This is a genomic window from Microbacterium oryzae (assembly GCF_030406385.1).
Lineage (GTDB): Bacteria > Actinomycetota > Actinomycetes > Actinomycetales > Microbacteriaceae > Microbacterium > Microbacterium oryzae_A.
In genome coordinates, this window is sequence record NZ_JAUEPM010000001.1 from 726,341 (window position 1) to 813,916 (window position 87,576).

Consider the following 87,576-nt stretch of genomic DNA (forward strand, 5'->3'; position numbering starts at 1 on the left):
ACCGGTCGAGCTCGGGCGAGTGGATCTACCACGTGCCCGGCGGGGAGTTCTACGACCGGACGAACCCCGAGGAGTGCTTCGCGACGCAGCAGGACGCTCGCGACGCCGGCTATCGCGCCTCGAAACGCTGACCGCTCGCCCGCCCGCCGGCGCCCCGCCCCGGGGCGCCGGCTAGACGGCGAAGCCCGCGTCGAGCTCCGAGTAGGGCTCGAACGGCTTGGTGAGATCGCCGTCGTCCCGCGGTTCGTCCGGCACCTCCTCCACCTCGAAGGCGAGCGGGACCCCGGGCGAGACGAGGATGGCCAGCTCGCGGTTGCCGTAGAGAGTGACGGTGACGACCTCCCCGCCCTTGTGGAGAGCGTCGACTGCGGCGGCCTGGATGGTCTCGATGTCCTGCCCCTGTGCGAGGGGGTAGGACGTGTCATTGACGGTGAGCGTGATGCGCTGCATGGGTTCCTCCAGACCCCAGGTAAACATCGCACCGATCTCGGGGGAACCCCTTGCCATCTGGACGAACCTGAGCCATGGCGGGGTCGGCGGACACGGGAAAAGGCCCGGTCGGATGTGCATCGGACCGGGCCTTCTTCGGAGCCACCTGTCGGAATCGAACCGACGACCTATTCATTACGAGTGAATCGCTCTGCCGACTGAGCTAAGGTGGCGATTTCGCACCGCGCGAGCGGCACGAGAACCAAGCATACCGGTTCGGAAGGCGCGCCGCGAACCGGCACGGCCATCCGGGCGTTTCGCCGCCGACCGCCTCCTGCTCAGGAGCAGACGAGGCCGTCCTCCGGCACCGTCCCCGCCACGAGGAAGCTCTCGACGGCCTCGTTCACGCAGTCGCTGGAGCCGTTGTAGGCGGTGTGCCCCTCCCCCTCGTGCGTGAGCAGTACGCCCGACTCGAGCTGGTCGGCCAGTGCCTCGGCCCACTCGTAGGGAGTCGCGGGGTCTCCGGTGGTGCCGATGACGAGGATGGGCGCGGCCCCCGACGCCGCGATCTCCTCCCGCGTGCCGGTCGGCGGGTACGGCCAGTGCTCGCACACGGAGGCCCCGGACCAGTAGGGGGCGACCGTGGGCGCCTCCTCCGCGATGCGGCGCTCGGTCTCCTCGACCGCCTCCTCGGGATCCTCCGGATAGTCCATGCAGTTGTAGGCGTTGAACGCCTCGGTGGAGTTGTCGGCGTATCCCCCGCTCTCGCGTCCGTTGTAGAAGTCTGCGAGGAAGAACGCCGCGGTCGGGTCCCCCTCCAGCGCTCCGGTGAGGGCCTCGGTGAGGTACGGCCAGTTCCCCTCGTTGTAGAGGGCCGCGATGATGGCGGTCATCAGGCTGTCGGCGCCGAGCTCGCGGCCGTCCTGCGCGGGCAGCGGAGCGGCGTCGACCGCGGAGAGCAGCGCCCCGAGATCCTGCATCGCGTCGTCGGCGATCCCCGCGAAGGGGCACGCCGATCCCGTGTCGCCCGCGACGCAGGCGCCCATGTACGTCTTCAGCGCCGCCTCGAAGCCGATGGCCTGGGCGACGCCCACCTCCTCGCCGGACGCCGCCGGGTCGATCGCGCCATCCAGCACGAGGCGGCCGACGCGGTCGGGGAAGTCCTTCGCGTAGGTCGCGCCGAGGAAGGTGCCGTAGGAGAAGCCCAGGTAGTCCAGCTCGCTCTCCCCGAGGACCGCGCGGAGGAGATCGAGGTCGTGCGCGGACTGCTCGGTGGTCACGAAGGGCAGGATGCCGCCGCTGTTCTCCTCGCACGCGTCGGCGAACGCCTTGGCGCGCTTCTCGAGGTCGGCCTCCCACTCCGCGGAGTCGCGCGCTCCCGCCGGGATGTCGTACAGGTACGAGTCCATCTCAGGGGCGTCGAAGCAGCGGACCGCCGTCGACTCCCCCACCCCGCGCGGGTCCCAGCCCACGACGTCGTAGCTCTCCTGCAGCGCGTCTCCGACGGAGAAGTCGATGCTGTCGCGGATGAACGACACCCCGCTGGCGCCCGGCCCGCCGGGGTTGGTCAGCAGCGACCCCTCGGCGTCGCCCGAGAGGGCGCGCTGGCGGATGACGGCGAGGTCGATCTCGCCGGCGTCCGGGTCGTCCCAGTCGAGCGGTGCGGTGACGGTCGTGCACTGGAAACCCTCGGCGCAGGCCTCCCACTCCAGGCGCTGGTCGTAGAACGGCAGCAGCTCGTCGGGCACCCCCTCGACCACCGGATCGGCGCCGGCGGTGGGCGCGGCTTGCGTGGTCGTGTCGGGATTCGCGGACAGGCAGCCCGACAGCGCGAGCGCGGCCGTGACGAGCCCGACGACGACGGCCGTGAGCCGCGTGCTCCGGGGATGGCGAGCGGTCATGGCTTCCTTCCGCTGACGATCGTGACGAGGAGGCTCTCGAGCGCGAGCGTGGGCTGCACGTTCTGCTCGAGCGCGTCGCGCGTCTCGGCGATGTGGTCGAGAACGACGAGCGTGCGCTGCGGCTTCCACGCGCTCGCGAGCGCGCGCAGGTCGTCGAGCAGCTCGAGGTTGATGAGCCCCTCCTCGCGGCCGAGCTGCAGGAGCACGATGTCGCGATACAGCGACTGCAGGTCGGTGAGCACCCTGTCGATGCCGTCGCGGAGGCTGCGGGTGGCGCGCTTGCGCTGCTCGTCCTCCAGGGCGGTGATCTGCGAGCGCACCGCCGGGGGGATGCGCGCGCCTTCGACCACGCCGACCGTCCGAAGGAGGGAGGCGCGCTCGGCCTCGTCGCGCTCGGCCGTCAGCGCCTTCGCGTCGTCACCCGCAGCCTGCACGATCTCCCCGGCGACCTCCACGACGTCGCCGATGCCCCGCACGCGCAGGACCGCGCGCAGCGTCTCGTCGCGCCGACGGCGCGACGCGGGGTCGGTGGCGAGCCGCTGCGCCATCCCGATGTGGCGCTGCGCATGACGCGCCGCCTGCTCCGCCGTCGCCGCATCCACGCCCGTGCGCGCCTGGATGAGAGCGGCCACGTCCGCCACTTCGGGCTCGCGCAGCCGCAGCAGCCGCACGCGCGAGCGGATGGTCGGAAGCAGGTCGGCGTCGCTGGGCGCGCAGAGCACCCAGATCGTCTCCGGTGGCGGCTCCTCGAGGGCCTTGAGGAGCACATTCGAGGTGCGCTCGGTCATCCGGTCGGCGTCCTCGACGACGATGACGCGGTAGCGGCCGGTGGACGGCGAGAAGTAGGAGCGCTCGACGAGCGAGCGCGCCTGCGCGATGGTGATGATGACGCCCTCGGTGCGCAGCGCCGTGAGGTCGGGATGCGTGCCGGCGAGCACCTGCCGCATCGTCGCGGCGTCATCGGGGCCCGACGCGATGAGCGCCGCGGCGAAGGCGCGCGCAAGGGTCGAGCGGCCGGAGCCGGGAGGGCCCGTGATGAGCCAGGCGTGCGAGAGCGCGGCCGTGCCGGACGCGGCCGTCTGCAGGATCTCGACGGCCTGGTCCTGCCCCCACACATCGCTCCAAGGGGGGGCGGGCGCGACGAGCGAGGTCATACCGCCAGCCTAATCACGGCCTCCGACAGCACTCGTCACCTCAGATCCGCTCGGCCACACGCGCGCGGATAGCCTGAGCGAGGTCCTCGGGAGACCGACTCGCGTCGACGACGAGGAAGCGTGCCGGCTCCGTCGCCGCGAGCGCGAGGAACGACTCCCGCACCCGGCGGTGGAAGTCCTCCTTCTCGGCTTCGAGGCGGTCGAAGGGCTTGCCGGCCGCATCCAGCCGAGCGCGCGCGGCCCGCGGTTCGAGATCGAGCAGCACCGTGACGTCGGGCAGCGCGCCCTCCGCCGCCCAGAGCGACAGCCCTCGGACCTCGTCTGCGTCGAGCACCCGGCCGGCGCCCTGGTACGCGACCGAGGAGTCCAGATAGCGGTCCTGGATCACGACGTCGCCGCGCGCGAGCGCGGGTCGGACGACCGTCTGCACGTGGTGGGCGCGGTCGGCGGCGTACAGGAGGGCCTCAGCCCGAGGGGCGATGTCGCCGCGGTGATGCAGGACGATGTCGCGGATGAGCTGCCCGACCTCGCTCCCGCCCGGCTCGCGGGTTCGGACGACCGCACGGCCGCTCTGCTCCAGCCACTGCTGAAGCAGAGCCGCCTGCGTCGTCTTGCCGACGCCGTCGCCGCCCTCGAAGGTGACCCAGAGGCCCGGCGCCACCGTCACTTCTTCTTCGCGGCCGGTTTGCGCGCGGTCGTGGTCTTGCGCGTGGTCGTCCGCTTCTTGACCGGGCCCTTGGCGCGCTTGTCCGCCAGCAGCTGCTTGGCGCGCTCGAAGTCGACCTCGTCGACCGTCTCGCCCCGCGGGATGGTCGCGTTCGTCTCACCGTCGGTGACGTACGGTCCGAAGCGGCCGTCCTTCACGCGGATCGGCTTGCCGCTGACGGGGTCGTTGTCGAACTCCTTGAGCGCGCTCGACGCGCGCTTGGCGCCGTACTTCGGCTGCTTGTACAGCTCCAGCGCCTGCTCGAGCGTGATGTCGAAGATCTGGCTCTCGCTCTCGAGCGAGCGCGAGTCGGAGCCCTTCTTCAGGTACGGCCCGAAGCGGCCGTTCTGCGCGGTGATCTCGTCGCCGGTCTCCGGGTCGGCGCCGACCACGCGCGGCAGCGACAGCAGGCGCAGCGCGGTGTCGAGGTCGACCGACTCCGGCGTCATGCTCTTGAACAGCGACGCCGTGCGGGGCTTCGGAGCCGCGGCCTTCTTCGTACCGCGCTTCTTGGGCGCCTCCTCGACCACCTCGCCGGTGGCGGGATCGGCGTCCTCGGCGGAGGGCGGGTCCTGCTCCTGCACGTAGGGGCCGTACCGGCCGTCCTTCACGACGACGATCTTGCCGTTCTCGGGGTTCTCGCCGAGCACGCGGTCGCTCACGACCGGGGCGTCGATGAGCTCCTGCGCTTTCGCGGGGGTGAGCTCGTCGGGGGCGAGGTCCTCGGGGACGTTGACGATCCGCGGCTTCTCGTCGGGGTGCGCCGGGTCGACGACCTCGAGGTACGGGCCGTACTTGCCCACGCGCAGCGTGGCGGTCTCCGTGATCGGCATCGAGTTGATGGCCCGCGCGTCGATCTCGCCGAGGTTGTCCACGATGTTGCGGAGGCCGGGGTGCCCCTCGCCGCCGAAGTAGAAGGACTTCAGCCAGTCCACTCGGCGCTGTTCGCCGCGTGCGATCGCATCGAGGTCGTCCTCGAGCTCAGCGGTGAAGTCGTAGTCCACGAGCTCGGCGAAGTGGTCCTCGAGCAGGCGGATGACGCTGAACGCGATCCAGGTGGGCACGAGCGCCTGACCGCGCTTGACGACGTAGCCGCGGTCGAGGATGACGCCGATGATGCTCGCGAACGTGGAGGGGCGGCCGATGCCGCGCTCCTCCAGCGCCTTCACGAGGCTGGCCTCGGTGTACCGGGGCTTCGGCGTGGTCTCGTGGCCCTTCGCGTTCGCCTCGCGCAGTGCGAGCAGGTCGCCCTCGGCGACCTTCGGGAGCGACTGCTCCTTGGCCTCGTCGGCGTCGCCGCGCTTCTCGTCGCGGCCCTCCTCATAGGCCTCGAGGAAGCCCTTGAACGTGTACACCGTGCCCGAGGCCGTGAACTCGACCTTGGCGCCGTCGGCGTCCGTCTCCAGCGTGACCGTGGTCGTCTCGAACTTCGCGTCGGACATCTGGCTCGCGATGGTGCGCTTCCAGATGAGGTCGTACATGCGCTGCTCGTCGCGGCCCAGCTGGCCCGAGACCTCGCTGGGCGTCCGGAAGCGGTCGCCGGAGGGGCGGATGGCCTCGTGCGCCTCCTGCGCGTTCTTGCTCTTCGAGGCGTACGAGCGGGGCTTCAGCGGCACGGCCTGCTCGCCATAGAGGCCCACGGCCTGCTCGCGCGCGGCGCTGATCGCCTGCGCGCTGAGGTTCGTCGAGTCGGTGCGCATATAGGTTATGTAGCCGCGCTCGTAGAGGCTCTGCGCGACCGACATGGTGATCTTCGCCGACATGCCGAGCTTGCGCCCCGCCTCCTGCTGCAGCGTGGAGGTCGTGAACGGGGCCGAGGGGCGCCGGGTGCCGGGCTTCGCCTCGACCTTGGTCACGCGCGCGGAACCGGCCGCGTCGATGGCGGCGGAGAGCTTCCGCGCGGCGTCCTCGTCGAGCACGACGACCGCGCGCTTGAGCTCGCCCTTGTCGTCGAAGTCGCGGCCGGTCGCCAGCGGCGAGCCGTCCATCCGCACGAGGCGCACGGCGAACGCCTCGGCGTCGCGGGCGGCCGTCGCCTCGATGCCCCAGTACGAGGCCGAGACGAAGGCCATGCGCTCGCGCTCGCGGTCGACCACCATGCGCGTGGCGGCGGACTGCACGCGGCCGGCACTCAGCGCACTGCCGGAGCTGCCCGAGCCGATCTTGCGCCACAGCACGGGCGAGACGTCCCACCCGTAGAGCCGGTCGAGGATGCGGCGGGTTTCCTGCGCGTCGACGAGCGCGAGGTCGAGCTCGCGGGTCCTGTCGACCGCCGCACGGATGGCGTCGGGCGTGATCTCGTGGAAGACCATGCGCTTGACGGGGATCTTCGGCTTCAGCGTCTCCAGGAGGTGCCAGGCGATGGCCTCGCCCTCGCGGTCCTCATCGGTGGCGAGCAGGAGCTCGGAGGCCTCCTTCACCGCGCGCTTGAGCTCGGAGACGGTCTTCGTCTTGCGGTCGCTCACGACGTAGTACGGCTCGAAGCCGTGCTCGATGTCGATCGAGTACTTGCCGTACGCCTCGCGATCCTTCTCGGGGATGTCGCGCTTGTCGGCGAGGTCGCGGATGTGCCCGACCGAGCTCAGCACCTCGTATCCGTCGCCGAGATAGCCCTGAATAGAGCGCATCTTCGTCGGAGACTCGACGATGACGAGAGTCTTGCCGGCCGGGGCCTTGCCCGCTGCCGTCTTGCCTGATGCCAAGGGGCGTCCTTTCCTCGAAGCACACCATACACAGCGCGCACCGACGGAACTCTCAGAGGAGAGGGTCGCTGCTCACGACGGCGGCGGCCCGGCTCGGGCGGCGGCCACCACGGCGAATCCGCCGAATTCGGAGCGGACGGAGACCGTTGCGATGAGACCGTCCACGCTACAGGACGCCACCTCCGCCCCCGCAGCCGCCGCGACAACGCCGGCGAGCGCGCAGGGGTCTCCGGGCACGGCGCCGCTCAGTCCGTCGGCCGCGGCGAGCGCGGCGGCGTCGGCCGTGCCCGCCAGGCGCTGGCTCTCGGCGGCGGCGGCGCCCGCGGCCGAGAGCCCCAGCACGAGCAGTCCGGCGGCGGCGATGACGCCCGCTCCGATCGCGGATCCGGCCATCAGAGCCCGCCCGCGAGCGCGCAGCTGGACGCGGAGAGCGGGAGCGCGGCGCCGCCCAGCCGCACCGTCACGGCGACCGTGGCGCAGACGAGATCACCCTCGTGCGCCACGGACAGCCTGCCGTCCACGGCGGCGGCGACTCCAGCCGCCCTGTTCTGACCCTCTCCTCGGGCGAGGAGGCGCGCGGCGTCGGCGGCCGCATCCTGCAGCTGCACCTGCCGCGCGCTCGCGCCGAGACCGGCGACTCCGAGCGCGACGACGAGGAGGACGGCGGGCAGTGCGACGGCGAGCTCCGCTGCGACCGCGCCACGGTCGTCGAGCCGCGGAAGACGCCGCCGCACCGCCTTGCGCATCAGGGCACCGTGAGGGCGCGGCGCACGAGGTCGGTGAGGATCTGCTGCACCTCCCCCGAGCGCATGATCATCACCAGCATGCCGGCGAACGCGACGGCGGCCATCGTGACGATCGCGTACTCGGCGGTCGAGGCACCGGTGTCGTCGTCGAGCAGCGCGACGAGCCGCGACGGGGTTCCAGGTCTCTCGGTCATGTGCTCCTTCTTTCTCTGTGGGGTTCTCCGGCGGGATGGGTGTTCAGCCGCCGAGGGCGGGCAGCGGCGTCGAGCGGAGGACGCTGAGCATCATCGGCGCCACGCCGAGACACAGGAACGCGGGAAGCGTGCAGACGCCGAGGGGCAGCAGCAGCCGCGACCCGAGCCGCGCGGCGCGCATCCGCCCCCGCACCCGGGCGTCATGTCGGTCATGCGCGGCCGACGCGCGCAGCAACTCGACGGCGGGCACGCCGGCGGAGCGAGACAGCGCCAGGACGGGAGCGATCCCGTCATCGCCGCGCGGGCCGCCCGGCGCCTCGTCGACGAGACGCCGCGCGCGCTCCGCGGAGACGCCGCCCGCGAGGCCGATGGCGACGAGCTCGGCGGTCATGCCCGGTGTGCCGGGCGGCGGCTGAGCCGCTCGCACCAGCCGCGCCGTCCAGACGCGGGCGAGGATGAGAAGCGATGCCCCCGCGCCCAGGCAGGCGAGCCCGATCGGGTCGCGGAAGAGCACGCCGAGCGTGTCGAAGCCGAGCGCAGCGCCGATGAGCAGGCCGAAGAGCGGCAGCCATCCCATCAGGCGCGCCGTGCCGGCCGGCTCGGCGAGGGCGACACGCACGTCGTCTCCGCTCTCATGTGCGTCGCGCAGCGCGCCCGCCATGGCGCGCAGGCTCTCGGCCAGCGGCGCGCCGACCGCGATCGACACCTCCCAGGCGGCCGCGACGTCGCGCCATGCGCTTGCCAGCCGCGCCTCGGCAGGGCTCCTCCCTCCGGTCGCCTGGGCCTCGATGGCCTCGACGAGGGGCACGCCGCTCGCGGCGCGCGCGACGATCGCCTCTGCGTCTCGATCTCCGGCCTCCCCGAGGTGCCGCCAGGCCGAGGCGGGCGCGGCTCCCGCCTGCAGCAGCACGGCCAGCCGCAGCACGGTCTCCGCCACCGCGGCCGTGCGGTCCTCGCCCCGCTTCAGCGCCACGGCTCGACCTCCTCGATGCCCAGGCGCTGGCCCGACTCGCGGAAGCGCCCGACCCGGGCGAGACGGCGATGCCCCGCGCGGTCGCGCTCCAGATGCAGGACGAAGGCGATCGCGCTCTCCACCTGCCGCGCGACCGCGTGGTCGTCCATCCCGGCCAGCGCGCCGAGCGCCTCCAGCCGGGCGGGCACGTCGTCGAGGCCGGAGGCGTGCAGCGTTCCCGCGCCGCCGTCGTGTCCGGTGTTCAGCGCGGTGAGGAGCTCGCGCACCTCCTCCCCTCGGCATTCGCCCACCACGATGCGGTCGGGTCGCATCCGCAGGGATTCGCGGACGAGCCGCGCGAGGCCGATCTCCCCGACGCCCTCGAGGTTCGGCTGCCGGACCTCGAGGGCGATCTGATGGGGATGGGCGATGCGGAGCTCGGCGACGTCCTCGATCGTGACGATGCGCTCGTTGGCCGGCGCGTGCGACAGCATGGCCGCGAGCAGCGTGGTCTTGCCCGTGCCTGCGGCCCCGGTCACCAGCACGTTCCGACGCGCATGGACGACCTCGATGAGCCAGTCCCGCACCTCCGCGGCGAACGTGCCGCCGCGGCAGAGGTCGGCGAGGTCTGCGTGGGCGAGTCGAGGGATGCGGATGGACAGCGCTGTGCCTCCGGAGCTCACGGGCGGCAGCACCGCGTGGATGCGCAGACCGCCCGTGAGGCGCACGTCCACGCACGGCGTCGCCTCGTCGATGTGCCGCCCGCCCCGCGCGATGAGTGCGGTCGCGAGATCGCGCACCTCGCGCTCGGATGCACGCCAGCTCGTCTCCCGCTCCGGCCCGGAGCCCCGGTCCACGAACAGTCCCGCCGTCCCGTTGACGAAGAGATCGGTGACCCCGCCGTCGGCGAGGTACGGCGCGAGCGGACCCAGGTCCGCCCGCGCCGCCTGGTCGTCCCGGTGCGGGCTCTCCGCGCGTTCGTCCGCGGCGCGGCGGGGGCGTCCGCGCGGCTGGACGATGAAGGGGACGGCCATGCTCCGACGCTACGAAGACCACTGTCTCGAGAACGGCCGCTCTGACCATCCGTGGAGAACCGCGCGGCGACACGCCGCCTGGGCACACGACGAGCCCCCGACTTTCGGCGGTACCGACCCCCTGCCGGCCGACGTACATTCGTGGGGACGGCGTGATCGCCGTCGCCGCGTCGTCGCGGCCCGAGAGACCGTCCGCGAAGGAGCGATCGAATGTCCAGCCAGATCGACCACCTGTTCACCGAGAGCCGGCGCTTCGCGCCGTCCCCCGAGTTCGCCGCGCAGGCCGTGGCCGGCGCCGACCTGTACGAGCGCGCGAAGGCAGACCGCGAGGGTTTCTGGGGCGAGCAGGCGCGGGAGCTGCTGCACTGGGAGAAGCCGTTCACGCAGGTGCTCGACTGGTCGACGCCGCCGTTCGCGAAGTGGTTCGCCGACGGCGAGCTGAACGTCGCCTACAACTGCCTCGACCGGCACGTGGAGGCCGGGAACGGCGACCGCGTGGCGCTGCTGTGGGAGGGCGAGCCGGGCGACAGCCGCCGCATGACCTATGCGGAGCTCACGGACGAGGTCAAGCGCCTCGCGAACGTGCTCACCGACCTCGGCATCGAAGCCGGCGACCGGGTCGCGATCTATCTGCCGATGATCCCCGAGGCGATCGCCGCGATGCTCGCCGTCGCCCGCATCGGCGCCATCCACTCCGTGGTCTTCGGCGGATTCAGCGCCGACAGCCTGCGGTCGCGCATCGACGACGCCGGCGCGAAGCTCGTCATCACCGCCGACGGCGGCTACCGCAAGGGCAAGGTCTCGCCGCTGAAGCCGGCCGTCGACCAGGCGCTCGCCGACCGCGGCGACGGCGCGCAGCTCACGGTAGAGCACGTGCTCGTCGTGCGCCGCGGCGAGAACGACGTGGAGTGGACGGATGGGCGGGACCTCTGGTGGCACGAGGCCGTGTCCGCCGCCTCCGCCGAACACGTCGCGCGGGCGTTCCCCGCGGAGAACCCGCTCTACATCCTCTACACCTCGGGCACGACCGGGAAGCCGAAGGGCATCCTCCACACCTCGGGCGGCTACCTCACCCAGGCCGCGTACACCCACCGCAACGTGTTCGACCTCCACCCGGAGACCGACGTCTACTGGTGCACCGCCGACATCGGCTGGGTGACCGGGCACACCTACGTGACGTACGGCCCGCTCGCCAACGGCGCCACGCAGGTGCTCTACGAGGGGACGCCCGAGTTCCCCCACCCCGGCCGCTGGTGGGACATCGTCGAGAAGTACGGCGTGACCATCCTCTACACCGCGCCCACGGCCATCCGCGGATTCATGAAGCAGGGCCGGGTCATCCCGCAGCAGCACGATCTGTCGAGCCTGCGCGTGCTCGGGTCGGTCGGCGAGCCCATCAACCCCGAGGCGTGGGTCTGGTACCGCGACGTCATCGGCGGTGGGAAGACGCCCATCGTCGACACGTGGTGGCAGACGGAGACCGGCGCGATCATGGTGTCGGCCCTGCCGGGCGTGACCCAGACGAAGCCGGGCAGCGCGCAGGTGCCGCTCCCCGGCATCTCCATCGACGTGGTCGATGAGAAGGCCGAGCACGTCGGCAACGGCAACGGCGGCCTGCTCGTCGTCACCGAGCCCTGGCCCAGCATGCTGCGCGGCATCTGGGGCGACCCCGAGCGCTATCGCGAGACGTACTGGGAGAAGTTCCAGGACCAGGGCTACTACTTCGCCGGGGATGGCGCACGCCTGGACGAGGACGGCGACGTCTGGTTGCTGGGCCGGGTCGACGACGTCATGAACGTCTCCGGGCATCGGCTCTCCACGGCGGAGATCGAGTCGGCCCTCGTCGCACACGAGGCGACGGCGGAGGCGGCGGTCGTGGGCGCCTCGGACGAGACGACGGGCCAGGCTGTGGTCGCCTTCGTCATCCTCAAGGAGAGCTACCTCACGCAGCACGGTCCGGATGGGCTCGCGAACCAGCTGCGCGCGTGGGTCGGCGAGCAGATCGGCCCGATCGCCCGCCCGCGCGACGTCTACATCGTGGGCGAGCTCCCGAAGACCCGCTCCGGCAAGATCATGCGTCGACTCCTCCGCGACGTGGCCGAAGGCCGCGAGATCGGCGACACGCAGACCCTCGCCGACACCGCCGTGATGAGCGTGATCTCCGCGCAGGTGCGCTGAGAATCCGGGCGCTCTGCGCCTGGACGTCGAGCGAGCGCAGCGAGACGAAACGCCGCGAGCCGACCCTGGGGCTGTTTCCCGGATCGGCTCGCGGCGTTTCGTCTTCCTCGCTGGCGCTCGGTCGCTCGACGTCCGAGGAGGTGGCTCACTCGAAGAGGAAGGCCACCTCGACCTCGACGGGCGAGTCCAGCGGCAGCACGGGCACGCCCACCGCCGAGCGGGAGTGGCGCCCGGCCTCGCCGAAGATCTCGCCGAGCACCTCGCTCGTGCCGTTGATCACCCCGGGCTGCCCGGTGAAGGCCGGGTCGGAGGCGACGAAGCCGGTGACCTTGAGCACGCCGGTCAGCCGGTCGACGCCGCCCACCGCATCTGCCGCGGCGGCCAGCGCGTTCAGCGCGCACGTGCGCGCGAGGCCCTTCGCGTCCTCCGACGAGACGCCGGCGCCGACCTTGCCCGTCTGCGGCAGAGCGCCGGCGACCATGGGCAGCTGCCCCGAGGTCTGCACGACATCGCCGTGCACCTTGGCCGGGATGTAGGCCGCGACCGGCGCGACGACGGCCGGCAGCTCGATGCCGAGCTCGGCCAGGCGCGCGGAGACCGTCACTGCGCGCCGCCCTCGAACTGGCGGGCCGCCTCGGCTGCGGCGCCGAGGCCGGCGTTCGCCGGGCCTGCCTCGGTGAGGGGGCGCTTGAGATAGGCGACCAGACCGCCCTCGGGGCCCTGGACGACCTGCACGAGCTCCCACCCCTGCTTGCCCCAGTTGTTGAGGATGGCGGCGGTGTTGTGGATGAGAAGCGGTGTGGTGAGGTACTCCCACGTGGTCATGGAACTCCTGTCGTCGAGGCCGAGACGGCACTGAGAATGCGGCGCGAGAGCGCCGCGAACGGCGGGATGCTCAGGGAACTCCCCTACGATCAGCCTATGCCCGGAGTGAAAAAGACTGCGAGCGGTGTGCTCGGCGGGATGCTCGGCCTCGTCGGCCTGAGCGCCATCGCCGGTGTGCTCGTCACCGCCACCGTCACCCCCGCGATCGCCGTCGCCGGCTCTGCCGCGTCCAGCGCGATCACGATGTTCGACAAGCTTCCCGCGTATCTCGAGGTGGATACGCCCATGCTGCCGACCACGATCTATGCGAAGGGTCTGGACGGCGAGGACTTCGCCCTCACGTCCTTCTACGACCAGAACCGCATCCCCCTCGACTACGAGGACGTCACGCAGACGATGTACGACGCGATCCTCTCCAGCGAGGACCCGCGCTACTACGAGCACGGCGGCGTCGACCTCATCGGCACCACGCGCGCGCTGCTCAGCAACCTGCAGAGCGGGTCGAACGGGCAGGGCGGCTCGTCGATCAGCCAGCAGTACGTCAAGAACGTGCTCATCCAGAAGTGCGAGCAGGAGGCCCCGTTCGGCTCCGAGGAGCAGCAGGCCTGCTACTACGAGGCCACCGAGGCGGATGGCGCCGAGGGCTACGAGCGCAAGCTCCAGGAGATGCGGTACGCGATCTCCATCGAGCAGGAGTACTCGAAGGACGAGATCCTCATCGGGTACCTCAACATCGCCAACTTCGGCGGCTCCACCTACGGCATCGAGGCGGCAGCGGAGTACTACTTCAGCACGACCGCGGCGAAGCTGACGCTCAACCAGGCGGCCACGCTCGCCGGCATGGTGCAGAACCCGAACCGCTACCGCATCGACCTGCCTGACGGCTCGTACGTCGACGGGGACGGCGTCGCCCGCAATGGCGCCGAGGACGGCTACGCCTCGACGAAGCAGCGCCGCGACTACGTTCTGGGACGACTCCTCGAAGACGGCAAGATCACGCAGGAGCAGCACGACGCCGCCGTCGAGGAGCCGATCGAGCCCAAGATCAATCCGCGTGAGACCGGCTGCGAGGCTGCGGGCGGCTCGGCCTACTTCTGCAAGTACGTCCAGGAGACGATCCTCAACGACCCCGCCTTCGGCGAGGAGAAGGCGGACCGCTGGGAGACCCTGCGCCGCGGCGGCCTCGACGTCTACACCACCCTCGACTTCAACATCCAGATGCCCGCCGAGGAGGCGATGAAGGCCACGGCCGCCTCGCACATCGACGGCATGGAGTTCGGCGCCGCCGCCGTGACCATCGAGCCCAGCACCGGCAAGATCCTCGCGATGGCGCAGAACACCAACTTCTCCGAGGACGAGGCGGTCGTCACGAGCCAGCCCGGGTACTCCTCGCTCGTCTATGCGGCCGACAACGCGCACGGTTCGTCCAGCGGATTCCCGGTCGGCTCGACCTACAAGCTCTTCACCCTCATCGACTGGCTCGAGAACGGCCGTTCGATCAACGAGGTGCTGAACGCGAACAACCGAGTCTTCCAGTGGACGTGCGACGGTGCACCGCAGTCCAACAGCACCAAGATCGGCAACTTCGGCAACAGCGGCGGCTACACCGGCACGATCTCGAACTTCACGCGCGACTCGCTGAACTCCGGCTTCCTCGCGATGGCCGAGCAGCTGGACGTGTGCGAGATCAACGGGGTCGCGGAGCGCTTCGGCGTCACCCTCGGCAACGGCGGCTCCGTGACCGAGAATCCGGCTCTCTACGATGTGCTCGGCTCGAAGGCCATCGCTCCCCTCTCGATGGCGTCGGCCTACGCGACCATCGCCAACAACGGCGTGCGCTGCACCCCGCACGCCATCGACCACATCACCGACGTGAACGGCGAGGAGGTGCCGGTTCCCGAGACGGGCTGCGAGCCCGTCGTCGAGGCGAACATCGCGGCCACCGCCGCTGCGGCGCTGAAGACCGTCATGGCGAGCGGCGGCACCGGCTCGCGGGCCAACCCGGGAGACGGCACCGAGCTCATCGGCAAGACCGGCACGCACGAGAACATCTCGACCATGATGATCGAGTCCTCGACGGCGGCCACCACCGCCGTCTGGGTGGGCAACAGCCGCGGGACCACCGACCTCCGCACCGTGTGGAGCAATGGGATCAACGGCAACGATGTGCGCTACGAGCTCGCCCGGCCCATCCAGGCGGCGGCGAACCAGTACTACCCCGGCGCGGCGTTCCAGACGCCCGACTCGAACCTCACGCGTCGGATCCTCGTCGACCTGCCCGATGTGACGGGCATGTCCGTCGAGGAGGCGACCGACGTCCTCCGTGGCAAGGGCTTCGGCGTGACGGTGGGAGACACCGTCTCCGGCGACCAGCCGAAGGGCACCATCCAGCGTCAGGACCCGGGCGCGGGTCAGGCCGCCGGCGGCGCCAACGTCACGATCTTCCCGAGCGACGGCAAGGCCTCGGCCGTCCCCGACGTGTCGGGGATGTCGGTGAAGGCCGCGTTCGCGGCCATCACCGGCGCCGGCTTCTCGAACGTCGAGCGCGGCAGCTGCGAGACGAAGGCGAACGCGGGCGACGGCAAGGCCACCTCGACCGACCCCGAAGCCGGCGCGGTCGCGTCGCCCGACACGACCATCCGCGTGAACTACGCGGCGAAGTCCTGCGGTGACGACGAGGACGAGAAGGACGACGACTGATGCCGGCAGCACGGGCCGGTCTCACGGCCCTCGGCGCCCTTGCGGGCGCCGGGGCCGCGGCCGCCGTCTGGGGCATCGGCATCGAGCGCCACCTCTACACCGTCCGCCACCACACCGTGCGCGTGCTGGAGGCGGGGGCGAACCCGATCCGCATCCTGCACGTCTCCGACGCGCACATGGCCCCCTGGCAGCGCGGCAAGCAGGCGTGGATGGCGCGGCTCGCGTCGCTGCGGCCCGACCTCGTCGTGAACACGGGCGACAATCTCGGGCACCCCGAGGGCCTCGACGGCATCCGTCGCGCCTTCGCCGCCTTCCGCGGCGTCCCGGGCGTCTTCGTGCACGGGTCGAACGACCTGTACGAGCCGTCGCCGCGAAACCCGTTGCGGTACATCACCGGCCCCTCCCAGCGCCGCCAGTCCGCGCCCCCGCTCGACACCGACGCGCTGGACACCTTCTTCGCCGACGAGCTGGGCTGGACCGGACTGAACAACGCCGCCCGCACCCTCGAGGTCCACGGCACGCCGGTCAACGTGTTCGGCGTGAACGACGCGCACCACCGTCTCGACGACCTCGACGCGCTCCCCGGCCTCGTGTCGACCCTGCCGGAGGCGCCGCTCACGCTCGGCGTCACGCACGCGCCGTACCAGCGGGTGCTGAACCGCTTCGCCGACGTCGGAGCGGATGTCATCCTCGCCGGGCACACGCACGGCGGCCAGGTGCGGGTGCCGTTCTACGGGGCTCTCGTGTCGAACTGCGACCTCCCCACCCGGCAGGCTCGCGGGCTCTCCACGTGGACGCACGACGGCCGCACGGTGCCGCTGAACGTCAGCGCCGGACTCGGCCACTCCATCTACTCCCCCGTGCGCTTCGCGTGCCCGCCCGAGGTCTCGCTCCTCACGCTGGCGCCGCGCGGCCGGTGACCGCGCCGCTCCCGGGGACACGCCGATTCGGCGGACGGCTCCGCATCGGGTAGAGTAGACGGGTTGCCACGGGGTGTGGCGCAGCTTGGTAGCGCGCGTCGTTCGGGACGACGAGGCCGCAGGTTCAAATCCTGTCACCCCGACCAGCACGAGAAGAGGGACCCGCGAGAGCGGGTCCCTCTTCTGCTTCCCGCCCGCTCCTCCGGATGGCTCATGCGCGTCGCGTAGGCTGGTGCGGTTCGCGCCCTTCCGCCATCCGGAGAGTCATGCCTGCCATCCCCCGCCTCGTCGCCTTCGATCTCGACGACACCCTCGCCCCCTCGAAGTCGCCCATCGAGCCGCGCATCGGGGAGCTGCTCATCGCCCTCGCCGAGCGCGTCGAGGTGGCCGTGATCTCCGGCGGGCAGATCCAGCAGTTCCGCAGCCAGGTCGTCGACCGCCTTCCCGCCTCCGACGCCGTCGCGCACATCCATCTGCTGCCCACCTGCGGCACGCAGTACTTCCGGCACGAGGGCGGCGAGTTCACCGCCGTGTACGCGCGTGAGCTGACCGACGACGAGAAGCACCGCGCCCTCGCCGCCGTCGAGGAGGAGGCCAAGCGCCTGGGCTACTGGGAGACCGAGACCTGGGGACCCATCCTCGAGGACCGCGGCTCGCAGATCACCTTCTCCGCCCTCGGCCAGGCCGCTCCCGTCGACATCAAGAGGGCGTGGGACCCCACCAGCGAGAAGAAGTCCGCCCTCCGCGACGCCGTCGCCGCCCGCATCCCCGACCTCGAGGTCCGCTCCGGCGGCTCCACCTCCGTCGACATCACCCGCAAGGGCATCGACAAGGCCTACGGCATGCGGCAGCTGTCGGAGGAGACCGGCATCGACCTCGACGACATGCTCTTCTACGGCGACCGCCTCGACACCGACGGCAACGACTACCCCGTCCTCGCGATGGGCGTCTCCTGCGTCTCGGTGACCGGCTGGGAGGACACCGCGGCCAAGCTCGACGAGCTCATCCCCACCCTCCCCACGCGCGACTGACGCCGCGGAACACGAGAACGGCTCCCGGAGATCCTCCGGGAGCCGTTCTCGTGCCTGCGGGCCGTCAGCCGGCGTAGCCGCGCGGGTTCTTCTGCTGCCAGGCCCAGACGCTCGTCGTCATGTCGTCGATGCCGAACCGCGCCTTCCAGCCCAGCTCGCGCTCCGCCTGCGAGGGATCGCAGTAGGTCGCGGCGAGGTCGCCGGGGCGGCGCGGTGCGATGGCCTTCGGCAGCTCGCGCCCGACGGCCTTCTCGAACGACGCGATGAGCTCGAGCACGCTGACGGGGCGGCCGGTGCCGAGGTTGTAGCTCTTCAGGCCGGGCTCGGCCTTCTCGAGCGCCGCGACGTGACCCTCCGCGAGGTCGACGACGTGGATGTAGTCGCGCAGGCCCGTGCCGTCCGGGGTGTCGTAGTCGTCGCCGAAGACGTTGATCTCCGGGAGCGAGCCGACCGCGACGCGCGCGACGAAGGGCATGAGGTTGTTCGGGATGCCCTGCGGGTCCTCGCCGATGAGGCCGGACTCGTGCGCGCCCACCGGGTTGAAGTAGCGCAGCAGCGTGACGTTGAGTTCGGGGTTCACCCGCTGCACATCGGCGAGGATGACCTCGTTGATGAGCTTGCTCTTCGAGTACGGGTTCGACAGCTCGACGAGGTCGCGCGTGGCGCTCTCCGCGAAGGGCAGGTCGGCGGGGTTCGAGTAGACCGTCCCGGTCGAGGAGAACACGAACGAGCGGATGCCGTGGGCGAGCCCCACGCGCAGGAGCGCGAACGTGGAGTCGAGGTTGTTCGCGTAGTACTGCAGCGGCTTCTGCGTCGACTCGCCGACGGCCTTGTGCGCGGCGAAGTGGATGATGGCCTCGAAGGGGCCGTGCGCGGCGAACGCACCCTCCACCACCTCGTCGTCGGCCGCGTCGCCGACGACCAGCGTCACCGGCGTGCCCGTGATCTGCTGCAGCCGATCGGCCACCACGTCGCTGGTGTTGTCGAGGTTGTCGAGCAGCACGACCTCATGACCGGCCTCGAGAAGCGCCACCGCGGTGTGCGCACCGATGTATCCGGCTCCGCCGGCAAGGAGAACTCGCATGCTCTCAGCGTAGGCCGCGCTCATGTTGACGTCAACATGCTCACGCCGGCGTGAGCACTCCCGCAGACTCATGGAGATAGCAGACGCCGCAAAGCGACTCGTACGTCACGAAGTGCTCGTCGCGGACGGGTGCGCCCTCCGCGTCGATGGCCACCTGGTCGCCGTCGAACACGAAGCGCCCCGCGATCCTCCGCCCGTTGAAGAGCGCCTTCCTGCCGCACCGGCAGATCGTCTTCAGCTCCTCGAGGGCGTGCGCGATCTCGAGGAGACGGCGGGACCCGGGGAATGCCTGCGTGCGGAAGTCGGTGCGGATGCCGTAGGCCATCACCGGCACGTCCTCGAGCACGGCGATGCGGAACACCTGGTCGACCTGAGCCGGCGTGAGGAACTGCGCCTCGTCGATGAGGAGGCAGGCGACGTCGGTCGCGCGGCCGCCGGGGATGAGCGCATCCGCGGCGGATCGCCGCACGTTCTCCCGGTGCCGGGCGAAGAGCTCCCCCGCGTCGTCGCCCGCTCCGATGAGGAAGTCGACCTGCCGGGTCATGCCGAGGCGCGATGCGACCTGGTCGGCGCCCTTGGTGTCGATGGCGGGCTTCGCGAGCAGCACCGCCTGCCCCCGCTCCTCGTAGTTGTAGGCGGCCTGGAGGAGCGCCGTGGACTTCCCCGAGTTCATCGCGCCGTAGCGGAAGTAGAGTTTGGCCACCGGAAGAGTGTAATCCGCGTCGTCTCAGCGGCCGGCGAGAAGCGGGAACACGTGCTCGCGATTGAGGGGCGCCTCGGTCGCGTCGTCGATCGCCGCGGCAGGCAGCACCCAGCGCGCCTCGTCGATCTCCGCCTGCACCGCAGGGGTCACCTCGGCGCGCGAGGTGAAAACGGTCGCCAGCAGGGCGTGCCCCGCCTCGTTGGCGGCGCGCGAGGTGAACGTGCCGAGCAGGTTCAGCTGCGCGGGGGCGACGTCGACTCCGAGCTCCTCCCGCACCTCGCGGATGGCCGTGTCCACGCCGCTCTCCCCCGCCTCGGGCTTGCCGCCGGGAAGCATGAACGCGGACGTGCCGCGCTTGCGCACGGTCAGCACCCGGCCATCCGCACGCAGGAAGGCGATCGCGGCGACCGTGATCAGCGGGCCGGAGGCCGCCTCCGGCGCAGCCCTCACGCGGCGATGCGGAGCGCCTCGGCGGTGCGGTCCGTCACCGATCGCGCCTTCTCGGGGTCGACGTTGAGCGTCTCGCCGTAGGTGGGGATCAGCTGCTTCAGCTGCGGCTCCCACGCGGGCATCCGGTCGGCGAAGCACGCCTTCAGCACGTCGAGCATGATGGTCGCGCCCGTGGACGCTCCCGGCGAGGCTCCCAGCAGACCGGCGATCGAGCCATCCGCCGCCGAGACCACCTCGGTGCCGAACTGGAGCTTGCCGCCCTTCATGACCTGGGCGCGCTGCCCGGCCTGGATGAGCTCCCAGTCCTCGCCCTTCGCGGTGGGCACGAACTCGCGCAGGCTGTCGATCTTCTTCGCGCGGCTCTTCAGCAGCTCGCCGACGAGGTACTTCACGAGATCGAGGTTCGTCGCGCCGACCTTGAGCATCGACCCGATGTTGTGCGGGCGCACCTGCGAGACGATGTCGAGCCACGAGCCCTTCTTGAGGAACTTCGGGCTGAACGTCGCGAACGGGCCGAACATCAGCGAGCCCTCGCCGTCGACCATGCGGGTGTCGAGGTGCGGCACCGACATCGGCGGTGCCCCGACGGCCGCCTGCGAGTAGACCTTGGCCTGGTGCTTCTTCACGAGCGCGGGGTTGCTCGTCTTGAGGAACTGGCCGCCGATCGGGAAGACGCCGTAGCCGCGGATCTCGCGGATCCCGGCCTTCTGCAGGAGCTTGATCGCCCAGCCGCCGGCGCCGACGAAGACGAAACGGGCCGAGATCTTGCCCGGAGTCCTGCCCACGCGGTTGCGGTAGCTGACCTCCCAGGTGCCGTCCTTCTTCTTCTTGAGGTTCTTCACCTCGTGGTTGAGGAGCACCTCCGCCCCGCCGTCACGCAGGTGGTCGAAGAGCTGGCGGGTGAGCGAGCCGAAGTCGACGTCGGTGCCCGCCGGCACACGCGTGGCGGCGAAGGGCTCGTCGGCCTTGGGCCGCTTCTCCATGAGCAGCGGCGCCCACTGATGGATGACGCGGGAGTCGTCGGAGAACTCGATGCCCTCGAAGAGCGGCTGCGCACGGAGGGTCTCATAGCGGGCCTTGAGGTAGGCCACGTCCTTCTCGCCCCGCACGAACGTCATGTGCGGGGTGGTGCTGATGAACGTCGAGGGCTCGTCGAGGATGCCCTTCTCCACGAGCGCGGACCACAGCTGGCGACTCTGCTGGAACTGCTCGTTGATGGCGATCGCCTTGGAGGGATCCGACGCGTCGGGCATGTAGTTGAGCTCGCACAGGGCGGAGTGCCCGGTGCCCGCGTTGTTCCACGCGTTCGAGCTCTCCTGCGCGACCTCCCCGTCGCGCTCGAAGGCGACGATCTTCCAGTCGGGCTGCAGTTCCTTGAGGAGGGTGCCGAGCGTGGCGGACATGATCCCGCCGCCGATCAGCACGATATCGACGGTTTCACTCACTCGTCAATCCTATTCCCGTCTTTCGGGCACCCCTGACCATCCGGGGTCGAAAGAACCCCGGATATTCACTGTGCGGCGAACCGCTCGGCGGCGTCCCGGTCAGCGCGCGGCGACGGCACCGAGCTTCGCTGCGACGAGCTCGGCGATCTGCACCGCATTCAGCGCAGCGCCCTTGCGGAGGTTGTCGTTGGAGATGAACAGGACGAGGCCGCGGCCCTCCGGCGCGGACTGGTCCGCCCGGATGCGTCCGACGAAGCTCGGGTCCTTGCCCGCGGCCTGCAGCGGGGTCGGGACCTCCTCGAGGACGACGCCAGGGGCATCCGCCAGCACCTCGCGGGCGCGCTCGGGCGTGATCTCGCGCGCGAACTCGACGTTGATGCTCAGCGAGTGGCCCGTGAAGACCGGCACGCGGACGCAGGTGCCCGCGACCCGCAGGTCGGGCAGCTCGAGGATCTTGCGGCTCTCGTTGCGGAGCTTCTTCTCCTCGTCGGTCTCGTTGAGACCGTCCTCGACGAGGTTGCCGGCGAACGGCAGCACGTCGAAGGCGATGGGCGCGACGTACTTGTCCGGCTCCGGGAAGTCCACGGCGGAGCCGTCGCGCACGAGGCGCAGGGTGTCGCCCTGGGCGAGCACGCCCTCGACCTGGCCGAGCAGCTCCTCAGCGCCGGCGAGGCCGGAGCCGGAGACCGCCTGGTACGTCGAGACGATGAGGCGCTCGAGGCCGGCCTCCGCGTCGAGCGGCTTCAGCACGGGCATCGCGGCCATCGTGGTGCAGTTCGGGTTGGCGATGATGCCCTTGGGTGCGTCGTCGATCGCGTGCGGGTTGACCTCGCTGACGACCAGCGGCACCTCGGGGTCCATGCGCCAGGCGCTCGAGTTGTCGATGACGACCGCGCCGGCCGCGGCGAAGCGCGGTGCGTGCTGCTTCGAGGCGGAGCCACCCGCGGAGAAGAGGGCGATGTCGATGCCGGAGAGGTCGTCGGTCTCGACGTCCTCCACGACCACGTCGGCGCCGCCGAACGCGATGGTCTTCCCTGCCGAGCGCGCGGACGCGAACAGCCGCAGCTCGCGGATCGGGAACTGGCGCTCCGCGAGAATCTCGCGCATCACAGCGCCGACCTGGCCGGTGGCGCCGACGACGGCGACGGAGAGTCCTGAATCAGAGATGCGGGTCATGATGTTCCTCGGAGAAGCGCGACGGGTTGCTCGAGTCTAATCCGCGCCGCGGGGAGCTGCCGACTCCGCCCGTCACGTCATGTCTCACTCGGCGCGGGAAAGACCGCCTCATACCCGCAACAAGTGAGACACGACGTCGCCCATGTCTCACTCCGCGCGGGAAAGACCGCCTCATACCCGCAACAAGTGAGACACGAGGTCGCCCATGTCTCACTCCGCGCGGGAAAGACCGCCTCATACCCGCAACAAGTGAGACACGAGGTCGCCCATGTCTCACTCCGCGCGGGAAAGCCCGCCTCATACCCGCACGAACTGAGACACGGCACAGGGGCGGAGACGACGAAGGCCCCGACCGCGGATGGTCGGGGCCTGTCGAGGGATGTCAGCGGCCGGTGCCCGCGTAGACGGTCGCCTCGATCTCGCCGTCCAGGCCATAGGCGCTGTGCACCACGCGCGCGGCCTCGTCGAGCTCGGTGTCACGGAGGATGACGGAGATGCGGATCTCGCTCGTGGAGATCATCTCGATGTTGATGCCCGCCCCGCTCAGCGCCTCGAACAGGGTCAGCGAGACGCCGGCGTGCGTGCGCATGCCCGCGCCGACCACCGAGAGCTTGCCGACCTGGTCGTCGTACACGAGGTTCTCGAAGCCGACCTCGTCCTGGGCGGCCGTGAGCGCCTTCGCCACGTCGGCGGCGGACTGCTTCGGCAGCGTGAAGGAGATGTCGGTCCGGCCGGCCTTCGCCGACTGCACGTTCTGCACGATCATGTCGATGTTCGCGCCCGTCTTCGCGACGAGCGTGAAGATCGCCGCGGCGGAACCCGGGACGTCGGGAACCCCGAGCACCGTGATCTTGGCCTGGCTGCGGTCGATGGCGACACCGGCGACGACCGGCTCTTCCATCCCGATGGCGTCGTCCGACATGGTCTCTCCCTTGGCATCGCGGGGGGCCTTCATCCCCTCGCCCAGAACATAGGTGCCCTCGTTCGACGTGAAGGTCGACCGGGCGTGGATGAGCACGCCGTGGCGGCGGGCGTACTCGACGGCGCGGATGTAGAGCACCTTTGCGCCGTTCGCAGCGAGCTCGAGCATCTCCTCCGCGGTGATGTGCCCGAGCTTGCGGGCCAGCGGGACCACGCGCGGGTCGGCGGTGAAGATGCCGTCGACATCGCTGTAGATCTCGCACACGTCGGCGTCGAGAGCCGCCGCGAGCGCGACCGCGGTGGTGTCCGAGCCGCCGCGACCGAGCGTGGTGATGTCCTTGGTGTCGCGGTTGAACCCCTGGAAACCGGCCACGATCACGACGGCGCCGTCGTCGAGCGCCGCACGCAGGCGCACGGGCGTCACGTCGACGATGCGCGCAGAGCCATGGTCGGCCGTGGTGATCATGCCGGCCTGGCTGCCCGTGAACGAGCGCGCTTCGTACCCCATCGAGTGGATGGCCATGGCCAGGAGGGCCATGGAGATGCGCTCTCCGCTGGAGAGCAGCATGTCGAGCTCGCGCGGCGCGGGCATCGGCGCGACCTGGGAGGCGAGGTCCAGCAGCTCGTCCGTGGTGTCGCCCATCGCGCTCACCGCCACGACGACGTCATGCCCGGCGCGGCGGGTGTCGGCGATGCGCTTCGCGACGCGCTTGATGCTCTCGGCGTCGGCCACGGACGAGCCGCCGAACTTCTGGACGATCAGCGCCAAGTGATGCTCCTCGATGCGTTCGCGGGATGAGCGGACGCCGACCGCGTCCACGCATCAATCCTAGAGAAGCCCGCATGCTCCCGCGGACATACCCCTACAGGCGCCGGCGCCCCTCGAACGCGCGGCCCAGCGTCACCTCGTCGGCGTACTCGAGATCGCCGCCGACGGGGAGTCCCGAGGCCAGGCGCGACACCGCGATGTCGAGGGCCGTCAGCAGGCGGCTGAGGTAGGCGGCGGTGGCCTCGCCCTCGAGATTCGGGTTCGTCGCGAGGATGACCTCCTGCACTGTGCCGTCGGCTAGGCGCGTCATGAGCTGCTGGATGCGCAGATCGTCGGGGCCGATCCCCGCGATGGGGCTGATGGCGCCACCCAGCACGTGGTAGCGTCCGCGGAACTCGCGCGTGCGCTCGATGGCGGCCACGTCCTTTGCGTCCTCCACGACGCAGATGAGCGAGGTATCGCGGCGCGGGTCGCGGCAGATGCCGCAGGTGTCGCTCTCGGAGACGTTGCCGCAGATCTCGCAGAACTTCACCCGCTCGCGCACCTCGCGCAGGAGCACGGAGAGCCGCGACACGTCGAAGGTCGGCGTCTGCAGGATGTGGAACGCGATGCGCTGGGCGGACTTCGGGCCGATGCCGGGGAGGCGGCCGAGCTCGTCGATCAGCTCCTGGACGATGCCGTCGTACATACCGGGGTTGTGTCCTTACGAGGAAGAGGTGAGGGAGGATCAGGCGAACCGCGTCGGCGGCTCATAGGGCTCCTCGTGGAGGAAGGTCGCGCCCAGCACCTGCCGGACGACGGCCTCGCCGTAGCGCTGGATGCCGTCGGGTCCGACGCTGCGTGCCTGCACGCGCGGCTGCGGGGCGGGACGAGGGGCGATCGCCTCCGCGGGCTCCGGGGGGACGTCGCCCGGGTCGGCGTCGTCCTCGTCGGCGGTGAGCGGCGCGGGCGCCGTCACCTCGCCCTCGGGCACCGGGGCCGTCGCGCGTGCGACGACGGGTACCGCGGCCTCCTCCGGGTCGTCGTCGACGGCCAGGGTCCCGACGACGCCGCCGGGGATGGTGGCGACCGCCCACTCGGTGACGGGCGCCGCCCCGGCGACCGACGCGCCGCCGGCCGTGGGGCCGGCGGCGCGGGATGGCCGATCGACGGCGGGCGCGCTCCGCTCGGGAGCCTGCTCCCGCCGCGGGGCAGAGCCCTGCTGCGCGTCGGGGCCCTGCTGTGGGCCGGGGCCCTGCTGCGCGCCGGGACCCTGCTGTGGGCCGCTGCCATCGGGCCGGCCGGAGCCGGGACCACCAGAACCGCCACCACCGGGACCGCCACCGTGGCCGCCCGCGGCACCGCCGTCGTGGCGCGCGAGGTACTTCACGCGGACACCCAGCACCTCGAGGATGATGCCGCGCAGATCCTCGCTGACACCCCCGCCCTGCGGGGTGCGCTCCTTGAAGGTGGCGAGGTCCCGCTGATTCGTGAACGCGAGCGTGAGCACGTCGCCCGCCGCGGCGACGGGGCGAGCGCTCTGAAGGACGAGCCAGGACGAGCGGCTCACGTGCTCGAGGCGAGCGAGGACTCCCGACCAGACGGCCTGCACGGCCGGCAGGGTGAGCTCGGTCGACGCGGGTGCCGGCTTCTCCTGCTGCGCGGGCGCCGACGGCCGAGGAGCGGCGTCGCGGACGGGCGGCTCGTCGTAGGGGTCGTACGGCGGCTCGTCCTCGGGACCGGGCAGCGGCGCGTCGTCGTTCGCCCGCGACCCCGCCGGACTTTGAGCGGCGCGTTCCTCGGCGGGCCCGTCGCCGCCGGGTGGAATGGTCGCCCATCCGGCCGCGGGCACGGTCCCGTCGTCGGCGGATCCCGCCTGGGGCGGAGCCGCCGCCGGAGCTGCCGGGGACTCGGCGCTCGGAGCTGTCGGCGAGGCAGCAGCCGGAGCCGCCGTCCGCGGAGCCGCGGCAGGAGCAGCCGCCGCAGGAGCAGCCGCGGCAGGCGCAGCCGCCGGCTCGGCAGCAGGGGCCGCCGCCGGAGCCGCCGTCCGCGGAGCCGCGGCAGGAGCAGCAGCGGCAGCAGCCGACCCGGCCGCCGCAGCCCGAGCCGGCGCAGCCCCGGTCGGCGTCACGGCGCCGCTCCCCCGCCCCGCGGCGCCGGCCAGGCCGGCGACGGCGGTTCCCTGCGTGAGCACGCGCGCGATCATGAGCTCGAGCTGCAGGCGCGGAGAGGTCGCGCCGGTCATCCCGTCGAGGGCGGCGCTGACGATGTCGGCGACCCGCGACAGGCGATCCGCGCCGAAGCGGTCGGCCTGCTGACCCATCCGCTCGAGCTCGTCGGCGGGGATGCCGCGCAGCACGGCGGACGCGCCGGCCCCGGTCGCGGCGATGACGATGAGGTCGCGGAGGCGCTCGAGCAGGTCGTCGACGAAACGACGCGGGTCCTGCCCGGTCTGCACGACTCGGTCCACCGCGCCGAACGCCGATCCGGCGTCGGCGACCGCGAACGCGTCGACGACCTCGTCCAGCAGCTCGGCGTGCGTGTACCCGAGCAGCGCCACGGCGCGCTCGTAGGTCACGCTCGCGTTCTCCGACCCTGCGATGAGCTGGTCGAGGATCGAGAGGGTGTCGCGCGGCGACCCGCCGCCCGCGCGCACGACGAGCGGCAGCACGCCCTGCGCCACGGAGACGCCCTCCTCGGCGCACAGCTTCTCGACGTACGCGAGCATCGCCGCCGGTGGCACGAGCCGGAACGGATAGTGGTGCGTGCGCGAGCGGATGGTGCCGATCACCTTGTCGGGCTCGGTGGTCGCGAAGATGAACTTGACGTGGGCCGGAGGCTCCTCGACGAGCTTCAGCAGCGCGTTGAACCCCTGCGGCGTGACCATGTGGGCCTCGTCGAGGATGAAGATCTTGAAGCGGTCGCGCGCGGGCGCGAAGATGGCCCGCTCGCGCAGATCGCGGGCGTCGTCGACGCCGTTGTGGCTGGCGGCGTCGATCTCGACGACGTCGAGCGATCCGCCGCCCGCGCGGGAGAGCTCGACGCAGCTGTCGCAGCGCCCGCACGGCACGTCGGTGGGCCCCTCCGCGCAGTTCAGGCAGCGGGCGAGGATGCGGGCCGACGTGGTCTTGCCGCACCCGCGCGGACCCGAGAAGAGGTAGGCGTGGCCGATGCGATCTCCGCGCAGCGCCGTCATCAGCGGATCCGTGACCTGCGACTGGCCGATCATCTCCCCGAAGGTCTCCGGCCGATAGCGGCGATACAAGGCTGTGGTCACGGAAACCAGCCTACGGCTCCCCACCGACATCGCCCCGGTCGGTCTCCCAGCCGCCCATGCGGGCGGCCGGGAGGCGCTGCGATCGGCGTCAGTCCAGCGAGTGGGGATCCGTCGCGCGCTCCATCAGATCGTCGGCGACGATCGGGATGGCGGAGGTCACCGGAGGCAGGGTGGGCTCGAGGTGCGAGCCGTCCTCCCGGTGCATCGAGGAGTACTTGCGCATGGTCGGGCGCCCCTGGATGACCGGCCCCTGGTCGGCGAGCGGCACCACGGCCTCGGCGTCCACGCTCGCGGTGTGGACGCCGCCCCGCACGCGGAACGTGACGGGGTCGCCCGAGCGCACCCGCACCCGCATCTCGTCACGGCGCAGGGCGACCTCGAGCTGCGACCCCTGCCAGGAGAGCGCGTACTGCAGCTCCGGCCAGTCCCGGGGCAGGCGCGGGTCGAAGCTCAGCTCGCCGTCGTGATCGCGCATTCCCCCGAACCCAGCGACGAGCGCGGTCCAGACACCGCCCGCCGAGGCGACGTGCACGCCGTCCGACGCGTTGCCGTGCAGGTCGGCGAGGTCGACGAACAGCGCGTGCTCGAAGTAGTCCAGCGCCAGGTCCTGGTACCCCACCTCGGCGGCGAGGATCGACTGCACGACCGCCGACAGCGTCGAGTCGCCCGTTGTGAGCGGGTCGTAGTACTCGAAGTCCGCGAGCTTCTCCTCGGCGCTGAACTGGTCGCCCTGCAGATACAGCGCCAGCACGACGTCGGCCTGCTTCAGCACCTGGAAACGGTAGATGACGAGCGGGTGGAAGTGCAGCAGCAGCGGGCGCTGCTCGTGGGGCGTGTTCTCGACGTCCCACACCTCGCGCTCGAGGAACAGCGAGTCCTGCGGATTGATCCCGAGCTTCTCGTTGTAGGGGATGTAGACGGCGTCCGCCGCGCGCTCCCACGCCTCCGGCTCCCCCGGGTCGAGCTGCACCCGGTCGACGAGATCGCGGTACTCGCGCCCCGCGCGCTCGGCCATCAGGCGCACGACCTGCGCGGCCGCGCGCAGGTTGAACCGCGCCATGACGTTCGTGAAGAGGTTGTCGTTGACGACCGTCGTGTACTCGTCGGGGCCGGTGACACCGTGGATGTGGAAGCTCTCCTCGCCCTCGTTCTGGCGCCAGAACCCCAGCGTCGTCCACATCCGCGCGGTCTCGACGAGGACATCCGCCCCCTCCCGCGCCATGAAGTCGAGGTCTCCCGTGGCGCGGACGTAGCGCACCAGGGCGAAGGCGATGTCGGCGTTGATGTGGTACTGCGCGGTGCCGGCCGCGTAGTAGGCCGACGCCTCCTCGCCGTTGATGGTGCGCCAGGGGTAGAGCGCGCCGGCCTCGCTCATCTTGGCCGCGCGCCGGCGGGCGGCCGGCAGCATCTTCGTGCGCATGCGCATCGCGTTCCGCGCCCAGAGCGGGGTCGTGTACGCGAGGAACGGCAGGATGTAGATCTCCGTGTCCCAGAAGTAGTGCCCGCTGTACCCGGATCCGGTCACGCCCTTGGCGGGGATGCCCCAGCCGTCCGCCCGCGCCGAGGCCATGGCGAGCTGCAGGAGGCACCAGCGCGTCGCCTGCTGCAGGTCGTCGTGCCCCGTGATCCGGACGTCCGAGCGCTGCCAGAAGTCGTCCATCCAGCGCCGCTGGGCGGCGTAGAGACCCTCGACGCCCGCCGCGACCACGCGGTCGAGCGTGCGAAGGCTGCGGTCGATGAGCTCTCCCGTCGGCACGCTGCGCGAGGAGTGGTAGCTGATGACCTTCGTCAGCGTCACCGGGACGCCGGCCTTCGCCTCCACGCGGAAGACGTTGCGGGCGATGTCGGGCTCGAGGTGCGACTCGTGCGAGTGCTCGTTGTCGGTCTCGATGAGGTGGTCGGCGAGGACGGCGATCGACATGTCGGACGACGCCGTGCGGTACGACAGCGCCGTGCGCGTGCCGTTCTGCCAGTGCTCCTGCGGGAGGAGCACGCGCTCCGCGTCGATCCGCTCGGCGCGTCGCGGGTCGGCGACGCCGGGAGCGTGCGGATGGCCGCCGTAGACGTCCTGCCCGTCCTGCCGGTTGATGAGCTGGCAGTCCACGGCGACGGGCGCGTCGGCGTTCCGGACCGTCACCGTCATCCGCTCCACCGCGACGTGGCGGTCCTCGAACGGCACCAGGCGGTCGGACTCGAGGAGGACCTCCTTGCCCGAGGGCGTCACCCACAGCAGGCGGCGTCGCATGACGCCGTCGCGGAAGTCCAGCGTGCGCTCGTACTCGCGCACATCGGCGAGGTCGAGCGAGAGCGGCTCGTCGTCCACGTACACGCGCATGACCTTCGGATCGGGCACGTTGACGATGGTCTGCCCGACCTCGGCGAAGCCGTAGGCGCTCTCGGCGTGACGGATCGGCCAGGTCTCGTGGAACCCGTTGATGAAGGTGCCGTGCTCGTGCGCGTGGCGGCCTTCCGGGTAGTTGCCGCGCAGGCCGAGGAAGCCGTTGCCGACGGCGAACAGCGTCTCGGTGACGCCCGCGTCCTCCTCGGAGTAGCGGGTCTCCACGAGACGCCAGGGGTCGATGGGAAATCGGTCGCGATCGATCATGCGAGAAGCTCCGGGATGGCGGTGGCCGAGAAGGCGGCGGATGGCGGTGGCCGGGACAGCCGCGTGCGCTAGCGGGTGGCGGGGCCGACGAGCTCGTCGAGATCGCCGATGACGACGTGCGCGCCGGCGGCGGTCAGCGTGTCCGCCCCCGCGCCGCGGTCCACGCCGATGACGAGCCCGAAGCCGCCGGCGGCGGCCGCCGCGACCCCGCTCAGCGCGTCCTCGAGGACCGCGGACCGCGCGGGCGCTGCGCCCAGCTGCCGGGCGCCGGCGAGGAACATGTCGGGCGCGGGCTTCGAGGGCAGGCCGTCGCGCTCGGCGGTCGCCCCGTCCACGATCACGGGGAAGCGGTCGAGGATCCCCGCCGCCGTGAGCACATCGCGTGCGTTCTTGGAGCTGGAGACGACCGCGACCGGCGTGCCGACCGCGGCGAGAGCTTCGAGCAGGGCGAGGGATCCGGGGTAGGCCGCGATCCCCTCCTCGGCCAGCACGCGTGAGAACACGATGTTCTTGCGGTTGCCGATCCCGCACACGGTGTCGAGCGACGGGTCGTCGGAGGGGTCTCCCCACGGAACCTCCACGTCGCGGCTGCGCAGCAGCGTGGCGACGCCGTCGTAGCGCTTCTTGCCGTCGAGGTGGTCGAAGTAGTCCTGATCGGTATACGCGGGTTCGATCCCCCACTGCGCGAACAGCTCCTCGAACATGGCGCGCCACGAGTGCATGTGCACCTCGGCCGTGGGCGTGATCACCCCGTCCAGGTCGAACAGCACCGCGTCGCAGCGTCTGAGATCGGGCAGGTGCGCATCGGGCAGTGAGGTCACAGATCCTCCGTCGCGGGCTGTCGGTGTCCGACCAGCGTAGTGGCGCTCAACTGGCGGCGGCCAGGGATTGACGTGCGATCTCCAGCTCCTCGTCGGTGGGCACGACGAGCACCGTGACGCGGGAGGAGTCCGCCGAGATCACGGCGATCTCCCCGCGGGGAGCGCTCTCGTTGCGGGCCTCGTCGATCTCGACGCCGGCGAACCCCAGCGTCGAGAGCGCGGCCGCCCGCACCTGCGGCGCGTTCTCGCCCACCCCGGCCGTGAACGAGATGACGTCGACCCCGCCGAGCTGCGCGAGGTAGGCGCCAGCGTAGGCCCGCAGACGATGCACGTAGACGTCGAACGCGAGCTGCGCGTCCTCGTCTCCCGCCGCGCGGCGCTCCTGCACGTCGCGCATGTCGGACACCCCCGCGAGCCCCTTGAGGCCGCTGCGGGTGTTCAGCAGCCGGTCGAGCTCGCCGGTGGTCATGTCCGCGCGGCGGGCGAGCTGGAAGAGAACCGCCGGATCCAGGTCGCCGGAGCGGGTGCCCATCACCAGGCCCTCGAGCGGTGTCATGCCCATCGACGTCTCCACCGAGCGGCCGCCGTCGACGGCCGTGACCGACGCGCCGTTGCCGAGGTGGAACACGATCTGCCGGAGCTCTGTCAGCGGGCGCCCGACGTGGCGGGCGGCGGCCTCGGCGACGTACTTGTGGCTCGTGCCGTGGAAGCCGTACCGGCGGATGCGGTGCGCCGCGGCGACCTCGCGGTCGATGGCGTACGTGAAGGCGGCGGGCGGGAGCGTCTGATGGAAGGCGGTGTCGAAGACCGCCACGTGCGCGACGTCGGGGAACGCCCGGCGCGCGGCCCTGATGCCCTGGAGCGCACCGGGATTGTGCAGCGGCGCGAGCACCGAGAGCTCGTCGATGTTGATCTCCACGAGGTCGGTGACGAGCGTGGGCTCGAAGAAGCGCGCGCCGCCGTGCACGACGCGATGGCCCACCGCGGCGAGGTCGGCGGGCTCGAGCAGCGGCCCGTGCTCGGCGAACGCGTCGAGCATGACGCGGAAGCCGGCGGTGTGATCGGGGATGGCCGTCTCGCGGGTGTGCGTCGCCTCGGCGATCGCGGGGGCGGACTCCCCCGCATCTGCCGCGTACCGCACGGTGTGCCGCGCCGCGCCGTGGTCCTGCCCGATCCGCTCCACGAGGCCCGAGGCGAGCACGCGCTCGGTCTCCATGTCGATGAGCTGGTACTTGAACGACGACGAGCCGCTGTTGACGACGAGAACGCTCGTGCCGCCCATGGTCACTCTCCCTGCGCCTGGATCGCCGTGATGGCGACCGTGTTCACGATGTCTTCGACGAGCGCGCCGCGCGAGAGGTCGTTGATGGGCTTGTTGAGGCCCTGGAGGACCGGTCCGATGGCGACGGCGCCGGCCGAGCGCTGCACGGCCTTATAGGTGTTGTTGCCGGTGTTGAGGTCGGGGAAGACGAACACCGTCGCGCGCCCCGCGACCTCCGAGTCGGGCAGCTTCGCGCGGGCGACCGCGGCGTCGGCCGCGGCGTCGTACTGGATCGGCCCCTCGATCGGCAGCTGCGGCGCGCGAGTGCGCGCGAGCTGTGTCGCCTCCCTGACCTTGTCGACATCGGCGCCCGAACCCGACTCACCCGTCGAGTACGACAGCATCGCCACCCGCGGCTCCACGCCGAACTGCCGCGCGGTCTCCGCGGAGGAGATGGCGATGTCGGCGAGCTGCTCGCTGGTGGGGTCGGGGATGACCGCGCAGTCGCCGTAGACGAGCACGCGGTCGGCCAGCGCCATGAGGAAGACGCTGGAGACCACCGAGACGCCCGGCTTCGTCTTGATGATCTCGAAGGCGGGGCGGATGGTGTGGGCCGTCGTGTGCACGGCTCCCGACACCATCCCGTCGGCCAGGCCGAGGTGCACCATCATGGTGCCGAAGTAGCTGGGGTCGGTGACTGTGTCGGCCGCGCGCTCGTAGGTCATGCCCTTGTGCGCGCGCAGCGCGGCGTACTCCGTGGCGAACTTGTGCACGTGCACCGCGTCGAAGGGGCTCAGCACGTGCGCGTCGCGCAGGTCGACCCCGAGCTCGATGGCCCGGGCGCGCACCTCGAACGGCTCGCCCAGGATGGTCAGCTGCGCCACGCCCCGCTGCAGCAGGATGCCCGCCGCCCGCAGGACGCGGTCGTCGTCGCCCTCCGGCAGCACGATGTGGCGCCGGTCGGAGCGCGCGCGTTCCAGCAGCGTGTACTCGAACATCAGCGGCGTGACCACGCTCGCCTGCGCCACGCCCAGCACGCGCGTGAGTTCGGCGGTGTCGACGTGCGTCTCGAACAGCGACAGCGCGAGGTTGTATCGCTGCGGTGAGCCCGCAGCCAGCCGTCCGCGCGCGCTCATCACCTGCACCGCCGTGGTGTACGTGTCGCCCTCCGAGCGGATGACGGGCAGGCGCGAGCCGAGCCCCTCCAGCAGGCGCGTGACGGACTCCGGGATGTCGAAGGGCCCGTTGAGGATGATGCCGGCGATCGACGGGAAGGTGCCGGAGGCATTGGCGAGGAGCGCCGCGAGGAGCACCTCGCTGCGGTCGCCCGGCACGATGAGGCAGGCGCCCTCGGTGAGGCGAGGCAGCACGTTCTCCATCGACATCGCCGCGACCACCACGCCGAGCGCCTCGCGGGTGAGGAGCTCCTCGTCGCCGTGGATGAGCCGTCCTCCGACCGCGCGGAGCACGTCGCCCATCGACGGCGCGACGAGCATGCGGTCTTCGGGGACCGCCCACACGGGCGCGCTCGGCGTCGTCACGCGGACCGCCCGGATGATCTCGTCGCGGCGCGCGTCGTCGGCGCGGTTGACGACGGTCGCCAGCAGCTCTGCACGCTCTCTGGCGAGCTCCGGCACGGCGAGCGCGGCGATCTGGGCGACCTCCTCGGGCGTGCGCGCCGAGGTGGTGCCGAGCTGCTCGCTGCCGCCCTGGTGCGCACGCCCGCCGAGCACGAGGAGCACGGGCGTGCCGAGGTTCACCGCCACCCGGGCGTTGTAGGCGAGCTCGGCGGGGCTCCCGACGTCGGTGTAGTCGCTGCCGAGCACCACGACCGCGTCGCACTTGGCCTCCACGGCCTTGAAGCGCTCGACGATCCGGGCGAGGGCCGCCTCCGGATCGGCGCGGACGTCGTCGTAGGTGACCGCGACGCACTCGTCGTACGCGAGGTCGACGCCGTCGTGATCGAGGAGCATCTCGAGGACGTAGTCCCGCTCATCCGTCGAGCGCGCGATGGGGCGGAAGACGCCCACGCGGGGAGTCGCCCTGCTGAGCGCGTCGAGCACTCCCAGAGCGACCGTGGACTTCCCGGAGTGGCCCTCCGCCGACGTGATGTAGATGCTTCTCGCCACGTCCTCCAGCCTACGGGCGAGAACGCGGCCGGGACGGGGAGACGGCCGATTCGTCCGGGCATGAAAAGGCTCTCCGCGCACCCGACAGAGCCCGGTTACCCTTGCTACGTTTCCGTCCTGGGGGAGTTGGCCTGGATGCCGCCACGCGGAGAGCTGGAGATAGTCTAACCCCGAATGCGAGGTGGCCCGTGCCAGAGACGATGACGGCCGACAGATTCCTGCAGGCGTCGGGCGAGATCACCGCGTCGATCTCCCGCGTGATCGACGGGAAGCCCGAGGCTGTGCGCAGCGCGGTCACGGCCCTGCTCGCGGAGGGGCATCTCCTCATCGAGGACGTCCCGGGAGTCGGGAAGACGCAGCTCGCCCGCGCGCTCGCCACGAGCATCGCGGCGACCGTCCGGCGAATCCAGTTCACTCCGGATCTCCTGCCCAGCGACGTCACGGGCGTGTCGGTGTTCGATCCGGGAACGCGCGAGTTCGAGTTCAAGCCCGGTGCGGTGTTCGCGCACATCGTCATCGCCGACGAGATCAACCGCTCCTCCCCCAAGACCCAGTCGGCGCTCCTGGAGGCGATGGAGGAGACGCAGGTCACCGTCGACGGCCGCACTCACCCCCTGCCCCGGCCGTTCCTCGTCGTGGCGACGCAGAACCCCCTGGAGATGGAGGGCACATACGCGCTTCCCGAGGCGCAGCGGGATCGCTTCATGATGCGCATCTCGATCGGGTACCCCGACGCGGCGGCCGAGGCGCTGATGCTGCGGCAGCGCGACACCGCAGACCCGCTGGACGCGCTGCGCGCGGTCGTCGACGTCGAGACGGTCGCGCAGCTCATCGCCTGGGCCCGCTCGGTGCACGTCGCGCCCGTCATCGAGCAGTACGCGGTCGCCCTCGCCCAGGGCACTCGGCACCACCCCGACCTGCGCCTGGGCGCGAGCCCCCGCGCGACGATCCAGCTCGTGCGCGCGGCGAAGGTGCGCGCCGCGCTCGACGGGCGCGAGTACGTGATCCCCGACGACCTCATGGCCCTGCTCGCGCCCGTGTTCGCACACCGGCTCATCCCCACCCGAGCCGCCGTCGCACGGCACGGCGACGACGACGTGGTGCCGGCCGTCCTCGAGCGCATCGTGCGCTCGGTCCCCGTCCCGCTGACCGCGGCCCGCTGACGATCATGCGCCGGGGGCCACTCACCTCACGCGGAGCGGGAGCGCTGGCTCTCGGTCTCGCGCTGTGCGTGGGCGCCCACGCCGCGGGATCCCCGGAGGCGCTCGCGTTCGGCGTGCTCCTGGTGTCGCTCGCCGTCACGTGTGTGCTCTCGCTCTACCTGCGACGGAGCCCCGCCCGCGTCCTGCGGATCCTGCGACCGGAGACGGTGGCGGTCGGCGAGGAGTGCGCGGTGACGCTGCGGATCTCCGGCCGCTCGCCCCTGCCGACACCCGGCGGCACGTGGCACGACGTCGTGCCGGCGGGCCTCCTCGGCACCGCATCCGGGTCTCTGCCCGCCTCCCTCACCCCCGGCATGCGCGAGACGCTCGAGCTCGGTTACACGGTCACCGGACTGCGCCGCGGCCCCTGGACCCTCGGCCCCCTCACCGTCGTCGAGCACGACCCGTTCGGCCTCGCGCGCCGCACCCGGCGCCTGGGCGGCGCCACCCCCGTCATGGTCACGCCGCGGGTCGCCCCGCTCGCCTCGCTGAGCCGCGTGGGCGGAGACGCGGGGGTCGCGCTCGCGACCGCCGAGCGGCGCGGGCAGGGAGCGGACAACCTCATCCCCCGCCCGTACGCCCCCGGCGACTCGATGCGCCGCGTCCACTGGCGCGCCTCCGCGCGGCTCGGCGAGCTCATGGTGCGGGAGGAGGAGCAGGAGTCCTCCCCGCAGGCGCTCGTCGTGCTCGACCGCGGCATCTTCCGATGGGGGCCAGCGGCCGCAGTGCCCGGAGGCGACCCCGCCTTCGAGAACGCCGTGTCGCTGTGCGTGTCGATCGCGTGGCGGCTCGCCAACGACGGCTACGTCGTCGAGGTCGTCGACGGAGACGGCCTGGCGCTGGCCGCGCTCGCGGCCGCTCCGGGGGCGGACGAGCGCGACGAGCTCGCGCGCGCGTTCGCGACCCTCGGCACCCGCTCGGCCGACACCCTGCCGCAGCTGGACCGCGCGCTCGCGGGCCGGACCGTCGGCCCGCTCATCGTGATCGCCGGTCGTCTGGAGGGCGACGACGCCCCGGTCCTCGCCCGACTCGGACATCGCGGCGCGCTGCCGCTGGTGTTCGCCGCCGACCCTCGCCCCGACGCGCTCCCGCAGGTGCGGCGGGCCGGATGGCGCGTCGCAGCTCTCGGGGAGGACGTCGAGGAGACGTGGCTGCGCGGTGCGGAGACGGCGCATGCCGGCCGCTGAGGGCGCGGCCGCCCCGGGACGCGTGAGCGGCGATCCCGGGCTGGCCCTGTGGACCGCCGTCGCCGTGCTCGCCGCCGCCCTGCCCATCTCGCGCGTGATCCTGCCGTCGTGGCTGCCGCAGACCGTGCTGGTCGTCGCCGCCGTCGCGGCGGCAGGGTGGGCGGTGCGACGCAGTGCGCGTCTCTCCTGGCCGATCGTGGCGGAAGCTGCGGCCTGGCTCGTCGCCGTGACCGTGATGCTGCCCGCCGCCATCCCGCGGCTCGTCGTCGTCCCCTCCCTCGACACCGTCCCCGCCGTGCGCGCCATGCTGGGCGCGGTGGGTGACGAGCTGCTGCGCGGCGTCGCGCCGGTGCGGCCGACGCCTGCGCTGTCATGGTCCATCACCGCTGCGATCGGACTCCTGGCGATCGCGATGGCGCACGTCGCCCTCACCGCGCGCCTGCCGCTCCTGGCCGCCACCGGACTCATCGCCGTGGCGCTCATCCCGTCGCTCGTCGTCCCGCAGCGGGTGGACGCGGTCTACTTCGTGCCGCTGGCCGTCGCGGTCCTGCTCCTCCTGCGGGCAGACACCCGCGCGCGAGACCCGCAGGACGGGCTCGCGCACGCGGCATCGGCATCGGCGGTCGCCGCGGTCGTCGGCGTGGTCGCGGTCGTCGCGGCCCTGGCCATCCCGCCCTTCCTCCCCCAGCCGGTCGCCAAGGCGGGGACGGGCATCGGCCCGACCACCACCATCGACGCCGATCTCGACCTCGGCGCGAGCCTGCGCCAGCCCGCGGAGACCGAGGTGCTGCGGGTCACGACCGACGCGGGCTCCGCGCCGTACCTGCGCGTCGCGACCCTGTCGTCGTTCGACGGAGAGGTCTGGACCCCCGACACCGGCGCACTGACCTCGGTGGCCGCCGGCCTCCCCCCTCTCGAGCGCAGCTCGGCCGAGCGCGTGGCGGGCACCGCGCGGATCGACGTCACCAGGCTCGCCGGCTCCTACCTGCCCCTGCCGTACGCGGCGGTGGAGCTCCAGGGCGTCGACGAGGCGTGGTCGCTGCTCACCGCCAATCGCACCCTCGTCACCAACTCCGCCACCTCCCTCGACGCGCAGTACACGGTGTCGTGGGAGCGCCCGGCACCCACGCGCGAGCAGGCCCAGCAGGCCACGGTCGGCGGCGAGGGCGCGCCCGCCCAGGCCCTCGAGCTGCCCGCGCTGCCCGCCGTCATCCCCGAGCTCGCCGCCGAGGTGACCGAGAGCGCCGAGACCCCGTACGACCAGCTGCGCGCCCTGCAGGGCTGGTTCCGCGGCGGCGCGTTCCGCTACTCGCTGGAGGCGCCCGTCGAGGAGGGCTTCGACGGGTCGGGCGTGGAGGCGATCGCGCGCTTCCTCGACGAGCGGGCCGGCTACTGCGTGCACTTCGCGTCGGCCTTCGCCGTCATGGCGCGCACGCTGGGCATCCCCACCCGCGTGGTGGTGGGATACCTTCCCGGCACGTCCACGGGTCAGCCGGGCGCCGACGGCGCGATGACGTACTCGGTCACGAGCGGCCAGCTGCACTCCTGGCCCGAGGCGCACCTCGACGGCATCGGATGGGTCGCGTTCGACCCCACCGCCTCGCTCGGGGTGCCGACGAACTTCCTGCCGGAGGCCCCCACCGGCGCGCAGACGCCGACCGATGAGCTCGACGGGCGCTGGGCGACGCCGCGGCCGAGCCCGACGGCGACGGCGACCGCTGCTCCCGACGCCGACGCGGCCGACGCCGGCTCCGCGGGAAGCGCGCGCACGAGCGGAGGGGCGTCGACCGCCCTCGGCGTGGCCGCCGCCCTCGTCCTCGCGCTGCTCGTGCCGTTCCTCGTGCGGGTGGGGCGACGGCGCGGGCGGCTCGGCGCTCCGGATGGCCGTCGCGCCGAGGCCGTCTGGCGCGAGCTGGTGGACACCGCGATCGACGCCGGCTACGACGTCAGCGCGAGCGAGTCGCCCCGCGCCCTGGGCGCGCGTCTCGTCGCGGAGGCCGGGGCGCCGGAGCCGCAGGTCGCCCTGCTGGTCGGCGCGGTCGAGCGCGCGGCGTACGCCAGGGAGCACGACGACCTGCCCGCGTCCGCGGCGGCCGACGCGCTGCGGGCCACGCGCCGCGCCATCCTGCCGCGGCCGGCGGACCGCCTGCGGGCCGCGGCCGCTCCCCGCTCGCTCGTCGTCCGGCCATCCGTCGACGAGCTCGTCTGAGACGCGGCTCAGGGGGCCTTGACGACCGTGCCCTTCCCGACCAGCGTGATGCCGCTCGGCGTGATGATGTAGCCGCGCGCGGTGTCGGCCTCGCGCGAGAGACCGACGGAGGCCCCGGCCTCCACGACGACGTTCTTGTCGAGGATGGCCCGGCGCACGGTCGCGCCCGGCTTGATCCGCGCGTTGTCGAACAGGATCGAGTCGCTCACGTGGGCGCCGGACTCGACGATGCCGTTCGCGCCGAGCACGCTGCGCTCGATGTGCGCACCGGAGATGACGCTGCCGCCGGCCACGATCGAGTCGATCACGGTGCTCAGCGTGCCGCGCGCGTCGCGCGCGAACTTCGCCGGCGGCATGTTGACCTGCTGCGTGAAGATCGGCCACTCCTGGTTGTACAGGTTGAACACCGGCAGCACCGAGATGAGGTCCTGGTGCGCCTCGAAGTAGGAGTCGATCGTGCCCACGTCGCGCCAGTAGTACCGGTCGCGAGCCGACGCACCCGGCACCGTGTTCAGCTTCATGTCGTAGACGCCGGCGGTGCCGCGCTCGACGAACGCGGGGATGATGTCGCCGCCCATGTCGTGGTTCGACCCCGGGCGGTCCTCGTCACGCCGCACCTCGTCGATGAGGGCCTGGGTGGTGAAGACGTAGTTGCCCATCGAGGCGAGCACCTCGTTCGGGGAGTCGGGCAGCCCCTCGGGCGCCTTCGGCTTCTCCAGGAACTCCCGGATGCGCGTGGGCTGCTCGGGGTCGATGTCGATGACGCCGAACTGGTCGGCGAGCGAGATCGGCTGGCGGATGGCCGCGACCGTGGCCTCGGCTCCGGAGGCGGTGTGGGCGTCGATCATCTGGTCGAAGTCCATGCGGTACACGTGGTCGGCGCCGACCACGACGATGTAGTCGGGGCGCTCGTCGTATATGAGGTTCAGGCTCTGCAGGATGGCGTCCGCCGAGCCCTGATACCAGCGCTTGCCGAGGCGCTGCTGGGCGGGCACCGAGGTGATGTACGAGCCGAGGATGCCGTTCATGCGCCACACCTGCGAGATGTGCCGGTCGAGGCTGTGCGACTTGTACTGCGTGAGGACGACGATCTGCCGCAGGCCCGAGTTCACGAGGTTGGACAGCGCGAAGTCGATGAGCCGATACTGGCCGCCGAACGGCACCGCCGGCTTCGCACGGTCCTCGGTGAGGGGCATGAGGCGCTTGCCTTCTCCGCCTGCGAGGACGATGCCGAAGTACTTGGACATGGCCTCACCATAGTGATCTCCGAACGAGAAAATCAGACCTCGCGTCGCGTGGCGAAATGTGCAAGTGTCGGTCGCCACCACGTGCCCCCTCCGAACGCTAGGTTGACTGCATGCGAGTCGATCTCCTCTCCCGCGAATACCCGCCCGAGGTCTACGGCGGTGCCGGTGTCCATGTCGCCGAGCTCGTGAAGGCGCTGCGTCGGGACATCGACGTCGTGGTCCGCGCGTTCGGCGCTCCCCGCGACGAGGAGGGCGTCTTCTCCTACGGCTCCCTCGCCGAGCTCGCCGGCGCCAACGGCGCCCTGCAGACGATGGGCACCGACCTCGCGATCGCCCGTGACGTCGCGGGCGCCGACCTCGTGCACTCCCACACCTGGTACGCGAACTTCGGCGGGCATGTCGCGAAGCTGCTGCACGGCATCCCGCACGTGGCCACCGCGCACAGCCTCGAGCCGCTGCGCCCATGGAAGGCCGAGCAGCTCGGCGGCGGCTACCGCCTCTCGAGCTGGATCGAGCGCGAGGCGCTCACCTCGGCCGACGCCGTCGTGGCGGTCAGCGAGGGCATGCGCCGCGACCTGCTGCGCGTGTACCCGGAGCTCGAGCCCGATCGCGTGAAGGTCGTCTACAACGGCATCGACCTCGACGGCTGGCAGCGTGTGGACGACGGCGACGCCGTGCGCGCGCTCGGCGTCGACCCCGACCGGCCGTCGGTCGTGTTCGTGGGTCGCATCACGCGCCAGAAGGGCCTGCCGTACCTGCTGCGCGCCGCGCGCTCGCTGCCGCCGGAGGTGCAGCTCGTGCTGTGCGCGGGCGCTCCCGACACCCCGGAGATAATGGCCGAGGTCGAGGGGCTCGTCGCGGAGCTCCGCGACGAGCGCGACGGCGTCGTGTGGATCGACCGCCACCTCCCCCGCACCGAGCTCTGCGCCCTGCTGAGCGCGGCGACGACGTTCGTGTGCCCGTCGGTGTACGAGCCGCTCGGCATCGTGAACCTCGAGGCGATGGCCTGCGGCGCGCCCGTCGTCGGCACGCGCACCGGCGGCATCCCCGAGGTCGTCGCCGACGGCGTCACCGGCACGATCGTCCCGATCGAGCAGATGGACGACGGCACCGGCACCCCGCTCGACCCCGACCGCTTCGTGGCCGACCTCGCCGCGGCGCTCACCGAGATGGTCTCGGACCCCGACCGCGCCCGCGCGCTGGGAGCCGCCGGCCGCGAGCGCGCCGAGCGCGAGTTCTCATGGGGCGCGATCGCTGACCGCACCCGCGCGCTGTACGCCGAGGTGCTGGGGGCCTGAATGAGAGAGGCCCCGTCCGGCAGAACCGGACGGGACCTCATCGGCGGAAGCGACAGGATTTGAACCTGCGATGCGAGTTACCCCGCATACTTGGATTCCAGCCAAGCTCCTTAGGCCGCTCGGACACGCTTCCAGGGGAAGACTTTATCACGGGGTGAACGCCGAGCCGTCACGCGCGCGCTACTCGCAGGCCACGCCGTCGCCGTCGCGGTCGAGGTGCGCGCCGTAGCCGGCGTCGCCGCGCCGCACGGGAGCCGCGCCGTCCGCTCGCGCGGCCGCGCAGCTCTCGTACGGGGCGGATGGCCCGGTCACAGCGGGGGCGGATGGCCCGGGCGCCGTCGACGGCGGAGCGGCGGACGCGGCGAGGGCGGGCTCGTCGGGGCAGGCGTCGAGCACGCGCGCCATGGCGTCCTTCTCGGCGGGAACCACCCATAGCCCGTACGCCGCCTTCACCGAGATCTGCCGCGCCACGTAGGCGCAGCGGAACGCCTTGTCCGGCGGCAGCCACGTGGCGGCGTTCCCCGCGCCCTTCTGCGCGTTGGTCGAGCCGTCGACGGCCAGCAGGTTCAGCGGGTCGTTCGCGAGCGCGACGCGCCGCTGCGCGCTCAGCCGCTGCGCGCCGGTGCGCCACGCGTCCTTCAGCGCCACGACGTGGTCGATCTGCACGAGGTGCGACGTGTCGACACCGCGCTCGAACGCGATCGTCCGGCCGGTGTACGGGTCGTCCAGCTCCCCCGCCCGCACCACGCAGCCGTCGTCCGTCACCGCGTCGGCGAGATCCCGCCGCAGGATGTCGTCGCGCGTGCCGCACCCGTTGCCGTCGACGTCGAGCCAGGACTCGCCGAAGTCCCCCACCCGGTCGTAGCCGGTGCCGGGGGCGCTGCCCTTCACGGGAAGCGTCGCCAGCACCTCCGCGGCCGTCGCGTCGGCGACCGCCACGTCGCCGCCATCCGCACCACCGCCATCCGCGACCCCGTCGCCGCCATCCGCACCGCCTCCATCCGCACCACCGCCGGCGAGCGCGGCGAGCACCGCCGACGCCGCGAGGACGAGGCCGACGACGAGCGCCAGGAGCGGCAGCCGCCGCGCGCTCACCCGCAGTTGGGGCAGACGCCCGTCAGGGGCATCTCCATGAAGCAGGTCGGGCAGACCGCCGCGACGCGCTCGGGTGCGGCGGGCCTCCGCGTGCTCTCGCGCTTGGGCGCCGCGGTCGTCAGCTTCCGCGCGACCGGGTGCGTGACGCCCCAGGCGCCGTGGAAGCGGCGGCTGGGCCACCGCTCGAGCTCCCCCGCCAGGCGCTGCGCGTCGACCTCGGAACGGAACCCGTTCGTGTATCCCGCGTGCACCTCGAGCGCCGCGCTCCCGCGCCGCTCGAGCTTGAAGTACGTGCGATAGCCGACGTACCCCGTGACGTCGGCGTTCTCCGCGATGCGCCGGACGACGGCCTGGTTCTCCGGCGGCACGCCGTGCCGCTGCAGGGCCTCGTCGAGCGAGGCGTATCGCTTCGGCCGACCCTCGCGTCCCTGGTCGATGCTGGTCTCCGGCGACTCCGTCACGATGCGCTCCCTGCCACCCCTCGACGGTACCCCGGTCGTCCGCCCGCCACGAACCCCTCAGCGGAGCGCTGCCCGCGCCCGCGGCTGGGGCGAGCGCGGGATGACGATCCCCTCCTCGCGCAGGACGCGCGCGGTCCGCTCCGCGTCGACGAATGCCCCGACCGTCTCGCCGCCCGCGGCCGGGACGACCGTGTGCAGGATCGTCCGCTCGTAGACGTGCACGAGGTTGAGGCTCTGCGCGGCGTCGCGACCGCGGGTGCCGCGGCCCGGAGTGAAGAGGTCCTGCGTGTAGCAGGTGGAGGACGCGACCGACACCGGGATCCCCTCGAACACTGCCGTCGTGCTGTAGTGCAGATGACCGGCGAGGATGGCCCGCACGTCGGTCCCGCGGACGACGTCGCCGAACGCGCGCTGGTCGCGCAGCTCCACCGTCACGGCGAGGTCCTGCACGCAGGGCACCGGCGGGTGGTGCATGGCGATGATGGTGCCCTCCGGCGCCGGCGTCTCCAGCACGCCGGCCAGCCATTCCAGCTGCGCGAGGTCGAGCTCGCCGTGCGCGGCGCCCGGCACGGTCGAATCGAGCACCACGAGCCGCAGACCGTCCACCCACGCCACGCGGTCGTACGTCTCCGTCGTCGCGGCCTCGTCGAGGAGCTCGCGCCGCATCGTGGCGCGGTCGTCGTGATTGCCCATCACCCACACGATGCGCGATCCCAGGCGCGCTGCGGCCTCCTCGGCGATCTCGCGCAGCTGGCGGTACGCCTCCGCCTCGCCGCGGTCGGCGAGGTCGCCCGTGAAGACGAGGGCGTCGGGACGGATGGCCATGGTCGCAAGCGAGCGGAGGAGGTCGTGCAGGCGCTCCCCGGCTTCCACCGCGCCGTAGAGGCGCTCCCCCGGCGACACCAGGTGCGTGTCGGAGATGTGCACGAGGACGTGGTCGGGCAGCGGGTGTTCGGCCATCCGGGTGCTCATTCCTCGACCGTCACGCACCGCGGTGACGGCAGCGTGCACGGCTGCCGACGCCCGGGTGAACGGGCGGCGTCAGTCGCGTCGGAACGCGGCGAGCGCCGTGCGCATCTCCTCGTACGCGTCAGCGCCGAACGCGATGATGCGCGCCTCCTCGACCCCCGTCTCGGTGGCGGCGATCGTCTCGATCGCGGCGGCGATGGCATCGGCCCTCGGCCATCCGTAGATGCCCGCGCTGATGAGCGGGAACGCGACCGTCCGCGCGCCCAGCTCGTCGGCGACCTCCAGGCTGCGCCGATAGCAGGACTCCAGGAGCCCCCGATCCCGCTCGCCGGCGGCGTGGTTCGGCCCGACCGTGTGCACCACCCAGCGCGCGGGCAGCCGCCCCGCCGTCGTCCAGCCCGCGTCTCCCGTGGGGAGCCCGTGCGGGAAGCGCGCGATGCAGTCCCGCAGGATCTCCGGACCGCCCGCGCGGTGGATGGCGCCGTCGACACCGCCCCCGCCTCGCATGGCGCGGTTCGCGGCGTTGACGATCGCATCCACCTCCTGGACCGTGATGTCGCCGTGGACGGCGGTGATGACCGGGGCCGTCATGCGCTCCTCCTCCCGTCGCGGGCGCATTCCGCACCAGCATGGCCTCGCGCGCACCCTCATGTCGACCCCTGCCGCCTGGGTATCGCCGGTCCGTAGGCTGGCAGCCCCATCCGTATACCGCCCTTCGCATACGCACGCCGCTACGGTGAGAGCAGCGATCGGCGTCCGCCTTTGGCTTCCACGGCCCCAGGCTCCGATCGACAGGAGAAGTCGATTCCCCACACCCAGACCGCACCCGTCACCTCCCGTCTCGGCGCCGTGCGCCAGACGTATGCGGGAACAGAGACGTTCCCTCCCATGGCCCGCGCATACACCCAGGTCTCCCAGGTCGTGCGCGAGACGGGCCTCCTCCGCCGTGCGTACGTCTTCTACGCTCTCGTGGGCGCCGGCATCCTCGTCGCCCTGGGCGGCGCGGTCACGGGCTTCCTCCTCCTCGGCGACAGCTGGTTCCAGCTCCTCATCGCCGCCGCGCTCGGCGTGATCTTCACGCAGGTCGCCTTCCTCGCCCACGAGGCGGCGCACCGCCAGATCCTCACGAGCGGCCCGGCGAACGACCGCCTCGCGCGCATCCTCGCCGGCAGCATCGGCATGAGCTACTCCTGGTGGGATTCCAAGCACAGCCGCCACCACGCGAACCCCAACCGGGTCGGCAAGGACCCCGACATCGAGGTCGACACCGTGTCGTTCCTCGAGGAGGACGCGGCGAAGGCGCGGGGTCCGCTCCGGTTCATCACCCGCCACCAGGGCTGGCTGTTCTTCCCGCTGCTGACGCTCGAGGGACTGAACCTGCACCGCCTCAGCCTCACGCACCTGCTGTCGCGCGGCCCGGTCAAGGGCCGCTGGACCGAGCTGTCGATCATCGCCGCGCGCTTCGCCCTGCTGCTCGTGCCGCTGTTCCTGCTGCTGCCGGTCGGGATGGCCTTCGCCTTCCTGGGCGTGCAGATGGCCGTCTTCGGCGTCTACATGGGGGCGTCGTTCGCCCCCAACCACAAGGGCATGCCGGTGATCGCACCCGACGCGCGGCTGGACTTCTTCTCCAAGCAGGTCCGCACCTCGCGCAACATCGCCGGCGGCTGGTGGGCGACGTGGCTCATGGGCGGGCTCAACTACCAGGTCGAGCACCACCTGTTCCCGAGCATGCCGCGCCCGCACCTCGCGCAGGCGCGTGAGATCGTGCGCGACTTCTGCACGACCAACGACGTGCCCTACACCGAGACGAGCCTGCTGCGCTCGTACGGCATCGTCATCGGCTACCTGAACCGCGTCGGACTCGCCGCCCGCGACCCGTTCGACTGCCCGATGGCCTCCCAGTACCGCCCCGCCTGAGTCCGGGAATGCAGAAGACCCCTCGCCGCGATCGCGGCGAGGGGTCTTCTGCATTCGTCAGGACTGCGCGCCGGCCGGCTCCGCGGTCTCCTGCGCCTCGGCAGGCGCGGCGGTCGCCGCCTCCTCGGCGCGCGCGCCCGCTGCCATCCCCCGGCCCACCGCGTGACCCTGGATGACCGCCGACAGGTCGACGCCCGTCGCCGCGCGCACGCTGTCGAACATCGAGCGCATGCCGGCCGCGGTCTCCCCCGCGAGATGGCTGCTGGCGCCCTCCGCGCCGCCGCCGGCGAGCACGGTGACGCTGCCGACGTTCGCGTAGCCCTTCGCGAACTCCGTCATCATCGGCACGAGCGCATCGAGCGCCCGCTGGGCGAGGAACGCGTCCTGGTTCTTCGCGAGCGCCGCGGCCTCCGCCTCGATGGCCGCCGCCTTCGCGTCGCCCTCGAGCCGCACGGCCTCCGCATCGGCCTCCGCCTTGATGCGGATGGCCCTCGCGTCCTGCTCGGCGATGAGGGCGGCCGCCTCGGCCTCCTTCACCCGCGCGTACGCGTCGGCGTCTGCGCGCTTCTGGCGCTCATACAGCGCGGCGTCGGCCACGCGCTTCACGTCGGCGTCCAGCTCCGCCTGCTTGTTCTCCGCCTCCTGCATGAGCACGCCCTGCTGGGCGCGGGCGCGCGCGAGCGCCTCGGCCTGCTCCGCCTCCGCGCGGGCCTGACCCACGTCGGCTGCGGCCGCGGCGGAGTTGCGGTCGAACGCGGTCTGCTCGATGAGCGTCTCCTCGCTCGTGGCGATCTCACGCGCCTTGATCTGGCGCTCGGCGTCGATGCGAGCGATCTCCGCCTGGCGCTTGACCTTGGAGACCTCCTCGGCGCCGAGGGCGTCGATGTAGCCGTTCTGGTCGGTGATGCCCTGGATCTGGAAGCTGTCGAGCACGAGGCCCTGATCCTCGAGGTCGCTCTTGATGAGCGCGGCGATCTGATCCGACAGCTCCTGCCGGTCGCGCATGAGCTGCTCGACGGTGAGGGTGGCCACGACGCCGCGCAGCGCGCCCTCGAGCTGCTCGGTGGTGAAGATCTCGATGGCGTCGTCCTGCGACACGAACCGCTCAGCCGCACTGGCGATCGCCTCGGGCGAGGAGCCGACCTTGACCAGCGCGACGCCGGTGACGTCGACCGTCACCCCCTGGATCGACTGCGCGGTGGGCTTCACCATGATCTGCCGGGCCCGCAGCGACAGCGTCTCCGCGCGCTGCGTGATCGGATTCACGACGGCGCCGCCGCCGCGGATGACCGACACGTTCGAGGGCGTGCCGTCCCTGCTCTTCTGCTTCTTGCCGACGATGATGAGCGCCTCGTCGGCCCGTGCGACCTTGTACCAGCCCCGCAGCACCAGCGTGCCGATGAGCGCGGCGACGATGAGCACGACGATGACGACCGCGATCGCGATCACCGCTCCTGCGCCTCCCGCCGCGGCGACGAATCCCTCCATGGACGATCCCCCTTCGCGACCGCCAGCGGCGCACCGATCGGGGCGCGTCGAACGCCGGCGGTCTCGCCGCCACCCTATCGAGGCCGATGCGAGGCGCGCGTCGACCGCCCGGAGCGCACTGTCAAGCCCTGGCGACGGCCGCCGTGGCGCGGCACCCTGGAATCCCGACTCGAGGAGGACGACATGGCACACGTGGAGGGAACCGATCCCGACTTCCCGGCCCGCCTCATCCAGCCGCACGACGTGCCGGCGGACGCGGATCTCGATGCGCTCGAGGACGACCGGGAGCCCGCGGACCTCGCGGACGACCGCGGGCCGCTTCCGGAGGCCGCCAGCGACCATCCGGTGCTGCCCGACGACGAGCGCGAGATCGACGAGGGGTACGCGGGCGAAGAAGAGGTCTTCGTCACCGAGAGCGAGGAGAACGTCTGATGCATGAGAACCGCACCACTCCCGATGACAGCATGGACGAGCGGCAGGCGCACTCCGGCGAGGTCCCCGCGGGCCGCGGCGGCGCCGACAGCGGAGCCGCCGACCTCGTCGGCGTGGAGGGCACGGCACCGGCATCACCCGAGGAGGGCGAGCAGAACGACTTCGCGGGCGTCGAGCCGGTGACCTCCGAGGCGCGCGACGGGCTGCAGACCGAGCCGCGGCAGGACGTCCACGACACGACGGAGGACGCGCGCCTGCAGGGGATCCTCGTCCAGGTGCAGGCCGACCTCGCGACCCAGCGCATCCCGGAGGGCGAGGTGCGGCGCATGCTCGAACGGCGGCTGAGCGACGTGGGCATCCCCGTGAAGGACCAGGACATGGACTCCCTCGTCCGCGAGGCGATGGCCGATCCCGACACGAGCGTGCCGGGATCCGAGCCGGGCGCCGACACCTGACGGCCGGCCGCGGGCGCGCGGAGGGGGCGACCTAGACTGGTGGCATGCCCGATTCCGCTGCGCCCGCGACCCCCGGTGTGACCCCTCGACGCGTCTCGGTCCTCGACGTGCTGCGTCTGCTCACCGAGCTCGCAGCACTCGCGGCCCTGGCCGTGTGGGGTTTCCTCGCGTGGGCCACGCCGTGGAACATCGTCGTCGGCGTCGGCGCGCCCGTGCTCGCCATCCTCGCGTGGGCGCTGTTCGTGTCGCCGAAGGCCGTCATCGCCGTGCACCCGTTCGTGCGGGCGGTCGTCGAGCTCGCCGTCTTCCTCGCCGCCACCATCGCGCTGTGGGACCTCGGGCTGCCGTGGGTGGGCGTCGGCTTCGGCGTCGTCGCCGTCGTCGTCGGGCTGCTGCACAACCGGCGCGCCCTGGGATGAGCGAGGCGCTCGCGCGGCTCCGGGCCGCCCTCGGCGGGCGCGTCGACACCGGCGCGGAGGCCGTCGAGGCCGCGCGCGCCGACCGGTCCGGGTTCCGCTCCGCGGGCGCCCCGCTGGCGGTCGTGCACGCCGAGTCCGTCGGCGACGTGCAGTCCGTGCTGCGCATCGCGCACGACACCGGCACCCCGGTCGTCACCCGCGGGGCGGGCACCGGGCTCGCGGGCGGCGCGAACGCGGGCCCCGGCGAGATCGCCCTGTCGCTGCGGCGCATGACGCGCGTCCTCGAGATCTCCCCCGACGACCTCCTCGCGGTCGTCGAGCCGGGCATCCTCAACGCCGACCTCGACGCGGCGCTCGCACCGCACGGGCTGTGGTGGGCACCGGATCCCGCGAGCCGCGCGATCTCCACCGTCGGCGGCAACATCGCCACGGGCGCCGGCGGACTCCTCTGCGCGAAGTACGGCGTCGTGCGCGACGCGGTGCTCGCGCTGGATGTCGTCCTCGCCGACGGACGGCTCATCCACACCGGCCATCGCAGCGTGAAGGGCGTCACGGGACTCGACCTCACGGCGCTCCTCATCGGCTCCGAGGGGACGCTCGGCGTCGTCGTCGGCGCGACGCTCAAGCTGCGCCGCCGGGTCGCGAGCGCGGTGTGCACCCTCACCGCGCTCTTCCCCGACGTGCGCTCGGCCGCCGCGGCGTCCGCCGCGGTCACGGCCGCGGGCGTTCAGCCGGCCATCATGGAGCTCCTCGACGCAGCGTCGGTCGCGGCGATCAGCGCGCTCCTCCGGGTTCCCGACGTCGCGGCCGGCGCCGCGCAGCTCACGATCCAGACGGATGGCCCGGCTGCGGCCGCCGAGGCGGAGACCATCGCGCGCGTGCTGCGCGATGCCGGCGGCCGGGTGGCGCTCACGGCTGACCCGGAGGAGGGCGAGCGGCTCCTCGCGTTCCGGCGCGCGATGCACCCCGCGATGGAGACCCTCGGCACCGCGCTCATCGAAGACGTGTCGGTCCCCCGCAGCCGGATGGCGGAGATGTTCTCCGAGATCGAGCGGGTCGCCCGCGAGCACGACGTGGTCATCCCCACCGTCGCCCATGCGGGCGACGGCAACCTGCACCCGAACTTCGTGTTCGACGGCGCCGAGGCGCCGGAGCGCGTCTGGGCCGCGGCCGACGACCTCTTCCGCGCGGCCCTGCGGCTGGGTGGAACACTCACCGGCGAGCACGGCGTCGGAGTGCTCAAGCGCCGCTGGCTGGCCGACGAGCTCGGCGACGACCAGTGGCGGCTTCAGCGCGACATCGTGCGCGTGTTCGACCCGCGCGGCATCCTCAACCCGGGCAAGGTCTTCGCGCCCTGAGCGTCAGATCCCCTGCCATCCGGGCTTGTTGTCCCACGCGAAGCGGTAGTAGTCGGCGCGGTCGAGACGCGAGGCGGCGGCCTCGTCGACGACGACGGTCACGTGCGGGTGCAGCTGGATGGCCGACCCCGGGAGCGACGCGGTCACCGGCCCCTCCACGGCGCCGGCGACGGCGGCCGCCTTCCCCGCCCCGAACGCGAGCAGCACGAGGTGACGCGCGCGCAGGATGGTGCCGATCCCCTGCGTGATGCAGTGCCGGGGCACGTCGTCGATGGTGTCGAAGAAGCGCGCGTTGTCCTCCCGGGTGCGGCGGGTGAGCGTCTTCACGCGGGTGCGCGAGGCGAACGACGAGCCGGGCTCGTTGAAGCCGATGTGGCCATCCGTGCCCACCCCGAGGATCTGCAGGTCGACGCCGCCGGCGGCCTCGATGGCCGCTTCGTAGTCCTCACCGGCGTGCTCGATGCCCGCGAGGGATCCGTCGGGGGTGCGGACGCGGTCGGGGTCGAGACCCAGCGGCTCGACGACCTCCCGGGTGATGACCGAGCGGTACGACTCCGGGTGAGCGGGATCCAGACCCACGTACTCGTCCAGCGCGAAGCCGCGCACCTGCGAGACGTCCACGCCGTCGATGCGCTCGCGCAGCGCCTCGTACACGGGCAGCGGCGTCGATCCGGTGGCGAGCCCGAGCACGGCGTCGGGACGACGGCGGATGAGGGCGACGATCTCGTCCGCGACGATCGCTCCCGCGCTCGCGGCGTCGGGGACGATGACGACTTCTGCCATGCGAATGCCTCCTTCGGCCGCGACGCGCAGGCCGCGGAGGTGCGGGGGTGGACGCCGTCGGCCCCTCGATCCTCTCATCCACGCCGTGCGCGACGCATCCGCAACCGATATGCGGGTCTGCTCGATCGTGCTCACATCGTGATTCCCGCACGGGCTGAGGTAAGGTGTCCGCCCTTACGATGAGAACGGGACCATGCCGCGCACCGCGGCGGGCATCTGGGGGTAAGACATGACCGATCTCGCGACCAAGCCGTCACCGGGCGCCGACGACGCCGGCGATCAGGCCGCGAACCCGCCCGTGGAGTGGGCGCCCGCCGAGCCGGCACCTCGACGTCGGCGTCTCGGACTCTGGCTGGGGATCCCCGCGGGCCTCGTCGTCGCGGGAGCGGCGGCCTGCTCCGCGATCCTCATCGCCCCCGGCGTCGTCGCCGCCGGCGCGGACGTCGGCTGGCACACCGCGGGGGCCGCCACCGAGGCGATCTCCACCGGCATCTCCGACACCGAGGTGACGATCACCTCCCCCGAGGGCGACGCGACCTTCACCGGCGCCGAGCTCGGGGCATCCGTCGACGCCGACGCGGCCGCCGAGCGCGTGTTCGGCGACCATCCCCTTTGGAACGTCGGCGCCTGGAACCCGGGCGCTGTGCCCGTGGACGTCTCGATCGACGCCGACACCGCGCTCGAGGCCGTCCAGGCCGAACTGCCCGAGCTCTTCACCGCTCCGACCAACGCGCAGGTCGCATTCTCCGACGGCTCCTACTCCGTCGTCGAGGATCGCGACGGCTCGGGGATCGACGTCGACGCCCTCGCCGCCGACATCACGCGCGCGCTCGCCGAGGGCGGCGACGTCACCGTGGCGGCCGCCACCACGGCCATCGAGGCGCCCATCACCGCCGCCGCCGCGCAGGCCGAGGCCGACAGCCTCAACGCCCTCGTCGCCGACGCCGGCTTCTACGTGGGCGACGAGAAGGTCGCGGGCGTCGACGCCGCCGAGGCCGCGCAGTGGATCACCGTCGACGCGACCGGCGACGAGCTCGCGGTCACCGTCGACGAGGGCGCCGCAGCGGCCGCCGTCGCCGACACCGTCGCGTCGCTCCCCGAGCGCGTGAACCGCGAGGTCGTCGAGGAGCAGATCGTCACGGACTCCGACGGTGAGCACCTGCGGACCGTGCAGGAAGGCGAGAACGGACGCGCCCTCGAGTCCACCGACGGCGTCGCCGACGGCTTCGCCGCCCAGCTCGCGTCGGGACAGGCGGCCTACGAGCTGCCCGTGACGGAGGTCGAGTACGACACCGCCCTCCTCTTCCGCCGCATCGAGGTGGACAAGAGCGCCGGCACGACCACCCTCTACGAGAACGACCAGGTCGTCGACACCTACTCGATCGCCCTCGGCGCCCCCGGCCACGACACCCAGGAGGGCCACTTCCGGGTCTACGGGCAGCTCACCGAGCAGGACATGGGATCCTGCGACGCCGAAGGCAACTTCGTGCCGGGCGGAAGCTTCGATTACTGCACGGCCGACGTCCCCTGGGTGACGTACTTCAACGGCGACCAGGGCTTCCACGGCACGTACTGGCACAGCAACTTCGGCCCGGGCGCCCTGATGAGCCACGGCTGCGTGAACATGACGATCGACGCCGCGCAGCGCGTCTACTACTTCGCGCAGACCGGAACCGAGGTGTGGGTCCACGCGTGATCGCACGCTAGCCTGTCGCTATGACCGACCTGCGCCTCGTCGAACTCTCGGCCGACACCATCGTCCAGGTGAACAACCTGTCGCTCAAGCCCGGCCAGGAGCAGTTCCTCGCGCCGGTGTCGTACGGCATCGCGGCCTCCGTCCTCAACCCCAAGACGACGTGGCAGCGCGTCGTGCTGGACGGGTCCGACGTGGTGGGCTTCGTGAGCGCGAACTTCGACCGCGAGGCGAAGCCGGAGCACTTCCAGTCGGTGCTGTGGCGGATCAACGTCGACGCCGACGACCAGGGCCGGGGCGTCGGCCGCTTCGCCGTGGCGGGACTCCTCGCCGAGGCCCGCGATCGGGAGTTCGACCGCCTGAACGTCATCTACGAGGCGGGCGAGGGCGGACCAGAGGCGTTCTTCCACCGCGTCGGATTCGCCCCCGTGGGCGAGACGGAGTACGGCGAGGTCATCGCCGAGATCCGCCTCTAGCCGGTCACACCAGGGAGCCCTTCCACGCGGCGTGCAGCTGCGCGAATTTGCCGGTTCCCGCGATGAGGGCGTCGGGCGCATCGTCCTCGATGACGCGCCCGTGCTCCATCACGAGCACGCGATCCGCGATCGCGACCGTCGACAGCCGGTGCGCGATGATGATCGCCGTGCGATCCGACAGCAGCGTCTGCAGCGCGCTCTGGATCATGCGCTCCGATGGGATGTCGAGCGACGCGGTCGCCTCGTCGAGGATGAGCACGGCCGGGTCGGCGAGGAACGCGCGCGCGAACGAGATGAGCTGCCGCTGCCCGGCCGACACGCGCCCGCCGCGCTTGTTCACGTCGGTGTCGTAGCCGTCGGGCAGGGAGCGGATGAACGCGTCGGCGCCCACCGCGCGGGCGGCCGCGGTGATCTCGTCCATGGTCGCGTCGGGCCGGCCGAGCGCGATGTTGTCGGCGACGGTTCCGCTGAAGAGGTACGCCTCCTGCGTCACCATCACGATCGCGCGGCGGAGGTCTCGCCCCTCGAGCTCGCGCAGATCCACGCCGTCGAGCGTCACGCGCCCCTCGGTGGGGTCGTAGAACCGGGAGAGCAGCTTCGCGAGCGTGGACTTGCCGGCGCCGGTGGTGCCCACCAGCGCCACGGTCTGCCCCGCGGGGATGTCGAGGTCGAAGGCCGGCAGGATGGTGCGACCGCCGCCGTACCCGAACGACACGCCGTCGAAGCGCACGTGCCCGCGCGCGTGCGGAAGCGGCGTCGGGGAGTCGGGTTCGGCGACCGTGAGCTCCTCCTCCAGCACCCCGGACACCTTCTCCAGCGCCGCGGAGGCCGCCTGGAAGGAGTTGAGGAACATCGCCACCTCCTGCAGCGGCGTGAAGAAGTTGCGGACGTAGAGCACGGCGCTGAGGAGGAGGCCGGCCGTGAACTCGCCCGTCGTGACCCGCACGCCGCCCCAGAGCACGACCGCGCCGATCGCGCACGCCGAGATCGCCATGAGGCCCGGCTCGAAGGTGCCGAACAGGCGGATCGACCGCATGTTGACCTCGCGGTACTCCTTCGCGAGCCCGCCGAACTCGCGCTCGTTGCGCGGCTCGGTGCGGAACGCCTTGCCCGCGCGGATGCCCGTCATCGTCTCGACGAACTTCACGATGAGCTTGGCGCTCACCACGCGCGAGACGCGGTACGCGCGCTGCGAGTTGACGTAGAACCACCGCATGAGGAGCGCCAGCGGCACGAACGAGACCACCAGCACCAGCGACGAGCGCCAGTCCACGAGCGCGAGCGCGATGAACGTGAACAGGCCGTAGAGGACGCCGTGCACGAGCTGGTTCAGCCCGCCGTTCAGCAGCTCGCGGATGGTGTCGAGGTCGCTCGTCTGGCGGGAGATGATGCGGCCCGACGTGTACGTCTCGTGGAACTCCAGGCTCAGCCGCTGCGTGTGGCGGAACACCCTGGTGCGCAGATCGAGCAGGACGTTCTGCGTGACCCTCGCCGCCAGCAGGTCGTACCAGGCGAGCAGCGCCGCGCCCCCGACCGCCGTCCCGACGTACGCGCCGCCGACGAGCCACGCCGGGCCCCAGTCCGCCTGCTCGAGGACGGACGGCAGCGCGCGGTCGATGCCGATGCCGATGAGGGCGGGCCCGATGACCCGCACCGCGGTCTGGGCCACGACCACCACTGCCACGAGCACCACCTGGCGTTTCAGCGGCGCGAGCAGCGACAGCAGCAGGCGCCAGGAGCGGCGGCGGATGGCACGGCTCTCCTCACGGGTGAACTCGGAGCGGTCCTCGCCCGCGGTCCCGTGGACGGTGCTGCTCATCGGCTCGTCTCCTCGTCGCTGTCGTGTGCCCCGGCGGGGACGATCGGGATGGCCCCGGTCACCACGTCGAAGCCGTGCTGCGGGTCCATCCGCCGCGCGCTGTCCTCCGAGTCCTCCCGCTCGAAGCTGGAGATCACGCCGCGGTAGTGCGGCGAGGTCGCCATGAGCTCGGTGTGCGCGCCGACGGCCGTGATGCGTCCGCCCTCGAGGAGCGCCACGCGGTCCGCCAGCGCCACCGTCGACGGCCGGTGCGCGACGATGAGGGCCGTCGTCCCCTCGAGGACGCGGCGCAGGCCCACCTGCACCCGCTCCTCGGTGTCGACGTCGAGCGCCGACAGCGGGTCGTCCATGACGATCACGGTCGGCCGCGCGGCGACCGCGCGTGCGAGAGCGAGGCGCTGCCGCTGGCCGCCGGAGAGGCTCATCCCCTCCTCGCCGATCATCGTGTCGACGCCGTCCGGCAGACTCGCGACGAACTCCGCCTGCGCCACCCCGAGCGCCTCCTCCAGCACCCGGTCGGCCTCCTCGGAGCGGATGTCGAGGTCGTCGCGCCCCAGCAGCACATTCTCACGGACGGACGCGGAGAAGAGCGTGGCGTCCTCGAACGCGGTCGCGATGTGCCGCCGCAGCTCCACGAGCGACAGGTCGCGGATGTCGACGCCGTCGAGCGTGACGCGGCCGCCGGTGACGTCGTACAGGCGCGTGGGCAGCGTGGTGAGGGTCGTCTTCCCCGAGCCCGTCAGCCCGACCAGGGCCATCGTCTCCCCCGGACGCAGCGCGAGGTCGATCCCGTCCAGCAGATCGGGTTCGGATGGCCCCGCATCCTGGTAGCGGAAGTGCACGTCCTCGAAGGCGAGCGCGCCGCGCGGCTGCGCGATGGCGATCGGGCGCTCGGGGTCGGCGATCGTGTCGACGGCGTCGAAGACCTCGAAGACGCGGTCGGCGGCGGTGCGCGCGTCGAGGAGGAAGGAGAAGAGGAACCCGATCGATTCCATGGGCCACCGCAGCACCGTGGCCATGGCGAAGTAGGCGAACAGCTGCGACACCGTGATCCGGTCGACGGAGGCCAGCCAGATGCCCATCACGAGCGAGACGGCGAAGGCGAGCTCCGGCATCGCCACGAGCCAGAAGTCGATGCGCGCGATCGCGCCGGCCTTGCGCATCTCGGTGTCGCGCAGGTTCTCCGCCTGGCGGGTGAACCGCCGCAGCGCGTGGCCGCCGCGCCCGAACGCCTTCAGCACGCGGATGCCGTGCACGCTCTCCTCGACGCTCGTCGCGAGGTCGCCCTGCTGGTCCTGGCTCTGCCGGCTGAGCACGCCGTACGTCTGCTCGAACCGGAAGCCCTGGTACCAGATCGGCGCGCCGGAGACGATGAAGACCACCGCGAGCGCCCAGTGCCATTGGAACAGCAGCGCGGCGCCGATGACGACGGTGAGCGTGTTGACGACGAGCATGATGAGGCCGAAGGCCATCCAGCGGCGGATGACGCCGATGTCCTGCATCATGCGGCTGAGCAGCTGTCCGCCCTGCCACCGGTCGTGGAACTCGATGGGCAGGCGCTGGAGGCGGTTGTAGAACCGCGTGCGCACGTCGTACTCCACCGTGGTGGCGGGTCCGAGGACGAGCCACCGCCGCATCCACACCATCCCCGCCTCGGCGAGCCCCAGGGCGAGCACGCCCGCCGCGCCCCACACGATCGCCGACGCCGAGCCCGAGGCGATCGGTCCGGCGACCACGCGCTCGAGCACGATCGGGATGAGCAGCGCGAGGACCGCGGCGGTCAGCGCGCTGAGGCCGCCGAGCGCGAGGCGCGGCAGCACGGGTCTCGCGAACGGAAGCAGTCGCAGCAGCGAGTGCAGGGTCGACCGTCTCTGGGCAGGCGTGGTGGGGCGCGACATGATCCTCGGGGCGGATCCGACGACGGATCCGTGTGGCAGGCTTTCCGGCCCCCGAACGGGGGCCAGCCCGCCAGCCTATCCTCTCGACGGAGCATCGGGAAAGGCTTTCACGCTTTCCCGACCCAGCAGCGCGCGCTTGACATCCGATCCCCACGCGAAGCCCCCGAGGCTGCCGTCGCCGCGGAGCACTCGGTGACACGGCACGAACAGGGCGGGCGCGTTGCGCGCGCAGATCGACGCGGCGGCGCGGATGGCGCGGGGCGCGCCGAGCGCGGCGGCGAACGCGGTGTAGGTCAGCGGTGCCCCTGGCGCGATGTCGCGCAGCGCCCGCCAGCCCGCCAGCTGGAGAGGCGTTCCGATCTGCCGGACCGCGACCGCGCGGATGGCGTCCAGGTCGCCCGCGTAGTAGGCGAGCACGGCCTCGGCCGCCGCGAGGACGCCTTCGCGGACGTCGCCCGGGCGCAGCGCCGCCGGGATGCGAGCGGTGACGGCGGCGGCGTCCGCGGACCAGCCGGAGGCGAGCACGGCGCCGTCGCGGTCGGCGACGAGCGTGAACGGGCCGTCGGGGGTGTCGAGGGTCTGGACGACGGCGGTCATGAACGGGTCTCCTTGACGGGACGGGTGGCGAGCGCGGCTCGCCAGAGATGCATGGCGAGGTACGACCGCCACGGCGCGGCCCTCGCGGCCCAGCTGACCAGCTCGCGCGGCGTCGCTGGCAGCCCGGCCGCGGCCGCACCTGTGCGCAGCGCGACGTCGCCGGGGAGGACGATGTCGGGGTCGCCGAGGACGCGCATGCGGACGTAGTCCGCGGTCCACGGGCCGATGCCGGGCAGCGCGAGGAGCGCCTCGCGCTGGGAGACCGGGTCGTCTCCCGGCGTCAGCGCGAGCTCTCCCGAGGCCAGCACTCTCGCCGCTCCGACGATCGCGCGGATCCGGGCGGCGGGACCGCGCAGCACATCGGCGCCGTGCTCGGCGATGGCGGACATGCTCGGGAACAGCCGCAGCGTGCGGCCGCCGAGCACGGCGTCCTCACCGAGGTCGGCCACGAGCCGCGTGAGGTGCGTGCGGGCCCCGGCCACCGAGATCTGCTGCCCGACCATCGCGCGGATCAGCATCTCATGCGGGTCGGCGGCACCCGGGAGGCGGATGCCGGGCACGGCGGACACGAGCGGCCGCAGCTTCTCGTGTGCGGAGAGCGCCGCGTCGACGGCAATCGGGTCGGCGTCGAGGTCGAACAGGCGCCGCACGCGGGCGACGAGGGAGGCGAGGTCGGGCAGGCTCTGCAGCTGCGCGTCCATCCGCAGCCGGCCGTCGAAGCGCAGCCGGAACCATCCCGATCCGCCGGGCAGGCGCACGGGGCGCTCGAACGAGACGGCGTCTCCCGTCTCCATCCCCGGGAGCGCGCGCACGGCCATCCAGTCGAACAGCCCGGCGTGGTCGAAGGGCTCGCGCACGGGCAGCGCGAGCGAGATGCCGGCGGCGGAGGCGTGTCCGCGTCGGCTCGCGCGTAGCGCTGTCGGGGTCAGGCCGAAGACCTCCCGCACGGTGTCGTTGAACTGCCGCACGCTGGCGAAGCCGGCGGAGTGCGCGACGTCCGCGACCGCGAGATCGGTGCCGACGAGCAGCAGCCGCGCGGTGTGGGCGCGCTGCGCACGGGCGAGGGCGAGCGGGCCCGCCCCGAGCTCGTCGGCGAGCAGCCGCGAGAGGTGGCGCGACGAGTATCCGACGCGCGCGGCGAGCCCCGCGACGCCCTCGCGCTCGACGACCCCGTCGGCGACGAGCCGCATGGCGCGCGCGACGACGTCGCCGCGGAGGTTCCACTCCGGCGATCCCGGCGCCGCCTCCGGCAGGCACCGCTTGCACGCGCGGAATCCCGCCTCGTGCGCGGCGGCGCTCGTGGCGAAGAACCGCACGTTGCCGGGCTTCGGCGTGCGCGCGGGGCAGCTGGGGCGGCAGTAGATGCCGGTCGTGCGCACCGCCGTGACGAACTGGCCGTCGAAGCGGGTGTCGCGCGCGGAGATCGCACGGTACCGCTCGTCGAAGGTCATGCTCGTCGTCATGCCCCCCAGCCTCGCACCTCCGCGAGGTCCGAGCTGGCGGTTTTCGGACATCACGGCGGAGGCGGGGCGGCGACCGCGTCGCCGCCCCGCCTCACACCACTCCGGTCAGTGGAAGAAGTGGCGCTCGCCCGTGAAGAACATCGTCACGCCATGCGCCCGCGCGAGCGCGATCGTCTCCTCGTCGCGGACGGATCCGCCGGGCTGGATGATCGCGCGCACGCCGGCATTGATGAGCACCTCGGGCCCGTCGGAGAACGGGAAGAAGGCGTCGGATGCGGCGATGGATCCCTGCGCCCGGTCGCCCGCGCGCTCGACCGCGAGACGACAGGAATCCACCCGGTTCACCTGACCCATCCCGACGCCGACCGTCGCGGAGTCCTTGGCGAGGACGATCGCGTTCGACTTCACCGCGCGGCACGTCTTCCACGCGAAGATGAAGTCGACCATCTCCTCGTCCGACGGCCGCTCGCCCGAGACGAGCTCCCAGCTCTGGGCGACGGACTCGATGTCGTCGGGGAAGCGGTCCGCGTCCTGCAGGAGGAGCCCGCCGGAGACGAGGCGGACATCCATCTCCTCCTGACGCCAGTCGGCCGGCAGCTTCAGCAGGCGCAGGTTCTTCTTCGCCTTGAACACCTCGAGCGCCTCGGGCTCGAAGTCGGGCGCGACGATGACCTCGGTGAAGATGTCGCGAAGGTTCTCCGCCATCTTCAGCGTGACGGGGCGATTGGCGGCGATGACGCCGCCGAAGGCCGACAGCGGGTCGCACTCGTGGGCGCGCAGGTGCGCGCTCGCGATCGGGTCGAGGGCGCTCGGCGCGGCGACCGCGATGCCGCAGGGGTTCGCGTGCTTGATGATCGCGACCGCCGGCAGGACGTAGTCGTAGGCCGCGCGCAGAGCGGCGTCGGCGTCGACGAAGTTGTTGTACGACATCTCCTTGCCCTGCAGCTGCGTGGCCTGCGCGATGCCGTGCCCGCCCTGGCGGGAGTACAGCGCCGCGCGCTGGTGGGAGTTCTCGCCGTAGCGGAGGTCGCCGAGCTTCTCGGCCTTGATGGTGAGGTGCTCGGGCAGCTCGACCTGGCTGCCGATGGTGCCCTCCGAGAACCACGCCGCGACTGCGGTGTCGTACGCCGCGGTGTGCGCGAACGCACGGGCGGCGAGCTCCTTGCGCTGGCCGAGCGATGTGCCGCCCGAGTTCACCGCCTCGACGATCGCGGGGTACGACTCGGGCGAGACGACGATCGCGACGTTGGCGTAGTTCTTCGCCGACGCGCGCACCATGGCGGGCCCGCCGATGTCGATCTGCTCGACGACGTCGTCGCCCTGCGCGCCGGAGCGCACGGTCTCGACGAAGGGGTACAGGTTCACCACGACGAGCTCGAAGGGCGCGATGCCGAGCTCGCCGAGCTGGCGCTCGTGGTCTTCCAGTCGCAGGTCGGCGAGGAGCCCCGCGTGCACGCTCGGGTGCAGCGTCTTCACACGGCCGTCGAGCGACTCGGGGAAGCCGGTCACGCTCGAGACGTCGGTGACGTCGTAGCCGGCATCGCGGATCGTCGACGCTGTGGAGCCCGTCGACACGATCTCGACGCCGGCGCCGGCGAGCGCCTCGGCGAGCTGCAGGAGGTTGGTCTTGTCGCTCACCGACACGAGCGCGCGTCGGATGGGGACGACGTCTCGGTCGCGGTACAGCGAGTGGTCGTGACGGGGGCCGGCCATGAGGACTCCTTGTCGAGGATTCGGCTGCGGGGGTTCGGGGGCGTCAGCGGACGGGGTGCGCCAGATCGATGTCGCCCTCGGCGATGCGCCGCACGACGTCGATGAGGAGGCGCCGCTCGACGGGCTTGATGCGCTCGTGCAGCGTGGCCTCGTCGTCGCCGTCGAGCACGGGGATGCGCTCCTGCGCGAGGATGGGGCCGCTGTCCACGCCGTTGTCGACGATGATGACGCTGGCACCGGTCTGGGAGGCGCCCGCGGCGAGCGCATCGCGCACGCCGTGCGCGCCGGGGAACTCCGGCAGGAACGCGGGGTGCGTGTTGATGATCCGCGGAGAGAACTCCTCCACGAGATCGGCGGGAAGCAGGCGCATCAGACCGCTCAGCACGATGAGGTCGGCGTCGACGCGGCGGAGGTGCTCGGCGAGCGCGGCGCCCCACTCCTCGCGCGACGCGTGCTGACGGTACGGCACGGTGAAGGTCTCGACGCCGAACTCCGTGGCGTGCGCGAGGCCGGTCGCGTCGCGATCGGCGCCCACGGCGACGACGCGGGCGGGATACCCGGGTTCGCTCGCCGCTTCCAGGAGGGCACGGAGGTTCGAGCCGGTTCCGGAGATGAGGACGGCGACCGAGAGCACGCGGTCAGTCTACCGGCGAGTGAACGCGCCGCTGTCGGCCGCCTGGTCGTCGGCAGCCGCCCGTCGGCCCTGCGGGGCGAGGAGGAGGATGGCCGCGCCGAGGAGCACCTCGAGACCGACCGCGAGCGCGACGGCGCCGGGGTCGGGGCCCGCGACCGCCAGGCGCCCCGGACCCATCGACCCCGACGAGAGCGCAGCCAGGAGCGCCGCGACCGCGCCGGCGATGACGGCGGTGGCGACGGCGACGACGATGCGCGGCGATACCGGCTCGTGAGGATGGCCGTCGTGGAGGGGCGGGTCGCTCTCCCATTCCGCCGCGAGCACCGCGCGCGCGTGCCATCCGGCCGCAGCACCCGCGGCGACCGGGAGCAGCGCGACGAGGAGGAGCCATCCGGAGCCCTGCTCGGGCAGGAGGCCCAGCACGGGGACGCCGGGCACCGCGCCGAGCTGCGTGCCGGCGGGCGACACCGTCGTGGCCGCGCCCACGGCGAAACCCGGCCCCGCGACCCAGGACACGGCCCATCCGAGCAGCGTGGGCAGATAGACCAGTTGCGCGAGAGCGACCGCGGTGGCGCCGAGCGCGTCGACCTGCGCCTGCTCGAAGAGCCCGATCACCGCGTCGGCGCGCAGGATGACCGCCACGACGAGGGCGAGCGCGGCCGCGCCCACGATGCCGGCGACCGCGATCGCCCCACCGCGCACGGCGAGCGACGGCACCTCGCGCCAGGATCCGGACCATCCGTCGATGCGCTCGCGCAGCGTGTCGACGAGCCCGCCGTCACCCTCACCCCAGGCCTCAGCCCAGGCGCCGCAGAGGGCGCCGGCGCCGTACACCGCCGTGGGGAGGACGACGGCCTGCCACGGCACCACGTCGGCGAGGGTGTTGCCCGAGGTCACGAGAACGAGAGCGGCGATGCCCGCCGTGACCGCCGTCCCCGCGAGCACGCCGGTGATCCCCGACCCCGCACGGACGGCGCGAGCGCCCGAGCGGGCGGCGAAGATCGCGGCGAACGCGGCGAAGGCCCACGGCGCGAGGGTCAGCGCGAACGCGGCCGCCTCGTCGGGCAGTCCCACCGCGAGCAGGGCGTCCGCGTCGAAGCGCAGCGAGAGCGGGACGAGGTTGCCGAGCTCCCAGATGCGCGCGGTGGCCGGCCACAGGCCGGCCCAGTCGGCGGTCACGCCCAGCGTGAAGATCCACAGCAGCGTGAGCGGGGCCAGCACGACCGCGAGGCCGACCAGACCCGCCACGATCGCGTCGAATGCGGCGAGCAGGGCGATGAGGATCCGATGCATGGCGAATCGACCCTACCCGCGGGCGCCGCGAGAACCCCGGATCCGCGCCGGGGAGCGGCTACGCCGCCATCGGCTCGAGGATGAAGACCGCGATGCGGCGCGACGTGCGCTCCTGGTACTCGGCGTACGGCGGGTACGCGGCGACCGCGCGCTCCCACCACTCGGCGTACTCGTCGCTGTCCACGTCGAGTTCTCGCGCCAGGTAGTCGCGCTTCGCGGCGCCATCCTGCAGCTCGACGTGCGGGTGCGCCTTGACATTGGCGTACCAGGCCGGGGGGCGAGGGGCGCCGCCCTTGGACGCGACCACCGCGTAGCGGCCGTCGTGCTCGACGCGCATGAGCGGGGTCTTGTGGAGCCTGCCCGACTTCGCCCCCACATTCGTCAGCACGATGATCGGCCACTCGGTGCCCGCGAGGACGTTCGCCTCGGCGCCGTCGGTCGCCTCGTATCTCTCGGCCTGCTCCCGCGCCCAGTCTTCTGTGCTCGGTGCGTACTCTCCCTGAAGCGGCATGTCGAGAGCCTATTGCCCGGGGAGCCGGGTGGGAAGCGCCCCGCTTGCCGCCCGGGCCTTGACACTCCGAGCCGGTCCTGCCGATAGTGAGGCATGCAGGCGAAGCGGCGCGGCGCGCGAGCAAGCGGGATGTTCGGAAGCGGCACGACCGGGAGGTGCACGCGATGAAGAAGCTGATCGGCGAGCCGGGCGCGGTGGTGGCGGATGCGCTCGTCGGCATCGAGGCCGCGCTGCCGCAGGTGCGCGTGGACCACCAGAACCGCGTGGTGCTGCGGGCCACCCCGAAGGACGAGGGCAAGGTCGCGCTCGTCTCCGGCGGCGGCTCCGGGCACGAGCCGCTCCACGGCGGCTTCGTCGGATTCGGGATGCTCGACGCGGCGTGCGCGGGCGAGGTGTTCACCTCCCCCACCCCTGACCAGGTTCTCGCGGCCACGACGGCGGTCGACCGCGGCGCCGGCGTGGTGCACATCGTGAAGAACTACACCGGCGACGTCATGAACTTCGAGATGGCGGCGGAGCTCGCCGAGGGCGCCTCGGTCGCGTCCGTGCTCGTGCACGACGACGTCGCCGTGGAGGACTCCACGTATACCGCGGGGCGCCGCGGCGTGGGGCTCACCGTCCTCATGGAGAAGATCGCCGGCGCGGCCGCCGAGGAGGGGCGCCCCCTCGACGAGGTCGTGCGCGTCGCGGAGAAGGTGTCGGCGCAGGGCCGCTCGATGGGCGTGGCGCTCACGAGCGGCACGGTTCCCGCCGCCGGCCGCCCCACGTTCGACCTCCCCGACGACGAGATGGAGGTCGGCGTCGGCATCCACGGCGAGCCGGGCCGGCACCGGGAGAAGCTCGCCCCCGCGCCGCGGATCGCGGAGATGCTCGTCGAGCCGGTGCTCGCCGACCTCCCATCGGGCGGCGAGCCCGTGATCGCCATGCTCAATGGCATGGGCGGATCTCCCCTGCTCGAGCTCTACCTCATGTACGGGGAGGTCGCGAAGCTCCTCGAGAAGGCGGGGGTTCCCGTCGCGCGCACGCTCGTCGGCAACTACATCACCTCCCTCGACATGGCGGGCTGCTCGCTCACCCTCCTGCGCGCGGACGACGAGCTGCTGCGCCTGTGGGACGCGCCCGTCGAGACGCCCGGCCTGCGCTGGGGGCGGTGACATGGCCGCCGACATCACCGCGCTCACCCGCTGGGTCGCGCTGTTCCGCGACCGCATCGCCGCCGAGCAGGAGCGGCTCACCGCGCTCGACTCGGCCATCGGCGACGCCGACCACGGCGCCAACATGGCGCGCGGCACGATGGCCGCCGCCGCGAACGTCGCCGAGACGCGGCCGCAGACGGTCGCCGAGTTCGGCAAGGCGGTGGGGATGGCCCTGGTCTCGTCGATCGGCGGAGCCAGCGGCCCGCTCTACGGCACCTTCTTCCTCCGCTTCGGCACGGCCGGCGACGGCCTCGACGAGCTCGACGGCCCCGCCCTCGCCCGCGCACTGCGCGCGGGGCTCGACGGCGTGGTCTCGCGCGGGCGGGCCGAACCCGGCGAAAAGACCATGATCGACGCGCTCGCACCGGCCGTGGCCGCGTTCGAGGCGGAAGCCGGCGACGTCGCGGCCGCCGCCGCGGCGGCCGCTCGGGCGGCGCGCGCGGGCAGCGATGCCACCGAGGCGCTCGTCGCGCGCCGCGGTCGCGCCAGCTATCTCGGCGAGCGGAGCGCCGGCCATCTCGACCCCGGATCCGTCTCGTCGGCGCTGCTGTTCGAAGCGCTCGCCGACGCCCTCACGGAGGAGCGCGCATGATCGGCTTCGTCGTCGTCTCCCACAGCGTCGCGCTCGCCGAGGCGGCCGTCGCCCTCGCGAGCGAGATGGCCACGCCGACGGCGCCGCCGATTGCGGTGGCCGCTGGCGCCGCCGACGGCGGCACCGGCACGGACGCCGCGCTCATCGCCCGCGCGATCGAGTCGGTCGCCTCCGACGACGGCACGCTCGTCTTCACCGACCTCGGCTCCGCCATCCTCAGCGCGGAGCTCGCGCTCGAGCTCGTCGACGTGGGCGAGGTGCGCCTCGCCGCCGCTCCCCTCGTCGAGGGGCTCGTGGCGGCCGTGGCGCGCGCCGCCGCCGGCGGCGACCTCGTGGAAGTCGAGCGGGAGGCGCGCCGCGCGCTGGAGGCGAAGCTGCGTCACCTCGGCGTGGACCCCACGGCGGAGGAGCTGCCCGCGCCGCGCGGCCGGTCGGAGTCCTTCGTGCTGACGAACCAGATCGGCCTGCACGCGCGCCCCGCCGCGGCGCTCGCCGGCGCCCTGCGCGGGCTGGACGCGGTCGTGCGCATCGGCACCGCCACGAAGCCCGCGGTCGACGGCCGCAGCCTCGTCGGGCTCATGGCGCTCGGCGCGCGCAAGGGCGACGCCATCGACGTCACCGCCGAGGGGCCCGACGCCGACCGCGCGATCGACGCCATCGGCGAGCTCATCGCCTCCGGGTTCGGGGAGTGACGCGCGGCCTCCGCGCGGCCTAGGGTCGGGTCATGGCATCCGAGCGCATCGCCCTGACCGTTCCCGGCCCGCACGGCGACCGCGAGATCGCGCTCTCCAGCCCGGGGCGGCTCGTCTGGCCAGAGGCCGGGGTCACCAAGCGCGACCTCGCCGAGTACCTCATCGCCGTGGCAGGCCCGTTCCTCGCGCACAACGGCGACCGGCCGGTGTCGCTCGAGCGCTACTCCGGCTCGGTGGATGGCGAGAGCTTCTTCTCGAAGAACCCGCCGAAGGGCGCCCCCGACTACGTCGAATCGGTGACCGTCACCTACAACAGCGGGCGCCGCCATCCGCAGCTCGTGCTCACGGAGCCCGCGGCCGTGGTGTGGGCCGCGCAGATGAACACCGTGGTCTTCCACCCGTGGTCGTCGTCGGCCGGCGACTCCGACCATCCGATCGAGCTGCGCGTGGATCTCGATCCCCAGCCGGGCACGGACTTCGCCGACGCCGTCTTCGCCGCGCACGCCATGCGCGAGGTGCTGAGCGAGGCCGGGCTCGACTCCTGGATCAAGACGAGCGGCAACCGCGGCATCCACCTGTTCAGCCCCATCGAGCCCGAGTGGGAGTTCCTCGAGGTGCGGCACGCGGTCATCGCCGCGGGGCGCGAGCTGGAGCGTCGTCACCCCGACCGCGTGACCACGAGCTGGTGGAAGGAGGAGCGCGGCGAGCGCATCTTCGTCGACTTCAACCAGACGAACCGCGACCGCACGATGGCGGGCGCCTACAGTCCGCGCGCCCTGCCGCAGGCGACCGTGTCGACGCCCGTCACGTGGGATGAGCTCGACGGAGTCGACCCGCTCGCCTTCACGGTGAAGACGACGCCGCGGCGTCTCGCCGAGGTCGGCGACCCCTGGGCGGCCCTGCGGGAGGCGAAGCCCGGCCGCATCGACGCGCTCCTGGGCTGGTGGGAGCGCGATCTGGCGGATGGCCTGGGCGAGCTGCCGTTCCCTCCGGAGTTCCCGAAGATGCCCGGTGAGCCGCCCCGCGTGCAGCCGTCCCGGGCGAAGAAGCCCTGAATGCAGCGAGCCGACCCCGGAGGTCCCGGGATCGGCTCGCTTCGCTCGGTGCGTTTCGACTCGCTCCGCTCGCTCGACGACCGGAAGCGGCTCGCTTCGCTCGCTCAGTCTTAGAGCGACTCGATGATCTCGCGCATCAGCGCGGCGGTCTCGCTCGGGGTCTTCCCGACCTTGACGCCGGCGGCCTCGAGGGCCTCCTTCTTCGCCTGGGCGGTGCCGGCCGAGCCGGACACGATCGCGCCGGCGTGGCCCATCGTCTTGCCCTCGGGGGCAGTGAAGCCGGCGACGTAGCCGACGACCGGCTTGGTGACGTTGGCCTTGATGAACTCGGCAGCGCGCTCCTCGGCGTCGCCGCCGATCTCGCCGATCATGACGATGGCCTTGGTCTCGGGGTCCGCCTCGAACGCCTCGAGGGCGTCGATGTGCGTGGTGCCGATGACGGGGTCGCCGCCGATGCCGATGGCGGTGGAGAACCCGAGGTCGCGCAGCTCGAACATCATCTGGTAGGTCAGCGTGCCCGACTTCGACACGAGGCCGATGGGGCCCTTGCCGGTGATGTTCGCAGGGGTGATGCCCACGAGCGCTTCGCCGGGCGTGATGATGCCGGGGCAGTTCGGGCCGATGATCCGGGTCTTGTTGCCCTTCTCGATCGCGTACGCCCACGCCTCGGCCGAGTCGCCGACGGGCACGCCCTCGGTGATCACGACGAGGAGGCCGATCTCGGCGTCGATGGCCTCGACCATGGCGTCCTTCGTGAACGCGGGGGGCACGAACGCGATCGACACATCGGCGCCGGTCTTCTCGATGGCCTCGGCGACCGATCCGAAGACAGGCAGCTCGATCTCGTTGCCGTCCTTGTCCTGGTGCGTGACCGTGGTGCCGGCCTTGCGGGCGTTCACGCCGCCGACGACGTTCGTCCCGGCCTTGAGCATGAGGGCGGTGTGCTTGGTGCCCTCACCGCCCGTGATGCCCTGGACGATGACCTTGGAGTCCTTGTTGAGGTAGATCGACATGTTCTGTGTGTCCTCTTCCGTCTCAGGCGTTCGCCAGCTCGGCGGCCTTGTCGGCGCCGTCGTCCATGCTCGCCGCGAGGGTGACCAGCGGGTGGTTCGCCCCGGCGAGGATGGCGCGGCCCTCTTCGACCTGGTTGCCGTCGAGTCGCACGACGAGCGGCTTGGTGGCCGCGTCGCCGAGGATCTCGAGGGCCTTCACGATGCCCTCCGCCACGGCCACGCAGCTGGTGATGCCGCCGAAGACGTTGACGAAGACGCTCTTGACCTGCTCGTCGCCGAGGATGACGTCGAGGCCCGCGGCCATGACGGTCGCCGAGGCTCCGCCGCCGATGTCGAGGAAGTTCGCCGGCTTCACGCCGCCGTGCTTCTCACCGGCGTACGCGACGACGTCGAGCGTGGACATGACGAGGCCCGCGCCGTTGCCGATGATGCCGACCTGGCCATCCAGCTTCACGTAGTTGAGGCCGGACTCCTTGGCCTTCGCCTCGAGCGGGTCGGCCGCGCCCTTGTCCTCGAGCTCTTCGTGCTCGGGGTGGCGCACCTCGCTGGCGTTGTCGTCGAGCGACACCTTGCCGTCGAGGGCGACGATGTCGCCGGCGCCGGTGAGGACGAGCGGGTTCACCTCGACGAGGGTCGCGCCCTCGCTCTTGTAGACGTTGTAGAGCTTGACGAAGACGTCGGCGACCTTCTCGACGAGGTCCTCTTCCCAGCCGCCCGCGCGGGCGATCTCGAGCGCCTTGGCGTGGTCGATGCCGGTGAGGGCGTTCACCTCGACGCGCGCGAGCGCCTCGGGCTTCTCGACGGCGAGCTGCTCGATCTCCATGCCGCCCTCGACGCTCGCGAGCGACAGGTAGGTGCGGTTGGCGCGGTCGAGCAGCACCGAGAAGTAGAACTCGCGGGCGATGTCGGCGCCCTGCGCGACCATGACGCGCTTGACGACGTGGCCCTTGATGTCGAGCCCGAGGATGGCCTGGGCCGCCTCGTACGCCTCGTCGGGCGTCTTCGCGACCTTCACGCCGCCGGCCTTGCCACGACCGCCGGTCTTGACCTGGGCCTTGACCACCACGACGCCGCCGATCTTCTCGGCTGCCGCCTTCACCTCCTCCGGGGTGTCGGCGACGATACCGGCGAGCACCGGCACGTCGTACTTCTCAAAAAGGTCTCGAGCCTGGTACTCGTACAGATCCACGTTGCATTCCTTCGATGGGGCGACGGGGCAAGACGCGTGGAAACGTCTCGACGTCGAGATATCTCGACCGACACTCCCAGCCTACTACCGCCCGAATGCCGCTCCCTTCGGCGGCCCGCCCCCGGAACGCGAAGAAGCGGCCCCGGATGATCCGAAGCCGCTTCCCGTACGCCGAAGTCGCGCGCTATTTCGCCTTGATGTGCATGGGCAGAGCCATGGCGAGGCAGATCAGCAGGATGCCGGCGGCGAACACGAGTCCCTGGAACGCCGAGACCATGAAGGCGACGGCGAACAGCGCCATGCCGGCGAGGAAGAGGACAAAAGCCACGATGAACATCTCTGCTCCTTCTTGAAGACTTCCTCCAGCTTAGATGATCCGCGCCAGGGACTGCGCCTAGCCTGTGGCCATGGCAACGGAGCTGTTCCCCGGAGAGAAGGTGCCGACGTACGACGTCGCGAAGACCCTCGACGTCGACTACTACGCGGTATTCGCCGACGTCGCGGGCGCCGATCGCGAGATCTGGTCCCGTGCGCGCGAGGTCGGGCAGCGGCTGGCGCCGCGGATGCGGGCCGCGTGGGACCGCGCGGAGTACCCGCTCGAGGTCGTCCCCGAGCTCGGCGCGGCCCATCTCTTCGCCGACGCGGTCGACCATCCGGACGTGCCGGCGATGACGCCGCTGGCGGCGGGCCTGGTGAACATGGAGGTCTCCCGACACGACGGGTCGCTCGGCACGATCGTCGCCGTGCAGGGCGGGCTTGCCCTGCGCACCCTCGCGCTCTTCGGCAGCCGCGAGCAGCAGGTGCGCTGGCTGGGCCCGCTGCAGCGCGGCGAGGTGCTCGGCTCGTTCGCGCTCACCGAGCCCGATCACGGGTCGGACTCCACGTCTCTCGAGACGGTCGCCCTGCGCGAAGGCGACGGATGGCTGCTGCGGGGCGCCAAGAAGTGGATCGGGAACGGCGCCTCGGGCGGCATCTCGTTCGTCTGGGCGCGGGTGCAGTGCGCGGGCGACCCCGACGACGGCAGCGTGCGCTGCTTCCTCGTCGAGCAGGACACCCCCGGCTATGTCGGCACCGTCATCCAGGGCAAGGCGGCGCTGCGCGCGATCCATCAGGCTCACGTGCTCCTCGACGACGTGCGGCTGCCCGCCGACGCCGTCCTGCCCGGCTCCCACTCCTTCAAGGACGCCAGCACGGTGCTCTTCGCCACGCGCTCGGGCGTCGCATGGTCCGCGCTCGGCCACGCCACGGCCTGCTTCGAGGCGGCGCTCTCCTACGCGACGCAGCGCGAGCAGTTCGGGCGGCCGCTCGCCCGGTTCCAGATGGTCCAGGAGCGGCTGTCGCAGATGCTCGCGCAGCTGACGTCCATGCAGCTGTTCCTGCGGCGTCTCGCCGACCTCGAGGCGGCGGGTGCGATGCGGCCCACGCAGGCCTCGCTGGCGAAGTACCACTGCACCCGCACCGCTCGCGACATCGCGCGGACCGCCCGCGACATGCTGGGCGGCAACGGCATCCTCCTCGACAACGGGGTCATGCAGCACCTGGCCGACATCGAGGCGATCCACACCTACGAGGGGACGGAGAGCGTGCAGGCTCTCCTCCTCGGCCGCGATCTCACCGGCGTCGGCGCATTCGTCTGAGCCACCGGCTCCCGACACTGGCAGGATGGCCGTATGGCGACACGTCGGGCGACGGTGGTGGGCAGCGGACCGAACGGGCTCTCCGCGGCGGTGGTGCTCGCGCGCGCCGGCTTCGAGGTGACGGTGCTCGAGGCGCAGGACGGGGTCGGCGGCGGCACGCGCACGGCACAGCTCACGCTGCCGGGCTTCCGTCACGACGTCTGCTCGGCCGTCCACCCCGCCGCCCTCACCTCGCCCTTCTTCCAGGCCTTCGGCATGCGCGAGAAGATCGGATGGCTCATCCCCGATGCCTCATACGCGCACCCGCTGGACGGCGGGCGCGCCGCGGTCGCGTGGCGCGACATCGGCCGCACTGCAGCGGAGCTCGGCGTCGACGCCGGGGCGTGGAAGGCGATGCTCCGCCCGCTGTCGCGCCGCATCGAGGGCGTGGTCGATTTCACCGGCCACCAGATGCTGCGCGTCCCGCGGCACCCCGTCACGGCCGCTCGCTTCGGTCTGCGCGCGCTCGAGCTGGGCACCGCGCTCGGGCGGCATTCCTTCCGGACCGAGGAGGCGCACGCGCTGATCTCCGGGGTGGTCGCCCACGCGAACACCCGGCTGCCGACGGTCGGCGCGGCAGCGGCTGGGCTGCTGCTGGCGTCTCAGGCGCACGCGGATGGCTGGGGCTACCCCGTCGGCGGGGCGCAGGCCATCCCGGACGCGCTGGCGGAAGACCTGCACGCGCACGGCGGTCGCATCGTCACGCGGCACCGTGTCGACGACCTGTCGATGCTCGACTGGGGCGACCCCGAGCGCGGCGACGTCGTCGTGCTGGACGCCCCGCCGCGGCTCGCGCTGACGCTCCCCGACGTGCCCACGGGCTGGGCCCACGCCATCCGCTCGTACCGCTACGGTCCCGGGGCCGCGAAGGTCGATTTCGCGCTCGAGGGCGACGTGCCGTGGACCAATCCCGACGTGCGTCGCTCCCCCACGGTCCACGTGTGCGGAACGCGCGCGGAGGTGGAGGCGAGCGAGAACGCTGTCGCGCGCGGGCGGATCTCCGAGCGTCCCTACGTGCTCACGGTGCAGCCCTCCGTTCTCGACCCCACGCGCGCCCCCAAGGGGAGGAGCGTGCTGTGGACGTACATCCACGTGCCGCCGAACTCGACCTTCGACGCGACCGAGGTGATCACCCGGCAGATCGAGCGCTTCGCGCCCGGCTTCCGCGACCGCATCCTCGCGTCTCACGCGACGACCGCCGTCGAGCACGCGGAGGAGAACCCGTCGTCGATCGGCGGCGACTACGCGGGCGGAGCGGTCAGCTTCAGGCAGCTCATCGCCCGGCCGCTGCTCAGCACCGCGCCGTGGCGCACGCCGATGAAGGGCGTGTACCTCGCGTCCGCGTCGACGCCCCCTGGCCCCGGTGTGCACGGAACTGCGGGCTGGGAAGCCGCGCGCCTCGCGATCGCGGACACCACCGGCGAGCGGGTCGAGCTCGGAGACCTCTTCTAGCTCGCGCGGATAGGCTGGAGGGCGATGACCACGCGCCTCGAACCCGGTACCCCCGCCCCCGACTTCACGCTCCTCGACCAGGACGAGAAGCCTCTCGCACTCTCCGACCTGCGGGGGCAGAAGGTCGTGCTGTACTTCTACCCGGAGGCGCTCACCACCGGTTGCGCGAAGCAGGCCTGCGACTTCCGGGACAGCCTCGGGTCGCTCGTGTCGGCGGGGTACACGGTGGTCGGGGTCTCGCGCGACCTGCCCGAGAAGCTGCGCCGATTCCGGGACCGCGACGGACTCACCTTCGAGCTGCTCAGCGATCCCGAGCGCACCGTGCACGAGGCCTACGGCACGTGGGGTGAGAAGAGCAACTACGGCCGCATCGTGCAGGGCGTCATCCGCTCGACGTTCGTCCTCGATGAGGACGGCGTCATCGAGAAGGCTCTCTACAACGTCAAGGCCACCGGCCACGTGGCGCGCCTGCGCCGCGAACTCCGCATCGACGCCTGAGCTCAGACTCCCGCCGCCTGCGGCTCACGTCCGCCTCGGCACCAGAGCGCGGCGGAGTCTGCTGCGCAACCGGGTGGCGGAGCCCTGCGCGGGACGCGGCCGGCACTCGCGGTCGATCCAGGCTGGCGGGGCGAGGTACGGCACGCCGCCCCTCATCCGGATGGCCCATCCCGACTGCTCGAGGTGGTGATGATGCCACCAGCAGAGCAGGACTCCGTTGTCGGTCGTGGTCGGCCCACCCCGCGCGTAGTCCTGCACGTGGTGGATCTCGCACCACGCCGCGGGGATCGTGCAGCCCGGGATGACGCACCCGCCATCCCGCGCGACGATCGCCTTCCGCTGTGTCGCGGTGAAGATGCGCTGCACGCTGGAGAGGGACAGCAGCCGCCCTTCCGCGCTGAACACCGCCCGAAGGATGTCGCCGGTGCAGCCGATGCGCTCGGCCACTCCGAGAGGCACCGGCGCGTCGACCCCGTCGAGGTGCCCCACCGGCCGGGCGAACGCCGAGCCTGACCCGTTCGCCTGCGGAACCAGATCATCCGCACTGACGTGCACCATCACCGTCGGCGCGGCACCGCCCAGGCTCGGAGTCTCCGCCGCTCGCGAGGCGGATTCGAGCATGGCCATCAGCGCGTCATGGCGCTTCTGAGTCGCGCTGCGCGGATCGGGCATCGCATCCGGCGGCGGAAGTTCGACCTCCGGCCACTGCGCGCCGCCGTTCGCAGCCTCGCTGTCACTCGCTCCCAGACTGCCGGCGTCGCTCTCGCCGTCCGCATCGCCGTCGGACGTGAAGCGCACGTTCCGGGCGGGGTTGGTGTGAGCGGACAGCAGCGCCTGCAGCAACGCCCCCGCCTCCGGTACGAGCACGCCGTTGATGCGGAACGCGCCGCTGGGAAGCGGCGTGAGCGTCAGCGACCGCTGACGCATGGCGCCGTCATGATCGGGTTCGGCGCCGTCGGCGGTGAGCACGTCGATCCAGGCCTGCGCGTGCAGGTTGACGACCGACAGCGGCGGCACCGGGGCGAGCGTCGCCAGCGGGTCTGTCTCCGCTTCGCCCTCCGCGTCGCCGGGCTGGGCGTCGGGATCGATCGTCCCGGTCGCGATGGCCACGAGGTGCCGCTCCATGAGATCGACACGCTCCGGGTCGCCGCCGCCACGACGAGCGGTGTCGACCGCCTTCATGATCCCTGCCGCGGCTTCCATGCCCAGCAGCCCGGAGGCGAGGCCCGCAGCCACGTGCTCGAGACGAGGCGCCAGATCCTCCCCGGTCAGCGCGGTGCGCGTACGGGTGCTCTCATCGAGCCGAGCGCGACCGCGCAGCTCGCGAGACGAGGCGCCGGTGAGGCGCTCGAGCAGCTCGGTTCCCGTGCGACACCCGTACCGGTCGGCCAGCGCCTCGTCGTCCGCACGGCGCGATCGGAAGGCGACTTCCCCGGCGACCCGGACGCGAAGAGCGTCGACGACTCGCCCGAGATGCTCGACGATGCCGACCAGGGCGACGAGGTCCGCATCCCTGAGCTGCCGAACCGAGGGAGCAGCGCCATCGAGCTGCGTGGCCGCCTGTCGGGCCACGTCGCTCGGATCGAGATGCACTGGCTTCTTCGCCATGCTCACAGTATAGAACACACGTACGACTTCGGCAAGAGATTACGCCCGGTCACCGCAGAGATCGTGCGATTGCAGCGAACGGCACAGGTCGCCGGCGCTTACCCCTACTATCGAACATCGAAACGAGTGGATTCAGCTGAGCCGATACCGATGCTCGGGCCTCCCTGCGGATCCGTACTGGAGCGTCACATCGACCGCCCCGCGCGCCGCGAGCTCCGCGAGGTGCCGTTGCGCGGTGGCACGCGAGACCCCGACGCGCTCGGCGATCTCGACGCTCGATGCCTCCCCCGCGGCGAGCGCGTCGAGGATGATCTGCTGCGTTCCCGCCCGCGGCGGCGTCACCGCGGCTGCGCCATGGAGCACGCTCACCGCGCGGTCGATGGTCTCCTGGGTCGCGCTGCCGCTCGACAGCAGGTTGCGGAAGCGGGCATAGCGGTCGAGTCGATCCTGGAGCGCGCGGGGGTCGAACGGCTTCACGAGGTAGTGCAGCGCGCCGCTCGTCAGCGCCCTGCGGATCGTCGCCACGTCGTCAGCCGCGCTCAGCACGAACCGATCGATTCCCGCCTCCCGTCCGATCTCGATGCCATCGCCATCCGGCAGGTAGACGTCGAGCAGCAGCAGGTCAGGGCGCATGTCGCGGATGGCGATGCGTGCGGAAGCCGCGTCCCTCACGGGAGGCAGCGCGCTGAACCCCGGCCGCGCGGCCACCAGGTCGCGATGGATGCCGCTGACGCGGAAGTCGTCGTCGACGATCAGGACGCGGATCTCGTTCGTCATGCCGTTCCCTCTTCCGATGTGATCGCGCCTTCGTGCTCGTCGTCGCCCGCGGCCCGCATCACCCCGGGCAGCCGGGCGGCGAACACCGCGCCGTGGCCGTCGCCCCGCGCCTCCGCGAGCCAGAGCTCACCGCCCCATCGGCGCGTGAAGCGGCGGGCGAGCGGAAGTCCGATCCCCCGGCCGTGCACCCGACCCGTCTCGTCGTCCTCCGCCGCCCGCGCACGGTCGAAGACCGACTCCGGATGGTCCACGCCGACGCCCGAGTCCGTCACCGTGAGCGCGAGCTCATCGCGGTCGTCCAGCAGCGAGACCTCCACCCATCGCGGCTCCTCCCCGGCGGCGGCCGCCGTCACGGCGTTGTCCACGAGGTTCCCCAGCACCGCCGCCACGTCCTCCGGCTCGGCGACGACGCCGAGGAGGAGCGTGTCCTCCCCCACCCGCAGCTCCACGCCGCGCTCGCGCGCCTCCATCCGCTTGGCCGCGAGGAACGAGCGCAGGAACGGCTCCGTGACGGGCATCTCCGCCTCCTCGGGCAGGGCGCCGCGGGCGGCGAACTCCGACAGGAGCTCCTGCGCCTCCTCGGTCCTCCCGGCCGCGACCATGCCACGGACGGCATGCATGCGGTTCGCGAACTCGTGCCGCTGCGCCCGCATGGCGTTGGTCGCCGCTCGCACCGCGTCGAGCCGCTCCGCCAGCGCCACCACATCGGTGCGGTCGCGGAGCACCGCGACGACACCGAGCGAGCGCCCTTCATGCCTCACGCGGCGGACCTCGACGTAGACGACCTGCTCCGACAGCACGAGCTCGCCGGTGACGAGGCAGTCGCCGCCGAGCGCGCGGTCGAGCGCTGCGCGCAGACGCGGCGGGAGGTTCAGCTCGTCGATGTGCTGCCCCACCGCATCATCGCCGCCGACCACCCGCTCCGCAGACGCGTTGGCTGCGCGGACGACCCCGTCGTCCGACACCGCGAGCACTCCGTCGTGCACCCCTTCGAGCACCGCGGCTCTGCTCTGCAGCAGACCGCCCAGCTCCTCCGGCTGCACGCCCCGCGTCAGACGCTCCAGCCGTCGGCGGATGACGATCGAGACCAGCGCGGCCATCGCGAGCGCCACCACGGCGATCAGGACGAACAGCCCGACGAGAAGCGGGGCATCGGCGAAGACTCGAGCCGGCGCGAACCCGACGCTCACCTCGCCGACGATCCTCCCGCCATCCGGAGAGAAGACGGGAACCTTCGCCCGCACCGACTCCCCCAGCGTCCCCCGCTCCCACGCGACGACCTCGTCGCCCGCGATCACGGAGGCGAAGTCGGTGCTGACCTGCCGACCGAGGAGCTCCGACTCCGGGTGCGCGAGACGCAGGCCGAGGTCGTTCGCGACGACGACGAACAGCGTCTGCGTGCGGTCGACGATGCCCGCTGCGTACTCCTGCAGCGCACCGCCAGCGAGGGCCGCCGCGTCGAGATCGCTCCGCCCCGCGAAGCCCGCCACGTCGGCGCGCACCTGCGGATCGCTGGCGACGGTGCGCGCAACGGCGAGCGCCGTCGACTCAGCCTCGTCGCGGAGCTGTCCGATGCCCAGCAGCGCGAACGCCGACACGCACACCGCGATGACGGCGGCGGCGGCGAGGAGCTGCATCGCGAACACCCGCGTCGTGAACCGCATACGTCGAGTATCCCGCGAGCAACCATGAGCAGAATGCGCACAACCGACTCAACGCGCAGATCCTCGCGCAATGCGCGCATCCCCGGACCCGCAGCCCGCTCGCCGTATCGTCGCCGAGTACGCTCCACCGCCGCAACGCGACGACGCGAACGCGGCACGACGACAAGGACGTCAGATGCTCGTCATCCTCGGCTTCACCATGATCCTCGCGTTCATGGTGCTCATCATGACCAAGCGTCTCACGCCGATGGTCGCGCTCATCCTCGTGCCCACGATCTTCGGCCTGTTCGCCGGCGCCGGGTTGGGGCTCGGCGACATGGTCATCTCGGCCATCGGCGACATGGCGCCCACCGCGGCGCTGCTGATGTTCGCGATCATGTACTTCGGCATCATGATCGACGTGGGCCTGTTCGACCCGCTCATCCGCTTCATCACGCGCACCCTGGGCAACGACCCGGCGAAGGTCGTGCTCGGCACGGCGCTCCTCGCGGGTGCGGTGTCGCTCGACGGCGACGGCTCGACGACGTTCATCATCACGACGTCGGCGATGCTGCCCCTCTACCTGCGCCTCGGGATGAGCCCGGTGGTGCTCACGTGCGTGGCGGGTCTCATGAACGGCACGCTCAACATCGTGCCCTGGGGCGGTCCGACCGTCCGCGCCGCCACCGCGCTCGGCCTGCAGCCCACCGATGTCTTCGTGCCGATGATCCCGTCCCTCGCCGTCGGCCTCGCCGTCGCGCTCGGACTGTCGTGGCTGCTCGGGCTCTCCGAGCGTCGCCGCATCGGCAGGCTCTCGCTGGATGGGCTCGACGAGATGCAGGCGGATGGCGGCAGCACGCGGGCCGGACGCTTCGGCATGCGCGTTCCCCAGCTCCGCTCCGGCGTCGGCACCCCCGGTGCGCGCGCCGTGCTCGGCACGACGAACATGCTCACGATCCAGGGTTCGGGCGCGGCCGGTCCCGCCGTCCTCACGGAGGACGAGCGCGACACCGCGATGGCTGACACCATGCTCAGCCCCGACCGGCCCACGCTGCGACCGAAGCTCATCTGGCTGAACCTCGCGCTCACCGTCGCCGTGATGGTGCTGCTCGTCCTCGACGTCATGCCGCTCGCGTTCGTCTTCATGATCGGCACCGGCATCGCCCTCGTGCTGAACTTCCCCAAGCTGAAGGAGCAGAGCGCGGAGATCGTCGCGCACGCGCCGAGCATCGTGGGCGTCGTGTCGATGGTGCTGGCCGCCGGCGTGCTCGTCGGGGTGCTGGATGGCACGGGCATGGTCACCGCGATGGCCGACTGGGTCGTCGACATCGTCCCGCCGGCACTCGGCCCGTTCTTCGCCGTCATCACCGGGCTGCTGTCGATCCCGATGACGTTCTTCATGTCGAACGACGCGTTCTACTACGGGATCCTGCCGATCCTCGCGGAGAGCGCGGCGACCTACGGCATCGCACCGGTCGAGATGGCGCGCGCATCCGTGATCGGCCAGCCCGTCCACCTGCAGAGCCCGCTCGTTCCGGCCATCCTGCTGCTGGTCTCGCTCGCGAACGTCAACCTCGGCGACCACCACAAGAAGGTGCTGTGGCGCGCCCTCGTCGTCTCGCTCGTCATGCTCGCCGTCGGCGTCCTCCTCGGATCGGTGCCGCTGGGCTGATCCGCTGGCAGCGAGGGCTCTCCGCGTTCGTGCGGAGAGCCCTCGCTGCGTCCTGGGTCAGAGTGCGCGCACGGACATGAGCTTCCACCCTTCGGGCACCTTCGCCTCGAGCGCGGTCATGTCGTCGGCTTCGACCTCGGCGATCTCGGTGTGGCGGTAGCGGCCGACCGCGCTGATGCGCGTGGAGCGCTTGATCATGGCGACCCGCGCGTCGGTGAGCACGTGCCCTGCCGGCACCTGCGCCTCGAGCGCTTCCCTCACCTCGGCCTGCGTCTCGGCCTCGGCCTCGAGCTGGCCGCCGTCGTCTCTTCTGATCACACCCACGAGCACGATTCCAGAGTACGAGACCCCTCCGACACTCTCATCGGGGTCGTCTCAGCTGGAGCCGCGTAATCTCTTGCTGTGCGAGACGGGGGCGGATGGCGATGCTGAGCGCCTGGATCATCATCGGAATCGAGACCCTCGCACCGAGCCGGGTCGCCGCGGTGCAGAACTGGCACCTGCGGACGGATCCGCGCTGCAACCGCTACCAGCGGCCGAAGCCCGGCAGCCGGCTCGAGCGCATCTCCCGAGGGCGCGGATGCCCGCCCTGCCGCCGCCGTCAGGCGTCGTCCGCACCGCACTAGGACGACGCCGCGGTTCGCCTGCAGGCTTCGCACGACGCCTCGAACGCAGAGGCCCCGACCCTTCATTCCTGAAGAGCCGGGGCCTCTCGTCAGCCGCTCATACGGCGGGGTGCAGACGTCAGAACGCCCAGTCGTCGTCCTCAGTCGCGACGGCCTTGCCGATGACGTACGACGACCCCGACCCCGAGAAGAAGTCGTGGTTCTCGTCGGCGTTCGGCGAGAGCGCCGACAGGATGGCCGGGTTCACGTCGGTCACGGTCGACGGGAACATCGCCTCGTAGCCGAGGTTCATCAGCGCCTTGTTGGCGTTGTAGTGCAGGAACTTCTTGACGTCCTCGGTGAGGCCGACGGAGTCGTAGAGGTCCTGCGTGTACTGCACCTCGTTGTCGTAGAGCTCGTACAGCAGCGAGAACGTGTAGTCCTTGAGCTCCGCGCGCTGCGCCTCGTCGACCCGCTCGAGCCCCTTCTGGAACTTGTAGCCGATGTAGTAGCCGTGCACGGCCTCGTCGCGGATGATGAGCCGGATGAGGTCGGCGGTGTTGGTGAGCTTCGCCCGGCTCGACCAGTGCATCGGGAGGTAGAAGCCCGAGTAGAAGAGGAAGCTCTCGAGCAGGGTCGAGGCGACCTTGCGCTTGAGCGGCTCGTCGCCCCGGTAGAAGTCCATGATGATCTGAGCCTTCTTCTGGAGGTTCGGGTTCTCCACCGACCACCGGAAGGCCTCGTCGATCTCCTGCGTCGAGCACAGGGTCGAGAAGATCGACGAGTAGCTCTTCGCGTGCACCGACTCCATGAACGCGATGTTCGTGTAGACGGCCTCCTCGTGCGGGGTGAGCGCATCGGGGATGAGCGAGACCGCGCCCACGGTGGCCTGCACCGTGTCGAGGAGCGTCAGGCCCGTGAACACCCGCATGGTGAGCAGCTGCTCGTGCTCGGTCAGCGTGTTCCACGACTGGATGTCGTTGGAGAGCGGCACCTTCTCCGGCAGCCAGAAGTTGCCGGTGAGGCGGTTCCACACCTCGACGTCCTTCTCGTCCTCGACGCGATTCCAGTTGATCGCCTGGACGTGGTCCAGAAGCTGCAGCTTCTCGGTCATCCTCGTTGTTCCTCTTCCGTTTCGTCGCGCGTCGGTCGATGGCGGGTCGTCAGAGCGTGCAGCTGACGCACATGTCCAGCTCCGTGCCCTCGAGGGCCATCTGACGGAGACGGATGTAGTAGATCGTCTTGATGCCCTTGCGCCATGCGTAGATCTGGGCCTTGTTGATGTCGCGCGTGGTCGCGGTGTCCTTGAAGAACAGCGTGAGCGAGAGGCCCTGGTCGACGTGCTGCGTGGCCGCGGCGTACGTGTCGATGACCTTCTCGTAGCCGATCTCGTACGCGTCCTGGTAGTACTCCAGGTTGTCGTTCGTCATGAACGGCGCCGGGTAGTAGACGCGGCCGAGCTTGCCCTCCTTGCGGATCTCGACCTTCGACGCGATCGGATGGATCGACGACGTCGAGTTGTTGATGTACGAGATCGAGCCGGTCGGGGGCACCGCCTGCAGGTTCTGGTTGTAGATGCCGTGCTTCTGGATGGACTCCTTGAGGAGCACCCAGTCCTGCTGCGTCGGGATGTGGTGGTTCGCGAAGAGCGCCTTCACCTTCTCCGTCTGCGGCACCCACTCCTGCTCGATGTACTTGTCGAAGAACTCCCCCGACGCGTAGGTCGAGTCCTCGAAGCCGTCGAAGGCCTGGCCGCGCTCGGCCGCGAGCTTGTTCGAGGCTCGCAGGGCGTGGAACAGCACCGTGTAGAAGTAGATGTTCGTGAAGTCGATGCCCTCTTCGGAGCCGTAGAACACGCGCTCGCGGGCGAGGTAGCCGTGCAGGTTCATCTGCCCGAGGCCGATCGCGTGCGACTTGTCGTTGCCGTCTTCGATCGAGCGCACCGAGCGGATGTGGCTCTGGTCGCTCACCGCGGTCAGCGCGCGGATCGACGTCTCGACGGTCTGCCCGAAGTCGGGCGAGTCCATCGCGAGCGCGATGTTCAGCGAGCCCAGGTTGCAGGAGATGTCCTTGCCGATCTGGTCGTACGAGAGGTCCTCGTTGAGCGTCGTCGGCGTGTTCACCTGCAGGATCTCGCTGCAGAGGTTCGACATGTTGATCCGGCCCTTGATCGGGTTGGCCCGGTTCACCGTGTCCTCGAACATGATGTACGGGTAGCCCGACTCGAACTGGATCTCCGCGAGCGTCTGGAAGAACTTGCGCGCGTTGATCTTCGTCTTCTTGATGCGCGGGTCGTCGACCATCTCGCGGTACTTCTCGGTGACCGAGATGTCGCCGAAGGGCACGCCGTAGACGCGCTCGACGTCGTAGGGCGAGAAGAGGTACATGTCTTCGTCGTTGCGCGCCAGCTCGAACGTGATGTCGGGCACGACGACGCCCAGCGAGAGCGTCTTGATGCGGATCTTCTCGTCGGCGTTCTCGCGCTTGGTGTCGAGGAAGCGCATGATGTCGGGGTGGTGGGCGGAGAGGTACACCGCACCCGCACCCTGACGCGCGCCGAGCTGGTTCGCGTAGCTGAACGAGTCTTCCAGCAGCTTCATGACGGGGATGATGCCGCTGGACTGGTTCTCGATCTGCTTGATCGGGGCGCCCGCCTCGCGGATGTTCGACAGCAGCAGCGCCACCCCGCCGCCGCGCTTCGAGAGCTGCAGCGCGGAGTTGATGCCGCGCGCGATGGATTCCATGTTGTCCTCGATGCGGAGGAGGAAGCAGCTGACGAGCTCGCCGCGCTGCGCCTTGCCGGCGTTGAGGAACGTCGGCGTCGCGGGCTGGAAGCGGCCCGAGATGATCTCGTCGACGAGCTTCCATGCGAGGTCCTGGTCGCCGTCGGCGAGCGCGAGAGCGGTCATCACGACGCGGTCCTCGAAGCGCTCGAGGTAGCGCTTGCCGTCGAACGTCTTGAGCGTGTAGCTCGTGTAGTACTTGAACGCGCCGAGGAACGTCTCGAAGCGGAACTTCTTGCCGTACGCGAAGGCGTTGAGCTTCTCGATGAACTCGAAGGGGTACTGCTCGATGACAGCGCCCTCGTAGTACTCCTTCTCGACGAGGTAGTCGAGACGCTCGCGCAGCGAGTGGAAGAACACCGTGTTCTGGTTGACGTGCTGGAGGAAATACTCCCGCGCGGCGCGCTTGTCCGCGTCGAACTGGATGCGCCCCTCGGCGTCGTACAGATTCAGCATCGCGTTGAGGGCGTGGTAGTCCATGCCGTCGAACCGCGCGTTGTGCTTGAAGTCCGCCTCGGTCAGTGCTGTTGCTTCCACCATCGTTCCAATCCGTCGCTCACGCGATCGATGTCTTCCGGAGTGCCGAAGAGTTCCAGCCGGTACAGGTGCGGCACGTTGCACTTGCGGCTGATGATGTCGCCGGCGAGGCAGAACGCATCGCCGAAGTTCGTGTTGCCCGCGGCGATCACGCCGCGGATGAGTCGTCTGTTGCCCTCGTCGTTGAGGAAGCGGATGACCTGCTTGGGGACCGCGCCCTTCTCCTCGCCGCGTCCTGCTCCCCCGCCGTAGGTGGGGGTGACGAGCACGTACGGCTCGTCGACGAGAAGAGGCCCTTCACCCGGATGCAGCGGGATGCGCCGGGAGCGGATGCCCGGCGAGCGCTGCTCGAGCTTCTCGATGAAGCGCGCCGTGTTTCCGGACACGCTCGAGAAGTACACGAGCAGGGGCGCCATCGTGGCTGTGGGAGCCGCGGTCATGTGAACATCGCTCCCCTCCCCGGCGCTTCAGACCAGGCGGGCGGCGAGCTCGTCGATCTTGTCAGGACGGAAGCCCGACCAGTGGTCCTCGTCGGTGACGACGACGGGAGCCTGCAGGTACCCGAGCGCCTTGACCTGCTCGAGCGCGTCGGCGTCCTGCGAGAGGTCGGTGACCTGGTACTCGATGCCCTTGGCGTCCAGCGCGCGGTACGTCGCGTTGCACTGCACGCAGGAAGGCTTGGTGTAGACCGTGATCGCCATGTCTTTCCCCTCAGATCCGTTTTCGGCCGGCATGCCCTGCCGGGCTTCCAATACTACATATGGGTGCAGACCTTCGGGGGCACCACTAGGGCTAGTAGTTACATCCGTGTGATTCTCCACCGTTCCCCACAGCCCCATCCACCGATGCCTCCACAGGAGTACAACGCCGACGGGCCCTCGAAAATGCCCGGTTCACGCGGATCTCCTGCCTCGCCGCCGACGTTCTCCACAGGCCGGACGCTATCGGCGACCACCGACATCCGCCCCGCTGCGAAGCAGCCGGATCGGCGTGTCGCGACGACCGAGCTGAGCGCCCAGGGCGAGCGGATAACGTGGGAGCGTGTCTGGCTATCGGGATCTGCTGCGCGCCCCGGGAGTCGCGCGCATCATCGCTGCGCAACTGGCCGCTCGGCTCCCCAGCGGCATGCTGGCGCTCGCGGTGCTCCTGCATGTGGAGCACATCCACCACTCCTACGGCGCCGCCGGAACGGTCCTCGCCGCGACGTCGATCGGACAGGCCGTCGCCGGCCCCGTGACGAGCCGATGGATGGGCCGTTGGGGGATGCGCCGCGTGCTCGTCGTGACGACACTCGTGACCGCCGCCGCCATCGCCGCGCTCGCCGTCGTCCCCGCCCCGCTGCCGGTGACCATCCTCTTCGGACTCATCGCGGGGCTGGCCTCGCCGCCCGTCCAGTCCGCCGTGCGCACCATCTACCCGAAGATGGTCAACGCCTCGCGCCTGACCGCGCTGTACTCCCTGGATGCCTCGCTGCAGGAGATCATCTGGATCGCCGGCCCCGTGCTCATCACCTTCGTCTCCACGCAGGTGTCGACCGTGGTCGGACTGCTCATGATCGTCGCCGTCACGCTGGCCGGCGGGCTGTGGTTCATCCTCTCCCCCGAGCTCGGCCGCGTGCGCATCCCCCGCAGCCGCCGGTCGCTCGGCCGCGTCCTGCGCACGCCCACGGTCATCCTCACCACGGTGCTGGGCTTCCTCCTCATCGGGGCGACCTCGGCCGCCGAGGCCGGCGTAGTGGCTTCCTTCGGCGAGGGCGCGCTGGAGTCGGGCTTCATCCTCGCCGTCTTCGCCGTCGGCAGCTTCCTGGGCGGACTCGCCTTCGGCAACATCCCGATGACCCCCTGGTCGATGGCGCGCCGCTTCGCCATCGTGACCGTGGGGATCGCGCTCACCCTCGTCTCCCTGAACGCCTGGTGGCTCGGCGGCTCACTCGCCCTCGCCGGCTTCGGCATCGCCCCGGTGCTGGCGATGTCGTTCGCGATCACCTCGGCCAGCGTGAAGTTCAGCGAGACCGCTGAGGCGTACGGCTGGATCAACACCGGCCAGCTCATCGGCGCCGCGCTCGGCTCGGCGGTCGCGGGCTTCATGATCGACGGCGTGGGCGCGCGCGGCGCGATGCTCACGAGCTTCACCTTCGTGGTGGTCGGCCTGATCGTCGCGGCGGTGTTCGTGAAGGGCTTCCCGGACCTCCGCCATCGCGACGCGTCCCCCATCCCCGACACGGAGCCCGTGCAGACCCACCCGTAGGCTGGCGCCATGAGCGCTCGCTTCGACCCCGCCGATCACCTGCCCGACGAGCTCCTCGCTCGGATCCGCTCGCGAGCCGCCGCGGTGGACGCCGAGAACGTCTTCCCCCAGGCCGACCTCGACGAGCTGCGAGAGGCCGGCTACCTCCGCATTCTTGTGAGCGCCGAGCGCGGCGGCGGCGGGCTGTCGCTGGCGCAGGCATCCGAGCTGCAGCAGCGCCTCGCGCAGGCGGCACCGGCGACTGCGCTCGCCGTCAACATGCACCTCGTCTGGACGGGCGTGGCGAAGGTCCTCCGCGACCGCGGCATCGACGACCTCGCGTTCGTGGAGGAGCAGGCCGTGGCCGATGACGTCTTCGCCTTCGGCATCAGCGAGGCGGGCAACGACCTCGTGCTCTTCGGCAGCGACACTGCGGCGGTTCCCGGGCCGGATGGCTCGTACACCTTCACCGGCACGAAGATCTTCACGTCGCTCGCCCCGGTCTGGACGTGGCTCGGGCTGCACGGGCTCGACGAGACGTCGCCGGATGGCCCGAAGCTCGTCTTCGCGTTCGTCGACCGCGACGAGCGGGTCATCACGCGCGACGACTGGGACACCCTCGGCATGCGGGGGACGCAGAGCCGCACGACCGAGCTCCACGGCGTCGTAGCACCCGCAGAGCGCGTGGTGCGAACGATGCCAGCCGGACCGAGCGCCGATCCCCTCGCGTTCGCGATCTTCACCGTGTTCGAGGTGCTGCTCGCCTCCGTCTACACCGGCATCGCCCGCCGCGCGCTCGAGCTCGCCGTCGAGACCGCCCACCGCCGCCGCTCGAAGCGGACGGGCGCCCCGTACAGCCAGGATCCGGACATCCGCTGGCGCATCGCGGAGATGGCGCTCGCCTACGACGCCCTTCCGCCGCAGCTGCACGCGATCGCATCGGATGTCGATGGCGGCGTCGACCACGGAGCGCGCTGGTTCTCGCTGCTCTCGGGTCTCAAGCACCGTGCGACGACGTCGGCGCGCAAGGTCGTCGACGAGGCCATGCTCGTCGGAGGCGGGTCGTCCTACTTCTCGCGCAGCGAGCTGTCGCGTCTGTATCGCGACGTGCTCGCCGGCGCGTTCCACCCATCCGATCCGGAATCAGCCCACAGCACCGTCGCGAGCGCCTGGCTCGGCCCGATAAAGGGGTGAGCCGGCGTCACTTCCCGTCGAAGTCGAAGGCACGCAGCAGCTCGCCGACCGCCTTCTCGCGCTCGTCGCCGCCGTTCTCGAACATGTCGGTCACATGGGTGCGCAGGTGGTTCTCGAGGATCAGCCGGTTCAGCGACTCGAGCGAGCGCTGGATGGCGCGGGACTGCGTGATGATGTCCATGCAGTAGTCCTCGTCCTCGATCATCCGGCCGAGTCCGCGCAGCTGTCCCTCGAGGATGCGGGTGCGATGCAGGGCGCGCTTGTGGATGTCGTCGATCACCGCGCAAGCGTACATCCCTCACACGGGAAGCGGCACCGCCTGCCGAGGCGCAAAGGCATCGTGCGAGGATCGGGCCATGCCGCGCACACCGACCGAGCTGCTGACCATCGCCGACCAGGCGCGCCGCGCCTCGCTGCGACGGATGAAGGCCGTCGCACTCGGGGCGCTCATCCTCATGGCCGTGCTGTTCGTCGCCGGCTTCGCCTTCGAGGACGCGGTGCCTGCCCTGGCCTATCTACGCGCGGCAGCGGAGGGGGGAATGGTCGGAGCGCTGGCGGACTGGTTCGCCGTGACCGCGCTCTTCCGCCATCCGCTCGGCCTGCCCATCCCGCACACCGCGATCATCCCGTCACGGAAGGACGAGATCGGCCGGACGCTCGGGGAGTTCGTCGAGACGAACTTCCTGTCGTCGCCCGTGGTGCGCGAGAAGCTCGGCACCGCGCGCGTGGCCGAACGGGCGGGCACCTGGCTCGCGCAGCCCGAGCACGCCGAGCGCGTCGCGTCGGAGGGTGCGGCGATGGCGCAGGGGATCCTGCGGGCGCTGAGCGACGACGACGTCCAGGAGCTCGTCGCCTCCCTCGCCCGGGAGCACCTCCTCGAGCCGGAATGGGGCACGCCGGCTGGTGCCTCCCTGCACCGGGTCGTGGCGAGCGGAGCCCACCGCGCTGCGGTCGACCTCGCCGCGGACAGCGTCGCGGGCTGGCTCCGCGAGAACAGCGACGCATTCGCCGGTCTCGTCTCGCGCCGCCTCCCGTCCTGGCTGCCGTCGGTCGCCCACCGCGTTGTCGACGGCGCGCTCTACAACGAGGCGGTCTCCTTCGTCGACGCCGTTCGCGCCGACCACCGCCACCCGGCCCGCGCCGCCATCGACCGGTACCTGGCGCGTCTCGCGGACAACCTGCAGCACGACGCCGACACCCGCGCGAAGCTCGAGGCGGCGAAGACCGCCCTCTTCGACAGCCCGCGCGTCCGCGACCTCGCGGCCAGCGCCTGGGACACCGCGAAGAACGGCCTCATCACCTCACTCGGCGACGAGAGCAGCGCGCTGCGGACCCGCATCCGCGAGGCTCTCATGGAGACCGGCGAACGTCTGCAGTCGGATGCCGCCCTGCGGCAGCGCGTGGACGGCTGGGTCATGGACGCGGCCGGCTTCCTCGTCGAGCGCTACCGGCACGACATCGCGTCCATCATCACGGACACCGTCGAGAAGTGGGACGCCGAGGAGACCACCGAGAAGATCGAGCTGCTCGTCGGCCGCGACCTGCAGTACATCCGCCTCAACGGCACGGTCGTCGGAGCGCTCGCCGGGCTGGTGATCTTCGCAGTCGCGCACGCCGTCTTCGGTTGAGACGACTCCGAGGCGGCGAGTAAGGGACGTCTCGGCTTGCTCCCTCGCTCAACGCCCGGGGCGGGGTGCGTCCCTGTCTCGGTCGTTGAGGGAGGGAGCGCCAGCGACCGCGACGAAACGCGGCGACCCGTCGTCGAGAACGGGTTGGGCCGTTTCGTCTCACTCCGCTCGCTCAACGCCCGGAGGTGGCCTGCGTCTCTGTCTCGGTCGTTGAGCGAGGGAGCGCCAGCGACCGAGACGAAACGCGGCGAGACGTTGTCGAGATCGGGTTGCGTCGTTTCGTCTCGCTTCGCTCGCTCAACGCCCGGGGGTGGCCTGCGTCCCTCTCTCGGTCGTTGAGCGAGGGAGCGCCACCGACCGCGACGAAACGCGGCGAGACGTTGTCGAGATCGGGTTGCGTCGTTTCGTCTCGCTTCGCTCGCTCAACGCCCGGAGGTGGCCTGCGTCTCTGTCTCGGTCGTTGAGGGAGGGAGCGCCACCGACGGGGTGATTGCGTCTCTGTCCCGGTCGTTGAGCGAGGGAGCGCAGCGACCGAGACGAAACGCGGCGCCCCGTTGTCGGGGGCGGGTCGCGTCGTTTCGTCTCGCTCCGCTCGCTCAACGCCCGGGGTGGCCTGCGTCCCTGTCCCGGTCCGGGAAGGTCGCGGTGGGTGGATGGTGTCCGGGATGCACGAAAGGCCACCCGTCGTCGGGTGGCCTTTCGGTTACGTGAAGTCCGGCGGTGTCCTACTCTCCCACAAGGTCCCCCTTGCAGTACCATCGGCGCTGAGAGGCTTAGCTTCCGGGTTCGGAATGTGACCGGGCGTTTCCCTCTCGCTATGACCGCCGAAAC

At 71.4% G+C, this 87,576-nt stretch carries 79 protein-coding genes, 3 tRNA genes, 1 rRNA gene and 1 other RNA gene (1 of these 84 running past the window's edge); 29 read left to right on the plus strand and 55 right to left on the minus strand.

Annotation, left to right across the window (positions count from 1 at the left end; all coding sequences use genetic code 11):
* Window positions 1-131, plus strand: the 3' end of a protein-coding gene (locus tag QWJ90_RS03530) for a sunset domain-containing protein (protein ID WP_290106211.1). It extends 280 nt beyond the left edge of the window; only the last 131 of its 411 coding nucleotides appear in the window; its start codon lies off the left edge, out of view; the stop codon is at window positions 129-131.
* Window positions 132-171: 40 nt separating this feature from the next.
* On the opposite strand, the gene QWJ90_RS03535 is transcribed toward QWJ90_RS03530, so the two are convergent.
* The 11 genes from QWJ90_RS03535 to QWJ90_RS03585 all read right to left on the minus strand — a co-directional run bounded on the left by QWJ90_RS03535 (window position 172) and on the right by QWJ90_RS03585 (window position 9,818).
* Entirely contained in the window at window positions 172-450 is a 279-nt protein-coding gene (locus QWJ90_RS03535) for a hypothetical protein (RefSeq protein ID WP_290106212.1), read from the minus strand.
* A gap of 139 nt (window positions 451-589) precedes the next feature.
* A tRNA-Thr gene (locus QWJ90_RS03540) sits at window positions 590-662 on the minus strand.
* Between the two features lie 105 nt (window positions 663-767).
* Window positions 768-2,330, minus strand: a complete 1,563-nt coding sequence (locus QWJ90_RS03545) for an alpha/beta hydrolase (protein ID WP_290106213.1) — start codon at window positions 2,328-2,330, stop codon at window positions 768-770.
* Entirely contained in the window at window positions 2,327-3,484 is a 1,158-nt protein-coding gene (locus QWJ90_RS03550; protein ID WP_290106214.1) for a DNA polymerase III subunit delta', read from the minus strand. The genes QWJ90_RS03545 and QWJ90_RS03550 overlap by 4 nt, the downstream gene beginning before the upstream one ends.
* A 40-nt stretch (window positions 3,485-3,524) precedes the next feature.
* Window positions 3,525-4,145: a dTMP kinase gene (gene tmk / locus QWJ90_RS03555; RefSeq protein ID WP_290106215.1), complete on the minus strand. Its 621-nt coding sequence runs from the start codon at window positions 4,143-4,145 to the stop codon at window positions 3,525-3,527.
* Between the two features lie 2 nt (window positions 4,146-4,147).
* Window positions 4,148-6,892: a type I DNA topoisomerase gene (topA, locus tag QWJ90_RS03560; RefSeq protein WP_290106216.1), complete on the minus strand. Its 2,745-nt coding sequence runs from the start codon at window positions 6,890-6,892 to the stop codon at window positions 4,148-4,150.
* A 72-nt stretch (window positions 6,893-6,964) separates the two neighbouring features.
* Window positions 6,965-7,285, minus strand: a complete 321-nt coding sequence (locus tag QWJ90_RS03565; RefSeq protein WP_290106217.1) for a helicase — start codon at window positions 7,283-7,285, stop codon at window positions 6,965-6,967.
* Window positions 7,285-7,638 (minus strand): TadE family type IV pilus minor pilin, encoded by a 354-nt coding sequence (locus tag QWJ90_RS03570; protein ID WP_290106218.1) that lies wholly within the window; start codon window positions 7,636-7,638, stop codon window positions 7,285-7,287. The genes QWJ90_RS03565 and QWJ90_RS03570 overlap by 1 nt, the downstream gene beginning before the upstream one ends.
* Window positions 7,638-7,832, minus strand: a complete 195-nt coding sequence (locus tag QWJ90_RS03575; protein WP_290106219.1) for a DUF4244 domain-containing protein — start codon at window positions 7,830-7,832, stop codon at window positions 7,638-7,640. Before QWJ90_RS03575 ends, QWJ90_RS03570 begins: the two co-directional genes overlap by 1 nt.
* Window positions 7,833-7,875: 43 nt before the next feature.
* Window positions 7,876-8,805, minus strand: coding sequence for a type II secretion system F family protein (locus QWJ90_RS03580; RefSeq protein WP_290106220.1), 930 nt, complete (start codon window positions 8,803-8,805; stop codon window positions 7,876-7,878).
* A complete protein-coding gene (locus QWJ90_RS03585; protein ID WP_290106221.1) occupies window positions 8,796-9,818 on the minus strand; it encodes a TadA family conjugal transfer-associated ATPase in 1,023 nt (340 codons plus the stop codon). The genes QWJ90_RS03580 and QWJ90_RS03585 overlap by 10 nt, the downstream gene beginning before the upstream one ends.
* Before the next feature lie 210 nt (window positions 9,819-10,028).
* Here QWJ90_RS03585 and acs point away from each other — a divergent pair, with 210 nt between their 5' ends.
* Complete coding sequence (acs, locus tag QWJ90_RS03590; RefSeq protein ID WP_290106222.1) at window positions 10,029-11,996, plus strand: acetate--CoA ligase; 1,968 nt, start codon at window positions 10,029-10,031, stop codon at window positions 11,994-11,996.
* Between the two features lie 145 nt (window positions 11,997-12,141).
* Here acs and QWJ90_RS03595 read toward each other — a convergent pair whose 3' ends face one another.
* Both QWJ90_RS03595 and QWJ90_RS03600 read right to left on the minus strand, forming a co-directional pair.
* On the minus strand, window positions 12,142-12,600 hold the full coding sequence (locus QWJ90_RS03595; protein WP_290106223.1) for a RidA family protein: 459 nt from the start codon (window positions 12,598-12,600) through the stop codon (window positions 12,142-12,144).
* A complete protein-coding gene (locus QWJ90_RS03600) occupies window positions 12,597-12,821 on the minus strand; it encodes a hypothetical protein (protein WP_290106224.1) in 225 nt (74 codons plus the stop codon). Before QWJ90_RS03600 ends, QWJ90_RS03595 begins: the two co-directional genes overlap by 4 nt.
* A gap of 96 nt (window positions 12,822-12,917) precedes the next feature.
* On the opposite strand from QWJ90_RS03600, the gene QWJ90_RS03605 reads away from it, so the two are divergent.
* The 4 genes from QWJ90_RS03605 to QWJ90_RS03620 all read left to right on the plus strand — a co-directional run bounded on the left by QWJ90_RS03605 (window position 12,918) and on the right by QWJ90_RS03620 (window position 17,472).
* The gene (locus QWJ90_RS03605) at window positions 12,918-15,521 is read left to right on the plus strand and encodes a transglycosylase domain-containing protein (RefSeq protein WP_290106226.1); all 2,604 of its coding nucleotides are present in this window, start codon (window positions 12,918-12,920) and stop codon (window positions 15,519-15,521) included.
* Window positions 15,521-16,441: a metallophosphoesterase gene (locus tag QWJ90_RS03610; RefSeq protein WP_290106227.1), complete on the plus strand. Its 921-nt coding sequence runs from the start codon at window positions 15,521-15,523 to the stop codon at window positions 16,439-16,441. Before QWJ90_RS03605 ends, QWJ90_RS03610 begins: the two co-directional genes overlap by 1 nt.
* A gap of 69 nt (window positions 16,442-16,510) precedes the next feature.
* Window positions 16,511-16,587: transfer RNA gene (locus QWJ90_RS03615), tRNA-Pro, on the plus strand.
* Window positions 16,588-16,707: 120 nt separating this feature from the next.
* The gene (locus QWJ90_RS03620) at window positions 16,708-17,472 is read left to right on the plus strand and encodes an HAD-IIB family hydrolase (RefSeq protein WP_290106228.1); all 765 of its coding nucleotides are present in this window, start codon (window positions 16,708-16,710) and stop codon (window positions 17,470-17,472) included.
* A gap of 64 nt (window positions 17,473-17,536) precedes the next feature.
* On the opposite strand, the gene galE is transcribed toward QWJ90_RS03620, so the two are convergent.
* The 13 genes from galE to ffs all read right to left on the minus strand — a co-directional run bounded on the left by galE (window position 17,537) and on the right by ffs (window position 34,250).
* Window positions 17,537-18,556, minus strand: a complete 1,020-nt coding sequence (galE, locus tag QWJ90_RS03625) for a UDP-glucose 4-epimerase GalE (protein WP_290106229.1) — start codon at window positions 18,554-18,556, stop codon at window positions 17,537-17,539.
* A 40-nt stretch (window positions 18,557-18,596) separates the two neighbouring features.
* Entirely contained in the window at window positions 18,597-19,259 is a 663-nt protein-coding gene (locus QWJ90_RS03630) for a thymidine kinase (RefSeq protein WP_290106230.1), read from the minus strand.
* A 24-nt stretch (window positions 19,260-19,283) separates the two neighbouring features.
* Window positions 19,284-19,709, minus strand: coding sequence for an NUDIX hydrolase (locus QWJ90_RS03635; RefSeq protein WP_290106231.1), 426 nt, complete (start codon window positions 19,707-19,709; stop codon window positions 19,284-19,286).
* Entirely contained in the window at window positions 19,706-21,154 is a 1,449-nt protein-coding gene (gene mqo, locus QWJ90_RS03640) for a malate dehydrogenase (quinone) (protein ID WP_290106232.1), read from the minus strand. Before mqo ends, QWJ90_RS03635 begins: the two co-directional genes overlap by 4 nt.
* Before the next feature lie 99 nt (window positions 21,155-21,253).
* On the minus strand, window positions 21,254-22,330 hold the full coding sequence (locus QWJ90_RS03645) for an aspartate-semialdehyde dehydrogenase (RefSeq protein WP_290106233.1): 1,077 nt from the start codon (window positions 22,328-22,330) through the stop codon (window positions 21,254-21,256).
* Window positions 22,331-22,712: 382 nt separating this feature from the next.
* A complete protein-coding gene (locus QWJ90_RS03650) occupies window positions 22,713-24,020 on the minus strand; it encodes an aspartate kinase (protein ID WP_156243200.1) in 1,308 nt (435 codons plus the stop codon).
* A 94-nt stretch (window positions 24,021-24,114) separates the two neighbouring features.
* Window positions 24,115-24,708, minus strand: coding sequence for a recombination mediator RecR (recR, locus tag QWJ90_RS03655; protein ID WP_156243199.1), 594 nt, complete (start codon window positions 24,706-24,708; stop codon window positions 24,115-24,117).
* Between the two features lie 39 nt (window positions 24,709-24,747).
* A complete protein-coding gene (locus tag QWJ90_RS03660) occupies window positions 24,748-27,276 on the minus strand; it encodes a DNA polymerase III subunit gamma and tau (RefSeq protein ID WP_290106235.1) in 2,529 nt (842 codons plus the stop codon).
* Between the two features lie 88 nt (window positions 27,277-27,364).
* The gene (locus QWJ90_RS03665) at window positions 27,365-29,881 is read right to left on the minus strand and encodes a glycoside hydrolase family 65 protein (RefSeq protein ID WP_290106236.1); all 2,517 of its coding nucleotides are present in this window, start codon (window positions 29,879-29,881) and stop codon (window positions 27,365-27,367) included.
* Between the two features lie 68 nt (window positions 29,882-29,949).
* On the minus strand, window positions 29,950-30,693 hold the full coding sequence (locus QWJ90_RS03670) for an HAD family hydrolase (RefSeq protein WP_290106362.1): 744 nt from the start codon (window positions 30,691-30,693) through the stop codon (window positions 29,950-29,952).
* Window positions 30,694-30,748: 55 nt separating this feature from the next.
* Entirely contained in the window at window positions 30,749-31,984 is a 1,236-nt protein-coding gene (locus tag QWJ90_RS03675) for an acetate/propionate family kinase (protein ID WP_290106237.1), read from the minus strand.
* Window positions 31,985-31,986: 2 nt separating this feature from the next.
* The gene (gene pta / locus QWJ90_RS03680; protein WP_290106238.1) at window positions 31,987-34,092 is read right to left on the minus strand and encodes a phosphate acetyltransferase; all 2,106 of its coding nucleotides are present in this window, start codon (window positions 34,090-34,092) and stop codon (window positions 31,987-31,989) included.
* Between the two features lie 61 nt (window positions 34,093-34,153).
* Window positions 34,154-34,250, minus strand: an RNA gene (gene ffs / locus QWJ90_RS03685) — signal recognition particle sRNA small type.
* 42 nt (window positions 34,251-34,292) lie between these two features.
* On the opposite strand from ffs, the gene QWJ90_RS03690 reads away from it, so the two are divergent.
* The 3 genes from QWJ90_RS03690 to QWJ90_RS03700 are packed head-to-tail and all read left to right on the plus strand — an operon-like array spanning window position 34,293 to window position 38,690.
* On the plus strand, window positions 34,293-35,255 hold the full coding sequence (locus QWJ90_RS03690; protein WP_290106363.1) for an AAA family ATPase: 963 nt from the start codon (window positions 34,293-34,295) through the stop codon (window positions 35,253-35,255).
* A 5-nt stretch (window positions 35,256-35,260) separates the two neighbouring features.
* Complete coding sequence (locus QWJ90_RS03695; RefSeq protein ID WP_290106240.1) at window positions 35,261-36,481, plus strand: DUF58 domain-containing protein; 1,221 nt, start codon at window positions 35,261-35,263, stop codon at window positions 36,479-36,481.
* On the plus strand, window positions 36,468-38,690 hold the full coding sequence (locus tag QWJ90_RS03700) for a DUF3488 and transglutaminase-like domain-containing protein (protein WP_290106241.1): 2,223 nt from the start codon (window positions 36,468-36,470) through the stop codon (window positions 38,688-38,690). Before QWJ90_RS03695 ends, QWJ90_RS03700 begins: the two co-directional genes overlap by 14 nt.
* 8 nt (window positions 38,691-38,698) lie before the next feature.
* Here QWJ90_RS03700 and glgC read toward each other — a convergent pair whose 3' ends face one another.
* Entirely contained in the window at window positions 38,699-39,937 is a 1,239-nt protein-coding gene (gene glgC / locus QWJ90_RS03705) for a glucose-1-phosphate adenylyltransferase (protein ID WP_290106242.1), read from the minus strand.
* 110 nt (window positions 39,938-40,047) lie between these two features.
* On the opposite strand from glgC, the gene glgA reads away from it, so the two are divergent.
* Window positions 40,048-41,235, plus strand: coding sequence for a glycogen synthase (glgA, locus tag QWJ90_RS03710; RefSeq protein WP_290106243.1), 1,188 nt, complete (start codon window positions 40,048-40,050; stop codon window positions 41,233-41,235).
* A gap of 44 nt (window positions 41,236-41,279) precedes the next feature.
* On the opposite strand, the gene QWJ90_RS03715 is transcribed toward glgA, so the two are convergent.
* From QWJ90_RS03715 to QWJ90_RS03735, 5 genes are all read right to left on the minus strand, one after another.
* Window positions 41,280-41,368 (minus strand) — tRNA-Ser (locus QWJ90_RS03715).
* Window positions 41,369-41,415: 47 nt separating this feature from the next.
* Window positions 41,416-42,330 carry a GmrSD restriction endonuclease domain-containing protein gene (locus QWJ90_RS03720; protein ID WP_290106245.1) on the minus strand — a complete coding sequence of 305 codons (915 nt, stop codon included), beginning with the start codon at window positions 42,328-42,330 and terminating at the stop codon, window positions 41,416-41,418.
* A complete protein-coding gene (locus QWJ90_RS03725) occupies window positions 42,327-42,791 on the minus strand; it encodes a hypothetical protein (protein ID WP_290106246.1) in 465 nt (154 codons plus the stop codon). Before QWJ90_RS03725 ends, QWJ90_RS03720 begins: the two co-directional genes overlap by 4 nt.
* A 57-nt stretch (window positions 42,792-42,848) precedes the next feature.
* Complete coding sequence (locus QWJ90_RS03730) at window positions 42,849-43,751, minus strand: phosphodiesterase (protein ID WP_290106247.1); 903 nt, start codon at window positions 43,749-43,751, stop codon at window positions 42,849-42,851.
* 81 nt (window positions 43,752-43,832) lie between these two features.
* Window positions 43,833-44,351 (minus strand): O-acetyl-ADP-ribose deacetylase, encoded by a 519-nt coding sequence (locus QWJ90_RS03735; protein WP_290106248.1) that lies wholly within the window; start codon window positions 44,349-44,351, stop codon window positions 43,833-43,835.
* Window positions 44,352-44,648: 297 nt separating this feature from the next.
* Between QWJ90_RS03735 and QWJ90_RS03740 the strand changes: the two genes are divergently transcribed.
* The gene (locus tag QWJ90_RS03740; RefSeq protein WP_436836680.1) at window positions 44,649-45,677 is read left to right on the plus strand and encodes a fatty acid desaturase family protein; all 1,029 of its coding nucleotides are present in this window, start codon (window positions 44,649-44,651) and stop codon (window positions 45,675-45,677) included.
* A 57-nt stretch (window positions 45,678-45,734) separates the two neighbouring features.
* Here QWJ90_RS03740 and QWJ90_RS03745 read toward each other — a convergent pair whose 3' ends face one another.
* A complete protein-coding gene (locus QWJ90_RS03745; RefSeq protein ID WP_290106249.1) occupies window positions 45,735-47,165 on the minus strand; it encodes an SPFH domain-containing protein in 1,431 nt (476 codons plus the stop codon).
* Between the two features lie 183 nt (window positions 47,166-47,348).
* Here QWJ90_RS03745 and QWJ90_RS03750 point away from each other — a divergent pair, with 183 nt between their 5' ends.
* From QWJ90_RS03750 to QWJ90_RS03765, 4 genes are read left to right on the plus strand one after another with little or no spacing between them, the layout of a single operon-like run.
* The gene (locus tag QWJ90_RS03750; protein ID WP_290106250.1) at window positions 47,349-47,597 is read left to right on the plus strand and encodes a hypothetical protein; all 249 of its coding nucleotides are present in this window, start codon (window positions 47,349-47,351) and stop codon (window positions 47,595-47,597) included.
* Entirely contained in the window at window positions 47,597-48,052 is a 456-nt protein-coding gene (locus QWJ90_RS03755; protein ID WP_290106252.1) for a hypothetical protein, read from the plus strand. Before QWJ90_RS03750 ends, QWJ90_RS03755 begins: the two co-directional genes overlap by 1 nt.
* 44 nt (window positions 48,053-48,096) lie before the next feature.
* Window positions 48,097-48,471 carry a YrdB family protein gene (locus QWJ90_RS03760; protein WP_290106254.1) on the plus strand — a complete coding sequence of 125 codons (375 nt, stop codon included), beginning with the start codon at window positions 48,097-48,099 and terminating at the stop codon, window positions 48,469-48,471.
* Entirely contained in the window at window positions 48,468-49,829 is a 1,362-nt protein-coding gene (locus QWJ90_RS03765) for an FAD-binding oxidoreductase (protein ID WP_290106256.1), read from the plus strand. Before QWJ90_RS03760 ends, QWJ90_RS03765 begins: the two co-directional genes overlap by 4 nt.
* A 3-nt stretch (window positions 49,830-49,832) precedes the next feature.
* Here the strand turns inward: QWJ90_RS03765 and QWJ90_RS03770 are convergent, their stop codons facing one another.
* Window positions 49,833-50,612 carry a glucosamine-6-phosphate deaminase gene (locus tag QWJ90_RS03770; protein WP_290106257.1) on the minus strand — a complete coding sequence of 260 codons (780 nt, stop codon included), beginning with the start codon at window positions 50,610-50,612 and terminating at the stop codon, window positions 49,833-49,835.
* Between the two features lie 229 nt (window positions 50,613-50,841).
* Here QWJ90_RS03770 and QWJ90_RS03775 point away from each other — a divergent pair, with 229 nt between their 5' ends.
* Both QWJ90_RS03775 and QWJ90_RS03780 read left to right on the plus strand, forming a co-directional pair.
* On the plus strand, window positions 50,842-52,308 hold the full coding sequence (locus QWJ90_RS03775; protein WP_290106258.1) for a L,D-transpeptidase family protein: 1,467 nt from the start codon (window positions 50,842-50,844) through the stop codon (window positions 52,306-52,308).
* 20 nt (window positions 52,309-52,328) lie between these two features.
* Complete coding sequence (locus QWJ90_RS03780; protein ID WP_290106259.1) at window positions 52,329-52,781, plus strand: GNAT family N-acetyltransferase; 453 nt, start codon at window positions 52,329-52,331, stop codon at window positions 52,779-52,781.
* Between the two features lie 4 nt (window positions 52,782-52,785).
* Here QWJ90_RS03780 and QWJ90_RS03785 read toward each other — a convergent pair whose 3' ends face one another.
* The 8 genes from QWJ90_RS03785 to QWJ90_RS03820 all read right to left on the minus strand — a co-directional run bounded on the left by QWJ90_RS03785 (window position 52,786) and on the right by QWJ90_RS03820 (window position 62,709).
* On the minus strand, window positions 52,786-54,600 hold the full coding sequence (locus tag QWJ90_RS03785; protein ID WP_290106261.1) for an ABC transporter ATP-binding protein: 1,815 nt from the start codon (window positions 54,598-54,600) through the stop codon (window positions 52,786-52,788).
* Window positions 54,597-56,498, minus strand: a complete 1,902-nt coding sequence (locus QWJ90_RS03790) for an ABC transporter ATP-binding protein (RefSeq protein ID WP_290106262.1) — start codon at window positions 56,496-56,498, stop codon at window positions 54,597-54,599. The genes QWJ90_RS03785 and QWJ90_RS03790 overlap by 4 nt, the downstream gene beginning before the upstream one ends.
* Window positions 56,499-56,573: 75 nt before the next feature.
* Window positions 56,574-57,095, minus strand: coding sequence for a methylated-DNA--[protein]-cysteine S-methyltransferase (locus QWJ90_RS03795; RefSeq protein WP_290106264.1), 522 nt, complete (start codon window positions 57,093-57,095; stop codon window positions 56,574-56,576).
* Window positions 57,092-58,558: a DNA-3-methyladenine glycosylase 2 family protein gene (locus QWJ90_RS03800; protein ID WP_290106266.1), complete on the minus strand. Its 1,467-nt coding sequence runs from the start codon at window positions 58,556-58,558 to the stop codon at window positions 57,092-57,094. Before QWJ90_RS03800 ends, QWJ90_RS03795 begins: the two co-directional genes overlap by 4 nt.
* Before the next feature lie 105 nt (window positions 58,559-58,663).
* Window positions 58,664-60,271, minus strand: coding sequence for a bifunctional phosphoribosylaminoimidazolecarboxamide formyltransferase/IMP cyclohydrolase (gene purH, locus QWJ90_RS03805; protein WP_290106268.1), 1,608 nt, complete (start codon window positions 60,269-60,271; stop codon window positions 58,664-58,666).
* Window positions 60,272-60,314: 43 nt separating this feature from the next.
* Window positions 60,315-60,905 carry a phosphoribosylglycinamide formyltransferase gene (purN, locus tag QWJ90_RS03810; protein ID WP_290106271.1) on the minus strand — a complete coding sequence of 197 codons (591 nt, stop codon included), beginning with the start codon at window positions 60,903-60,905 and terminating at the stop codon, window positions 60,315-60,317.
* A gap of 9 nt (window positions 60,906-60,914) precedes the next feature.
* Complete coding sequence (locus tag QWJ90_RS03815; RefSeq protein WP_290106273.1) at window positions 60,915-62,198, minus strand: cell division protein PerM; 1,284 nt, start codon at window positions 62,196-62,198, stop codon at window positions 60,915-60,917.
* Between the two features lie 58 nt (window positions 62,199-62,256).
* Complete coding sequence (locus tag QWJ90_RS03820; RefSeq protein ID WP_290106275.1) at window positions 62,257-62,709, minus strand: nitroreductase family deazaflavin-dependent oxidoreductase; 453 nt, start codon at window positions 62,707-62,709, stop codon at window positions 62,257-62,259.
* A 164-nt stretch (window positions 62,710-62,873) separates the two neighbouring features.
* Here QWJ90_RS03820 and dhaK point away from each other — a divergent pair, with 164 nt between their 5' ends.
* From dhaK to ligD, 4 genes are read left to right on the plus strand one after another with little or no spacing between them, the layout of a single operon-like run.
* Window positions 62,874-63,863, plus strand: a complete 990-nt coding sequence (gene dhaK / locus QWJ90_RS03825) for a dihydroxyacetone kinase subunit DhaK (RefSeq protein WP_290106277.1) — start codon at window positions 62,874-62,876, stop codon at window positions 63,861-63,863.
* Window position 63,864: 1 nt separating this feature from the next.
* A complete protein-coding gene (dhaL, locus tag QWJ90_RS03830) occupies window positions 63,865-64,497 on the plus strand; it encodes a dihydroxyacetone kinase subunit DhaL (RefSeq protein ID WP_290106279.1) in 633 nt (210 codons plus the stop codon).
* On the plus strand, window positions 64,494-65,189 hold the full coding sequence (gene dhaM / locus QWJ90_RS03835) for a dihydroxyacetone kinase phosphoryl donor subunit DhaM (protein WP_290106280.1): 696 nt from the start codon (window positions 64,494-64,496) through the stop codon (window positions 65,187-65,189). The genes dhaL and dhaM overlap by 4 nt, the downstream gene beginning before the upstream one ends.
* A 32-nt stretch (window positions 65,190-65,221) precedes the next feature.
* A complete protein-coding gene (gene ligD / locus QWJ90_RS03840) occupies window positions 65,222-66,244 on the plus strand; it encodes a non-homologous end-joining DNA ligase (RefSeq protein ID WP_290106281.1) in 1,023 nt (340 codons plus the stop codon).
* Window positions 66,245-66,354: 110 nt separating this feature from the next.
* Here the strand turns inward: ligD and sucD are convergent, their stop codons facing one another.
* The 3 genes from sucD to QWJ90_RS03855 all read right to left on the minus strand — a co-directional run bounded on the left by sucD (window position 66,355) and on the right by QWJ90_RS03855 (window position 68,783).
* Window positions 66,355-67,257, minus strand: coding sequence for a succinate--CoA ligase subunit alpha (gene sucD / locus QWJ90_RS03845; protein ID WP_290106282.1), 903 nt, complete (start codon window positions 67,255-67,257; stop codon window positions 66,355-66,357).
* 22 nt (window positions 67,258-67,279) lie between these two features.
* A complete protein-coding gene (gene sucC / locus QWJ90_RS03850) occupies window positions 67,280-68,446 on the minus strand; it encodes an ADP-forming succinate--CoA ligase subunit beta (RefSeq protein WP_156243165.1) in 1,167 nt (388 codons plus the stop codon).
* A gap of 184 nt (window positions 68,447-68,630) precedes the next feature.
* Window positions 68,631-68,783 carry a hypothetical protein gene (locus QWJ90_RS03855; RefSeq protein WP_290106283.1) on the minus strand — a complete coding sequence of 51 codons (153 nt, stop codon included), beginning with the start codon at window positions 68,781-68,783 and terminating at the stop codon, window positions 68,631-68,633.
* A gap of 70 nt (window positions 68,784-68,853) precedes the next feature.
* Here QWJ90_RS03855 and QWJ90_RS03860 point away from each other — a divergent pair, with 70 nt between their 5' ends.
* The 3 genes from QWJ90_RS03860 to bcp are packed head-to-tail and all read left to right on the plus strand — an operon-like array spanning window position 68,854 to window position 72,072.
* Window positions 68,854-70,083 (plus strand): acyl-CoA dehydrogenase family protein, encoded by a 1,230-nt coding sequence (locus QWJ90_RS03860; RefSeq protein WP_290106284.1) that lies wholly within the window; start codon window positions 68,854-68,856, stop codon window positions 70,081-70,083.
* Between the two features lie 33 nt (window positions 70,084-70,116).
* On the plus strand, window positions 70,117-71,574 hold the full coding sequence (locus QWJ90_RS03865; protein ID WP_290106285.1) for a phytoene desaturase family protein: 1,458 nt from the start codon (window positions 70,117-70,119) through the stop codon (window positions 71,572-71,574).
* Between the two features lie 24 nt (window positions 71,575-71,598).
* On the plus strand, window positions 71,599-72,072 hold the full coding sequence (gene bcp, locus QWJ90_RS03870) for a thioredoxin-dependent thiol peroxidase (RefSeq protein ID WP_290106287.1): 474 nt from the start codon (window positions 71,599-71,601) through the stop codon (window positions 72,070-72,072).
* A gap of 24 nt (window positions 72,073-72,096) precedes the next feature.
* Here bcp and QWJ90_RS03875 read toward each other — a convergent pair whose 3' ends face one another.
* The 3 genes from QWJ90_RS03875 to QWJ90_RS03885 all read right to left on the minus strand — a co-directional run bounded on the left by QWJ90_RS03875 (window position 72,097) and on the right by QWJ90_RS03885 (window position 76,121).
* On the minus strand, window positions 72,097-73,680 hold the full coding sequence (locus QWJ90_RS03875; protein WP_290106289.1) for an HNH endonuclease signature motif containing protein: 1,584 nt from the start codon (window positions 73,678-73,680) through the stop codon (window positions 72,097-72,099).
* A 132-nt stretch (window positions 73,681-73,812) separates the two neighbouring features.
* Entirely contained in the window at window positions 73,813-74,457 is a 645-nt protein-coding gene (locus QWJ90_RS03880) for a response regulator (RefSeq protein WP_290106291.1), read from the minus strand.
* Window positions 74,454-76,121, minus strand: coding sequence for a sensor histidine kinase (locus QWJ90_RS03885; protein ID WP_290106293.1), 1,668 nt, complete (start codon window positions 76,119-76,121; stop codon window positions 74,454-74,456). The genes QWJ90_RS03880 and QWJ90_RS03885 overlap by 4 nt, the downstream gene beginning before the upstream one ends.
* Window positions 76,122-76,296: 175 nt before the next feature.
* On the opposite strand from QWJ90_RS03885, the gene QWJ90_RS03890 reads away from it, so the two are divergent.
* On the plus strand, window positions 76,297-77,772 hold the full coding sequence (locus QWJ90_RS03890; protein WP_290106295.1) for a CitMHS family transporter: 1,476 nt from the start codon (window positions 76,297-76,299) through the stop codon (window positions 77,770-77,772).
* Window positions 77,773-77,829: 57 nt separating this feature from the next.
* On the opposite strand, the gene QWJ90_RS03895 is transcribed toward QWJ90_RS03890, so the two are convergent.
* Window positions 77,830-78,102 carry a hypothetical protein gene (locus QWJ90_RS03895; protein WP_290106297.1) on the minus strand — a complete coding sequence of 91 codons (273 nt, stop codon included), beginning with the start codon at window positions 78,100-78,102 and terminating at the stop codon, window positions 77,830-77,832.
* Window positions 78,103-78,191: 89 nt separating this feature from the next.
* On the opposite strand from QWJ90_RS03895, the gene QWJ90_RS03900 reads away from it, so the two are divergent.
* Entirely contained in the window at window positions 78,192-78,398 is a 207-nt protein-coding gene (locus QWJ90_RS03900) for a hypothetical protein (RefSeq protein WP_290106299.1), read from the plus strand.
* A gap of 118 nt (window positions 78,399-78,516) precedes the next feature.
* Here QWJ90_RS03900 and nrdF read toward each other — a convergent pair whose 3' ends face one another.
* Genes nrdF through nrdH form a run of 4 tightly spaced genes read right to left on the minus strand, consistent with a single transcriptional unit; the run spans window position 78,517 to window position 82,398 of the window.
* Complete coding sequence (nrdF, locus tag QWJ90_RS03905) at window positions 78,517-79,491, minus strand: class 1b ribonucleoside-diphosphate reductase subunit beta (protein WP_290106301.1); 975 nt, start codon at window positions 79,489-79,491, stop codon at window positions 78,517-78,519.
* 49 nt (window positions 79,492-79,540) lie between these two features.
* Window positions 79,541-81,700, minus strand: a complete 2,160-nt coding sequence (gene nrdE / locus QWJ90_RS03910; protein ID WP_290106303.1) for a class 1b ribonucleoside-diphosphate reductase subunit alpha — start codon at window positions 81,698-81,700, stop codon at window positions 79,541-79,543.
* Window positions 81,679-82,137: a class Ib ribonucleoside-diphosphate reductase assembly flavoprotein NrdI gene (nrdI, locus tag QWJ90_RS03915; protein ID WP_290106305.1), complete on the minus strand. Its 459-nt coding sequence runs from the start codon at window positions 82,135-82,137 to the stop codon at window positions 81,679-81,681. The genes nrdE and nrdI overlap by 22 nt, the downstream gene beginning before the upstream one ends.
* 27 nt (window positions 82,138-82,164) lie before the next feature.
* Window positions 82,165-82,398 carry a glutaredoxin-like protein NrdH gene (gene nrdH / locus QWJ90_RS03920; RefSeq protein ID WP_156243149.1) on the minus strand — a complete coding sequence of 78 codons (234 nt, stop codon included), beginning with the start codon at window positions 82,396-82,398 and terminating at the stop codon, window positions 82,165-82,167.
* A 340-nt stretch (window positions 82,399-82,738) separates the two neighbouring features.
* On the opposite strand from nrdH, the gene QWJ90_RS03925 reads away from it, so the two are divergent.
* Together QWJ90_RS03925 and QWJ90_RS03930 are read left to right on the plus strand one after the other, a co-directional pair.
* On the plus strand, window positions 82,739-83,944 hold the full coding sequence (locus tag QWJ90_RS03925) for an MFS transporter (RefSeq protein ID WP_290106309.1): 1,206 nt from the start codon (window positions 82,739-82,741) through the stop codon (window positions 83,942-83,944).
* Between the two features lie 9 nt (window positions 83,945-83,953).
* Window positions 83,954-85,117, plus strand: a complete 1,164-nt coding sequence (locus tag QWJ90_RS03930) for an acyl-CoA dehydrogenase family protein (RefSeq protein ID WP_290106311.1) — start codon at window positions 83,954-83,956, stop codon at window positions 85,115-85,117.
* A 7-nt stretch (window positions 85,118-85,124) separates the two neighbouring features.
* Here the strand turns inward: QWJ90_RS03930 and QWJ90_RS03935 are convergent, their stop codons facing one another.
* The gene (locus tag QWJ90_RS03935) at window positions 85,125-85,397 is read right to left on the minus strand and encodes a metal-sensitive transcriptional regulator (RefSeq protein WP_290106312.1); all 273 of its coding nucleotides are present in this window, start codon (window positions 85,395-85,397) and stop codon (window positions 85,125-85,127) included.
* Between the two features lie 76 nt (window positions 85,398-85,473).
* Between QWJ90_RS03935 and QWJ90_RS03940 the strand changes: the two genes are divergently transcribed.
* Window positions 85,474-86,745 carry a DUF445 domain-containing protein gene (locus tag QWJ90_RS03940; protein WP_290106313.1) on the plus strand — a complete coding sequence of 424 codons (1,272 nt, stop codon included), beginning with the start codon at window positions 85,474-85,476 and terminating at the stop codon, window positions 86,743-86,745.
* A gap of 712 nt (window positions 86,746-87,457) precedes the next feature.
* Here QWJ90_RS03940 and rrf read toward each other — a convergent pair.
* Window positions 87,458-87,574, minus strand: a 5S ribosomal RNA gene (gene rrf / locus QWJ90_RS03945).
* Between the last annotated feature and the right edge of the window lie 2 nt (window positions 87,575-87,576).

Coding starts and splice junctions, on each gene's coding strand:
- QWJ90_RS03535 (WP_290106212.1), bottom strand. CDS start 450: ATGCAGCGCATCACGCTCACCGTCAATGACACGTCCTACCCCCTCGCA.
- QWJ90_RS03545 (WP_290106213.1), bottom strand. CDS start 2,330: ATGACCGCTCGCCATCCCCGGAGCACGCGGCTCACGGCCGTCGTCGTC.
- QWJ90_RS03550 (WP_290106214.1), bottom strand. CDS start 3,484: ATGACCTCGCTCGTCGCGCCCGCCCCCCCTTGGAGCGATGTGTGGGGG.
- QWJ90_RS03565 (WP_290106217.1), bottom strand. CDS start 7,285: ATGGCCGGATCCGCGATCGGAGCGGGCGTCATCGCCGCCGCCGGACTG.
- QWJ90_RS03570 (WP_290106218.1), bottom strand. CDS start 7,638: ATGCGCAAGGCGGTGCGGCGGCGTCTTCCGCGGCTCGACGACCGTGGC.
- QWJ90_RS03575 (WP_290106219.1), bottom strand. CDS start 7,832: ATGACCGAGAGACCTGGAACCCCGTCGCGGCTCGTCGCGCTGCTCGAC.
- QWJ90_RS03585 (WP_290106221.1), bottom strand. CDS start 9,818: ATGGCCGTCCCCTTCATCGTCCAGCCGCGCGGACGCCCCCGCCGCGCC.
- acs (WP_290106222.1), top strand. CDS start 10,029: ATGTCCAGCCAGATCGACCACCTGTTCACCGAGAGCCGGCGCTTCGCG.
- QWJ90_RS03600 (WP_290106224.1), bottom strand. CDS start 12,821: ATGACCACGTGGGAGTACCTCACCACACCGCTTCTCATCCACAACACC.
- QWJ90_RS03605 (WP_290106226.1), top strand. CDS start 12,918: ATGCCCGGAGTGAAAAAGACTGCGAGCGGTGTGCTCGGCGGGATGCTC.
- QWJ90_RS03610 (WP_290106227.1), top strand. CDS start 15,521: ATGCCGGCAGCACGGGCCGGTCTCACGGCCCTCGGCGCCCTTGCGGGC.
- QWJ90_RS03620 (WP_290106228.1), top strand. CDS start 16,708: ATGCCTGCCATCCCCCGCCTCGTCGCCTTCGATCTCGACGACACCCTC.
- galE (WP_290106229.1), bottom strand. CDS start 18,556: ATGCGAGTTCTCCTTGCCGGCGGAGCCGGATACATCGGTGCGCACACC.
- QWJ90_RS03645 (WP_290106233.1), bottom strand. CDS start 22,330: ATGACCCGCATCTCTGATTCAGGACTCTCCGTCGCCGTCGTCGGCGCC.
- recR (WP_156243199.1), bottom strand. CDS start 24,708: ATGTACGACGGCATCGTCCAGGAGCTGATCGACGAGCTCGGCCGCCTC.
- QWJ90_RS03665 (WP_290106236.1), bottom strand. CDS start 29,881: ATGATCGATCGCGACCGATTTCCCATCGACCCCTGGCGTCTCGTGGAG.
- QWJ90_RS03675 (WP_290106237.1), bottom strand. CDS start 31,984: ATGGGCGGCACGAGCGTTCTCGTCGTCAACAGCGGCTCGTCGTCGTTC.
- QWJ90_RS03690 (WP_290106363.1), top strand. CDS start 34,293: ATGACGGCCGACAGATTCCTGCAGGCGTCGGGCGAGATCACCGCGTCG.
- QWJ90_RS03695 (WP_290106240.1), top strand. CDS start 35,261: ATGCGCCGGGGGCCACTCACCTCACGCGGAGCGGGAGCGCTGGCTCTC.
- QWJ90_RS03700 (WP_290106241.1), top strand. CDS start 36,468: ATGCCGGCCGCTGAGGGCGCGGCCGCCCCGGGACGCGTGAGCGGCGAT.
- glgC (WP_290106242.1), bottom strand. CDS start 39,937: ATGTCCAAGTACTTCGGCATCGTCCTCGCAGGCGGAGAAGGCAAGCGC.
- glgA (WP_290106243.1), top strand. CDS start 40,048: ATGCGAGTCGATCTCCTCTCCCGCGAATACCCGCCCGAGGTCTACGGC.
- QWJ90_RS03730 (WP_290106247.1), bottom strand. CDS start 43,751: ATGGCCGAACACCCGCTGCCCGACCACGTCCTCGTGCACATCTCCGAC.
- QWJ90_RS03735 (WP_290106248.1), bottom strand. CDS start 44,351: ATGACGGCCCCGGTCATCACCGCCGTCCACGGCGACATCACGGTCCAG.
- QWJ90_RS03740 (WP_436836680.1), top strand. CDS start 44,649: ATGGCCCGCGCATACACCCAGGTCTCCCAGGTCGTGCGCGAGACGGGC.
- QWJ90_RS03745 (WP_290106249.1), bottom strand. CDS start 47,165: ATGGAGGGATTCGTCGCCGCGGCGGGAGGCGCAGGAGCGGTGATCGCG.
- QWJ90_RS03750 (WP_290106250.1), top strand. CDS start 47,349: ATGGCACACGTGGAGGGAACCGATCCCGACTTCCCGGCCCGCCTCATC.
- QWJ90_RS03755 (WP_290106252.1), top strand. CDS start 47,597: ATGCATGAGAACCGCACCACTCCCGATGACAGCATGGACGAGCGGCAG.
- QWJ90_RS03760 (WP_290106254.1), top strand. CDS start 48,097: ATGCCCGATTCCGCTGCGCCCGCGACCCCCGGTGTGACCCCTCGACGC.
- QWJ90_RS03765 (WP_290106256.1), top strand. CDS start 48,468: ATGAGCGAGGCGCTCGCGCGGCTCCGGGCCGCCCTCGGCGGGCGCGTC.
- QWJ90_RS03770 (WP_290106257.1), bottom strand. CDS start 50,612: ATGGCAGAAGTCGTCATCGTCCCCGACGCCGCGAGCGCGGGAGCGATC.
- QWJ90_RS03775 (WP_290106258.1), top strand. CDS start 50,842: ATGACCGATCTCGCGACCAAGCCGTCACCGGGCGCCGACGACGCCGGC.
- QWJ90_RS03780 (WP_290106259.1), top strand. CDS start 52,329: ATGACCGACCTGCGCCTCGTCGAACTCTCGGCCGACACCATCGTCCAG.
- QWJ90_RS03785 (WP_290106261.1), bottom strand. CDS start 54,600: ATGAGCAGCACCGTCCACGGGACCGCGGGCGAGGACCGCTCCGAGTTC.
- QWJ90_RS03790 (WP_290106262.1), bottom strand. CDS start 56,498: ATGTCGCGCCCCACCACGCCTGCCCAGAGACGGTCGACCCTGCACTCG.
- QWJ90_RS03795 (WP_290106264.1), bottom strand. CDS start 57,095: ATGACCGCCGTCGTCCAGACCCTCGACACCCCCGACGGCCCGTTCACG.
- QWJ90_RS03800 (WP_290106266.1), bottom strand. CDS start 58,558: ATGACGACGAGCATGACCTTCGACGAGCGGTACCGTGCGATCTCCGCG.
- purH (WP_290106268.1), bottom strand. CDS start 60,271: ATGGCCGGCCCCCGTCACGACCACTCGCTGTACCGCGACCGAGACGTC.
- QWJ90_RS03815 (WP_290106273.1), bottom strand. CDS start 62,198: ATGCATCGGATCCTCATCGCCCTGCTCGCCGCATTCGACGCGATCGTG.
- QWJ90_RS03820 (WP_290106275.1), bottom strand. CDS start 62,709: ATGCCGCTTCAGGGAGAGTACGCACCGAGCACAGAAGACTGGGCGCGG.
- dhaK (WP_290106277.1), top strand. CDS start 62,874: ATGAAGAAGCTGATCGGCGAGCCGGGCGCGGTGGTGGCGGATGCGCTC.
- dhaL (WP_290106279.1), top strand. CDS start 63,865: ATGGCCGCCGACATCACCGCGCTCACCCGCTGGGTCGCGCTGTTCCGC.
- dhaM (WP_290106280.1), top strand. CDS start 64,494: ATGATCGGCTTCGTCGTCGTCTCCCACAGCGTCGCGCTCGCCGAGGCG.
- ligD (WP_290106281.1), top strand. CDS start 65,222: ATGGCATCCGAGCGCATCGCCCTGACCGTTCCCGGCCCGCACGGCGAC.
- sucD (WP_290106282.1), bottom strand. CDS start 67,257: ATGTCGATCTACCTCAACAAGGACTCCAAGGTCATCGTCCAGGGCATC.
- QWJ90_RS03855 (WP_290106283.1), bottom strand. CDS start 68,783: ATGTTCATCGTGGCTTTTGTCCTCTTCCTCGCCGGCATGGCGCTGTTC.
- QWJ90_RS03860 (WP_290106284.1), top strand. CDS start 68,854: ATGGCAACGGAGCTGTTCCCCGGAGAGAAGGTGCCGACGTACGACGTC.
- QWJ90_RS03865 (WP_290106285.1), top strand. CDS start 70,117: ATGGCGACACGTCGGGCGACGGTGGTGGGCAGCGGACCGAACGGGCTC.
- bcp (WP_290106287.1), top strand. CDS start 71,599: ATGACCACGCGCCTCGAACCCGGTACCCCCGCCCCCGACTTCACGCTC.
- QWJ90_RS03875 (WP_290106289.1), bottom strand. CDS start 73,680: ATGGCGAAGAAGCCAGTGCATCTCGATCCGAGCGACGTGGCCCGACAG.
- QWJ90_RS03880 (WP_290106291.1), bottom strand. CDS start 74,457: ATGACGAACGAGATCCGCGTCCTGATCGTCGACGACGACTTCCGCGTC.
- QWJ90_RS03885 (WP_290106293.1), bottom strand. CDS start 76,121: ATGCGGTTCACGACGCGGGTGTTCGCGATGCAGCTCCTCGCCGCCGCC.
- QWJ90_RS03890 (WP_290106295.1), top strand. CDS start 76,297: ATGCTCGTCATCCTCGGCTTCACCATGATCCTCGCGTTCATGGTGCTC.
- QWJ90_RS03900 (WP_290106299.1), top strand. CDS start 78,192: ATGGCGATGCTGAGCGCCTGGATCATCATCGGAATCGAGACCCTCGCA.
- nrdF (WP_290106301.1), bottom strand. CDS start 79,491: ATGACCGAGAAGCTGCAGCTTCTGGACCACGTCCAGGCGATCAACTGG.
- nrdE (WP_290106303.1), bottom strand. CDS start 81,700: ATGGTGGAAGCAACAGCACTGACCGAGGCGGACTTCAAGCACAACGCG.
- nrdI (WP_290106305.1), bottom strand. CDS start 82,137: ATGACCGCGGCTCCCACAGCCACGATGGCGCCCCTGCTCGTGTACTTC.
- nrdH (WP_156243149.1), bottom strand. CDS start 82,398: ATGGCGATCACGGTCTACACCAAGCCTTCCTGCGTGCAGTGCAACGCG.
- QWJ90_RS03930 (WP_290106311.1), top strand. CDS start 83,954: ATGAGCGCTCGCTTCGACCCCGCCGATCACCTGCCCGACGAGCTCCTC.
- QWJ90_RS03940 (WP_290106313.1), top strand. CDS start 85,474: ATGCCGCGCACACCGACCGAGCTGCTGACCATCGCCGACCAGGCGCGC.